The organism is Cryobacterium arcticum, assembly GCF_003185895.1.
GTDB classification, from domain to species: Bacteria; Actinomycetota; Actinomycetes; order Actinomycetales; family Microbacteriaceae; genus Cryobacterium; species Cryobacterium arcticum.
The window spans coordinates 115,343-230,685 of record NZ_QHLY01000009.1; the positions used below are offsets into that span (position 1 = coordinate 115,343).

Here is a 115,343-nt window from a genome sequence, read left to right on the forward strand (position 1 = left end):
AGGCGGCATCGGGTTGATCGCCGCGAACGGCATGGGCATGCCGATGAGCTGGCTCGCCGGCAGCCCGTTCGACTCCTACGTGGGCCCCGGGGTCATTCTGCTGATCGTGGTGGGCGGCACCCAGGCGCTGGCCGTGCTGCTGCAACACCGCCGGCAGCCCTGGTACCCGGCCGCCGCCGCGGTCGCCGGGTTCGGCATGGTGATCTGGATCTACGTGGAACTGATCATCCTGCCCGGCTACTCCTTTCTGCACACCCTGTACTTCGGCACCGGGATGCTGCAACTCATCGTCACCCTGCTGTGCCTGGGCGTGCTCCCGGCCGACCGGGTGGCACGCGCGACACGGTAGCCGGGGCCGGCCCGTGGCACCCGAGTACATTTGAAGTCGACGACTTCATAGGAGGCACAGTGGCCCACGTAACCGAAGCAGAGTTGCTCCAGCACGTTCCGAACGAGCTCTACATCAACGGGGAGTGGGTGCCCGCAATCGACGGGAAGACCCTCACCGTGCACGACCCGGCCACGGGCAAGGTGATCAAGACCATCGCCGACGCCGGTGTCGCCGATGGATTGGCCGCGCTCGACGCCGCCGTAGCCGCGCAGGATGCCTGGGCCGCGACCCCGCCCCGGGTGCGCGGCGAAGTGCTGCGACGCAGCTTCGAACTGCTGCAGGAACGCAAACACGAGTTCGCCCTGCTGATGACGCTGGAGATGGGCAAACCGCTGGCCGAGGCGTATGGCGAAGTCGCCTACGGCGGAGAGTTCCTGCGCTGGTTCAGCGAGGAGGCGGTGCGCATCACGGGCCGCTACGGCACGAACCCGGAGGGCACAGGACGCATGATCGTGTCCCAGCACCCGGTCGGACCGTGCTTGCTGATCACACCGTGGAACTTCCCCCTGGCGATGGCCACCCGCAAGATCGCTCCGGCGCTCGCCGCGGGCTGCACCGTGGTGATCAAGCCCGCCGAGCTCACCCCGCTCACCACCCTCTACCTGGTCAAACTGCTCGAGGAGGGCGGCCTGCCGGCCGGTGTCGTGAATGTGCTCACCACTTCGACCTCGGCGGATGTCTCCGGCCCGATAATCGCCGACAAGCGGCTGCGCAAACTCAGCTTCACCGGCTCCACCGCGGTCGGCCAGAAGCTCATCCAGCAGTCGGCGCAGAACGTGCTGCGCACCTCGATGGAGCTCGGCGGCAACGCCCCGTTCCTGGTGTTCGGCGACGCCGACCTGGACCGTGCCGTGGAGGGCGCCCTGGCCGCCAAGTTCCGCAACGTGGGCCAGGCCTGCACCGCGGCGAACCGGTTCATCGTGCAGGCCTCCGTCGCCGACGAATTCGCCCGCCGGGTCACCGACGCCGTCACCGGTTTCACCGTCGGCCGGGGCACCGAGGCCGGCGTGAAGATCGGACCGCTGATCAACGAGGATGCCGTGGCGAAAGCCGACACCCTGGTGCAGGACGCCCTCGGCCGCGGCGCGACGCTGCTCACCGGCGGGCACGCCGTGGACCGGGTGGGCACCTTTTACGAGCCCACCGTGATCAGCGGAGTTCAGCCGGGCAGCGACATCCTGCGCGAAGAGATCTTCGGACCGGTGCTGTCGATCATCCCCTTCGACGACGAAGAGGATGCGGTGCGCATCGCCAATGACACCGAATTCGGGCTGGTCAGCTACGTGTACACCCAGGACCTCGCCCGCGGGCAGCGCATGATCGAACGGCTGCAGACCGGCATGATGGGGCTGAACATGGGCGTGGTCTCCAACGCGGCCGCCCCGTTCGGCGGCGTCAAGCACTCCGGGCTCGGCCGGGAGGGCGGCACGGAGGGCATCCACGAATACCTCTCCACCAAGTACACCCTCACGCCCGACCCCTTCGCCGCCTAACCCTTCGCGAGCTGTGACCTAAGCACCGAAACCATGACGTTTTCGGGGTAAAGCTCACAGCTCGCGAGTTACTAGGCTTTTCGGATGCCCGTTATTGAGATTTCCGACCTGAGCGATCCCCGGTTGGGCGACTACACCCAGTCCACCGATGTGGCGCTGAAGAAGGCGCGCGGCACCGAGCACGGACTGTACATCGCCGAGTCCGCGCTGGTGCTCGAGCGGGCGTTGCGCGCCGGCCACCGGGCCCGGTCGGTGCTCACCCTGGCGAACACGCTCGACGAGGCGCGTGCCCTGGTCGGCGACGACGTGCCGGTGTTCGTGGGCCAGGGTGAGCTGCTCACCGAGCTCACCGGATACGTGTTGCACCGGGGCCTCATCGCCGCGATGCACCGGCCCGCGCTGCCCGAGCCGGCCGCGCTGCTGGCGGATGCCCGCCGCATCCTGATTCTGGAGAATGTCACCGACCCCACCAATGTGGGCGCCATCTTCCGCTCGGCCGGCGCGATCGGGGCCGACGCCATCCTGGTCACTCCCCGCTGCTCCGACCCGTTCTACCGCCGCGCCATCCGGGTGTCGATGGGCACGGTGCTGCAGGTGCCGTGGACCCGGGTTGGCGACTGGGTGAGCACCCGCGCCTTGCTCACCGAGCACGGCTTCCACGTCGCCGCGCTCGCGCTCACCGACGATGCCGTGAGCCTCCGCGACTTCCACGGCGAACAGCACGCCCGTCTCGCCCTCCTTCTCGGAGCAGAGGGGGAGGGGCTCACCGCCGAGGCTCTGGCCAGTTCGGACTCCGTGGTGCAGATTCCGATGAAGCACGGCATCGACTCCCTCAATGTGGCCGCCGCCAGCGCCGTCGCGATGTGGGCCCTCTCCGGCTGAGCCGAATCGCACGCGCGATAGGCGCACCCGCCTAGGCTGGGGTCATGAGCAATGATGCTGTCATCGTCGACGTTGTGCGCACTCCCTCCGGCCGCGGCAAGCCCGGCGGGGCGCTCTCCGGCCTGCACCCGGCCGACCTGCTCGCGGGGGTGCTGAGCGACCTGGTGCGGCGCAACGATCTCGACCCGGCGCTGATCGACGACGTGATCGGCGGATGCCTCACCCAGGTGGGGGAGCAGAACACCAACATCACCCGCACCGCGCTGCTCAGCGCCGGGTTCCCAGACTCGGTGCCCGGCACCACCATCGATCGGCAGTGCGGCTCCAGCCAGCAGGCCGCCACCTTCGCCGCGCAGGGCGTGATCGCCGGAAGCTACGACATCGTGATCGCCTGCGGCGTCGAATCGATGAGCCGGGTGCCGCTCGGCTCCGCCGGCGGCCCCACTCCGGCCGGCGGCAGCGACGCGGCCGGGCGCACCGAGGGCTGGGGTTCACCCACCGCCTGGTCCGCGGTCGCCAGCCAGGACCCGCACGGCCGGTTGATGCACGAGCGCTATCCCGCCGGCCTGGTGGGTCAGGGCGTCTCGGCCGAGCTGATCAGCGCCAAGTGGGGGCTCACCCGCACCGAACTCGACGAGTACGCCGCCCGCTCGCACCAGCTCGCCGCGGCCACCGCCGAACACGGCGGTTTCGACGCAGCCATGGTTCCGGTCACGCTGCCCGGCGGCCGGCAACTCTTCGGCGACGAGACCATCCGGCGCAGGACCACCGTCGAGACCCTCGCGGACCTGCCGCTGGCGTTCCGCACCGACGAACTCGCCGCCCGGTTTCCCGAGGTGGACTGGCAGATCACCGCGGGCAACTCGTCCCCGCTCACCGACGGCGCCTCGGCGGCCCTAATCATGAGCGCCAGCCGTGCCGCGGCGCTTGGCCTCACCCCGCGGGCCCGGTTCCACAGCTTCGCGGTCACCGGCAGTGACCCGCTGCTCATGCTCACCGGCGTGATCCCCGCCACCCGGCGGATCCTGGCCCGGTCGGGCCTCGACATCGATGACCTCGACGCCTACGAGGTGAACGAGGCGTTCGCCTGCGTGCCGCTGGTCTGGCAACGCGAACTGCACGCCGACCTGAGCAAGCTCAACGCCTCCGGCGGCGCGATCGCCCTCGGTCACGCACTGGGCTCCTCTGGCACCCGACTGCTCGGTACCCTGCTCAGCAGCCTCGAAACCGGCGGGGGCCGGTACGGCCTGCAAACCATGTGCGAGGGCGGCGGCATGGCCAACGCCACCATCATCGAACGGCTCTGACCGTGCGCATCAACGGATGCTCCGCCCTCGTCACCGGCGCCGCCTCCGGCCTCGGACTCGCCACCGCGCGAGCGCTGCAAGCGGCCGGGGCGCACGTGGTGATGGTCGACCTGGCCGGCTCCGCCGGCGCCGAACGGGCCGCCGAACTGGGCGAGCGTGCGCAGGGCGGAGCCGGATACCCGGCTATATTCCGCGCAGGGGATGTAACCGCGGAGGCCGATGTGCAGGCCGCCGTCGAGGCAGCCGGGCACCTGGCGCCGCTGCGGATCGTGGTCAACTGCGCCGGCATCGCCTCCGCCGCCCGCACGGTGGGCCGGCAGGGTCCGCAACCGCTGGCCGATTTCGAGAGGGTGCTGCGGGTCAACCTGCTCGGCACGTTCAACGTGGTGCGGCTCGCCGCTGCGGCGATGCAGGCGACCGATCCGATCGGCACCGACGACGGCGGCACCCCCGAGCGCGGCGTGATCGTGAACACGGCCTCCGTCGCCGCTTTCGACGGCCAGATCGGCCAGGCCGCCTACGCCGCATCGAAGGGCGGGGTGGCGGCGATGACCCTCCCGTTGGCGCGGGAGTTCGCCCGCACGCTGATCCGGGTGGTCACCATCGCGCCCGGCCTGTTCGACACCCCGCTCTTGCAGGGCCTCCCCGCCGAGGCCCGCGCCTCCCTCGGTGCCCAGGTGCCGCATCCGGCCCGGTTGGGCGACCCGACCGAGTACGCCGCGCTGGTGCGTCACATCGTGGAGAACCCGATGCTCAACGGAGAGACCATCCGCCTGGACGGCGGCATCCGCATGGCCCCGCAGTAGCCGCCGCAGCCCCGGGCTTGGCGGCGCTCGCAGCCGGTCGCGGCACGAGTTGCTCCCGGAGGCACGTGCACGAATGCGTGCCGTGGGGACGAACGCGTGCCGCGAGCGTCGGCGCGTCCGTGTGGTTGCGCGAATGCCGCGACCGCTGCGGGAGGCTGGCCACTACACTCGTCAGAAAATGTCCCTACCGGGAAGGCGCCAGCGTTGACATCAATCGAGACAGAGCTGCGCCGGATCGTGCGGCCGCGCGCCCGTGTGATCATCGACAACGACTTCTCGGGCGACCCGGACGGCCTCGTGCAGCTCGTGCACCATGTGTTGTCGCCGTCGGTGGAGATCCGCGCGGTCATCGGTTCGCACCTGAAACCCGGCGATGGTTTCGACCCGAGCGAGCAGACCGCGGACAACGCCGCCGCGGCCGCCCGCACCGTGCTCGAGCTGTTGGGCCGCACCGGCACGATTCCGGTGCTGGCCGGCTCGAACGTGGGCATGACCGACCCGCTGTCGCCGATTCGCTCCGCGGCGACGGATGCGATCATCGCGGAAGCCATGCGCACCGACACCGACCTGCCCCTGTTCGTGGCCTGCGGAGCGGGGCTCACCGAGATCGCGAGCGCCTACCTGCTCGAACCACGCATCGCCGCACGCCTCACCCTGGTCTGGATCGGCGGACCCGAGCACGATGGCCTGGCCGTACCGCCGCCCGGGTCGCACGGCCCGGAATACAACCTCGCCATCGACATCCCGGCCGCCCGGGTGATCTTCGACTCGTTCATGCCGATCTGGCAGGTGCCGCGTGACGCCTACCGGCAGACGCTGTTCTCCTGGGCCGAACTGCTCACGGAGGTGCGCCCGCACGGCGCCATCGGCGCGCACCTCTACGACGCGCTTGCCCGGGTCGCCGTGCTGGGCGCCGAGCACGGCTTCACCATCGGCGAGACCTACATTCTCGGCGACAGCCCGCTGGTATTGCTCACCGCGCTGCAGTCCTCGTTCGAGGCGGATCCGTCCTCAAGCGAGTACGTCACCCGGGTGGTGCCCCGCATCCGCGCTGACGGGTCCTACGACACCATTCCCCGGCAGGGCCCGCGGCCGATGCGGGTGTACACCCGGCTGGACCTGCGCCTGCTCTTCGGCGATTTCACCGCGAAGCTCGCCGCGCACGCCGCCGGCTGAGGCTAGAGCTCGACCGTGAGGAGGGGGCGCAGGTAGTTGCGCATTTCTTCGGCCATATCCAGGGCATCGCGGTTCAGCAGCCATTGCACCTGTAGGCCGTCGCTCATGGCGATCATTCCTCGCGCGGCGCTGGCCGGGTCGATGCCGGCGGCAAGCTGCCCATCCGCACGCATCGTTTCGAACGCGGCGGTGAGAAACGAGAGCACCCAGTCGTACCGGCGCACAAAATAGTCATGGGCAGGATGCTCGGGCGAGGTCGCCTCGGCGGAGAGCACGCAGTGCAGTTCCACCAGGCCGGGCACCTGGTGGGCGTTGTAATCGATCAGCCGCACGAAGCCACGGATGGTCTCGATGCTGGCCGGGGCGGAGGTGTCGACATACTCCGTCGCACGGTCATCGCGCAGCTCGAGCACGCCGGCGAGCAGCTCGTTCTTGTTGGAAAAATGGTGCAGCAGGCCGGCCTGGCTCATGCCCACGACCTCGGCGATCTCCCGGATGGAGCCACTGCGGAAGCCGTTCGTGGCGAAGACATCCATGCCGGCCTCGAGGATCTCCCGGCGCCGTCCCGCCGTCTTGGCATAGGCGCCGCGCGGCTTGCGCGCCGTTTCCGAGGTGATCATGGGGCGACTCTATCGCGCTTGGTAACAATTCGGCGAAAACCTACCGACTATTCGCTTTTCGTGTTAGCTTCGGTTTTCGAGGCGGCCCAACGACGGACTGCACGTAGCGAAAGGGAACACCGATGTTCCGATGGAAAAGCCTGACGGCCGCAGTCGCCGTTGCCGCGTTGGCTCTCACGGGTTGCTCGGCGAGTAACTCCTCGTCTGGAGAATCAGGGTCAAGCACCCTCACCCTGGGCGTCCTGCTGCCGGCCACGACCTTCGAGGCCGCCAACATGAACTTCGCCAACGAGTCCCCGTACGGGCAGGCCGTCTACGACACCCTGCTCAAGGAAGACCCGTCGGGCGAACTGCAGCCGAGTCTGGCCACCGAGTGGGCCTACGACGACACCAACACCGTGCTCACCCTCACCTTGCGCGACGACGTGACGTTCACCGACGGCACCACGTTCAACGCGGATGCCGCGGCGCAGAACCTCACCCGGTTCCGGGACGGCAGCTCGGCCAACGCTTCGTTCCTCGCCTCGCTCGGCTCCGCTGCGGCGATCGACGACACCACCGTCGAGCTCACCCTCACCCAGCCGGACCCCGCGCTGCTGCACTACCTGACCCAGAACGCCGGCATGCAGGGCAGTCCCGCCGCATTCGGTGCCGCTGACGCCGCGACCAACCCGGTCGGGTCCGGCCCGTACATCCTGGACACCGACAAGACCGTGGTCGGAACCTCATACGAGTTCACCAAGAACCCCGACTACTGGGACCCGGACAGCGTGCACTACGACAACCTGTCCCTCAAGGTCTACGCCGACACCACGTCAATGCTGAACGCTGTCAAGGGTGGCCAGATCAACGGCGCCAAGCTCGGCGACAACACCAACAACGCCGAGGTCGAAGCCGCCGGCTACACCCTCAACCCGTTCGAGCTCGATTGGACCGGCCTGATCCTCTTCGACCGTGCCGGAACCCTGAACCCCGCCCTCGCCGACGTCAAGGTCCGTCAGGCCCTCAACTACGCCATCGACGGCCCGGCCATGCTCACGGCCGTCGGCGAAGGACTCGGCACTCCCACCACGCAGATCTTCCCCGAGTCCTCCGCGGCCTACGACCCCGAGCTCGATGACCGCTACGCCTACGATCCCGACGAGGCCAAGAAGCTGCTCGCCGAGGCCGGCTACGCCGATGGACTCACCCTGGACATGCCCAGCACCTCGCTCGGCAACCCGGCGGTCTTCACCCTCATCGAGCAGCAGCTGAAGGATGTCGGCATCACGGTGAACTACACCGACACCGGCACCAACTTCATCGCCGACCTCCTCGCTCCCAAGTACGGGGTCACGTGGATGCAGCTGCAGCAGGACAACGACTGGGCTCTGATCAACTTCGAGCTCACCCCGGGTGCCACGTTCAACCCCACCAAGTACCAGGACCCGACCGTTGACGCCCTCGTCGCCACCATCGGCAGCACCACTGGTGATGAAGCGGATGCGGCGCTCAAGGAACTCAACGCCTACATCGTCGAGCAGGCCTGGTTCGCTCCCTGGTACCGCGTGCAGTCCAACTACGCGACGGATGCCCAGACCCAGGTGGAAACCCAGGTCGGCAACACCTACCCCTACCTCTGGAACTTCACCCCCGCCTCCTAGGTAGTCCGGCCGGGCCGCGCTTCCTGCGCGGCCCGGCCGTCCCGACCCGGTCCGGGCCGGTTCCCTCTCACGCTGGTTGCATAACAGTCAGGAACAACGGTGTTCAGATTCATTCTCCGGCGGCTGCTCTCGGGCATCGTCCTCCTCTTGCTCATCTCCACGATCGCTTTCTCCCTGCTCTACATCGGCGGCGGCGACATTGCCCGCCGCATTCTCGGGCAGATGGCGACCCCCGAAACCGTCGCGCAAAAGAGCGAGCAGCTCGGCCTCAACCGGCCGCTCTATGAGCAGTACTTCGACTGGCTCTCCGGTGCCGTGCGCGGCGACCTGGGCAGCTCCTGGTTCACCGGACAGCTCGTCACCGAGGGCATCACCTCCCGCCTCGCCGTGACCCTCTCCATCGTCATCGGCGCCATCATCCTCATCGCCGTCGTGGCCGTGGCGCTCGGTGTCTGGGCTGCCATCCGCGGCGGCTGGGCAGACAAGGTCGTGCAGGCCGTCTCCATCCTCGGTTTCGCCATCCCCGGCTTCCTCATCGCCCTGGGACTGGTGACTTTGTTCGCCCTCAACCTCAAATGGTTCAAGCCCACCGGTTACACCGCGTTCGCTGATTCGCCCACCGGATGGGCCGCCAGCGTCACCCTGCCGATCATTGCTCTGGCCATCGGAGGCATCGCCGGTGTGGCCCAGCAGGTACGCGGCTCCGTCGTGGATGCGCTTCGTCAGGACTACGTGCGCACCCTGCGTAGCCGTGGTCTTTCCTTCAACCGGGTGGTGTTCAAGCATGTGCTGCGCAACGCCGGCGGTCCCGCCCTCGCCGTGCTGGCCGTGCAGTTCGTCGGCCTCCTCGGCGGCGCCGTCATCGTGGAACAGATCTTCGCGATCCCCGGCCTCGGCCAGGTGTCCGTGCAGGCCACGACCCAGGGTGACATCCCCATGGTGATGGGCCTGGTGGTGGCCACCGCCGCCATCGTCGTCATCGTCAACCTGCTCATCGACCTGCTCCAGGGCTGGCTGAACCCGAAGGTGCGCCTCTCATGATCGACCTCACTCCCACCGTCATGGCGCCGGCGCTGCCCCGCGCCGCACGCCGCTCATTGTTCTCCCGCCTGCTGCGCAACCCCGTGGGCCTGGCCACGATGCTGTTCCTCACCCTGCTCGTGCTCAGCGCGATCTTCGCCCCGCTGCTCGCCCCGCACGACCCCAACTCGTCGTCCATCCAGGATGTGCTCGGCGGGCCCGCCGACGGGCATCCGCTCGGCTTCGACAGCTCGGGCCGCGACGTGTTCTCCCGCCTGATCTTCGCCGGCCGGTTCAGCCTTGCCGGCGCTGCCCTGGCCCTGCTGATCGCCCTGGTCATCGGTGTCACCGGCGGACTCATCGCCGGCTACTACGGCAAGTGGTTCGACTCGGTGTCGTCCTGGCTAACCGGCCTCCTGATGGCGCTGCCCGGCATCGTCGTGCTGCTGGCCGCCCGCTCGGTGCTCGGCCCGTCGATGTGGCTGTCCATGATGATCTTCGGCGTGCTGCTCTCGCCGGCTTTCTTCAGGCTCGTCTACGCCTCCGTCACCGCGGTGCGCAATGAGCTGTACGTGGATGCTGCCAGGGTCGCGGGCCTCGGCGACACCCGCATCATCGGCAAGCACATCCTCACCGTGGTGCGCGCCCCCGTCATCATCCAGTCCGCCATGGTGCTCGGCATCGCCATCGCCATCCAGGCCGGGCTCGACTTCCTCGGCCTCGGCGACCAGTCGATCCCCACCTGGGGCACCATGCTCAACGACGGGTTCCGCCAGATCTACAAGGAGCCGCTGCTCATCCTCTGGCCGAGCGTCGTGATCGCCCTCACCTGCGTGGCGCTCACCCTGCTGGCCAACACCATGCGCGATCTGCTCGAGCGCAGCGGCAAGGCCAAGGCCCGCCGCCGCCCGCCGCTGCGCCCTGCCGACGTGAACAAGACCGCCGCCGTTTTCCACGCCGAAGACCTCTCCTCTTCCGGACGTACCGGCGAGGTGCTGCTGGATGTGCGTGACCTCGCGATCGGCTACGACCAGCCGGACGGCACCGTGAAGACCGTCGTGCACGACGTGTCGCTCACGGTGCGCCGCGGCGAGGTGCACGGCCTGATCGGTGAATCCGGCTCGGGCAAGACCCAGACCGCCTGGTCGATCCTGCGCCTGCTGCCCGACGGCGGCCGGGTCACCGGCGGCGCGATCTTCTTCGAGGGCAAAGACCTTGCCCTGGCCTCCGAGAAGGAGATGACGAAGATCCGCGGCAAGAAGATCGCCTACATTCCGCAGGAACCGATGTCGAACCTCGACTCCGCGTTCACGATCGGCAGCCAGCTGGTCGAACCGATGCGGGTCTGCCTGGGTATCTCCAAGAAGGAGGCCACCCAGCGGGCGCTGAAGCTGCTGGCCCGGGTAGGCATCCCCAACCCGGAGCGCACCTTCGCGGCCTACCCGCACGAGGTGTCCGGCGGCATGGCTCAGCGGGTGCTCATTGCCGGCGCCGTGTCCTGCGACCCCGACCTGCTCATCGCCGACGAGCCCACCACCGCTCTGGACGTGACCGTGCAGGCGGAGGTGCTCGACCTGCTGCGTGAGCTGCAGAGCGAACTGAATATGGGTGTCGTGCTCGTCACGCACAACTTCGGCGTCGTCGCCGACCTGTGCGACCGGGTCTCGGTGATGCGCGACGGCCGGGTGATCGAAACCGGACCGGTGCGGGCCATCTTCACCCAGGCGAAGCATCCGTACACCCAGTCGCTGCTCGCGGCGATCCTCGAAGACGGCGAAGCGAGGGGGGACCTCGACGAGGGCAACTCCGGTCGCGCCGCCGCCGCCGCGCTGGCGACCCCCAGTATCTCCGACACCATTGGAGCGCAGTCATGACCGAACTTCTGCTCGACGTGAAGAACGTCATCGTCGAGTACCCGATCAAGGGGTTTCGCAAGGAGCCGTTCCAGGCCCTGAAAGGCGTCTCCCTCGACATCCGCCCGGGCGAGACCGTGGGGCTGGTCGGCGAGTCCGGCTCGGGCAAGACCACCCTGGGCCGTGCGGTGCTCGGCCTGGCACCGGTCACCGGCGGCGAGATCGTCTACCGCGGCAAGGACATCGCGCACCTCGGCCGCCGGGAGCGGAAGTCGCTCTCCAGCGAGATCCAGGTGGTCTTCCAAGACCCGTACACCTCGCTGAACCCGAGCCTCACCATCGAGCAGATCCTGGTGGAGCCGCTCACGGTGCGCAAAGTCGCCAAGAAGGATGCCTCCAAGCGGGTGCTCGACCTGCTCGACCAGGTGGGCCTCCCGAGCAACGCCGCCGACCGGCTTCCGCGGGAGTTCTCCGGAGGGCAACGGCAGCGCATCGCGATCGCCCGCGCGCTGGCGCTGGACCCGAGGCTGATCGTCTGCGACGAGCCGGTCTCGGCGCTGGACCTGTCCACCCAGGCGCGTGTGCTCGACCTGTTCAAGGAGATCCAGGAACGCACGGGCGTGGCCTACCTCTTCGTCTCGCACGACCTCGCCGTGGTGCGGCACCTCAGCCACCGGGTCGCCGTGATGTACCACGGTGAGATCGTGGAGTGGGGCGCCGGCGACCAGGTCACCGGCGACCCCGTGCACCCCTACACGCAGCGGCTGTTCCTGGCCGCGCCGGTGCCCGATCCCGACCGGCAGGAACAGCGCCGTGCGGTGCGGCAGCGCCTGATGGTCGAGCAGGAGCGCGCCGGCCTCGAGGCCGGAGCCGCCTGACCCGCACCGCCACCCGACCCACACCTGTTTCCCGTGCGGACAACTGCACCCGGTGCGCCGGGACCAATTGTCCGCACGGGTCCCCCTCACTTCGACCCCGATTCCCACGAAAGCGATTCGCACCATGACGATCTCCAACGAACTCGAAGCCGCGGTCACCACGCCCAGCTCGGATGCCAGACTCCTGGCCTTGCTCGAACAACTCACCCTGGCCGATAAGGTGCTGCTGCTCACCGGCCGCGACTTCTGGACCACTGCCCCGATCGAGAAGATCGGCCTGCGCCGCATCCTCGTCTCCGACGGCCCCAGCGGGGTGCGCGGCGAGGTGTGGGACGAACGGTCCCCGTCGCTGAACCTCCCGTCGTCCACGGCACTCGGCGCTGCCTGGGACCCGGCCATCGCCCGCCGTTACGGCAACGTTGCGGCCGTCGAAGCCCGGCGCAAGGGCGTGGACGTGGTGCTCGGCCCGACCATCAACCTGCATCGGTCGCCGCTCGGCGGCCGGCACTTCGAGGCCTTCAGCGAAGACCCGGTCCTCACCGCCCGGCTCGCCGCAGCCTACGTGGAGGGCGTGCAGGAGAACGGCGTGGGCGCCACCCCCAAGCACTACATCGCCAACGACTTCGAAACCGACCGGTTCACCGCCAACGTCGTCGTGGACGACCGGGCCCTGCGTGAGCTCTACCTGCTCGCGTTCGAGGAGGCCATTACCGAGGCGCACGCCTGGCTCGTGATGAGCTCGTACAACTCCGTCAACGGCGACACCGTCACGGAGAACGACCTGCTGGAAACCCCGCTGAACTCCGAGTGGGGCTTCGACGGCGTGGTGATCAGCGACTGGACCGCGGTGCGCAGCGTCAACAGCGCCCGCTACTCGCAGGACCTCGTCATGCCCGGACCGGCCGGCCCGTGGGGCGATGCCCTGGTCGCCGCCGTCATCGCCGGGGAGGTGGACGAAGCCGCGATCGACCGCAAGGTGCTGCGCATCCTGCGTCTCGCCGCCCGGGTGGGTGCTCTCGAGGGCTTCGAGCCCGCCGTGGCCGCACCCGTGGTCGTCGAAGACGGCATCCGCTTCGCCAAGGAGGCCGAGATCGCCGGCAGCGTGCTGGTGCAGAACAGCGGCGAGCTGCCCTGGGCCGCCGACAAGCTGACGAAGGTGGCCGTGATCGGGCACAACGCCCGGTTTGCGCGCACCCAGGGCGGCGGCAGCGCCACTGTGCTGCCCGAACGCGTGATCACCCCGATCGACGGCCTGCTCAAAGCGCTGCCTGACGCCGCGGTGACCTACTCCGTGGGTGCCGTCGTGCAGGAGGGCATCGCCGAACTGCCGTTGACCAGCATCGTCAACCCGCACACCGGTGAGCCCGGCGCCCGGGTGCGATTCCTCGACGCGGATGGCGGCGAGCTCTTTGTCGAGGACCGCCGCGCCACCGCGCTGGTCTGGTTCGGCGGCGACGCCCCGATCGCGACCTCGAAGGTGCTGGACTTCAGCACCAGGTACACGCCGGAGGCCACCGGTGAGATCCTGCTCGGCTTCGCCACCGCCGGCAACGGGCGCATCCTCGTGAACGGCGAGCTGCTGCACGAGGAGAACGTCGTTCCGGAAGGCACCGACCTGGGCGCCGCCTTCCTGTCGCCGCCTTCCGCCTCCATCGCCGTGCAGGTGACCGAGGGAGAGCCGATCGACCTCGTCGTCGAGTACGACATCACCCCGGAGGGTGCACTGATGGGTGCCCTGTCGATCACCATCGGCATCGAACCCGACCTGTCCACCCCGGATGCGCTCATCGCCGAAGCCGTCGCCGCCGCGGAGGCCGCCGACGTGGTGGTGCTCGTCGTGGGCACGAACTCCAAAGTCGAGTCCGAGGGCTACGACCGCAGCGACCTCAACCTGCCGGGCCGGCAGGATGACCTCGTGCGCGCCGTGGCCGCGGTCAACCCGCGCACCGTCGTGGTGGTCAACTCCGGCTCCCCGGTGCTGATGCCGTGGCGCGAGGACGTGGCCGCAATCCTGCTCAGCTGGTTCGGCGGCCAGGAGTACGGCGACGCTGTGGCGGCCATTCTGCTGGGCGAGGCCGAGCCGGGCGGGCGCCTGCCCACCACCTGGCCGGCAACCCTGGCGGATGTGCCGGTGTTCAACGTCACCCCCGACGATGGGGTGGTGCGCTACGACGAGGGCATCCACATCGGCTACCGGGCCTGGCTCAAGGCCGGAACCGAACCGGCGTACCCGTTCGGGCACGGCCTGGGCTACACCACCTGGAGCCTGGACGGGCTGAGAGTTGACGACGCCGCTCTGGCGAGGACCGGCATCGCGACGGCGACGGTCACCCTCACCAACACCGGCGACCGCACCGGCAAGCAGGTCGTGCAGGTCTACGCCTCCCGCGCCGACTCCGCGATCGACCGGCCGGTGCGCTGGCTGGTCGGCTTCGCGCCGGTCACGGCGGCGGCGGGGGAGACCGTCAGCGTAGACGTCCGGGTGCCGGAGCGGGCGTTCGCCGACTGGCAGGACGGCTGGCACTACGAGACCGGCGGGTACCTGCTCGAAGCGGGCACGAGCGTGGCCGAGCTGCCCCTGACCGCCGACATCACCCTGAACTGAGACGGAGCTGCCATGACCGACACCACCCAGACCGACACCACCCCACCCGCACCCGTGGAGAACACCTGGCCGAACCCTCTTATCGCCGGCTTCTACCCGGACCCCAGCGTGGTCAAGGTGGGCACCGACTACTATCTGGCCAACTCCACCTTCGAGTACCTCCCGGGCATCCCGATCTTCCACAGCACCGACCTGGTCAGCTGGACCCAGATCGGCCACGTGGTGGAGCGGCCCGGCCAGCTGGCGTCGGCGCACGTGCCGACGTTGGGCGGCGCCTGGGCCCCCACCATCCGGCACCGCGACGGCATCTTCTACGTGGTGGTGACGGATGCGATGGGCCGCGGCATGCTGATCTTCAGCACCACCGATCCGGCCGGCCCGTGGAGCGACGGCACCCTCATCGAGGGTATCCACGGCATCGACACCGACCTTGCCTGGGACGAGGACGGCCTCGCCTACATCACCTACTCCGGCCTGGACGTGACCAGTGGCGAGCTGCCCACCGGGCACAAGGGCATCCTGCAGTTCACCGTTGACCTGGCGACCGGTGTGCCGCTGTCGCAGCCGGTCTCGGTGTGGTCGGGAACCGGGCTGAAGTTTCCCGAGGCGCCCCACCTCTACCAACACGGCGGGTATTGGTACCTGATGATCGCCGAGGGCGGCACCGAACGCGGTCATGGCATCAGCGTGGCCCGCGGCGCGCGACCGTACGGCCCCTTCACCGAGGGAGCGGCGGCGGGTGGCCCGGCCAACCCGATTCTCTCCGCCCGCAGCACCGACCGGCCGATCCAGAACACCGGCCACGGCGACCTCGTGGAGACACCCGACGGCGGCTGGGCGATCGTCATGCTCGGCATGCGACCCACCGGCATGACCCAGGCGTTCTCCGCGCTCGGCCGGGAGACCTTCATCACCAGCGCCCGCTGGGAGGACGGGTGGCTCGCCGCCGACCCGGTACTGCTGAACCCCCGAGCCGGCGAGACCGTGTTCGCAGATGACTTCACCGGCCCGGCACTCGCGCCCGAGTGGATCGCGGTGCGCCGCTACCCGGCCGAGGTGTCGACCCTCGCCGTGGCGTCTGCGGAGGCGGCGGGCGGCCGTACTACCCCCGGCCGACTCGTGCTGGTGGGCGAGGGCGGAACCCTCGACGCCGAGCAGCCCATTCTCGTCGGTGTGCGCCAGCGGAACCCGTGGTCGAGCACCAGCGTTCGGGTCGGCGGTGTCGCGGGCAGCGGCGCCGGACTCGGCGGCCTGGGCGTGCGCTACGACGAGGAGCACCACTACGAAATCGAGGTGGGCAACGGCGTCGTGACGGCACGGGCCTGCGTCGCGGGCATCCGCCAGGAATGGACGGTGCCGCTGGACCCGGCCCAGATCGTGGACGGAGCGGTGACGCTGGGCCTGGACACCGTGCCGCCGGATGCATCGTCGATGATCTCCGGCCTGACCAGCGACATCGTCGTGCTCAGCGTGGGCGCCGGCGACGACCGGGTGGAACTGGCCCGCGTGGACGGCCGGTACCTCTCGCAAGAGACCGCCGCTTCTTTCACCGGCCGGGTGCTCTGTCTCTATGCGGTCACCGGCAAGGTGACCTTCTCCGCCTTCCGCTACACCGGCAGGGAGTAGCCCGACCGGGAACGCAACCCGAGCAACTGTTCCCGCATCGGACTTCTGCGGCCGGTGTGCCGGACGCAGAAGTCCGATTGAGCAACAGTCATGCTCGAGGCTCGCGCGAACCTACGCGGGCGCTCAGTGCCCGTCGACGTCGGAGTCCACGCCCACACCGGGGCCCTGGTCGAGACTCGCGATCGCCGCGAGGTCGTCGGCGTCGAGGCTGAAGTCGAAGATGTCCAGGTTCTCCCGCAGCCGGGTGGCGCTGGCCGACTTCGGGATCGCCACCAGGCCCAGCTCGACGTGCCAGCGCAGCACAACCTGGCCCGGGGTCTTGCCGTGCTTCTCGGCCAGGCCGGTGATCACCGGCTCGCCGAGCAGGGCATTGCCCTGCCCGAGCGGGCTCCACGAGGTGGTGAGGATGCCGTGTTCGGTGTCGTAGGCGCGCTGCTCGGCGCGGGGGATGTATGGGCTGATCTGGATCTGGTTCACGGCCGGCACCACATCGGTCTCGGCGCGCAACCGCTCCAGGTGCGCCGGCTTGAAGTTGGAGACGCCGATCGAGCGGGTCTTACCCTGCGCGAGCAGCTTCTCGAAGGTGCGCCAGGTCGACACGAAGAGATCCCGGCTCGGCACCGGCCAGTGGATGAGGAGCAGGTCGACGTAGTCCAGGCCGAGTCGGCCGAGCGACGCATCCAGCCCGGCGATCGCCTTGTCGTCGCCCTGGTACACGCCGTCCAGCTTGGTCGTGACGAAGAGCTCCTCGCGGGCGAGCCCGCTGTTCCGGATGCCCTCGCCCACTCCGGCCTCATTGCCGTACTTGACCGCGGTGTCGATGTGACGGTAGCCGAGCTCCACCGCCGTGACGATCACGGGGGCCACCTCGGCGTCGGTCATCGGCCACGTGCCCATGCCCAGTTGGGGGATGGTGCGGCCGTCGTTCAGGGTGAGTGCGGGTGCAGACATGAGTGCCTTTCGGAAGGGGGACGATGGCGACGTAGGGAGCCGGTCAGGCGAATTCTGCGACCTCATCGCCCACGAGGGTGAGCCGCATGAAGACACTGTGCGGATCGAGCCTGTAGTCGGCGAACGGTGGGCAGTCGGTGAAGCCATGCCGGGTGTAGAGCCGCCGCGCCGGTGCGAAGAAGTCCTCGGCTCCCGTCTCCAGGAAGAGCTGCTCCAGCCGGCGCCCGCGGGCCTCGTCCACGATATGGGTGAGGAGGAGGGTGGCGATGCCCCGGCCGCGCGCGGCCGGTGTGGTGCGCATCGACTTGATCTCACCCTGCCCATCGGCCAACAGCTTCAACGCGCCGCACCCCAGCAGCACTCCGTCCTCGCGGGCCGTCCAGAAGGTGATCTCCGGGGCGGCCAACGCCGAATGGTCCAGCGCGTGCACGCTCTCCGCCGGTGAAGTGGCGAACATGTCGGCCAGGTGCTCGTCCAGGAGGAGCCGCACATCCTCCCGGATGGGGTCGTCGCGCTCGATGTGAATCATGACGAACAATTTACCGGTCGGCACTGGGTACCGCACGCGGGGGCCGACACGTGCCGCGACAGGTCCAGGTCAGGACGCCGGCGGCAGCCCCGCGGCGATAGCCTGCAGCGCGGCAACGTGGATGCGCATGGCCGCGATCCCGGCGCCCGTGGCGGTGAGCCAAGTGCGCGGCCGGTTGCCCACGAAGCCCTTGCGAACGGCAACGTAGCCCGCCGCACTGAGTGTGCTGATCGCTTTGCTCAGGGCTGAATCGTCGGTCTCGAGCAGGTCGCGCAGGGTGCCGAAATCGATCTCGACATCCGCTCGCAGTGCGGCCATCACCGAGAAGCGCAGCGGGGTGAGCAGGGCGTCGTCGAGGTCGTGCCGGGGGTGGTGGGCGCCCATCAGGGTTCCCAGATCGGCGCGGGCCGAAACGCCGCGATCACCAGCGGTGCCGCCACACAGACGCCGCCGACGATACCCACCACGGTGAGATCCCAATTGGTGCGCGAGAGCACGACGGCCAGGCCGAGCATGAGCAGGTAGGAGCAGCCGAAGGCGGACCACTGTTCGCGACCCCATTCGCCGGCCAGACGGGGGAGACCCCACCTGCTCTGCTGGGTGACCATGACGGTGCAGAAGAAAGCGATCACGGTGAGCCCGCCGGCCAGGATCAGCGTGGTACCGCTGAGCGCAGCGATGGCGCCGAGCCACAGGCCGAGCACGGCTGTGGAAATCTGGCTGGCCCCACCGAGAGGTGCGAGCCACACCGGTTTGGGGCGGCGGACGCCCCAGTTGCGGGCCCGCCGCGCCGACTGTGTCGCCAGGAGCAGGAGCGGCACCGTGGTGACCACCGTGATCAGGAGCGCCAGCGGCCACGGCGTCTGCCAGAACACCACCAGTATGAGGGCGACACACAGGGGAAGCATGCTCGCGCTGGCAACGAGCACCCTGCGGGTGCGGGAGCGCCCGTGGCCCGCCGTGTGCAAGGACTGCCGGAGACCCTGCTCGAGTGACGTTGCCGCCAGGAACGGCACCAGGATCAGAAAGGCGAAGCCCAACCCGTTCGGCTCATAGCCGTTCGCACCGGCTCCCAGGCCGGCGTTGCCCCCACCGGAGAGCACGACCGCGAAGACGTAGGCCAGCACGGCCGCGGCCATGCAGGACTCGGCGATGGCGCGAGTGCGTGCATCGATTGCTGCATGCACCCGGTCGTTGAGGGCGTCGCCGACCTGCAGTAGCCGGGCTGCCGCATCCGTACCCGACTGCGGGCTGTCGCCGCTGGGCTGGTCGATCATTGTGTCCCCCGATCTCCGCACCGATGCCGGCGCACTGGCAGCTTAGCCTGTACTTGCCATGTGGCAAGTGCGTAGCCGACGCCCACCTTCTCGCCGACGCCGCGGTCTACTGCAAAAGATGTAGAACAGCTGATCTCGCTGAACGATTCGGCCATCTGTCGCCGACGTCACACTCGGAATATCACGTTTCCCGCACCATCTGAGGAGTCATACATGTCCACGTTTCTTGCACGAGTCGGCCGGTTCAGCGCCCGGCATCGATTGGTCGTGATCGGGGCCTGGCTCTTGATCTTCGCCACCCTGATCGGCGCGCTGGTGATCGGCACCAACACCGGGTCGAAGGATGCCGCTGCTGTCTCCATCCCCGACTCGCCCGCATCGCAGGCGCTCGAGCGGATGAACGACGAGTTCCCCGCCGCCGAGACAACGGGCAGCACCCTCCAGCTGGTGTTCCAGCCCAGCGGCAGCGACGTGTCTGATCCCGTCGTCGCGGCGGAGATCGCGGCCGTCCTGAGTGACGCCGCCGCGCTTCCCGGCGTCGAATCGGTGACCGACCCCTTCGATCCCGCGCGGCCTTATGTGTCGGCGGATCGAAGCATCGCGGTGGCGACTCTGACCTATGGAGAAGTGGCCGAGGACGACCAGGTCGCCTACTACGACGCTGCCCTGGACCTGCAGTCCGATGCGTCGGCCGACCTCGGTGTGCAGTTGGGCGGCAACCTTGTTCCGCTCGGCGCCCCGGCCCCCGGCATCGGCGAGGGTGCCGGCGTCGTCATCGCCTTCCTCGTGCTGATCCTCACCTTCGGTTCGATGCTGGCGGCCGGGGTCAACCTGCTCATCGCGGTGTTCGGCGTGGGAGTCGGCCTGGTCGGGGTGCTCGCCTACGGGGCGTTCTTCCCCATCGACGACAACTCCATCATTCTGGCGGCGATGTTGGGCCTGGCCGTGGGCATCGACTACACCCTCTTCATCCTGTCCCGCTTCCGGATCGAACTCCGCGGCGGCAAGAGCGTGGAGGATGCTGTCGCCCGGGCCAGCGGAACGGCCGGCACCGCCGTCGTTTTCGCCGGGCTCACCGTCATCGTTGCTTTGGTGGCGCTACTGGTTGCGAACATCAGCGTCATCACCCAGATGGGGTTCGCGGCGGCGGCTGCGGTCGCGATCTGCGTGCTCCTCGCCCTCACGCTACTGCCCGCGATCATGCGCACCATGGGCACGAGGGCCCTGTCGAGGAAACAGCGCCGGGACCTTGAAGCGGGTGTCATCTGGCAGGAAGGAGCCGTGCAGAAGCACGGACTCCTGCGCGGCTGGGGCAGCTTCGTCGTGAATCGCCCGCTGATCAGTGTGGTTGCCGGTGTGTTGATCCTTGCGGTTGTCGCCCTGCCGATGTTGAGCATGAAGACGGCATTCAGCGTGCCGGGCGGTTCAGACCCCAGTTCCACTGAGCGCACCGCCTACAACCTGATCGTCGATGAGTTCGGTGGCAGCCAAAGCCCCCTCATCGTGCTGGCCGAGGGCGATAACATCGCCACGCAGACCGCGGGCGTCGAGGCCGATCTGGCCGCACTCGACGGAGCACAGATGGTGGTGCCGGCCGAGATCTCCGCCGACGGAACCATGGCCAGGATCATCCTGATCCCCGAGGGCAGCCCGATCGACGAGCAGACCAAGGACCTGGTGCACAGCATCAGGGATGACGCGGATTCGGTGGCCGGGGTGCACCTCGAAGTCACCGGCGAAACCGCCATCGGCATCGACCAGGACGCAGCGTTGATGAGCGCCCTGATCAAGTACATCATCGTCATCGTCGTGATCTCGGTGCTGCTGCTCATCGTGATGTTCCGGTCGTTGCTCATCCCGCTCATCGCCACCCTCGGCTACCTCCTCTCGGTCGGCGCATCGTTCGGCGCGAGCACCGCTGTCTTCCAGTGGGGCTGGCTCGATCCCCTCATCGCGGCGCCGCAGGGCGACCCGATGCTCAGCCTGCTGCCGCTGCTCCTGGTGGGTGTGTTGTTCGGGCTTGCCATGGACTACCAGGTCTTCCTGGTCTCCCGCATGAAGGAGATGCACGACAAGGGAATGGCGCCCAAGCAGGCGATCCGGGAAGGCTTCGCCCGGTCCGGCCCGGTGCTCGTGGCCGCGGCCACCATCATGACCGTGGTCTTCGGCGGCTTCGCCACCGGCACCTTCGCGGTCGGCGCGTCCATCGCGTTCGGGCTCATGGTGGGCGTGCTGGCGGATGCGTTCATCGTGCGCCTCGTGCTCATGCCCGCGATGCTGAGCCTGCTCGGTGAGGCCGCCTGGTGGATGCCCGCCTGGCTGGACCGCATCATCCCCGATATCGACACCGAGGGCCACGCCCTCGCCGACGCTCCATCTGCCGAGAAGCCGGTGCTCGCCAACGTCTAGAGCCGGGACAACTCGGTGCCGCGAGTGCATAACTCCTGCAATTCTCAGCCCTGTCAACGCGGATGACCGCAATCACGCGATCGTCGGTCTGCCGGATCCGAGAATTGCAGGAGTTGCGCTACCTGGAGGGCGCATTCATCTGGTTTCGCGGTGCAGGCTAGATCGGCTCGATGAGCAGGCTGTTGATCAGACGGCGGATGTCCTCAGCCATGTCGACCTCGAGACTGTTGAGCCAGAGGAGCTCGAGCCCCTCGGTCGTGGCGAGGGTGAGTAGCGCTGCCCTGCGTGGGTCGACGCCGTCTCGCAGTCCGTCGGCTGCGCCCACCTCTTCGAAGGCCAGGGTGACGGCTGCTGCGATGCGCTCGAACCGGGCGACGAAGTAGTCGTGCGCCGGATGGTCGGGGTCGGTCGCTTCGGCGGACAGGATTGTGTAGAGCTGCACCACGCCGCGCAGCGATTCCTGGGTGCGGGAGATCTCGACGAGACTCGCGAGAAAATCCCGGCCGCGGCGCCCGTCGAGCAGGAGCTCGGCTCGGGTGTCGCGCTGCTCGAGGACGGCCTGCAGCAGGGCCAGCTTGCCGGCGAAGTGATGCACGACACCGGTCTGTGTCATGCCCACTGAGCGGGCGATCTCGTTGACGGAACTGGCCGTATAGCCGCTCTTGGCGAAGGTGGTGAAAGCTGCCTCGAGGATCTCAGCGCGCCGTTCGACGCTTTTGCTGTACTCACCTCGGGGACCGGCCATGGTCGTCAGGTTATCAGCTTCAGGTGAAAATATGACACCCATAATATTTTTGTGTTAGCGTCTCCTCGTCGTCGCAAAATCGAAGACAGCAGTTCAACGTAGAGCAGCCGCATCAGAGCGGACCATTAGGCAAGGAAGCCCCTATGACCCTCCCATCCCCATCCGCGATTCCGCGGGTATCCAGCACCTCGAGTGTGGCCGTCTCGGCCTCGACCCTGAACGAGTTGACCCCGACAGCGTTACTGCGAGCGCAGATGCATCAAAGTCGCGGATTTGTTTTCTTCTTGGTTTTCGCAACGATCGGTGCCGGCGCGGCACAGATGTCGGCCGTGCTGCTGACCCTCACCCTGAAGGCCACCGAGCTCAACGCCGACGGAGCCGCGACGATACTCGCGATCTCGAGCGGCATCGTCGGGCTGATCACGCTCGTGGCGCTGCCGGTCTTGGGCTCGATGAGTGACCGCTCGCGGTCGCGGTTCGGTCGCCGACGCCCGTTCCTGGTTGCCGCCGCCGTCTTCTTCATCCTCGGCGGATTCCTGCTCGTGACAGCGACCTCGGTGCCGCTCTTCGTTCTCGCTCACGCCGTGATCAACCTCGGGTTCATCGCCACTGTCGTGACGGCGACGGCGCTTCTCGCCGATCAGATCCCCGCCAACAAGCGCGGGCCGGCCTCGGCGTTCGTGAGTCTCGGCACGCCGATGGGAGCCCTGCTGGGCACGGTGATCGCCCTGCCGTTCGGCGCGGACCTGGTGCCGCTGATCGGGATCCCCACCGCCATCGCCGTGATCGCGGTTCTCCTGCTCGCTGTCGTGCTGCGTGATCCCCAGTTCGAGCAGCGTCGTGCCCGCCGCAGTCTCGGCGAATTGCTCAGCGTCTTCTGGGTCAACCCGCTCAAATTCCCCAACTTTGCTTGGGTATTCACCAGCCGGATGCTCGTGTTCTCCGGCGTCGCTGCGCTCAATGGCTTCCAGGCGATTTACCTGCTGCAGAGCGTCGGCCTGGCGCCGGCCGGGTTGGGCGGCGCGATCCTGCTCACCGTCGTGGTGAACACCGGAATCTCCCTCGCCGTTGCCCCCGCCATCGGCCGGCTCAGCGATCGCCTCAACGTGCGCAAACCCTTCATTGTTGCGGCCGCGGTCATCCTTGGCGTCGGCCTCGTGCTGGCCTCGATGGCACCGAGCTTCGGCTGGTACCTGGCCGCGGCCGGTGTGGTGGCGCTCGGCCAGGGCGTCTACTTCGCCGTGGAGCTGGCGCTGGCCACGAGCGTGGTGCCCGACCCTGACAACCCGGCGAAGGACCTCGCGATCTTCAAGATCGCCGACAACCTGCCCGTCTCTTTCGTCTCCGCCGCGGCCCCATTCCTGCTGGCCATCGGCGTGGGCACGTCAGGTGGGCAGAACTTTGCTGCCCTTTTCGTCACCGGTGCTGTCGCCGCGATCGTCGGCGGCCTCTCGATCCTCTTCGTGCGCGGCGCACGGTAGGGGGTGTGGGCCGTCCGAACGACGGCCCACACCCGGCATATCCAGCGGACCTAGTTCGACGTAAGTCAGAAAGAAAGTCTCCAACATGACAACTCAGTTTCCCGCAAACTTCCTCTGGGGCGTGGCTCAGGCCGGGCACCAGAACGAGGGCGACAACATCCACAGCGACATCTGGTTTCTCGAGAACACAGTGCCCTCGCTCTTTCAGGAACGCAGCGGGCCCGGCTGCCAGGGCTACGAGCGGTGGCCGGACGACCTCGACATCGTCGCTGGCCTGGGTTTGAACGCCCTCCGCTTCTCGGTGGAGTGGGCGCGCATCGAGCCCGTGCGCGGTCAGGTGTCGGTCGACGCTCTTGACCACTATGAACGGGTGGTCGACGGATGCCTCCAGCGCGGGCTCGCGCCCATCGTCACGCTGAATCACTTCGCCGCGCCGAGCTGGTTCTCCGCAGCGGGTTCCTGGCTCGCGGATGACGCGGCCACGCTCTTCGCCGAACAGAGCGATCGGGTGATGCAACGATTCGGCGATCGCATCGCGGCCGTCGTGACGCTCAACGAACCAAACCTCGAACAGCTCCTGCAGGCCGGTGGCAAGCTGCCTCCGCACGCCGAACAGCTCAAGATCGAGATGCTGGCCGCCGCGGCCCGTGCGGCCGGTACCGAACGCTATTTCGCGTCGAACGTGCTGCCCGCTGCCTCCCAGCAGGAGTTCCAGGAGGCCTTCACGGTCGCGCACCGCGCGGCGAAGGCGGCGATCAAGACGCGCCGCGCCGATGTGCCGGTGGGGGTGTCGATTGCGATCAGCGACGAAGTGGCCGTCGCCGGTGGCGAGGAGAGCCGGGACGCCCGGCGGGCCGCGGTCTATGACCACTGGCTCCGGGTGGCTCGGGACGACGACTTCATCGGGGTGCAGAACTACGAGCGCACCCTGCACGGACCCGACGGAGAGTTCCTACCGGAGGGGCCGCGAAACGACATGGGGTCGGTGATTGCGCCCGGGTCGCTCGCCGGCGCGGTTCGCTACGCGCACGACGTCTCCGGCGTGCCGGTGTTCGTCACCGAACACGGCATGCAGACCGACGACGACACGAACCGAGCCGCGTTCATTCCCGCCGCCCTCGACCTGCTGGCCGAGGAGATCGCCGCGGGCACGCCGGTGCTCGGCTACACGCACTGGACGCTGATGGACAACTTCGAGTGGATCTTCGGCTACGGCCCCAAGCTCGGACTACTCTCCGTGGACCGGGAGACCTTCGAGCGCACGCCCAAACCCAGTGCCGCTGTCTACGCCGCCAGCGTTGCGGGGTACCGCAACGGCGCTGCGTAGCGGACTACCAGGCCCCGGTACCGCGCGGTCAGCCGCCGGGCCGGGGTGGACCCGGGCGGGGCGCCCCCGCGCCGGCCTACTGGTCGGCGTGCGCCTCGAGGAACTCGTAGACCTCGGTGTCGTCGACGCCGGGGAAGGTGCCGCTGGGCAACGGGGAGAGCACGTGCGCGTGCAGCCGGGCGCTCGGCCAGGCCAGGCCGCTCCAGCGGCCGGCGACAGCGCCGGAGGGTCGCCGGCAGCAGGACTCGTCGGGGCAGCGGGACACCGCCCGCTGCGTGGTCTCCCGGCCCCGGAACCACTTGGCTTGCGCGAACGGGGCGCCCACGCTGATCGAGAATTCGCCATCCGACGTGGTGCCGGTCTGGGTGGCGCACCAGAAGGTGCCGGCCGGGGTGTCGGTGTACTGGTAGAACTCGGTGGTGCGGTTGGTGTGGGTGAAGGCGCTGCGCGCGCTCCACTGCTTACACACCAGCTGGCCCTCGATCGACCCGGTCACGTCGGCCGGTAACGGTAGGCCGTCGTTCTCGTAGCCCTTCTGCAGGGCGCCGTCACCGGAGACCCGGAGGAAATGCACGGTCATGTCCAGGTGCGCGGTCGCCAGGTTGGTCAGCCGCAGGGCCGCCGCCTCGTGCGTGACCCCGAATGCGTCGCGCAGGTCTTCGACCGACAGTACCCGCTCCCGCTTGGCCGCCTGCAGGAACGACAGGGTGGCGTCCAGTGGCATCAGGCAGCAGGCCGCGAAGTAGTTGATCTCCAGTCGCTGCCAGAGAAATTCCGCGTAGCTGGTGGGCCGCTCGTGGCCGAGCAGCCGGTGGCCCATCGCCTGCAGAGCCATCGAGCGCAGACCGTGCCCGCCGGGGATCGACGCCGGCGGCAGGTAGATGCGGTGGTTGGCCAGGTCGGTCACCGACCGGGTCGAGTGCGGCAGGTCATTGACGTAGATCAGGGTGAAGCCGAGTTGCTCGGCCATCACGCTCACCTCGCGGTGGGTGAGCGCGCCGGAGACGTGCCCGGAGGCGCGCACGCGCTCCTCGGCGAGCTTCTCGATATCGGGCATGTAGTTGCCGCGCTCGCGCATCCGCTCGCGCAGCTCGGTATTGGCCCGGCGCGCTTCCTCCGGCGTGGCGATGGCCTCACTGGCGCGGCGGGCCAGCTCGCGGTGCAGGCCGACGAGCGACTCGATCGCCGGCAGCGGCATGCCCTTGGTGACCTTCACCTGGGGCAGGCCGAGGGCGCCGTAGAGCGGGTTCTTCTGAGCGCGGGCCAGCTCGATCTCCAGCGCCGCGCGGGTGTTGGGCGCCTCATCGCTGAGCAGGTCGGCCAGTGGCACGCCCAGCGCCTGCGCCAGCTGCTGCAGGGTAGACAGCTTGGGTTCCCGCCGGCCGTTCTCGATCAGCGAGAGCTGGCTGGCCGCCAGGCCCACCAGCTCGCCGAGTTGATCGAGGGTGAGCGTGCGCTCGCTGCGAAAGTGACGGATGCGATGACCGAGGGTGACCAGGTCGGAGGCCGGCGTTGGCATTCCTTAAGCATACGTAAAGAAACTCATTTCTTAACAGCCCTTTCTTCGTTTTGGCGGGGAATTCGGTCGCATTCTTAATGAGCAGGACGAAATTACCGCTCCCGCCCCTCGTTTTTGCCCCATCCGGAGCATGCCCAGCCGTAGCAGAGGAAGGCCAGACCATGACCGTCACCCACCCCGTCCGCAGCGATATCCGCGCCCACGCCGCCCCCACGACACCGACCGTGGTCTACGGCGCTCCGACCGGCACCACCGACCCGGCCCTGCAGGCCTGGGTCGACGAGATCGCCCGGCTCACCCGGCCGGATGTCGTGGTTTGGTGCACCGGTACCGCCCAGGAGGCCGATGTGCTGTCGAAGCAGCTCGTCGCCGAGGGCAAGCTGATCCGGCTCAACCCGGAATGGCGGCCGAACAGTTTTCTCGCCCGCACCAGCCCGTCGGACGTTGCCCGGGTCGAGGACCGCACCTTCATCTGCTCCACGCACCGCGATGACGCCGGCCCCACCAACAATTGGGCCGAACCGACCGAGATGCGCGCCGAACTCAACGCAGCGTTCGCCGGCAGCATGCGCGGCCGCACGATGTACGTGGTGCCGTTCTCGATGGGTCCGCTCGGCGGCCCCATCTCGCAACTCGGCGTGGAGATCACCGACTCGCCCTACGTCGTGCTGAACCTGGGCATCATGACCCGGATGGGCACGAATGTGCTGCGCCTGATCGAGGCCGGCACCCCGTGGGTGCGTACGGTGCACAGCGTGGGTTTCCCGCTCGTCGACGCCGAGGGCGTGCGCCGGGCCGACGTCACCTGGCCCAGCAACGACACCAAGTACATCGTGCAGTTCCCCGAGGACCGGGAGGTCTGGTCGTTCGGATCCGGCTACGGCGGCAATGCGCTGCTGTCCAAGAAGTCGTTCGCGCTGCGGATTGCCTCGGTGATGGCCCGCGACGAGGGCTGGCTGGCCGAACACATGCTGCTGATCAAGGTGACGTCGCCCGAGGGCGGCAGCTACCATGTGGCCGCCGCGTTCCCCTCGGCCTGCGGCAAGACCAACCTGTCGATGCTCAAGCCCACCGTGCCCGGCTGGAGCGTGGAGACCATCGGCGACGACATCGCCTGGCTGCGCCCCGGCGACGACGGCCGGCTCTGGGCGATCAACCCGGAGGCCGGGTTCTTCGGAGTGGCGCCCGGCACCGGCGAGTCCACCAATCCCACCGCGGTGCAGACGGTGTGGGGTAACACCATCTTCACCAACGTCGCCCTCCGCGACGACGGCGACGTCTGGTGGGAGGGCCTGACTGATACCCCGCCCGCGCACCTCACCGACTGGGAGGGCAATTCCTGGACGCCGGACAGCAATCGTCCGGCCGCGCATCCGAACTCCCGGTTCACCGTGCCGGCGGCGCAGTGCCCGTCGATCGCCGACAGCTGGGAAGACATCGGGGGTGTGCCCATCGACGCGATCCTGTTCGGTGGCCGCCGCGCCACGAACGTGCCCCTGGTCGCGGAGGCCCGCAGCTGGAAGCACGGCGTATTCATGGGCGCCACCATCTCCTCGGAGAAGACCGCCGCCGCCGAAGGCACCGTGGGGGAGTTGCGCCGCGACCCGTTCGCGATGCTGCCGTTCTGTGGCTACAACATGGCCGACTACTGGGCGCATTGGCTGCGCGTGGGCCGGGGTCTCGGCACCCAGGCGCCGGCGGTGTTCCAGGTCAATTGGTTCCGCAAGGGCGACGACGGCAGCTTCCTCTGGCCCGGGTTCGGCGAGAACTCCCGGGTGCTCGAGTGGATCATCCGCCGGGTGGAGGGCGCGGCCGATGCGGTCGACACCCCGATCGGCCTGCTACCGGTGGAGGGCGCCCTCAACCTCGATGGGCTCGATGTGAGCCCGGATGCGCTCGAGCAGCTGTTCCGCATCGACCCGGCCTCGTGGCTGGCCGAGTGTGACCTCACCGAGGAGTTCTTCGCCCGGTTCGGCAGCCGGGTGCCGCCTGCCCTGCACGCCGAACTGGCCAGCGTGCGCTACCACCTCGCCCACTAGCCCGCCCCGGCTAGCCCAGGCGGCCGAATGCCGATTCGCGGGCACCGCGCCGTTTCGCGGGTGGCGCGCCGCTCGCGCAGCGGCGCCTGACACGCGAATCGCTGCGCACGTCCGTCCATCCCGCGGATCGGGCTAGGGTGCCCGCGAGCGGAGGCGATCATGCATCACAACGAACGACTGCACGATGAACGACTCGAGCGGGTGCTGCGGGAGCGGCTGTTGCCCGCCGTGTACCGGGCACGGCATCCGCTCGAAGTGGCCGCATGGTCGGCGGATGCGGCGGTCGCCGACCCGCCCGTCGGCTTCGACGAGGCCGTGCGCCAGACATTCTCCCCGAGCGGCCCCGGCGCCGGCTGGGGTGCGCCCTGGGGCACCACCTGGTTGCACATCACCGGCGACGTGCCCGCGGAGTGGACCGGCATCTCCGGCACCCAGCCGGAGGTGGTCATCGATCTGGGCTTCACCGCCGCGATCCCCGGGTTCCAGGCGGAGGGTCTGGTGTATGCCGCGGACGGCATGGTGATCAAGGGGCTGCAGTCCCGCAACCGCTGGGTGCCCGTGCCCGCCGGGACCCCGGCCGACGACGGCACCTCACCGGCCGCGGTGGCCACCAGCCCCGGCGGTCCGATCGACCTCTACGTGGAGGCCGCGTCGAACCCCGACCTCGTGCACGACTTCGGCTTCGCCCCGACCGCGCTCGGCGACCCGGCCACCCTCGGCCCCGGCCCGTTGTACACCCTGGGCCGGGTGGATGTGGCGCTGCGGGACCTCACGGTGTGGAACCTTGTGCAGGACATCCGGGCCCTCGACGGCCTGCAGCGCGTGCTCCCCGCTGCATCCACCCGCCGCGCGCAGCTGCGTGCCGGGCTGGAGCGCTGCCTGGACCGGCTCGACCCCGACGACGTGGCCGGCACCGCGGCCGAGGCCCGGGCGGAGCTGGCGCCACTGCTCGACCGCCCGGCCACAGCCAGCGCCCACCACGTATACGCCGTCGGGCACGCCCACATCGACAGTGCCTGGCTCTGGCCGCTGCGGGAGACCCCGCGCAAGGTCGCCCGCACCCTCGGGAACGTGCTCGCCCTGCTGGAGGAGAACCCCGACTTTCACTTCGCCATGTCGTCGGCGCAGCAGTTCGCGTGGGTCAAGGAGTACGACCCTCAGTTGTTCGAGCGGGTGCGTGCGGCGGTGGCGGCGGGCAGCATCGTGCCCGTGGGCGGGATGTGGGTGGAATCGGACACGAACCTGCCCGGCGGCGAGGCCCTGGTGCGGCAGTTCGTGGCCGGCCAGCGGTTCTTCAGAGCGGAGTTCGGTGTCGAACCGGCCGAGGTGTGGCTGCCCGACTCGTTCGGCTACTCGGCGGCGTTCCCGCAGATCGCCCGGCTGGCCGGCATGCGCTGGTTCCTCACCCAGAAGCTCTCCTGGAGCGACACCAATGTGTTCCCGCACCACACCTTCCTCTGGGAGGGCATCGACGGCAGCCGCATCTTCACCCACTTCCCGCCCGTCGCCGACTACAACGCCGAACTGACCGCCGCCGAACTCGCCCGCGCCGAGCGCCTGTTTGCCGAGAAGGCGCACGCCACGGTGTCGCTCGTGCCGTTCGGTTGGGGCGACGGCGGGGGAGGACCCACCCGGGAGATGCTCGCGGCCGCCCACCGTACCCGCGACCTCGAGGGTTCGCCCACCGTGGAACTCTCGACGCCGCAGCGGTTCTTCCAGGCGGCCGAGGCGGAGCATCCGTCGCCGCCGGTGTGGTCGGGGGAGCTGTACCTCGAGTTCCACCGGGGCACGTACACCTCGCAGGCTCGAACCAAACGCGGCAACCGTCGCAACGAACACCTGCTGCGGGAAGCCGAGCTGTGGGCGGCCACCGCCGCGGTGCGCACCGGGGCGGCCTATCCGCACGCCGTGCTGGAGCGGGCCTGGCAGACTGTGCTGCTGCTGCAGTTCCACGACATCCTGCCGGGCACCTCGATCGCCTGGGTGCACCAGGAGGCCGAGCGTCGGCACGCCGACACGGCGCACGCCCTCGCCGGCGTCATCGACGACGCAGTACGCGCCATCGCGGGCGCGGGCGAGCGCAGGCTGCGCCTCAATGCCGGCCCGTATGCGGTGGATGGCGTGCCCGCGCTGGGTGCGGACGCCGACGGTGCCCTCGCCCAGCCCGGCTACGCCGCTGCCTTGATCGAACGCACCCCGGCCGGCTTCGTGCTGCGCAACGACCGTCTCGCTGTCACCATCGACGCGGACGGGCTCATCCCCTCGCTGCTCGACGTGCTGGCGGGCCGCGAGCTCATCCCGGCCGGACTTCGGGGCAACCTGCTTCAACTGCACCGAGACGCTCCCACCCGCTGGGATGCCTGGGACATCGACGCGTCACATCGGCGCACGGTGACGAACCTCACCACCGCCGAGACCGTGCAGGTGAGCGTGGAGAGCGACGAACTCGTGGCGGTGCGGATCGTGCGCAGCTTCGGCCGCTCGCGGGTGGAGCAGCATCTCACCCTCCGGGCCGGATCGCCCACCCTCGATGTGCGCCTGGTGATCGATTGGCACGAGCGGCAGAAGCTGCTGCGGCTGGTGTTCCCGTTCGACGTGCACGCCGAGCGGGCCGCCTCCGAGATCCAGTTCGGGCACGTCTTCCGGCCGACGCACGCGAACACCAGCTGGGATGCGGCCCGGTTCGAAACCGTGGCGCACCGCTGGGTGCACGTTGGGGAGCCCGGCTACGGGGTGGCGGTGGCGAACGACTCCACCTACGGCCACGCCATCGACCGCACGCCCCCGGTCGCCGGCGAGGCTGCCGAGCGCACGGGGGCGATGGGCGAGCGAGCCGGTACCACGGTGCGGCTGAGCCTGCTCCGCGCTCCGCTCTACCCCGATCCCGGCGCCGACCAGGGCCGGCATCAGCTGCACGTCGCCGTGCGGCCCGGTGCGGGCATCGCCGAGGCCGTGGCCGAGGGTTACCGGCTGAACCTGCCGCTACGCACCGTCACCGGGGTCGCCGCGCCGAGCATCGAGCCGCTCGTGCGCATCGACAACCCGGCCGTGGTTGTGGAGGCGATCAAGCTGGCCGAAGACGCCAGCGGCGACCTGATCGTGCGGCTCTACGAGGCGCACGGCAACCGGTCGACCGCGCGGCTCATCCGGCACTTCGAGGCGACGGATGTGGTCGAAGCCGATCTGCTCGAACGCCCTCTGGCCGTGCCCCGCGTCGAGCTCGCCGCCGGGGCGCCGCTGCCAGAGGAGTCGTCCGAGGAGCCTCCGCCCGGGCCCTCCCGCGAGCTGATCCTCACGCTGCGCCCCTTCGAAATCGTCACGCTGCGCTTCATCCGCCCCTGACTCGCGGGCTGAGCACCTGACTCGGGGTGGAGTATCTCGCGAAAGCGGCAAAGTGGTTGCTTCCGGGGCGCCCAAGCATCCACGCGCCCGCTTTAGCGGGCTGGGGCACGCACACGAGCGGCCGCCACGTGGGTGGGGTATTCGCGAGAGCGGCTCAGTGGTTGCCACGCGGGCACCAAGCAGCCACAAGACCGCTGTCGCGAGATGAACATCTCGCGAAAGCGGCAAAGTGGTTGCTTCGCGAGTGCCCAGGCAGCAACACGACCGCTTTCGCGAGATGCGTGGGGGCAGCCGGCCGTTAGACCAGCAGCTGGTGCTTGGCCAGGTCGCGGTAGAGCGGCGTGGAGACGACCAGCTCGGAGTGGGTGCCGGTGCCGACGACCTCGCCGTGGTCGAGCACCACGATCTGGTCGGAGTCGACCACGGTCGACAGGCGGTGGGCGATCACGATCAGGGTGCGATCCACCGCCACGGCGTCGATCGCCTCGCGCATCAGCTGCTCGTTCATGCCGTCCAGGCTCGAGGTGGACTCGTCGAGCAGCAGGATGGGCGGGGCCGCGAGCAGGGCGCGGGCGATCGCGAGGCGCTGGCGCTCCCCGCCGGAAAGCTTGACGCCGTCTTCGCCGACCGCCGCGCCGAGGCCGGCCGGGTCGCGGTCGAGCACCTCGCCGAGGTTCACGGCGTGCAGCACCGCCACGCACTCCTCGTCGGTGGCGTCAGGGCTGGCGAGCGTGAGGTTGTCGCGCAGCGAACCGGCCAGCACCGGGGCGTCCTGTTCCACGTAGCCGATCTGGCCGCGCAGGTCGGTGCGGTCCAGGCTGCGGATGTCGAGGCCGCCGAGCCGCACCACGCCGGAATCGGCGTCGTAGAACCGCTCGATCAGGGCGAGGATGGTGCTCTTGCCGGCGCCGGACGGCCCGACCAGGGCGGTGCGGAGGCCCCGCGGAGCGTTGAACGACACCCCGCGCAGCACCGGCTTGCGTTCCGCCGGGCCGGCCTCGATGGTGGTGTCCGTGGGCGCGGCCGGCGTCGATCCGTCTTCGGCCGCGAGCACGGCCGCGGCGGCGGTGGCGGGCGCGAGGGCGCCGGGAATGACGGCGGCCAGGGGTTCGCCGGTCACGGCATCCGTCGTGGCAATGGCAGTGGCCGCGTAGGAGAAGCGCACGTCTTCGAACGAGATCGCCGGCGCCTGCGGGTTGACCTTGGCGTTGGCGGCACCGACCACGATCGCCAGCGGGGCGATGTCGCGGTCGAACTGGTCCTCGCTGGGCAGGTCGATGATCTCCTGGATGCGGCCGAGCGCGCCAAGCGCGGAGTTGACCGAGGTGATCGCGCCGAAGAACTGGCCCAGCGGCATGATCATCATGAACAGGAACAGGATGAACGACACCAGGTTGGCGATCGTGATGCTGCCGTCGGCCACCCGGAAGCCGCCGACACCCAGCACCACGAGCAGTGACACCTGCAGGGCGATGCCGGCGATCGGCACGACCAGGGCGGAGATCTTGGCGACCTTGATGCCCATCTGCCAGGCGCCCTGGGCGTCCTTTTCCACCACGGCGATCTCGCGCTGGGTGGCGTTCGCGGCCCGCACGGTGCGCACGGCGCTGATGGCGCGTTCCACGCTGGCGGCGAGGTCACCGACCTTGGTCTGTGCGGCCAGGCTGGCGGTGCGGATGCGCTGGGAGAGCAGCACCACGGTGACCACCGAGACGCCGATCACGAGCACGGTGAGGCCGAGCAACACCGGGTCGATGATGAGCATCGCGATGATGGCGCCAATGAAGGTGAGCGAGCCGCCGATGGCCTCCACAGCGCCCTGGGTGAGCACGGCGCGCAACAGGGTGGTGTCCGAGCTCACCCGGGAGACCAGATCGCCGGTGCGGCGGGCGTCGAACTGGCTGATCGGCAGGTTGAGCATCCGGGCGATCAAGCGACGACGGCTGGAGAGAACCACGCCCTCGCCGGTGCGCTGCAGCAGGTAGTGCTGGTAGCCGCTGATCAACGCGGACACCACGACTAGGGCCACGAGGCCGCCGACGATGCCGTCGAGCGGGTCGCCCTTCTCGACCAGGGTGATCACCTGGCTCACTAGCAGCGGCTGGGCCAGGCTGGCGGCGGCGCCGAGCACGCTGAGCACCACGACCACGCTGAGCACGGCCTTGTGCTCGTAGAGGTAGGGCAGCAGCTGGCTGAAGGATGCGCGCGGCCCCTCGGTCGGCGCGCCGCGGCGGCCCATCCGCGAGCGGGGCTTCGAGGCGGGGGCGGTCGATGGGGTGCTGGAACCGGGGGCTGTCGTACTCACCAGTCGAGCTTAACTCTCAGGCTTGCGCCGGTCCGTGCGAGGGCCGGGCGCGGCGGCGGCTCCGTGCCTCACTTGCGGCCGTACTTCTTGTGCACGGCCTGGCGGGAGACCTCGAGGGCCAGGGCGATCAGCTGCCAGGAGGCGTTGTTGTTCCGTGCCCGCCGTACGGCCACGGCCTCCGCGCGGTCGAGGTCGTGGCGTGCGGCCTTGATGGCTCGCAGCGCGTCGATCGGGTCACCCGAGCCGGCGTTGCCAAGGAGTGTGCGTCCGGTGTCATCCAACATGTCGTCAACTTTAGTTGACGGTCGGTCGGCCTGTCAACCAAGGTTGACGCCCGCGCCGAGTCGCGGTGTCGCACCCCCGGCCTACAGTAGGAGCTGTGCCAGATCCCGTCATCGTCGCCCAGGACCTCAGGAAGACCTACGCCGGCTTCGCCGCGGTGGATGGCATCTCGTTCGCGGTGGAACGGGGCGAATCCTTCGGCCTGCTCGGCCCCAACGGCGCCGGCAAATCCACCACCATGCGCATGGTCGGCGCGGTGTCCACCCGCACCGGCGGCAGCCTGAGCGTGCTCGGGCTCGACCCCGACCGGCACGGCCCCGAGATCCGCTCGCAACTGGGCGTCGTGCCCCAGTCCGACAATCTCGACACCGAGCTGCGGGTGCGCGAGAACCTGCTGGTCTACGGCCGGTACTTCGGCCTGCCGCGTGCCCAGGTGGCCCGTCGTGCCGACGAGCTGCTCGCTTTCGCCCAGCTCGAGGACAAGGCGAAGGCCAAGGTGGATGCCCTCTCCGGCGGCATGAAACGCCGCCTCACCATCGCCCGGGCGCTGATCAACGACCCCAGCATCCTGCTGCTCGACGAACCGACCACCGGCCTCGACCCGCAGGCCCGGCACATCCTCTGGGACCGGCTGTTCCGGCTCAAGGAACAGGGCACCACGCTGCTGCTCACCACCCACTACATGGACGAGGCCGAGCAGCTCTGCGACCGGATCGTGGTCGTCGACAAGGGCGCCATCATGGCCGAGGGCTCACCCGCCGAGCTGATCCGCCGGTACTCCTCCAAGGAAGTGCTCGAGGTGCGCTTCGGCTCCAGCCGCAACAGTGAGGTCGCCGAGCGGCTGCAGGGCATCGGCGACCGGGTCGAAGTGCTGCCCGACCGCATCCTCATCTACACCGGCAACGGCGAGGCCGAGCTCGTGCGCCTCACCGACGCCGGCCTGCACCCGATCACCAGCCTCGTGCGCCGGTCCAGCCTGGAAGACGTCTTCCTGCGCCTGACCGGGCGCACCCTGATCGAATGAGCACGCCAGACGCCGCCCGGCCACAGGCCCCGGCCGCCTCCGCCGGCGGGCAGTCGGATGCGGCCGCGCGCGCCATCCGCGCCACCCGGAACAGCCGGCGCTGGGGCTCCTGGTACGTCGCCGAGCACCGCTTCCGGGTGATGCGTTCCTACGCCCAGACGGTGCTCGTCACCGCGATCGGCAACCCGGTGATCTACCTCTACGCCATGGGCGTCGGCCTGGCCACCCTGGTCGACGGCAATCTCGGCGCCGACGCCGTGACCGGGGTCGACTACCTCACCTTCGTCGCCCCTGCCTTGCTGTGCAGCGCCGCGATCAGCGTGGCCAGCGAGGAGTTCACCTACCCGGTCATGCTCGGGTTCAAGTGGAACCCGGTCTTCTACGGCATGAACGCCAGCCCCATCCAGCCGGGCCAGATCATCAACGGCCTCGTCATCTCGGTGGCGGCGCGGATGCTGGTCACCTGCGGACTGTACTTCGGCTTCATGCTGCTCTTCGGGGCCGTGCCCAGCCCGACCGGCTTCCTCGCGATCTTCGCGGCCCTGCTCACGGGCATGGGCTTCGGTGCGCTGCTGATGGGGTACACCAGCACCCTCACCGAAGACACCGGCCAGCTGGCCATGGTGATGCGGTTCATCATCCTGCCGATGACGCTGTTCTCCGGCACGTTTTTCCCGCTAGACCTGCTGCCGCTGTACCTGCGCTGGATCGGCTGGATCTCCCCGCTCTGGCACGGCACCGAGCTGTCGCGGGTGTTCGCCTACGGCGCCGTCGAGCCGGTCTGGCTCAGCGTGGTGCACGTGCTCTACCTGGCGGCGCTGCTGATGATCGGCTGGGTGTGGGCCCGCCGGGTTGCCGTGCGGAGGTTGAACAAATGAGCGTCGGCACCCAGACCAACCCCCACCTCGCCCCCACCCGGCCGCTCGGGGCGCTGTACGCGGGCAACGCCCGCAGCGTCATGCTGCGCGGTTGGCGGGCCACCGCGAGCACCAACTGGCTGGTCATGCTGAGCGGGTTCTTCGAGCCGATCTTCTACCTGCTCTCGATGGGCCTGGGACTGGGCGCCCTGGTGGGCACCATCACCACCGAGGCCGGTCAGGAGATCCCCTACGCCGCCTACATCGCGCCGGCGCTGCTGGCCGTCGCGGCCATGAACGGGGCGATCTACGACTCCACCTGGAACGTGTTCTTCAAGATGCAGTTCGCCAAGCTCTACGAGGGCATGCTGTCCACCTCGCTCGGGCCGCTCGACGTGGCGCTGGGCGAGATTTCGCTGGCGCTGCTGCGCGGCGCCCTGTATGCCACCGGGTTCATGTTCGTGATGCAGGTGCTCGGGCTCAACCTGTCGTGGTGGGCGCTGTTGGCCCTGCCGGCGGTGCTGCTGATCGCCTTCGGTTTCGCCAGTGTGGGCATGGCGGTGACCAGCTACATGAAGACCTTCCAGCAGATGGACTGGATCAACTTCGTGCTGCTGCCGATGTTCCTCTTCTCGGCCACGTTCTACCCGCTCAGCGTGTACCCGCCGGGCCTGCAACTCGTGATCCAGGCGCTGCCGCTCTGGCACGGGGTGGAGCTGGTGCGCGGCCTCACCACCGGTCTGGTCGATGCCGGCATGCTCTGGCACGTGCTCTACTACCTCGTGATGATCGCCCTGGGCCTGGTCTTCACCACCCGCCGTTTGCGCGCCCTCTTCCTGGACTGACGCCCCCCAGGTACGCGAAAGAGGCCATGTGGTCACCTCAATGAATTGAGGCAACCCCATGGCCGCTTTCGCGACCTGTTGTATTAGCGCTCGATGTCTAGGTCGCGGGTTTCGCGGCTCAGGTAGAGCGCCACCAGGGTGATCACGCCCATCACCGAGAGGTAGATGCCCACCCAGAACGGGCTGCCTTCGCCGAGCGTCCACAGCCAGACCGCGATGAACGGGGCCACGGCGGCACCGAGGATCGAGCTCATGTTGTAGGCGAACGCCGAACCGGTGTAACGCACGTTGGTGGGGAACAGCTCGGGCAGCAGGGCGCCCATCGGGCCGAAGGTCATGCCCATCAGCGTGAAGCCGAGGATGAGGAAGATCATCACGCCGAGGAAGCCGGCGCCGAGCAGCGGCACGAACAGGAAGCCGAAGACGATGATGCCCGCGGTCACCCAGAGCAGCGTGCGGCGGCGGCCGAACTTGTCGGCCCAGGGGCCGGAGGCGAGGGTGAAGATGCCGAAGAACACCACGCCGGCGATCATCATCAGCACGAACGTCGTGTAGCTGTAACCGAGGCCGGCGACCGGCGCATCCGTTGCCGCACGGCCGTAGCTCAGGCTGAAGGTCGTCATCAGGTAGAACAGCACGTAGGTGGCGAGCATGATGAACGTGCCTAGGATGAGTTCACGCCAGTTGGTCTTGAACACCGCGGCCAGGGGCAGCTTCTGCACCTTCTTGGTCGTGACGATCTTGGTGAACGCGTCGCTCTCCACCAGGCGCAGGCGCACCCAGAGGCCGATGATGACCATGACCGCGCTGAACAGGAACGGCACCCGCCAGGCCCATTCCAGGAACGCGTCCGACGGACGGGTCGGGTCGTCGGAGGGCAGCAGCAGGGCGATCAGCAGGAACAGGCCGTTGGCGATGATGAAGCCGAGCGGCGCGCCCACCTGGGGGAAGGTGCCGTACCAAGCACGCTTGCCCTTCGGCGCGTTCTCGGTGGCCACCAGGGCGGCTCCGCTCCATTCGCCGCCGAGCGCGAAGCCCTGGGCCAGGCGCAGGATGACGAGCATCAGCGGGGCGAACCAGCCGACCATCGAGTAGGTCGGCAGCACGCCGATCAGGAAGGTGGCGATGCCCATGGTGAGCAGGGCGCCGACGAGGGTGGCCTTGCGGCCCTTCTTGTCGCCGAAGTGGCCGAAGAACAGGGCGCCGAGCGGGCGGGCGACCATGGCGGCTCCGAAGACGGCGAAGGAGGCCAGCAGGGCGGTCGTGTCGTTGCCGGTGGGGAAGAACAGGTGCGGGAAGACCAGCACCGCGGCCGTGGCGTAGACGTAGAAGTCGTAGAACTCGATCGTGGTGCCGATGAGGCTGGCCAGGATGACGCGACTGCGGGGGTTCGTGGGCGCGGGGGCGGCGGGAGTGGCCGCCGCAGTGGATGTCGACATGAGGGAAGGCGCTTTCGAAGAAGGAAGTGGCGGGAACGTCGTCGGCGCGAGACGGCGGTCAGTCGTCGGGGGCGGGCGGTTTCGCTGCGCAAAAAGTGTGGCCGCTCGTGACGGCCACCATTCACCCTACATTCGGGGCGCGCCGCCCGACGAATCGGCCCGCGAGAGCTCCTCCGGCCCCGCCGCGGGGTGCCGGGGCAGTGCGACGGTCACGTGGGTGCCGGTGCGCCCATCTGACTGCAGGTCGATGCTGCCGCCGAGCCGGTCGACCAGGCCCTTGGTCAGGGGCAGACCGAGGCCGGTGCCCGGCAAGGACTCGGCGCTGGCCGAGCGGTAGAACCTGTCGAAGACCCGCTCGATGTCTGCCGGCGGGATGCCGATGCCGTTGTCGCTCACGGTGACCAGCACGCTCTCGGTGTCGGCGAACACCCCGACCCAGACCTGGCCGTCGGCGGGCGTGAACTTGACCGCGTTCGACACCAGGTTCGTCAGCATCCGACGCACGTCGGAGGCCGAGGTGCGCAGTCGCAGCGGTCCGTCGCTGAACTCGGCCGTCAGGCTCACCCCGGCCTCGTGGGCCTGCGGGGCCAGCTCTTCGACACAATCGACCACGAGTGTGCGGAGGTCCACGGACTCGAGCGCGGCCGTGTCGGACTGGGTGCTCATGCGGGAGAGATCCAGGAGGTCTTCCACCAGTTGCGCCAGCCGGTGGGAGTTGCGCACGATCACCCGGGTGTACCGGGCCTGGGCGGCGTCGAGCTCGGTGTCCTCCAGCTCCTCGGCGTAGCCCAGGATGCTGGTGATCGGGGTGCGCAGTTCGTGGCTGACCGACGACACGAAGTCGTCCTTCTGCCGGTTGAGGTCGAGCAGGGCCTGCACCACCTGCCGCTCGCGCTCGAGCAGGTCGTCGCGCTGGGCGAGTTCGGCGGCCAGCAGCAGCACCGACACCGCATAGGTGAGGAGGAAGATCTGCACGAGGGATCCGGCCGCGGCGGTGTTGCCCTGGCCCACGGTGAAATAGCCCACGCCCACCGAGTTCACGGCGGAGGCGATCAGCGCGGTGCCGCAGAGTTCCCAGCCCACCACCCGGATGCCGAATCTGAACGCGGCCCAGGTGAGCAGGGGCAGCAGCAGGAACGACAACGGCAGCGGCTGGCCGGGTGCGTAAGCGACCCCGAGCACCAGGAGCATGCAGCCCACCTGGATGAGCATCTCCAGCCGGCGGTGCCGGTTGATCGGGCGCCGCCGCACGAGCGCCAGCGGCACCAGCACGAATACCGCGAAGGCGTGCGAGGGAATGGCGGAGAGCAGTACAGCGCCGAACTCGCCGCTGCTGAACAGGGTGAGGGTGACGGCGGCGCCCAACCCGATGACCAGGCTGCCGCTGAGCACGGCGATGGTGAACCGCATCACGTCACGCACGGTGTCGAGCCGGGCCGGTTCGTCCCGTCGGCTGAGGATCGCTGCAACCACGACGGCCTCGAGCGCATTGGCCAGCCCGAAGCCGATGGCCACGGGCAGCGGGCGGCCGCCGCTGAGATTCGCGGCGGCGCTGACGAGCCCCACCAGAACGGCGACCGGCCAGCGTTCGAGGCCGCGCGCGACGCAGAGGGCGAGCACCCCGCCGGCGGCGGCCGGCCACCAGGCGGCGACGCCGCTGGCGGAGGAGGGCGCCGTCAACGCGGCGAGGCCGAGCAGGTACACCAGAACGAGGAGCCCGGCGATGGCCGCGTATCGCCAGTTGCGGGGCACGGCCCACAGCCAGGAAACGACATTGTTCACCGGCGCGGTGTCCCCCCTGTGAAGCCGACCATGGTGCGGTTGGATAAAGTCAACGTAGCGCGTCACGAGCCCGAGGGCCGCGATCAACGCGAGAACATGGCCGAACCAGGGGACAGCACTGATGCCACGTATTTTGATCGTCGAGGACGACGAAGACGTCAGGGCGCTCATCGCCCACAAACTCCGCAGGGCCGGGCATGACGTCTTCGAAGCCGGCGACGGGCAGGAAGGCCTCTCCGCGGCGCACGAGGTGCTGCCCGACCTGATGGTGCTGGACTGGATGATGCCCAAGCTCACCGGCATCGAGGTGTGCGCGAGCATCCGCGCCGATACCGGGATGGCTCAGCCGCGAATTCTCATGCTGACCGCGAAGTCGCAGGACAGCGACATCGCCCTGGCGCTGAACACCGGGGCGGATGGCTACCTGATCAAGCCGTTCCGCGCCAACGAGCTGCTCGAACGGGTGACCGCGCTCCTCGCCGCTTCGAAATAGAGGTCGCGACCCTCGCTGCTCGAGCTCGTCGAGACCCTCGTGACCCGGTCTGCGCGCCGTGCCCACTCGTTGGTCGAGCTTGTCGAGACCTCGTGACTATGCCTTGGGTCGGTACCGTCGGCGAGATAGTCTCACCTGGTCTCGACAAGCTCGACCAGCGGGCAGAGCTCGACCAGCGTTCTACCGGGCGCGCAGCTGCTTGAGCACCAGGGCCGTGGACAACGCCGCGGTAGCGGCCTCCTCGCCCTTGTCCTCCTTCGAGCCGGGCAGCCCGGCCCGGTCCAGGCCCTGCTGCTCGTCGTCGAGGGTGAGCACGCCGAAGCCGACCGGCTTGCCGGTGTCCAGCGCCACCCGGGTGAGGCCATCCGTCGCCGCCGCCGAGACGTACTCGAAGTGCGGGGTGCCGCCACGGATGATCACGCCGAGCGCCACCACCGCGTCGGCGCCGCTGTCCAGCGCCACCTTGCTCGCCACGGGCAGCTCGAAGCTGCCGGGCACGCGCACCAACGAGTACGTGGCCCCGGATGCCTCGAGCACCCGGGTGGCTCCGGCGATGAGGCCGTCGGTGATCACATCGTGCCAGCGGCCGGCAATGATCACGACCTCCAGTCCGGTGCCGTCGACAGTGATGTCGGGGGAGCCTGCTCCACTCATAGTGCGAGTCCTTTCACGATTTGGTGTGCTGAGATTTCATGGCCCATGCGGTCACGCTTGGCGGCGAGGTAGTCCTCGTTGTGGCTGCCGACGCCCACGACGAGCGGCACCCGTTCGGTCACGGTCACGCCGTGGGCTTCCAGCTGGCGCACCTTCTCCGGGTTGTTGGTGAGCAGGCGCACCGAGCCGACCCCGAGTTCGTCCAGGATCGCGGTGGCGGCCCCGTAGTCCCGGGAATCGGCGGGCAGGCCCAGGGCGAGGTTGGCGTCCAGGGTGTCCAGGCCGTCTTCCTGCAGCTTGTAGGCACGCAGCTTGTTGATCAGACCGATGCCCCGGCCCTCCTGGCCGCGCAGGTAGATCACCACGCCGCCGCCCTGCTCAATGGTGTCCAGCGCGGCCTGCAGCTGCGGGCCGCACTCGCATTTGAGCGAGCCGAACGCCTCACCGGTGAGGCACTCGGAGTGCACCCGCACGAGCGCACCATCGGCGGGGGTGCCGGAGACGATGGCCACGTGGTCGGCCCCGGTCATCCGGTCGCGGTAGGCGCGGATCTGGAAGGCGCCGTGGCTGGTGGGAACCGTGGTCTCCACCTCGAAGTCCACCCGCGGGGATTCCCGGATCGGGCTGATCGAGGCCAGAGGGGCGCCGCCGTGGAACTCCTCGAGGTAGACGATGAGGTCGGCGATGGTGATCACCGGCACGCCCTCACGCTCGCCGAGCACGAGCAGGCCGGGTAGGCGCATCATCTCGCCGTCGTCGGCGACGATCTCGGCGATGCCGGCCACCGGGGTGAGCCCGGCGAGCTTCATCAGGTCGACGGCAGCCTCGGTGTGACCGTCGCGTTCCCGCACGCCACCATCCATCGCGCGCAGCGGCAGGATGTGCCCGGGCCGGTTGAGGCTGGCCGGGGTAGAGCTCGGTTCGGCCAGCACGCGCAGGGTGTGGGCGCGGTCGGCGGCGCTGATGCCGGTGCTCAGGCGATCGGCGGCGTCTACGGTGACCGTGTAGTTCGTGCCGCGCGGGTCTTCGTTGTTGAGCACCATCACGGGCAGGTCGAGGGTGTCGGCGATGTCGTTGGTCATCGGCGCGCAGATGAAACCGCTGGAGTTGCGCACGGTCCAGGCGATCCATTCCTGGGTGGCGAGCTGGGCGGAGATGATCACGTCGCCCTCGTTCTCGCGGCCCTCATCGTCGGCGACGATGACGGGCTTGCCGAGCCGGAGTGCCGCCAGTGCGGTGGGGATGTCGGCGAGGCTCATGGGGTGCTCCTTAGAACTGCGGATGGTGCGGATGTGTCGGAAGGTGCCGCGGGGTCTGCTGAGGGGGCCGCCTGGCCGGTCTGCGCGGCGGCGAGGGCGAGCATCCGCTCCACGTGCCGGGCCAGGATGTCGGTTTCGAGGTTGACCTGGTCGCCGACGGCCTTGCTGCCCAGGGTGGTGGCGGCGAGGGTCTCGGGAATGAGCGAGACCTCGAACCACTGCTCGACAACCGTGGCGGGGGAGATGTTGCTCACCGTGAGGGAGACGCCGTCGATGGCGATCGAGCCCTTGTCCACCACCAGCGGCGCCAGCTGTGGGCTGAGGCTGAACCGCACCACCTGCCAGGCCTCGCCGGGGCGCACGGCCAGTACGGTGCCGGTGCCGTCGATGTGGCCCTGCACGATGTGCCCGCCGAGCCGGCCGCCGACCAAGGCAGCGCGTTCCAGGTTCACCGGCGTGCCGGGTGCGGCGCGCTCCAGGGTGGACATCGACAGGGTCTGCGCCATCACGTCGGCGGTGAAGGTGTCCGGGGTCTGGTCGACCACGGTGAGGCAGACGCCGTTGACCGAGATGGAGTCGCCGTGGCCGGCGCCGTCGACCACGAGCGGCCCGCGGATGGTCAGCCGGGCGGCATCACTCGTGCGCTCGACGTGCTCGATGGTGCCGAGCTCCTCAATGATTCCGGTGAACATGGTGGTCCTCTTCACTTCTCGGTGACGCTCAAGGCGGGGGCGGTGTGGTCGGTCGTGGGGGTCTGGCTCGAGGCGGGGCGGGCGATGAGCAGGATGTCGTCGCCGAGCCGCACCAGGTCGTCGATCGCCAGGCGGCGCTGCCCGGTGATGCTGCCGACGCCGATGTCGCCGAGGGCGAGCTTTTCGCCGCCGAGCAGGGTGGGCGCGAGGTAGACGAGGTACTCGTCGGCCAGGCCGGCGCGCACGAAGGCGCTGGCCAGGGTGGGGCCGCCCTCCACGAACACCCGGCGGATGCCGCGCTCGTGCAGCTCGCGCAGCAGCGCGTTCGGGTCGTGCCCGGCCACGAACCACGGGGCGAGAGGATGCCGGTGCACGGCGGCGTCGGCCGGCACCGGGCGGTCGCCCGCCACAACGGGTTGCGGCTGATGCGGCAGCAACGTGCCGTCATCGGCGCGGGCGGTGAGGGACGGGTCATCGGCGAGAACGGTGCCGGTGCCCACCACGATCGCGTCGGCCGCAGCACGGCGCAGGTGCACGTCGTGCCGGGCGGCGGGGCCGGTGATCCACTGACTGGAACCATCCGCTGCCGCGGCGCGGCCGTCGAGGCTCGACGCCCACTTCACCGTGACGAACGGGCGGCCGAGCCGGGCGGAGACCAGCCAGTCGGCCAGGAAGACTTCGACCTCGTCGGCCAGGAGCCCGCCGGTCACGTCCACGCCGGCGGCTCGCAGCCGGTCACCGCCGCCGGAAGAGTGCCGGCCGGGGTCGGCGACGGCGTAGACCACCCGGCTGATGCCGGCGTCGATCAGCGCGAGCGCACACGGGCCGGTTCGGCCGGTGTGGTTGCAGGGTTCGAGGGTGACCACGGCGGTGGCGCCGCGAGCGGCGGCAGGGTCGAGCTGGGCCAGGGCATCCACTTCGGCGTGGCAGGTGCCGGCGCCGCGGTGCCAGCCCTCGGCGAGGAGTTCACCGGCGGGGCTGAGGATCACGCAACCGACCCGGGGGTTGACGCCGGCGGCGGGTCCGTTGCCGGCCAGCTGCAGGGCTCGGCGCATCGCGCTGTCGAGCGTGTGCTGCTGCTGCATTCCCTGTCCCGTCGTTCAGACGCTCCGGGAGGGGGATTTCGCGTGCGCGAAAGCCGTCGACGGTCCACAAGTGAACCCTCGATTCGTGTCTCCTCCCATCCGGACTTTAACCGTCGGTGCTGGAATTTCACCAGCTCAACCGAAACCCAACGATCAGGTTTCGGCTCGCGGACTTTCACCGCCGGTTCGGATTCTCACCGACCCCGGAGCACGTTTCTATAGTCAGTTATATCTCAACGCAGCCGGAGTTGAGCTATTCCCATGCGTCGCAGATGACGTTCCGAGTCGGTCAGATCGACGCCACCAGCGCACGGGCGGTGCTCTCGTCGACAAACAAATCGGTGATCAGTTCTGCTTTCAGCGCCCCGCGAAGGCTGGGCAGTTTGGCCTGGCCAGAAACCACACAGAGGCGGCGCGGAGTCTGGCGCAACACCTCGAACCCGGGGCCGGTGCCGCGGGCGTTGAGCAGGATCCCGTCGGTGGAGCCGTCGGCGCGGTAGAACACCGTCGCCACGTCACCCACCACGCTGGCCCGGCTGAGCGAGGCGTAATCGCCCTCTTCGAGGTAGCCGCCGGCATAGACGTGGCTGGGCACCTCGGAGAACGGTGAGCCGAGTCCGAACAGGGCCACGTCCATCCGCGCCTGCATCTCGAGCAGCCGGAGAACACTGCGTTCCCGCCACAGCGCCTGCTTGGTGGCGGGGCTGTCGAAGAACGCCGGCACCGGGAACTGGTGCACATGCGCGCCGAACGCGTAGCCGAACCGCCCGAGGATCTCACTGGCGTAACTGAGCCCCGTGGTGCGGTGGTTGCCGGCCCCGTTGAGTTGGATGATCTGCGAGTTGTGGGTCTGCTTGGGTGTGACGTGCCGGCTGATCGCGTTCATGGTGGAGCCCCAGGCGATGCCCATGACCATGTTGGAGTCGAAGAACTGGCCGAGAATCCGTGCAACCGACAGCGCCACCCGCTCCAATCTGTCGACGTCGGTGGCGTGATCGGGCACCGGAACGACGTGTGCGGTGATGTTGAACCGCTCCTGAATCAGCAGTTCCAGCCGGCTCGGGGCGTCGAGGGGAGAGCGGATCTGGATGTCGACGAGGCCGGTCGCGCGGGCATGACTGAGCAGGCGGGACACGGAGGAGCGGGAGGTGTGGAGCTCGTGGGCGATGGCATCCATCGTGAGGTCCTGCATGTAGTAGAGGTGCGCGGCAGTGAGGGCGTCGCGTACCCGGTCGGACTGTGCCGACTCATCAACGAGGCTCACAGCCCCTCCTTGCACGTTTGTTCACTCGGCTTGACCGTATGTGTTGATCAACTCAAGCTTGATTAATCCACATCGGACCGCCCCCGCGCAAACCCGGCTGGGCATTCCGAGCTAATTCGAGTGGTATTGCGCCTCGGTGCTGCCGTCTCGGATGACGAACAAAGGTAGTGAACAGTGCTGTCAACCCCTCCCTCCTCACCTGCAGACGCTGCCCGATCGGCCCTCCAGGAACGCCCGAACGCCCAGGTTCTCATCATCGGCGCCGGCATCAACGGCATCGCCACCTTCCGTGACCTCGCCCTGCAGGGCGTCGATGTCACCCTCGTCGACCGGGGCGACTACGTCTCCGGCGCCTCGGCCGCGTCGTCGCACATGATCCACGGCGGCATCCGTTACCTCGAGAACGGTGAGTTCCGGCTGGTCAAGGAGTCGGTGACCGAGCGGAACGCGCTGCTGAAGATCGCTCCGCATTATGTGAAGCCGCTCAAGACCACCGTGCCGATGTTCTCCGCGCTCTCCGGGGTGCTCGCCGCCCCGCTGCGGTTCCTCACCCACAAGCAGGGCAAGGCGCAGGAGCGCGGCGCCCTGCTGATCAAGGTGGGGCTGGTGCTCTACGACTCCTTCTCCCGTGACGGCGGCTCCGTGCCCCGGCACGAATTCCACGGCCGCAAGAAGTCCCTGCAGCGCCTGCCGCGGCTGAACCCTGGCCTCAAGTACACGGCCACGTACTACGACGCATCCATGCACGACCCGGAGCGGCTCGCGCTCGACGTGCTTCGCGACGGCCTCGACACCGGCGCGCACGCTCGCAGCGCCAACTACATCGAAGCCGTGGGCATGGACGCCGACGGCGTTCGCCTGCGCAACACCGTCACCGGCGAGGAATTCAGCTTCGCCGCCGACGTCGTGGTGAACACCTCCGGCCCGTGGACCGACCTCACCAACGCGGCCCTCGGCGCGGCCAGCAGCTACATGGGCGGCACCAAGGGCTCGCACATCGTGCTCGACCACCCCGAGCTCCTCGCGGCCACCGGCGGCGGCGAGATCTTCTTCGAGAACAGCGACGGCCGGATCGTGCTCATCTACCCGCTCGCCGGCCGGGTGCTGATCGGCACCACCGACCTCGAGCACGACATGCGCGAACCCATCCGCACCACCGAAGACGAGATCGACTACTTCTTCGACCTGGTCTCGCACGTTTTCCCGGATATCACGGTCGACCGTTCGCACATCGTCTTCCGGTTCTCCGGGGTGCGCCCGCTGCCCCGGCACGACGACGAGGCGCCCGGTTTCGTCTCCCGCGACTACCGCATCGAGTCCAGCCCGCTGGCAGATCGCCCCGGCACCCTGCTCAGCCTGGTGGGCGGCAAGTGGACCACGTTCCGTGCGCTGGCCGAACACCTCAGCGGTGACATCCTCACCCTGCTCGGCCTGCCGCGCCGGGTGTCGACCGAGGGCCTCGCGATCGGCGGCGGCAAGGACTTCCCCAGCACCGAGGCCGCGCACACGGTCTGGCTCGCCGCGCACGGCGACGAGGTCGGCCGCCCCCGCGCCCAGGCCCTGCTCACCCGCTACGGCACCCGAGCGGGCGCGATCATCGACTTCCTCACCGATGCCACGGATGCCCCGCTTGTGCACAATCCGCTGTACACCCGGCGGGAGATCGAGTACCTGGCCGCGGAGGAGCAGGTGACCCACCTGCTCGACCTGCTGCTGCGCCGAACCAGCCTGGCCTTCGTCGGTGGGCTCAGCCTGCCGCTGCTGGAGGAACTGGCCGGCGTGCTGGCTCCCGTGCTCGGCTGGGACGCCGCCCAGAACGCCGCAGAGGTGACCGCGGCAGCCCAGGAGCTCGCCGAGGTGCACGGCGTAGACCTGATGGGCGCGCCAGAGGCCGTTCCGGCCCCGTAATCCAGACGGGAGGTGGGGGACTTCCCCGCCTCCCAATCTGCACAAACGTGCGCCCGGGGCTACCATTCTGCGGTTTTTGGCTCGATAACGTGTCAGGACCGCACAATTTCCCGCGGGCACGCAAACACGAAAGGTCAATGTGGACAATCTCGGTGTTGTATTCCTCTCGGAGCTGGTGGGCACAGCCCTCCTGGTGCTCCTCGGCTGTGGCGTTGTCGCCAACGTCGCCCTCACGAAGAACAAGGGCTTCGGAGCCGGCTTCCTCATGGTCACCATCGGTTGGGGCCTCGCGGTCTTCGCCGGTGTGATCGTCTCGTACAACTCCGGTGCGCACCTGAACCCGGCGGTCACGCTGGGCCTGGTGTCCTCCGGCGCCACCGAGTTCGGCTCGGGTGTGCCGGTGAACGTCGTCTCGGTGCTGGTCTACATCGCTGCCCAGATGATCGGTGCCATCATCGGCGCCGTCGTGGTCTGGCTGGCGTACAAGCAGCACTTCGACCAGGAACCGGAGCCGGCGAACAAGCTCGGCGTCTTCTCCACCGGTCCGGCCATCCGCTCGTACGGCTGGAACCTGGTCACCGAGATCATCGGCACCTTCGTGCTGGTGTTCGTGGTGATCGCGTTCGGCGGCGGTCGCCAGGGTGAGAACGGCGGCCTCGCGGCCCTTGGCGCCCTGCCCGTTGCGCTGCTGGTTATCGTGATCGGCACCTCGCTCGGCGGACCGACCGGCTACGCCATCAACCCGGCCCGTGACCTCGGTCCGCGCATCGCCCACGCCCTGCTACCCATCAAGGGCAAGCGCGGATCCGACTGGTCCTACTCGTGGGTTCCCGTCGCCGGACCCGTCATCGGCGGCGTCTTGGCCGGCTGGGCCTCGCTGGTGCTTCTGCCCATCCTCACCTGACCAGCCCCTCGATTCACCCATCAATCTCAACAACTCAATCTCAACAGCCACGTCCCAACACAGGAGTTCCGACATGAGTGACAAGTACATTTTCGCCATCGACCAGGGCACGACGAGCACCAGGGCCATCATCTTCGACCACTCCGGGTCGATCGTCTCCACCGGCCAGCTCGAGCACGAACAGATCTTCCCGCGGGCCGGCTGGGTCGAACACGACCCGATGGAGATCTGGGGCAACACCCGCCAGGTGATCGGCCAGGCGCTGTCCAAGGCCAACCTCACCCGGCACGACATCGAAGCGGTCGGCATCACCAACCAGCGCGAGACCGCTGTGGTCTGGGACCGCACCACCGGGCTGCCGGTGTACAACGCCATCGTCTGGCAGGACACCCGCACCCAGCCGATCGTCGACCGGCTCGCGGCGGATGGCGGCGGCGACAGGTTCAAGTCCGTCGTGGGCCTGCCGTTGGCCACGTACTTCTCCGGCACCAAGATCGTCTGGATCCTCGAGAACGTCGAGGGTGCCAGGGAGAAGGCCGAACGCGGCGACCTGATGTTCGGCACCACCGACTCCTGGGTGCTCTGGAACCTCACCGGCGGCCTGGAGGGCGGGGTGCACGCCACCGACGTCACCAACGCCAGCCGCACCCTGTTCATGAACCTCGAGACCCTGGAATGGGATGACGAGATCCTGAAGACATTCGGGGTGCCGCGGTCCATGATGCCCGAGATCCGCTCGTCCAGCGAGGTCTACGGCACCGTCAACTCGCACAGCCTGCTGCGCGAGGTGCCGATCGCCGGCATCCTCGGCGACCAGCAGGCGGCCACGTTCGGCCAGGCCGCGTTCGACCAGGGTGAGGCGAAGAACACCTACGGCACCGGTAACTTCCTGATCTTCAACACCGGCACCGAGATCATCCACTCGAAGAACGGCCTGCTCACCACGCTGGGCTACAAGCTCGGCGACGCCGAACCGCACTACGCGCTTGAGGGCTCGATCGCGGTGACCGGCTCGCTGGTGCAGTGGCTGCGCGACAGCCTGGGCCTGATCTCATCGGCGAGCGAGATCGAAACCCTCGCCCGCACCGTGGACGACAACGGTGGCGCCTACTTCGTGCCGGCGTTCAGCGGCCTGTTCGCACCGTACTGGCGCTCGGATGCCCGCGGTGCGCTGGTGGGACTCACCCGCTTCGTGAACAAGGGCCACATCGCCCGGGCGGCGCTGGAGGCCATCGCCTTCCAGACCCGCGAGGTCATCGACGCCGTCAACGCCGACTCCGGTGTTCCGCTGACCGAGCTCAAGGTCGATGGCGGCGCCACCGGCAACAACCTCCTGCTGCAGTTCCAGGCCGACATCCTGGGTGTGCCCGTCGTGCGCCCGGTCGTGGCCGAGACCACCGCGCTCGGCGCCGCCTACGCGGCCGGCCTGGCCGTTGGCTTCTGGAGCGGCCTGGGCGAACTGCGCGCCAACTGGCAGGAAGACGCCCGCTGGGAGCCCGACATGGAGGAGGCCGAGCGCGCCCGTCTGCTGCGCAACTGGAAGAAGGCCATCACCAAGACCCTCGACTGGGTCGACGAGGACGTGCTCTAGCCCCACCAAGCATCCGCTCGGCATCCGCCAGCCGCGCCCATCTGACGCCGCATCCGCCGCCTTTTCCGAGGCGCGCGGGTGCGGCGCCGATTCGCGGGTGGCGCGCCTCGCGCGCAGCGGCGTTTTGCCCGCGAATCGGGCGGCGTCCGCTCGCGCGGTGCCTAGGTCCGCGTGCCGGCGGAGGACTCGGGGGCGAGGAGGTCCGGCAGGGCGGCGAGGGTGGTGAGACGGATGACGCCTCGGTCGCGGGCCTCGACCAGGTCGGCCCCAGGCGGGGGAGGGCCGGCGGAACCGACTCGGTCCAGCCACACGCCGGTGAGCCCCGCGGCCGCGGCGCCGATCGCGTCGGTGCGCAGCCGGTCGCCCACGTACACCGCGGAACCCGGGTCGGCACCGAACAGGGCGCAGGCGTGCCGGAAGATTTCCGGCCGCGGCTTGCTCAGGCCGAACTCGGCCGAGGTGATCACGTGTTCCACCCGGGCGTCCAGGCCCGTGTCGGCCAGTTTCACGCTCTGGTAGGCCAGTTCGCCGTTGGTGATCAGGCCGAACCGCACGCCGGGGATGCGCCGGGCGACCTCGTCCAGGCACGGCAGGGCATCGTCGTGCAGCTGCCAGTGCGCCCGGTAGTGCTCGAAATAGTCGTTGAACCAGGCTGTCGCCTCGGCCTCGGTGAGGTCCACGCCGTGGGCGGCGGCGAAGTCGCGAGCCCGGGCGCTGCGTTGCCCGGCGAAGTCCAGTTCGCCGGCGAGGTAGGCGTGGTAGTGCTGCTCTTCGAGCGCGTTCCAGAGGGCAACGACCGAGTGCGGGTCGGCGGCCGCACCCCGGCCACCCTGCGCGGCGACGTGGCCGAGGATGCCCGCGGCTACGGCCGCCCGGTGCGCGAACAGGGTGTCGTCCAGGTCGAACAGCACCAGTCGGGGAGCGACCGGTTCAGTCGGCACCGTCCGGGCCGGGCGCATTACAGCCTCAGTGGCCTGTGCCGCCTCAGCTTGCGCGGCCGCCGCAGCATTCACTGTGGCTGCGACCCCCTCCGTCCCAGCGCTCACAGTGACCTCACCGGGCACAGCAGCGCGCAGGCGCGTGCGGCGGCGCTCACGCGGCCGTCACCGCAGCCGGCCAGCCCGGGCGCGGTGTGCGGTCGTCAGCGGCGTGCAGGATGCCGTGCCACGACATGGGATGCGACCCGTCGCGGTAGGCCGGTCGGGCCGGTGCCTCGGTGGTGAAGCTGAAGCCGGCCTTGCGCGCGGCCCGGGCCGAGCCGAGGTTGCCGGCCACGCACTCCCAGTGCACAGCATCGAGCAGGCCGCCGGCGAACGCCCAGTCCAGCACCAGTCGTTCTGCCTCCACCATCAGGCCCTGGCCTCGGTGCGGGGCGCCGAGCCAGAAGCCGATCGAGCCGGTGCGGGCGCCGGTACCGGCGGCCCGCCGGGGCGGCAGGCTCAGGCTGATCACACCGAGCAACGGCGACCGCGTCGCGCCCGGCACCCCAGGCACGGCCGCCGGCGCAACCGGAGCCCGCAGCGCCCAGGTGTACTCGTTGTCGTCGGCCCAGCCGGAGGGCACATGCCCGGAGATGAAGCCGGTGGCATCCTCCGGCCGGTAGGGCCACGGCATGGCCGCCAGGTACCCCTTGAACAGCGGGTCCTGGCAGTACTCGAAGACCAGGTCGGCATCCTCCGGGCGCGGCTGGTCGAGGCGCAGTAGTGGCGACGACAACTCAACGGGTCGCATCAACTCACCTCCACCGGTCCGGTCACGCTATCAGCGCCGGGGCAGGAAGCCCATGCGCTCGAATGCTGTCGCCAGGGTGACATCGGCTACGGCTGCGGCCTTGTCGGCATTGCCGGCCAGGATCCGGTCCAGTTCGGCCGGGTCGTCGAGCAGCTCGAGCGTGCGCCCCCGGATCGCGCCGAAGGTCTCGGTGACCACCTCGGCCAGGCCCTTCTTGAAGTCACCGTAGCCCTTGCCGGCATATTCGTTCTCGAGCGACTCCACCGAGCGCTCCGCCATCACCGAGTAGATCGTCAGCAGGTTGGCCACCCCGGGCTTGTTCTCCCGGTCGAAGACCACACCGCCCTCGGCGTCGGTCACGGCGCGCATGATCTTCTTGGCCGTCACGGACGGCTCGTCGAGCATCCAGATCACGCCGGCGTGCGACTCGGCCGACTTCGACATCTTCGACGTCGGGTTCTGCAGGTCGTAGATCTTCGCGGTATCGCGGATGATCGAGGCTTCGGGCATGGTGAAAGTGTCGCCGAAACGGGAGTTGAACCGGGCGGCCAGGTCGCGGGTGAGCTCAACATGCTGGCGCTGGTCTTCGCCGACCGGCACGATCTCGCTCTGGAACAGCAGGATGTCGGCGGCCATCAGCACCGGGTACGCGAAGAGGCCGACGGTGGTGGCGTCGGCGCCCTGCTTCAAGGACTTGTCCTTGAACTGGGTCATCCGGCTGGCCTCACCGAAGCCGGTGATGCTGTTCAGCGCCCAGGCCAGCTGGGCGTGCGCGGCCACATGCGACTGCACGTACAGGGTGGATTCGGCCGGGTCGATGCCGGCGGCGATGTACTGGGCGGCGGTGGCGCGAGTGTTCTCGCGCAGCTTGGCCGGGTCCTGCGCCACGGTGATGGCGTGCAGGTCCACGATCGAGAAGAACGCGTCGTGGGTCTGCTGCAGCTTCTTCCAGTTCAGCAGCGCACCGATGTAGTTGCCGATCTGCAGGGAGTCGGCGGAGGGCTGCATGCCGGAGTAGAGGCGGGTCTTGGTCATGATGGGGTGTCTTTCGTCAAGCGGTGGGCCGCAATAGCGGCGAGGAGAAGAATCAGATGGCGTAGTCGACGACCACGGGGGCGTGGTCACTCCAGCGCTGGTCGTAGGCATCCGCCCGGTCGACCGTGTAATTAACGACGGATGCCGCCAGTGCGGGCGTCGCGAGCTGGTAGTCGATGCGCCAACCGGTGTCGTTGTCGAAGGCCTGGCCCCGCCACGACCACCAGGTGAACGGTCCGTCCACTTCGCCAGCGGCCTTGCGACCGATGTCGACCCAGCCGAGGCCGGCACCGTTGTTGTAGTCGGTCTCGTCTTCGGCGCCCAGGATCTTGTCGAAGTAGGCGCGTTCCTCGGGCAGGAAGCCGGCCCGCTTCACGTTGCCCTTCCAGTTCTTGATGTCGAACCGGCGGTGACCCACGTTCAGGTCGCCGAGCACCACGACCCGGTCGCTGTGCGCGGCCAGTTCGGGCAGGCGGGTGAGCATGGAGTCGAGGAAGGTGAACTTCTCGACCTGCTTGGGGGTGTCCACCTCGCCGGAGTGCACGTAGGTGCTCACCACGGTTACGATCTTGCCGTTGACTTCGTAGTCGGCCTCGAGCCAGCGGCCGGCGCTGTCGAAGTCGGGGTGGCCCAGTTCGACCCGGTGGATCGAGGCGCTCTTCCGGCTGGCGATCGCCACGCCCGCGCGGCCCTTGGCCGACGCGGCATCATGCAGGATGCTCCACTCCGGGCCGAGCAGGCCTTCGATATCTTCCGTCGACGCGCGCACTTCCTGGATCGCCAGGATGTCGACGTCCCGGGTGGCGAGCCAGTCGCCCATGCCCTTGCGGAACGCGGCGCGGATGCCGTTGGTGTTGATGCTGGCGATGCGAAGCGGCTGGGTGGAATCTGTAACGGGAGAAGACGGCATGGGCCGATTCTACCGAGTGCCGCCGACAGCGGCTGGGGTCTACCGCTCGGCCGGCTCGGTCACGCCGTACTTCTCGGCGCGCTGCTGCGCCTTCTTCAGCCGGCGGTTGCTGGCGGGCCGTTGCAGCCAGGATGCGCCCTCCCGCGCCAGCCGGGCCTGCCGCAGTTCCACGGTCGCGGCCAGGCGGAGCGCCTCGGCTTCCTTCTCTTCTTCGAGTTTCTTCGCCTCGTCTGCGTTCAGGCTCGACGGCGGGATGCCGGCATCGTTCATGCCGACCGCGATCCAGGAGGCCGAGATCAGGGTGACGGTGGAGGTGAGGTTGAACCAGATCAACAGACCGATGATCACCGCAAAACCGGCCAGCAACGGGTTCTTGGCCGCACCGCCGAGCAGGGCGGCGCCGAGCACTTTGAGCACACCCAGCGCCACGGCGCCCAGCAGCGACCCGACCAGCAGATTCCGCAACGGAATACGCACGTGCGAGAGCACCCGGAACAGGGCGGCGAGGGTGATGGTGTCGATGATGAGCACGATCAGCAGCGCCACGCCCTGGGTGGAGGCGATGAACCAGAACGAGTCGGTGCCCTGGCCGAGCAGCCCCAGGAACCAGCGCAGCGCTTCGGTGCTCAGGATCGAGATCACGGCGGATACCACCAGGGCGAGTCCGAAGAGCAGGCCGAGGCCGAGCTCGCGCAGTTTGACCAGCACGAAGAAGGTGGTTTCCTGGCCCATCCCGAAGATGCCGCGTACGGCCTGCGAGGTGGTGTTCAACCAGCCGAGGGTGGTCGCGAGCAGGCCGACGAGGGCGATGGCGCTGCTCCAGGTGAGCGCTCCGGTGTTGCCCAGGGTGTCCTGGTCCACCACGCCACTGCCATCCGTGCCGATCAGGCCGGGTACGGACTTGTTGATCAGCACGAACAGCTGGTCCATCAGCTGGGGGTTGCTGGCCAGCCACAGCCCGGCGACGGAGAAGACCAGCCAGAGCGCGGCGAAGATCGCGAAGATCGCCTGGTAGGCCATGCCGGCGGCGAGCACGGGCCCGCGGCTCTGGCCGAAATGGGTGTACACCCGCGCCGGCCGGGACTCCATGACGCGCTTGACGAGGTCACCGATCTTCATCGCCCCAGCCTAGCCAGAGGGCGCGGCCGCCCCGGGCGTTAACGACGAACGGCGGCCAGATGGCCGCCGTTCGTTAGGAACTCGTAAGGGTTACGGCTTGCCGCGCATGATCGCCTGCTTGACCTCGGCGATGGCCTGGGTCACCTGGATGCCACGCGGGCAGGCTTCGGTGCAGTTGAAGGTGGTGCGGCAGCGCCACACGCCTTCCTTGTCATTGAGGATGTCGAGGCGCACGGCGGCGTTCTCGTCGCGGGAGTCGAAGATGAACCGGTGCGCGTTCACGATCGCGGCCGGGCCGAAGTACTGTCCGTCGGTCCAGAACACCGGGCAGCTTGACGTGCACGCGGCGCAGAGGATGCACTTGGTGGTGTCGTCGAAGCGCTCGCGCTGGGCGACGGTCTGGATGCGCTCCTTGCCGTCCTTGGGCGTGTTCTGCGCCATCAGGAACGGCTGCACCTCGCGGAAGGACGCGAAGAACGGCTCCATGTCCACGATCAGGTCCTTCTCCAGCGGCAGGCCCTTGATCGCCTCGACGGTGACCGGCTTGGTGATGTCGAGGTCCTTGATCAGGGTCTTGCAGGCCAGCCGGTTGCGGCCGTTGATGCGCATCGCATCCGAGCCGCAGATGCCGTGCGCGCAGGAGCGACGGAAGCTCAAACTGCCGTCCTGTTCCCACTTGATCTTGTGCAGGGCATCCAGGATGCGGTCGGTGGCGTACATCTCGACGTCGAAGTTCTCCCAGTGCGGTTCGTCATCGACCTCCGGGTTGAACCGGCGCACCGAGAGGGTGACCGTGAACGACTGGATCTCTTCGGGAACGGCCGGGGGGCTCTCGAGGGTGGGGGTGCTCACTAGTACTTCCTCTCCATCGGCTGGTAGCGCGTAATGGTCACGGGCTTCCAGTCGAGCGAAATGTGGTCGGCCGCATCCGCCGACAGGGCGTCGCCGGACAGGTAGGCCATGGTGTGCTGCATGTAGTTGACGTCGTCGCGCAGCGGGTAGTCGTCGCGCATGTGGCCGCCGCGGCTTTCCTTGCGGTTGCGGGCGGAGTACACGACCACTTCGGCCAGGTCGAGCAGGAAGCCCAGTTCGACGGCCTCGAGCAGGTCGGTGTTGAACCGGCGGCCCTTGTCCTGCACGCCGATGTTCTTGTAACGCTCGCGCAGGGTGTGGATGATCTCGGTCACTTCGCGCAGGGACTCGTCGGTGCGGAACACCTGCGCCTTGGCGTCCATGACTTCCTGCAGCTCGCGACGGAGCACCGCGATGCGTTCGGTGCCGGTGGAGGTGCGGATGGTGGCGAGCAGCTCGCGCACGAACTTGGCCGGGTCCTCGGGCAGCGGCACGAACTCGGCCGTCTTGACGTACTCGACGGCGTTGTTGCCGGCGCGCTTGCCGAACACGTTGATGTCCAGCAGCGAGTTGGTGCCCAGCCGGTTGGAGCCGTGCACCGAGACGCAGGCGCATTCGCCGGCCGCGTAGAGGCCGGGAACGACGGTGGTGTTGTCGCGCAGCACCTCGGCCTTGACGTTGGTGGGGATGCCACCCATGGCGTAGTGCGCGGTGGGCATCACGGGCACCGGCTCTGTCACCGGGTCGACACCGAGGTAGGTGCGGGCGAACTCGGTGATGTCTGGCAGCTTGGTCTCGAGCACTTCTGCACCCAGGTGGGTGCAGTCCAGGTAGACGTAGTCCTTGTTCGGACCGGCGCCGCGGCCCTCCGCGACCTCCTTGACCATGCACCGGGCCACGATGTCACGCGGGGCGAGGTCCTTGATGGTGGGTGCATATCGTTCCATGAACCGCTCGCCGGAGGCGTTGCGGAGGATCGCGCCCTCACCGCGAGCACCCTCGGTGAGCAGGATGCCCAGGCCCGCGAGGCCGGTCGGGTGGAACTGGAAGAACTCCATGTCCTCCAGCGGCAGGCCCTTGCGCCAGATGATGCCCACACCGTCGCCGGTGAGGGTGTGCGCGTTCGAGGTGGTCTTGTAGATCTTGCCGAAACCGCCGGTGGCGAAGATGAACGCCTTGCCGGAGAAGACGTGCAGTTCACCGCTGGCGAGGTCGTAGGCGACCACACCGGAGGGCTGGTCGACGCCGTCGACGTTGGTCATGATCAGGTCGAGCACGTAGAACTCGTTGAAGAAGTTGATGCCGCGCTTGACGCAGTTCTGGTACAGCGTCTGCAGGATCATGTGGCCGGTGCGGTCGGCGGCGTAGCAGGCGCGGCGCACCGGGCTCTTGCCGTGGTCACGGGTGTGGCCGCCGAAGCGGCGCTGGTCGATCTTGCCCTCTGGGGTGCGGTTGAACGGCAGGCCCATGTTTTCGAGGTCGATGACGGCGTCGATGGCTTCCTTGGCGAGGATCTCCGCCGCGTCCTGGTCGACGAGGTAGTCGCCGCCCTTGACGGTGTCGAAGGTGTGCCACTCCCAGTTGTCTTCCTCCACGTTCGCCAGTGCGGCGGCCATGCCGCCCTGCGCTGCACCGGTGTGCGAGCGGGTGGGGTAGAGCTTGGAGATCACGGCGGTGGATGCGTTCGGTCCGGCCTCGATGGCGGCCCGCATGCCCGCCCCTCCCGCTCCGATGATCACGATGTCGAACTGGTGGTAGTGCACCCCGTCGACGATGGTGGATTCGGGATTGGTCACAGGTGCATCCGTCATGGAAGTGTTTGCAGCTCCTTGGGGGCCTAGAGGGCCTGGCAGAAAGTGGGAAGAAGGTCGGCAGGCTGGCCGGCCGGGCAGGCGTCGAAGGTGAACACCACGAGGGTGCCGAGCACGATCAGCACGACCACGGCGACGAGGATCGCCGACTTGAGAATGCCGCGGGCGACCCGGGTGGTGGCGTAGTCGTTCACCAGGGTGCGCATGCCGTTGCCGCCGTGGATCAGGGCGAGCCAGAGCATCGACACGTCCCACCACTGCCAGAACGGGTTGGACAGCTTGCCGGCGACGAAGGCGAAGTCCAGGGCGCTGACGCCCTCGCCCACCAGGAGGTTCACGAACAGGTGGCCGAAGATCAGCACGACCAGCACAACGCCGGAGACGCGCATGTAGATCCAGCCCCACTTCTCCCAGTTCACACCGTTCTTACGCGGGGCGCGGGCGTACGGGCTGCGGGGGGCTGCGATTGTCGAAGTCATAATCTCGAGGCCTCCTAGTGGCTGAACACGTTGATCAGGTGGCGGGGAGCGAAGCCGATCATGGTGATCACCCAGAGCCCGATTACGACGTAGAACAGCACCCGCTGGTACTTGGCGTTCCAGAAGTCGATGGCGATGATCCGCAGGCCGTTGAAGGCGTGGAAGACGATCGCGGCGACGAGGGCGGTCTCGCCCAGGCCCATCAGCGGGGTCTGGTACTGGCTGATCACGGCGTTGTACGCCTCGGGGCTGACCCGCACGAGGGCGGTGTCGAGAATGTGCACCAGCAGGAAGAAGAAGATCGCCACCCCGGTGATGCGGTGCAGCACCCAGGACCACATGCCCTCTCGGCCACGGTAGAGCGTTCCGGCCGGGCGACGCGAGGCCGTCTTCCGCTTGGCTGTCAGGGTCTCTGCCGAATTCTGTGGCATGACCAACCCTCCCTGGCTGAGTCGTGACCCCTGCAAGAACGAGGTGTCATCGTTGAACAAACACGTATCGACATTCTATGTCTCGACAACGAGATAAGTCTGGTTAGGGCTGCCTTACCGGATGCGACGGGCCGCGGTGACCAGAGGCTTTGGACCCTGTCTTACGAGCAGGTTCAATCGCCGCCGGGGGTGCCGGTCAGCGGCGTTGGGCGGCCGGTACCAGCGTCTCGGCCTGCAGGCTCAGGCCCTCGTCGATCACCTGCTGGTAGAAGCCGAACAGGCTGCCGCACACGTTCTCCCAGCTGCGACCGAGTACCGCGCGCCGGCCGGCCTCGCCCATCCGGTGCCGCAGCGCGCTGTCGGCCACGAGTACGGCCACGTGCCGGCGCAGGTCACGGTCGTCGTCGGGGGTGAAGAGGAAGCCGTCGGTGCCGTGCTCGATCAGGTCGATCGGGCCGCCGGCGCGCGGGGCGACGACCGGAAGCCCGGCGGCGTGGGCTTCCTGCAGGGTCTGTCCGAAGGTCTCCTCCGTGCCGGCGTGCACGAACAGGTCGAAGCTGGCGTAGGCGGCGGCCAGCTCAGCCCCGGCGAGCCGGCCGAGCCAGGTCACCGGCATGCCGGCGAGTGCCTTGGCCACCAGGGGAGTGGACGGGCCGTCGCCGACCAGGGCGATGCTGATGCCGGCCAGGCCCCGGAGCGCCCTGAGCCGTTCCACCTGTTTCTCCGGGGCGATCCGGCCGACGTACCCGATCACCACCTCGTTATTCGGGGCGAGCCTCCGGCGCAGCGCTGCCACGGCGGGGTCCCGCCGGTTGTTGGGGTGGTAGCCGTCCAAGTCCACGCCCCGGGCCCAACGGTCCAGGCGCTGCACCCCGATACGGCGGAGGTCCCGCATCGACGCCGTCGAGGGCACCAGGGTGAGGTCGGCGCCGTCGTGCACCCACTTGACGAACCGCCAGGCCAGACGAGTGGCCTGGCCGAGGTGGTTGCGACTGGCGTAACCGGCCACATCCGTCTGGAACACGGCCACGCTCGGCACTCCGAGGCGCCGGGCGGCGGCGATGCCCTGGGCGCCGAGTAGGAAGGGAGACGCCGCGTGCAGCACGTCGGGTCGGAAGTCGGCCAGCAGCCGCAGCACCCGCGGGTTGGGCAGCCCGACCGGGAACTGGCGGTAGGACAGCGCGGGCACTGTGTGCACCGGAAACCCCGCGAAACTGGCCGGGGCGCCGGACGGCGCGATCACCATGGCCTCGTGTCCGGTGCGGCGCAGTTCCTGCAACACCTTGCAGACGCTGGTGGTGACCCCGCTGATGGTGGGGAGGAAGCTTTCACTGACGACGGCAACCCTCATGCCGTCACAGTAGGCAGCGCGCACAACAGCCCGGTGAACCATTGATGAACAGGGGCAGAGGACCGGTAGTCTGGCGCAATGTCCCACTCCACTGACGCCCTCGCCCGCTTCTACAGTGTGATCCCCGCCGGCGGGATCGGCTCACGACTGTGGCCGCTGTCCCGAGCGGATGCGCCCAAGTTCCTGCACGACCTCACCGGCAGCGGCCAGACCCTGCTGCGCGCCACCTGGGACCGCCTGGCACCTCTCGCCGGCGACCAGCGCATCATGGTCGTCACCGGGCGCGCGCACCGCGCCGCCGTCGAGGACCAGCTGCCCGAACTCGCCGACCTGAACGTGGTGCTCGAGAGCGAACCACGGGACTCGTCCGCTGCGATCGGCCTCGCCGCCGCGATCCTCGAACGCCGGGAGCCCGGCGTGATCATCGGCTCGTTCGCCGCCGACCACGTGATCAAGGGACCGGCCGCGTTCCGCCAGGCCGTGGTCGAGGCGATCGCCGCCGCCGACACCGGCCTCATCGTCACCATCGGCATCCAGCCCACCGAGCCGGCGATCGGCTTCGGCTATATCAAGACCGGCGCGGCGCTCGACATCGACGGCGCCCCGAGCGCCCAGTCGGTCAACTCGTTCGTGGAGAAGCCCAGCGTCGCCACCGCCAAGCGTTACCTCTCCAGCGGCCAGTACCTCTGGAACGCCGGCATGTTCATCGCCCGCGCCGACCGCCTGCTCGAGGAGATCGGCGCGTCGGAGCCCGAACTGCTCGCCGGCCTGCTCGAACTCGCCGAAGCCTGGGACACCCCGCGCCGCGGCGCCGTCGTCGACCAGGTCTGGCCCAAGCTCAAGAAGATCGCCATCGACTACTCGGTGGCGGAGCCCATCGCCGCGAAGGGCGGCCTGGCCGTGATCCCCGGTCAGTTCGACTGGGACGACGTGGGCGACTTCGCGTCGATCGCCAAGATCCACGCCAACGGACGCAAGCGCGACCTGGCGATCCTCGGCGAGGGCGCCCGGGTGCTCGCCGACTCCTCCAGCGGCATCGTGGTCAGCCACACCAAGCGCATGATCGCCCTGATCGGGGTGGAGGACATCGTCGTGGTCGACACCCCCGACGCGCTGCTGGTGACCACGAGCGCGAACGCCCAGAAGGTCAAGGCCGTCGTCGACGCTCTCCGGCTCTCCGGCAGCTCGGATGTGCTCTAGACGTCTGCGAGGCTTTCTCAGGATTTGCCCCGGTAGATGACCGTTTGTGTCGGCATGATTTCGAGAATGTCGCGGCTTGATAACCTTTTGGCTACAGTGTCGCTTTGCTCATCTGAGCAGGGATGTTCTGGGTAACGTGTACTCCATATACCAGCCCGTGCGATTCCACGCCGGGCCTCATCTGGAGGTCAATCTTGACAATCACGACCCGCAAGGCAACGCTCGGCGGCCTTGCCTCTCTCGGCGTTCTCGCTCTGCTCGCGGCGTGTGCGCCGGCCCCCACCGACGAGGGTTCGAGCGATGGCGCAGCCGCAGACTTCCTGCCCTGCATCGTGTCCGACTTCGGCGGCTTCGACGACAAGTCGTTCAACCAGTCCAGCTTCGATGGCATCTCCAACGCGGCAGACGAGCTGGGTGTTGAGTTCAAGCAGGCAGAGTCCACCTCTGAGGACCAGTACGCCGGCAACGTGACCAGCATGGTCGACCAGGGCTGCAACTTCATCCTCACCGTCGGTTTCGCCCTGGCCAACGCCACCCGCGACGCCGCCCAGGACAACACCGATGTCGAGTTCGCGATCATTGACTCCGCCCTCTCCAACGACGACTTCAGCCCGCTGACGCTCGACAACGTGAAGCCGGTCCTCTACGACACCGCGCAGGCCGCCTTCCTGGCCGGCTACCTCGCCGCAGGCACCACCAAGACCGGCATCGTCGGCACCTTCGGTGGCATGCAGTACCCGTCCGTCACCATCTTCATGGACGGCTTCGCCGACGGCATCGACTACTACAACGAGGCCAAGGGCACCGACGTCCAGCTCTCCGGCTGGGACAAGGCCACCCAGGCCGGCGTCTTCGCCGGTGGCTTCGATGACATCAGCGCTGGCAAGACCCTCAGCCAGGGCCTGATCGACGCTGGCGCCGACATCATCCTCCCGGTCGCCGGACCGCTCTTCCAGGGCACCGCGCAGGCCATCACCGAGTCGGGCAAGGACGTCGCCATCGTCGGCGTCGACAGCGACCTGTTCGAGACCACGCCGGAGTTCAGCGCGCTGTACCTCACCTCGATCATGAAGTCGATGACCGACGCCACCGACACCATCATCACCGACGCGGCCGGCGGGGACTTCTCCTCCGACCCGTACGTGGGCACGCTCGAGAACGAAGGCGTTGGCCTGGCCCCGCTGCACGACTGGGAGTCCAAGGTTGACCCGGCCCTCGTCACCGAGGTCGACGACCTCAAGGCGCAGATCATCAGCGGCGACATCGTCGTGACCAGCGACGCAACGCCCAAGTAGTTCGACAGTTCCACCGGCACTACCGTTTAGCACGACCGCCCGTCAGGGCACCGGGGAGGCCAGCGTTCCGCTGGTCTCCCCGTTTTGTTGCGTGACCTACCGGGCCAGGGCGATCCCCACCGCCCGCGCGGGCCGCACCTCAATAGAATCGAAGACTATGAAGCTCGAACTTCGCGGCATTACGAAGAGATTCGGTGCCCTGGTTGCCAATGACGACATCAACCTCACCATCGAGGAGGGCGAAATCCACGCCCTGCTCGGCGAGAACGGAGCCGGTAAGTCAACGTTGATGAACGTGCTCTACGGCCTGTACCGCGCCGAAGAGGGCGAGATCCTGCTGGACGACGTCGCGCAGCACTTCGCCGGCCCCGGCGACGCCATGGCCGCCGGCATCGGCATGGTGCACCAGCACTTCATGCTCATCCCCGTGTTCACCGTCGCCGAGAACGTGATGCTCGGCCACGAGCAGACCAAGGCGGGCGGCCGGCTCGACCTCGCCGCCGCCCGCACCCGGGTACGGGAGATCTCCGATCGGTTCGGGTTCAACGTTGATCCCGATGCCCTCGTCGAGAACCTTCCCGTGGGCGTGCAGCAGCGGGTCGAGATCATCAAGGCCCTCTCCCGCGACGCGAAGGTGCTCGTCTTCGACGAGCCCACCGCCGTGCTCACCCCGCAGGAGACGGATGAGCTGATGAACATCATGCGCCAGCTCAAGGCCGCGGGCACCTCCATCGTGTTCATCACCCACAAGCTGCGCGAAGTGCGCGAGGTCGCCGACCGCATCACCGTCATCCGCCTGGGCAAGGTCGTCGGCACCGCCTCACCGACCGCGAGCAACGAAGAGCTCGCCACCCTGATGGTCGGCCGCGCCGTCGACCTCACTGTCGACAAGGCGCCGGCCACCCCCGGCGCCCCGGCGCTGGTTGTGACGGGCCTCACCGTGATCGACCCGCTCGGCCAGATCTTGGTCAACGACGTCAGCTTCGACGTCAAGGTGGGCGAGATCCTCGCCATCGCCGGTGTGCAGGGCAACGGTCAGACCGAACTCACCGAAGCGCTGATGGGCCTCCAGCCCCGCGTCGTCGGCGAGATCACGCTGGACGGCAAATCGCTGCGCGGTCACTCCGTGCGCCAGGTGCTTGACGCCGGTGTCGGGTTCGTGCCGGAAGACCGCACCAGGGACGGCCTGGTCGGCGGCTTCACCATCGCCGAGAACCTGATGCTCGACCGGTCGAACAAACTGCCGTTCGTCAAGCGGTTCAACCTGCAGCTGGCCTACCTGGCCGACTTCGCCCGCAGCAAGGTGAAGGAATTCGACGTGCGGTCCCAGGGCATCGACACCCCCGTCGGCCGGCTCTCCGGCGGAAACCAGCAGAAGGTCGTGCTCGCCCGCGAACTCAGCCGCGACCTGCGCCTGTTCGTCGCGGCGCAGCCCACCCGCGGCCTGGACGTCGGCTCGATCGAATTCGTGCACGAGCAGATCGTCGCCACGCGCGATGCCGGCACCCCCGTGATCGTGATCTCCACCGAACTCGACGAAGTCGCCGCCCTCGCCGACCGCATCATGGTGATGTACAGCGGCCGCATCGTCGGCATCGTTCCCGGCGACACCCCCCGATCCGTTCTGGGTCTGATGATGGCGGGCGAAGTCCCCGCAGAAGGAGCCGCAGCATGAGTGCCGCGCAGCAGCCCACCACGACCCCGGCGGCACCCACCCCGGCTGGCCCGGACGAACCGTCCCGCTGGCACAACGTCTTCCGCGAGATCACCACCGGCAACGCGATCATCTCGGTGCTCGCCGTGGTGCTGGCCCTGCTGGTGGGCGCGGTGATGATCGCGTTCACCAACGACACCGTGCAGGAAACCGCCGGGTACTTCTTCTCCCGCCCCGGCGACCTGCTCAACGCGGTCTGGGACGCCGTGTCCGGCGCCTACTCGGCCCTGTTCCAGGGGTCCGTGTACAACTTCCGCCGGCCCAGCTTCGCCGACGGCATCAAGCCGCTCACCGAAACCCTCACCTACGCCACCCCGCTGATCGCGGCCGGCCTCGGTGTCGCGCTCGGCTTCCGCGTCGGCCTGTTCAACATCGGCGGCCGCGGCCAGATGCTCATCGCCGCCACCCTCGGCGGCTGGGTCGCCTTCGCCGTCGAACTGCCCGCAGGCATCCACATGGTGGCCGCTCTGGTCGCCGGTGTCATCGGCGGCGCCCTCTGGGGCGGCCTGGTCGGCCTGCTCAAGGCCCGCACCGGCGCGCACGAGGTGATCACCACGATCATGCTCAACTACGTGGCCTTCTACCTGGTCAGCTTCCTGCTGCGGGACGGGTTCCTCAAGACGCCCGGCTCGAACAACCCAAAGAGCCCGGCCACGAAGGAGACCGCGGTCTTCTTCGACCTGCTCGGCCCGAACTACAACCTGCACTTCGGCTTCATCCTGGTGATCGCCGCCACCGTCTTCACCTGGTGGCTGCTGGGCCGTTCCAACCTCGGCTTCAAGTTCCGCGCCGTCGGTGAGAACCCCAACGCCGCCCGCGTGGCCGGCATCAGCGTGTCGCGCATGTACATCTACGCGATGCTGCTCTCGGGCGGGCTGGTCGGCCTGGCCGGCATCAACCAGGTGCTCGGCACCACCACCAGCGGCTTCGGTGCCGGCATCGACTCCGGCATCGGGTTCGACGCGATCACCGTGGCGCTGCTCGGCCGGTCCAAACCCTGGGGCGTCTTCGCCGCCGGCATCCTGTTCGGCGCGTTCAAGGCCGGCAGCTTCTCGATGCAGGCCGCCGAGGGTGTGCCCATCGATATCGTGCTCGTGGTGCAGTCGCTGATCGTGCTCTTCATCGCCGCGCCACCGTTGGTGCGCGCGATCTTCCGTCTACCCGCGCCCGGGGCTCCCCGGCGCAGACCCGTTCCGAACGTGACCCAGGAGGTGGCGGCGAAATGAGCACGATCGCTCCCGTGAACCAGCCCACCCAGCCCGTCGAACCCGGTGACGGCCCGGCCACCACCGTGATCAAGAGCTGGAAGGTGCCGATCGTGCTCGGCGTCTTCACCGTGCTCGGCTTCCTGCTGCTCGTGGTCTTCGGCCGTTCCGGCACCAGCACCATGGTGCTGTCCACCTCGAGTGACCTGATCCAGCTGCCCGACGTGTTGCTGCCCACCCGCGAGACCGGCATCGTCGTCAGCGTGCTGATGCTCGCCATCACCGGCGTCAGCATCTGGATGGTGCAGACGCACCGCAAGACGCCGCTCTGGCTGATCTCGGTGTTCGCCCTGCTCCTGCTCATCGGCTTCCTGGCCTGGGCGTCAGCGGATGCCCGCATCCCGGTTCCCGGCCTGCTGTTCGGCTCACTGAGCCTGGCCGTACCGCTGATCTTCGGCGCGCTCGGCGGTGTCATCTCCGAGCGGGTCGGTGTGGTCAACGTGGCGATCGAGGGTCAGCTGCTCGCCGGGGCGTTCACCTCGGCGATCGTGGCCTCCGTCACCCAGCAGCCGCTGCTCGGCCTGGTCGCCGCCATGATCGCCGGCACGCTCGTCTCATTCGTGCTCGCCGCGTTCGCGATCAAGTACTTCGTCGACCAGGTCATCGTCGGTGTGGTGCTCAACGTGCTCGTCACCGGCCTCACCGGGTTCCTCTTCTCCCAGGTGCTCGCCCCCAACGCGGCGCTGCTCAACCAGCCGCCCAAGTTCGAGCGCATCAACATCCCCCTGCTCAGTGAGATCCCCATCATCGGGCCGGTGTTCTTCCGGCAGACGCTGATCGTGTACATCATGTACATCGCCGTCGCCGCGGTCTACTACGGCATCTTCCACACCCGGTGGGGCCTTCGCCTCCGCTCGGTGGGCGAGCACCCGCAGGCAGCGGACACCGTTGGCATCAACGTGAACGGCACCCGGTTCTGGAACGTATCGCTCGCCGGCGCCGTCGCCGGCCTCGGTGGCGCGTACTTCACCCTCGGGTCGGTGGGCGCGTTCGGCAAGGAGATGACCGCCGGCGCCGGGTTCATCGCCCTCGCCGCCGTGATCTTCGGCCGCTGGGACCCGATCCGGGCCACCCTCGCCGCCCTGCTGTTCGGCTTCGCCAGCAACCTGCAGAACGTGCTCAGCATCATCGGTTCGCCGGTGCCGAGCGAGTTCATGCTCATGCTGCCCTACCTGGTCACCATCTTCGCCGTGGCGGGCCTGGTGGGCCAGTCCAGGGGCCCGGCGGCATCCGGCAAACCGTATCTGAAATCGTGAGCGACGTGACAGACCCGGCAACGCCCGCCATCGACTGGGAGGCCCTGCGCACCGCGGCGGCCGAAGCGATGACGCACGCCTACGTGCCGTATTCGAAGTTCCCCGTCGGCGCCGCCGCCTTGGTCTCCGACGGCCGGGTGATCAGCGGCTGCAACGTGGAGAACGCGTCGTACGGCCTCACCCTCTGCGCCGAGTGCGCGCTGGTGTCGGTGCTGCACCTCACCGGCGGTGGCCAGCTCGTGGCGTTCAGCTGCGTTGACGGCAACGGCAACACCCTGATGCCGTGCGGTCGCTGCCGCCAGCTGCTCTACGAACACTCAGCACCAGGCATGCTGCTCGAGACCGTCTCGGGCGTCCGCACCATCGACGAAGTTCTGCCGGATGCCTTCGGGCCCCGCCAACTCGCCGCCTACCGGGAAGAAAACTGATGAGCTCCACCCCAGCCCGCACCATCGAGGCGTTCGACGCCGTCGACCTGATCCACGCGAAGCGTGACCACAGCGAACTTTCCACGCCGCAGATCGACTGGTTGATCGACGCGTACACCCGCGGTTATGTGGGCGACGAGCAGATGGCCGCCATGACCATGGCGATCTTCCTCAACGGCATGTCCCGCCGGGAGATCCGCGACATGACGATGGCCATGATCAACTCCGGCGAGCGGATGAGCTTCGAGGGGCTGGGCAAGCCCACCACCGACAAGCACTCCACCGGCGGAGTCGGCGACAAGATCACCCTGCCGTTGATGCCCCTCGTGGCGGTTTTCGGTGCCGCGGTGCCGCAGCTCTCCGGCCGTGGCCTCGGCCACACCGGCGGCACCCTCGACAAGCTCGAGTCCATCCCGGGCTGGCGCGCCAACCTCAGCAACGAGGAGATGTTCGCCCAGCTGCAGGATGTCGGCGGCGTGATCTGCGCCGCGGGCAGCGGTCTGGCCCCCGCCGACGGCAAGCTCTACGCCCTGCGCGACATCACCGGCACCGTCGAGGCGATCCCGCTGATCGCCTCGTCGATCATGTCGAAGAAGATCGCCGAGGGTACCAGCGCCCTGGTGCTCGACGTCAAGTTCGGTTCCGGCGCCTTTTTGAAAGACATCGAGCGCTCCCGCGAACTGGCCCGCACCATGGTCGCGCTCGGTGAGGACGCCGGAGTGGCGACATCCGCTCTGCTCACCAACATGAACGTGCCGCTCGGACTGGCCATCGGCAACGCCAACGAGGTGCGCGAATCGCTCGAGGTACTCGCCGGCGGCGGCCCCGCCGACGTGGTGGAGCTCACCGTGGCCCTCGCCCGCGAGATGCTGACCCTGGCCGGCATCGTCGACGTCGACGTGGAGGCCGCCCTGAAGGATGGCCGCGCGATGGACAAGTGGAACGCGGTCATCCGCGCCCAGGGCGGAGACCCGACCGCGGTGATGCCCGTGGCGAAGGAGACCCACACCGTGCTCGCCGACCGCGACGGCGTGCTCGTCGATCAGCAGGCGCTGCCGTTCGGCATCGGTGCCTGGCGCCTCGGCGCTGGCCGCGCCCGCAAGCAGGACCCGGTGCAGCACGCTGCGGGCATCGACCTGCACGCCAAGCCCGGCGACACCGTGCGCCGCGGCGAGCCCCTCTTCACTCTCAGCGCCGACGAGCCGGAGCGCTTCGCCCGGGCCCTCGAGGCCGTCGAAGGCGCCTGGCGCATCGGCGACCCGGGTGAACCCATCCTCGACGGCGGCCCCCTGATCGCCGAGCGCATCGGCAACTAGCGTTCCCACCGCACGCCGGCTTCGCCGACTTGCCGCAAAAACCCCCTTCACGCGCGCTGACGGGGTTTTTGGCGTAAGTCGCGATGGGCGCATCTGTCGACTTGCCGCAAAGGCCCCCATCACGCGCGCTGACGGGGGTTTTTGGCGTAAGTCGACGCATAGGTGCGGGGCCCTGTCGGGTCACTTCGGCCGGGTGTGGGGGCGCCAGCCGCGCGAACGCAGCGCCTGATCGACCCGGGAGACCACGTCGGCGTCCGGCGTCGCCTTGGTCACCCTGATGACACGCCAGTCCTCAGCCATCACCCCGTCGAGCCGATCCACATCGCGGGCGAACTGGGCGTCATCAGTGCGGTGCTGCTCCCCGTCGTACTCCACCAGGGTGCGGTACCGGAGGTAGACCAGATCTCCACGTACGCGGCGGCGCTGATGGCGCAGCGGGAGGTACACGTTGGTTTGCGGTTCGGGCAGGCCCGCCCGCACGAGCAGCAGCCGGAGGCGGGTCTCCTGGCGCGACTCGACGCGGGGCCGCACCCACTCCAGCGCCTGGCGTAGCCGACGGATACCGCGCTGGCCGGCCCGCTGGGCCACCACTGACGCGAGTTCTTCGGCCGTGTACGGAGGATCCAGCACCCCGAGGAGATGGTCCCCGAGCGCAATAAGGTCGTCCAGGCCCACGATGGCTGCCAGGTCGCACCAGGTGGTCAGGGGGTTCTGCACGGTGAGCCCGCCGACTATCCACAGCTCGGGTCGGCTGATCACCGTGTGCCCGGCGATCCCGGCGCCCTGCGGTGCCCGGTCAGGCGCGACTGCGCTCACATGCAGACGGAGGTCGCGGGTGACGTAGCGCGGCAGGGGCATCCCGAGCAGTTGGGCCGCCGTCACCTGGCTGAAGTAGTGGCCGGTCGGCATCACCGCCGCATACGCCCTGGCCCGGTTGGATACCTCGCGCGGCGTGCCGGCTGCGACCCTGACGCCATGGAACGGTGCTTCCAGATCGTTCGCAGACAGGCGCTTGGGTGTGACGCCGGCCAGTCGGGCCTGGGCAACGGTGAACCCGTCGGGCGGAAGGCTGCGGGGGAGCTCCGTTCGCTTGTGCATCCGCCCAAACTGTCAGCTCTGCGCGCTGCACGTCGGAGTTATCCACCACTGCCACCAACACGACTTGCCGCACATTTGCCCTGCGCGCGACGCTCAAGGGAACTTTTGCCCGAAGTCGAAGACGGGCCTGACGCCGACTTGCCGCAAAGTTGCCCGTCAGTGGAACTGATGGGGTGTTTTGCCCGAAGTCGAGACCCGGGCGGATGTGGCGGCGACGGAACGCTCCGAGCAGGGGAGCGATAGATTGAGTAAGTGAATACCAGCTCAGAGGAATACCTGATGCCCGGCAGCGGCATCAGCATCGACGCCCTGCCCAAGGTCTCCCTGCACGACCACCTCGACGGCGGGCTGCGACCGGCCACGATCCTCGAGCTGGCCGAGACCATCGGCCTCGAGCTGCCCGCCGCCACCGAGGAGGGCTTGGCTGCGTGGTTCGCCCGCGAAGCCAACTCCGGCAACCTGGTGGACTACATCAAGACCTTCGAAATCACCGTCGGCGTCATGCAGACCCACGACGGCCTCGCGCGCGTGGCCCAGGAGTTCGTCGAAGACCTGGCCCTCGACGGCATCATCTACGGTGAAGTGCGCTGGGCGCCCGAGCAGCACCTCACCGCCGGCCTCAGCCTCGACCAGGCCGTCGACGCCGTGCAGGAGGGCATCGAAGCCGGCATCGCCCGGGTCGCCCAGGCCGGCATGACGATCAAGATCGGCCAGCTGATCACCGCGATGCGGCACACCGACCGGAGCCTTGAGGTCGCCGAACTCGCCGTGCGCCACCGCGACCTCGGCGTGGTCGGCTTCGACATCGCCGGTGCAGAGCTCGGCTACCCGGCCGGCGCGCACACCGCCGCCTTCGACTACCTGGCCCAGAACCTCTTCCCCGTCACCGTGCACGCCGGCGAGGCCGACGGCCTCGACAGCATCCGTGGCGCGCTCTTCGCCGGCCGCGCCCTGCGTCTGGGCCACGGCGTTCGCCTGGCCGAAGACATCGAGATCGGCCGAGAAGACCAGGACAACACCTACGTCACCCTCGGCCCGCTCGCCCAGTGGGTGCGCGACCGGGAGATCCCGCTCGAGCTCAGCCCGTCGTCCAACCTGCAGACCGGAGCTATCGCCGCCTGGGGCAGCGACCTGCTCGACCACCCGTTCGACCTGCTCTACCAGCTCGGCTTCCGGGTCACCGTCAATACCGACAATCGCCTGATGAGCGCCACCTCGCTCAGCCGGGAGCTGGCCCTGCTGACGGATGCCTTCGGCTACGACCTCGACGACCTCGAGGCCCTGCAGCTCAACGCCGCGTCGGCGGCATTCCTGCCCCTCGAAGAGCGCGAAGAACTCGCCGACGCCATCGTCGCCGGCTTCGCCGACGCCTAGGCCGACCACCTCCAACCCTGAAAGCAGCCATGTCGCTTCCCCCGCTTCCCCTCGACGCCATCGACGTCGGCCTGCACGTACCCGACTGGCGCGCCGCCGTCGGAGCCGCCGGAGCCGCCCTGGAGCGCAGTGGCTCCACCGGTCCCGGCTACACCGAGCGGATGGTGGGCGTGATCGAAGAATTCGGCGCCTACGTGGTGATCGCCCCCGGCCTGGCCCTCGCGCACGCGCGGCCCGGCCCCGACGTGCTCACCGAAGGGCTGAGCGTCGTGACGCTCGCCGAACCGGTGGTCTTCGGGCATCCGCACAACGATCCCGTCAACGTGATCCTCGGCCTGGCCGTGACCACCGGCGACGAGCACGTGCACTTCGTGGCCGAGCTCGCCAACGTGTTCAACGATTCGAGCATCATCCCGGCGCTGGCAGCGGCCCCGGACGCAGCTACCGTGCGCTCACTTCTGGGCATCACGGCACCATCCGGCCCCGAGGCCACCAATGAGGAGTCGAAATGAAGATCGTCGCACTGTGCGGGGTGGGAATCGGCACATCCGCCATTCTCAAGGTCAACGCGGAACGCGCGCTCGAGCGGCTGGACATCGAGGCTGATGTCACCGCCGCCGACATCGCCAGCGTCAAGCTGGCCGCCGCCGACGCGCAGGTCATCCTCACCTCGTCGGAGCTGGTGCCGTCGATCGGCAAGACCAACGCCGACGTCATCATCATCGACAACTTCTTCGACCTCGACGAGCTCACCGCCAAGCTCGAGGAAGCGCTCGGCTAACAGTTAAACCAGAACGCACGGATGCCCCGGCCGGGACATCCGTGCGTGTTCATCAGCCGATCAGCGCGCGCATGCCCCGGTCGAGGTCGGCGAGGGCGGCAGAGGCGGTCTCCGTGCGCTCGGCGAGGGTGCCGACGGCGCTGGACGTGTCGAGGTAGACCTTGAGCTTGGGCTCGGTGCCGCTGGGCCGCACCATCACCCGGGAGCCGTCGGTGAGTACGATGCGCAGCACGTCGCTCGGCGGCAGGCCGTTGAAGCCCCCGCTGAGGTCGTCGATGTGGTCGACCCGGCTGCTGCCGATCAGCGCCGGCGGGCTCTCCCGCAGGCGGGCCATCACCCGGTCGATTTCGCCGAGGTCGGTGACCCGCACCGAGATCTGGCCGGAAGCGAAGTAGCCGAACTTCTCCGCGAACGCATCCAGGTGCTCGGCCAGCGTCGACCCGGCGGCCTTGAGCTCACTCGCCAGCGAGAGCAGTGCGACGGCGGCCGAGATGCCGTCCTTGTCGCGCACGGTGCCGGGGTTGACGAGGTAGCCCAGGGCCTCTTCGAACCCGAAGATGATGCCCGGCGCGCGGGAGACCCACTTGAACCCGGTGAGGGTGTCGGCGAAGTCCAGCCCGTATTCGTCGGCGACGGCCTTGAGCGCGGGGGAGGAGACGATAGAGCAGGCCAGGGTTCCGTTCGCGCCGCCGTCGCCGGGAGCCTGGGCGGCGATCTCTGCCGCACGCCAGCCGAGGATGTTGCCCACCTCGTTGCCGCTCAGCCGGCGGTAGCCTTCCGCGGCCGCGGCGTCGGGGATGGCGATGGCGAGCCGGTCGGCATCCGGGTCGTTGGCGATGATCAGCTCGGCCCCCGCCTCGCGGGCGGTCTGGTAGGCCAGGTCCATGGCGCCGGGCTCTTCTGGGTTGGGGAAGGCGACGGTGGGGAACGCCGAATCGGGCGCGATCTGCGCGTCGACGAGGGTGGGCAGGTCGAACCCGGCGGCGTCGAGCACCCGCCGGGTGGTGTCCCAGCCCACGCCGTGTAGCGCGGTGTACACGGTGTTGACCTGTGCGGTCGGGGCCGGCGCCAGTGCGGCGGTGGCGTCGACGTAGGCCTGCACCACCGACTCCGGCGCGGTCTCGTACGCGGCGCGCGGCAGGTCGGGTACGAGCTGGGTGTCGGCCACCCGCTGGATCTGCCGGGCGATGGCGACGTCGTCGGGGGAGACGATCTGCGAGCCGTCGTTGGCGTCGCCGAGGTAGACCTTGTAGCCATTGTCGTTCGGCGGGTTGTGCGAGGCGGTGACCATGACGCCGGCGCTGGCCGCCAGGTGCCGTACCGCAAAGGCAAGCACGGGGGTGGGCAGCAGGCGGGGCAGCAGGATCGCGCGGATGCCGGCGCCAGCCATGATCGACGCGGTGTCGGTGGCGAAGACGTGCGAGTTGCGGCGGCCGTCGTAGCCGATCACCACGGAGGGGATGCCGCCGGGGCGCACCTGGTCGACCTGCTCGAGCAGGTAGGCGGCGAGGCCGGCCGCAGCCTGGGAGACGAGCACCCGGTTCATGCGGTTGGAGCCGGCCGCGATCTCGCCGCGGAGGCCGGCGGTGCCGAAGGCGAGCCGCTCGTCGAACCGGGCGTGCAGCGCGGCGACGCCGGCGGGGTCGCGGTCTTCGGCCTGCTGCAGGAGCACCCGGAGTTCGGCGCGGGTCTCCGGGTCGGGGTCCTGGGCCAGCCAGGCGGTGGCGGTGGTGATCAGGGCGCTGACCGGGTCGACGGCCGTGGTGTCGAGCACGGCGGTCGCGGCGGGCACCTCGGTGTCGACGGTGTCGAGCACCGCGGTCTTGGGTTCGCGCTCGTCGCCGACCGCGGCATCCGGAGTGGGCTCGGCGGCGTGGGCGCCACGCGGGCGGGTGGGCTCCGGTTCGACCGGGGTGCCGTCGTTGAGGCTCACAGTGCGGCCACGATCCGGGCGAGAAGGGCGCTGATGGCCGCTTCGGCCTGCTGGCCGGCCTCGAGCACCTCGCCGTGGCTGAGCGGTGTCTTCTGGATGCCGGCGGCCAGGTTGGTGATCAGCGACATGCCGAGAATCTCCATGCCGGCCTGACGGGCGGCGATGGCCTCCAGGGCGGTGGACATGCCCACGATGTGGCCGCCGATGGCCTTGGCCATCTGCACCTCGGCAGGGGTCTCGTAGTGCGGACCGCGGAACTGGCAGTAGACGCCTTCGTCAAGGCTGGAGTCGATGCCGCGGGCCAGGTCACGCAAGCGCTGCGAGTACAGGTCGGTGAGGTCGATGAAGGTGGCGCCCTCGAGGGGAGAATCGGCGGTGAGGTTGATGTGGTCGCTGATCAGCACCGGGGTGCCGGGCTTCCAGGTCTCGCGGATGCCGCCGGCCCCGTTGGTGAGGATCATGGTCGTGGCCCCGGTGGCGGCGGCGGTGCGCACGCTGTGCACCACGCGGCGCACGCCGTGTCCTTCGTAGTAGTGGGTGCGGGCGCCGATCACGAGGGCGCGCTTGCCGCTGGGCAGCAGCACCGAGCGCAGGGTGCCGGCGTGGCCCGCCAGTGCCGGTGCGCTGAAGCCGGTGATCTCCTGCGCGGGGATCGTGTGGGTGGTCTCGCCGATCAGGTCGGCGGCCTTGCCCCAGCCGCTGCCCAGGGTGAGGGCGACGTCGTGGTGGTCCACACCCGTGGCTGCGGCGATCTCCTGGGCCGCGAGCTTCGCCACCTCAAACGGGTCGGTTTCGGGCGCGTCAAGAGGATTGATCTCGGTCGTGAGCATCCTCCTACTCTAAACGCCCCGGGGTGCCCGTGGTTTGGCTAAGGAGGTGAGGGAACGACAGAATAAGTGAATGCCTTATGAGTTTGAACGCAAACAGCGCATTGCCATCATCGGCGGCGGCCCCGGTGGTTACGAGGCGGCTCTGGCCGGAGCGCAGCAGGGCGCTGAAGTCACCCTGATCGAACGAGTCGGTGTCGGCGGAGCCGCTGTGCTCACCGACGTCGTTCCGTCGAAGTCTCTGATCAGCACCGCCGAGGCGTCGAACTCCATTCGCGAAGCCACCGACCTGGGTGTGCAGTTCTTCGTGCGTGACGGCTCCGGCAAGCCGCACCACCCCGAGGTGGCCATCAACCTGGCCGCGGTGAACAAGCGTCTCCTGGCGCTCGCCCGGCAGCAGTCCGAGGACCTGCGCACCGCACTGGTCACCGCCGGCGTGAAGATGCTCAGCGGCCACGGCCGGCTGGACGGCCGCGACGCCGTGGTCGTCTCCACCGGCGATGACGGCTCCGGCACCGACTTCGACCGCATCGACGCCGACACCATCGTGCTGTCGGTTGGCGCGAGCCCGCGCGTGCTGCCGTCGATGATGCCCGACGGTGAACGCATCCTCACCTGGACCCAGCTCTACAACCTCAAGTCGGTGCCCAAGCACCTGATCGTGGTCGGTTCCGGCGTCACCGGCGCCGAGTTCGCCTCCGCCTACCGGGCGCTCGGTGCCGAGGTCACCCTCATCTCCAGCCGCGACCAGGTGCTGCCCGGCGAAGACGTCGACGCCGCCGCGGTGATCGAGAACGTGTTCAAGCGCAACGGAATGGTGGTGCTGAGCAAGTCTCGCGCCGCATCCGTCGAACGCACCGCCACCGGCGTGCTGGCCACCCTCGCCGACGGCCGCACGGTGGAGGGCAGCCACTGCCTGATCGCCGTCGGCGCCGTGCCCAACACCACCGGCCTGGGCCTGGAGGAAGCGGGCGTGCAGCTGGACGAGACCGGCCACATCCGGGTGAACCGGGTGGCGCGCACGTCGATCCCCAACATCTACGCGGCCGGCGACTGCACCACCGAGATGCCGCTGGCCTCTGTCGCCTCGATGATGGGCCGCACCGCGGTCTACCACGCCATGGGCGACGCCGTGAATCCGATCGAGATCCGCAACGTGGCCGCCAACATCTTCACCCAGCCGGAGATCGCCACCGTCGGTTGGACCCAGAAGGAGATCGAAGAGGGCGTGCGCCGGGGCGAGGTCTACAAGATGCCGCTGGAGTCCAACCCGCGGGCGAAGATGATGGGCATCAAGGACGGCTTCGTCAAGCTCATCGCCTCCCGCGGCACCGGCACCGTCATCGGCGGCGTCATCGTGGGCCCCAAGGCCAGCGAGCTGATCTTCCCGCTCACCCTCGCGGTGGAGCACGGCCTCACCGTCGACCAGGTCGCCGAGGCCTTCACTGTCTACCCGTCGCTGACCGGCTCCATCACGGATGCCGCCCGCGCGATGCACAAGGTGCACTACTGACCCGCATCCGCTGACCCGCGCGCCCTGGAGAGCTAACTGTTGCCCGTGCGGAATTCTGCGCCCGGTGTGCCAGCCGCAGAAGTCCGGTTCGGGAACAGTTGGCGAGCCGCGGGTGGCTAGCTGACGGTGAGGAGCAGGTGACCGGACGAGACGGTGGAGCCGACGTCGGCGCCGATCGCGCCGATCACGCCGTCCTTGTGGGCGGTGAGGGGCTGTTCCATCTTCATGGCCTCGAGCACCAGCAGCAGGTCGCCCTTGACGACGGTGTCGCCCTCGGCCACGAGGATCTTGACGATGGTGGCCTGCATCGGCGCCTTGACGGCGTCCCCGGTGGCGGAGGCCACGGAGTGCACGGCGGTGCGGCGGCGGGGAGCCGGGCCGGCCGTCTTCTCGGTGCCGGTGCCGGGCAGCAGTCGGCTGGGCAGGCTCACCTCGATGCGGCGGCCGTCCACCTCGACGACCACGCTGTGCCGGTCGGCGGCGCGCGGACGGTCCTCGACCGTGCCGCTCCACGGGGCGATGGTGTTCTCGAACTCGGTCTCGATCCAGCGGGTGTAGATCGAGAACGGGGCACCGTCTGCGGGGGCGAAGGCGGGGTCGCGCACGATCGCGCGATGGAACGGCAGCACGGTGGGCAGGCCGGCCACCTCGAACTCGTCCAGGGCGCGGCGGGCGCGTTCGAGGGCCTGCTCGCGGGTGGCGCCGGTGACGATCAGCTTGGCCAGCAGGGAGTCGAACGAGCCGGAGATCTCATCACCGGACTGCACGCCGCTGTCCACGCGCACGCCGACACCGCCGGCGGCTTTGAACACGTGCACGGGGCCGGGCGCGGGCATGAAACCGCGGCCGGCGTCTTCGCCGTTGATGCGGAACTCGAAGGAGTGGCCGACGGCGATGGGGTCGTCGTAGTCGAGCACGCCGCCCTCGGCGAGGCGGAACTGCTCGCGCACCAGGTCGATGCCGGTGACCTCTTCGGAGACCGGGTGCTCCACCTGCAGGCGGGTGTTCACCTCGAGGAAGGAAACCGTGCCGTCCTGGCCGATCAGGAACTCGCAGGTGCCGGCGCCGACGTAGCCGACCTCCTTGAGGATCGCCTTCGACGCCCGGTACAGCTCGGTCGTCTGCGCCTCGGACAGGAACGGTGCCGGAGCCTCTTCGACGAGCTTCTGGTGGCGGCGCTGCAGCGAGCAGTCGCGGGTGGAGACGACGACGACGTTGCCGTGCGCATCCGCCAGGCACTGGGTTTCGACGTGGCGGGGCTTGTCGAGGTATTTCTCCACGAAGCACTCGCCGCGGCCGAACGCCGTGACGGCCTCGCGCACGGCGGAGTCGAACAGCTCTGGAACTTCTTCGCGGGTGCGGGCCACCTTGAGGCCGCGTCCGCCGCCGCCGAAGGCCGCCTTGATGGCGACGGGCAGACCGTGCTGGTCGACGAAGGCGAGCACCTCGCTGGCGTCGGCGACGGGGTTGAGGGTGCCCGGCGCCATCGGTGCGTGCACCTTCTCGGCGATGTGCCGCGCCGACACCTTGTCGCCGAGCTGTTCGATCGCGGTCGGCGACGGGCCGATCCAGATCAGGCCGGCATCGATCACGGCCTGCGCGAAGGCGGCGTTCTCGGCCAGGAAGCCGTAGCCGGGGTGTACGGCGTCGGCGCCGGAGCGGCGGGCGATGGAGAGGATCTTCTCGATCACCAGGTAGGTCTCGGCGCTCGTGGTGCCGTCCAGCCCGTAGGCCTCGTCAGCGAGCCTGGAGTGCAGGGCGTCCCGGTCCTGGTCGGCGTACACGGCGACCGACAGGATGCCGCTGTCCTTCGCTGCTCTGATCACTCTGACGGCGATCTCGCCCCGATTAGCGATGAGGACCTTAGTTATACGCGACATAGGTACTGAGCCTATTGGTCGGCACCGTCGCCTTTTTGGTTCTTTCCCACAAAAACCACTTCAAGAACAGTGCGGATGGCTACAAGCGCCTCTCGGTGGCCCTGAATTCTGCTCAGATCGCGCCGGGCCGATTCCACAGGCTCGGCCAGTCATAGCCCAGCGTGCGCACCAATCTGCGCAGTGTCGGCAGTGACAGCCCCACCACCGTGGACGGGTCGCCGTCGATCCGGCTGATGTACGGCGCGCCGAGACTGTCGATGGTGAAAGCACCCGCGACATAGAGCGGTTCTCCCGTTGCGATGTAGGCGTCGAGCTCGGCATCCGGCATGTCGTCGGCGAACGTCACCGACGCCTGCGCGACGGCGCCGACGGCCCGGCCCGGCCGCCCACCCGTGTGTTCGATCAGCCAGTGGCCGGAATACAACACGCCGGTGCGGCCGCGCTGCGCCAGCCAGCGCTCCTTCGCCTTCGCCGGGGTGTGCGGCTTGCCGTAGATCACGTCGTCGAGCACGAAGACCGAGTCGCCGCCGAGCACGAGCCCGTCGATGGCCGGCCCGTCGGTCGAGCCTGCGGCGACCACGGCCTCGGCCTTCGCCCTGGCCAACAGCTCCACCAGCTGTACCGGCGCGAGGGGAGCGCCCGCGCGCGCCGCACCCGCGGCCGCGGCCGCATCCTCGTCGACGTCGGGGGAGACCGTCACCGGCTCGATGCCGGTCTGGCGCAGCAGCGCGAGGCGGGCGGGGGAAGTGGAGGCGAGGTAGAGGCGCATGGGACCCTTCGTGCGTGCCGGGAGGCGATGTGGGATGCTCAATGGATGGGCACCAACACTAATCGTCAGCCGAGTTCGAGCATTCCCGAAGGCGAGATCGGCACTGAGCTTGAGCTCGACGTCACCAACGTAGCCCACGGCGGCATCTTCGTTGCCCGGCACGAGGGCCGGGTGGTGTTCGTGAGCGACACCATGCCCGGCGAGCGGGTGCGCGTGCGGCTGACTGACGCCAACAAGAAGAGCTTCTGGCGCGCGGAGACCGTCGAGGTCCTCGAGGCCGCCCCCGAACGCCAGCCGCACATCTGGGCCGCCGCGGCTCTCGACCGTGACCCGGCCGACCGCGCCGGCGGCGCCGAGTTCGGCCACATCGAGCTCGGCCACCAGCGCGAACTCAAGCGTCAGGTTCTCACCGACGCCCTGCACCGCATGGCCGGCATCGACTCCGACGTCGCCGTCGAGGCTGTTCCGGTGGCGGCGGATGCGTCCCCCGGCGACGCCATGGACGGCACCGGCTGGCGCACCAGGGTGCGCCTGCACGTCACCGAGAGCGGCATTGTGGGCCCGTACGCGGCCCGGTCGCACCGGGTGATCCCCGTCGACGATCTGCCCCTGGCGGTGCACGCGCTGGAGATGGCCGCGCCGTTGGACCGCCTCTTCGCCGGCGCCGCATCCGTCGACGTCATCGCCCCCAGCACCGGAGACGTGCAGATCCTCGTCGCCGAACAGGACGACAAGGGCCGTCGGCGCCGCACCGCGCCCAAGCCGATCACCGAGCTCGTCGGCGACCGCGAGTTCCGGCTCGACGCCGCCGGGTTCTGGCAGGTACACGCCCGCGCCGCCGAAACCCTCTTCGCCGCCGTTCAGGAGGCCATCGACCCCGACCGGTTCGACCCCAAGGCCGCCAACCTCGACCTCTACGGCGGGGTGGGCCTGCTCGCCGCGGCCGTCGGCGAGAAGTTCGGCCCCGACGTGCGCATCACGTCGGTGGAGAGCGACGCCCAGGCCACCGGGTTCGCCGCCGAGAACCTCGCCGAATGGGTCGGTGCCAGCGCCCACACCGACAGGGTCGACAGGTTCCTGGCCGGTCTCACCCGCGATGCGACCGCCGCCGACCGGGGTCGTCAGCAGGCTGCAACGGTGATCCTCGACCCGCCCCGCTCCGGCGCCGGCGCCGACGTTGTCGACAAGCTGGCCCTCCTGGGTCCCGCCCAGGTGGTCTATGTGGCCTGCGATCCGATCGCCCTCGCCCGCGACGTCGCCCTGTTCGCGGGGCACGGTTACACGTTGTCCACCCTGCGGGCGTTCGACTTGTTCCCGAATACCCACCACATCGAGGCCATCGCCCTACTCACCAAATAGCTAGTCTTAGCCCAGACACCGAATAACGACAGATGGATGCAATCGTGACCGAGCTTGCTGCAGCGCCCGACGTGGTCGACCACCCCGTTCGCGTCGGAATCGCCGACGACCACGAGTCGGTCCGGCTCGGCATCAAGGCGGCCTGCGAGAACGCCGGGTTCAACGTGATCTTCGCCGCGGCCACGGTGCGTGAGCTCGTTGACGGCATCGGTGGGCGTGAAGTGGATGTGATCGTGCTCGACCTGTCGCTCGGCGACGGCTCCCTGGTCACCGACAATGTGCACCTGGCCCGCAGCACCGGCGCTTCGGTGCTCGTGCACAGCATCGCCGACCGAGTCGCCCTGGTTCGCGAGGCCCTCGCGGCCGGCGCGGCCGGCGTCATCCCCAAGTCGTCTCCGACCACCACCGTGATGGCCGCCGTTGCCTCCGTCGCCCGTGGTGACGTGCTGAACAACCTCGAGTGGGCCACGGCGATCGACGCCGACCGAGACTTCGCCAAGGCCCAGCTCGGCCGCCGCGAACGCGATGTGCTGCACCTGTACGCGTCCGGCCTGCCGTTGAAGATGGTCGCGATGCAGCTGGGCATCGCCCACTCCACCGCGAGGGAGTACCTCGACCGCATCCGGGTGAAGTACGTGGAAGTGGGTCGCCCCGCCCCCACCAAGGTCGACCTGCTCCGGCGCGCCGTCGAAGATGGCATCCTGCCTGGGCTCGACCCGGATGGCGGGGATGGTCGCGGCTAGACCTGCGGAGGCCGCGCCGATGCGGTCCTTCAGGTTGTCCCCATCCAGGGTTGCCCCTGACCAGCTCGGCGCTGACCTGCTCAACGAGTCGCGCCAGCCCCGCAAACCGATCAGCCGGGCCCAGATCGAACGGGTCGTGTCCCGCGCGGTCGGCGGTGTCGGCCTGATCTTCGCCCTGCAGACCTATCCGGCCATGCTCGACCAGCTGGACAGTCTGAGGCCCGGTATCGGGATCGCCCTGACCGTCGCGATTTTCGGCGGGCTCGGCATCGCGATCATCGCCACCCTGGTGAAGCGTTTCATCATCTTCACCAGCGGGATGTTCGCGGTGCTCTACCTGGTTGCGCTGATCGCCTGGCCCGCACTGCTGAACACGCCGGATGGCGTGCTCGACGGCAAGCCGTGGCTCTGGTACCTCTGTACCGTCGCCACGTCCTGCGCGGCCGTCTCGTTCCCGTTGTGGTGGGCGATGACCTACACACTGCTGGCGCCGATCACCTACGGCATCGTGCGGGTGCTGCCCGCCGGCGGCGGAGCAGACCCGATGCTCGGCGCCCTCGACGCGTTCTACGCCATCCTGCTGGGCCAGGTGGTGCTCATCATCATCACCATGCTGCGGCAGGCCACCGCCGCCGTGGACACAGCGCAGACCAACGCCCTGCACACCTACTCCGCCGCGGTGCGCCAGCACGCCACCGAGGTCGAGCGGGTGCAGGTCGATGCCATCGTGCACGACAGCGTGCTCGCCGCCCTGCTCTCGGCTGCCGCCGCAAGCACTCCGAAAGCGTCGGAACTCGCCGCCGGCATGGCCAGGGATGCCATCACCCAGCTCAACGAGGCGGGTTCCATTCCGGCCAACGACGAGAACATGGTGCCGTTCGCGACGCTGAAAGACCGCATCCGCGCCATGGCCGATCGGTTCGACGAGCCGATCGAGTTCATCGACTGTGAGGCCGAGAATCTCAGTCTTCCGGCGCACGCCAGTGAGGCGCTCTACTCCGCCAGTGCGCAGGCCATCGTCAACAGCATCCAGCACGCCGGTGCGCCGGGAGAACGTGTCGCCAGAAGCGTTCGGATGAATTCGAATCTGCTCGGTGGCTGCACCATCGAGATCGCCGACTCCGGCGTCGGGTTCGACCCGTCCGCTGTGCCCAGCGAACGCCTCGGCCTGCGCATTTCCATCCGGGAACGAGTGGCGACGGCCGGCGGTGTGGTGCATGTGCAGAGCGGCATCGGCCGGGGCACCTCGATCCTGATCGAGTGGCCTCTGGGTGACGGCGGGAACGACGAATGATCACCGTTCCCCGCGGCCTGGTGCTCTCGCTCGCCGCGCTGTTCTCCAGTTATCACGTGATCTTGGCGTTGTACTCCTTGGATGCGCCGACCTCACCGGTGCCGCCCCTGATCGCAATCGTGCTCTACGCGGTCGCCACGGCGATGAGCCTGTGGCCCACCAGCCCCGCCCGGATGTCGCTGTGGCTGGGTTTCTTCAATGTGGCCGTGTGTATCGCCGTGCCGTTGCTCGTGGGCAGCCAGCTGGATGGTTCGGTCAGCGACAACGGCTACGCCACCTGGTACGTCGCCGCGGTAGGTACCCTGATGACCATCACAGCCACCCGCAGGCGCGCGACCCTGGCCTGGGCGGGGGTCGGCTTCCTCTTCGCCCACACGATCGTCTGGGCGGGCCCAGGCGCTCTCGCGTCGATGGGTGTGATCGGCAGCATGGTGTGGGTGCTCGTGGCCGTCATGCTGTCCAGGTCGCTGGCCAAGGCCGGCCGGGACGCTCGGCAGTACGGCCTCGCCGAACGTGAGGCGACCGAGTGGCAGGCTGCGCAGGAGGCGCACCTCTATGAGCGGCAGGTGCGCCTGGCCCAGACCATCCGCCTGGCGGCGCCGATGCTGCGGCGCATCATCCAGGAGGGCGGCAGCCTGAGCGAGGCGCAGCGCCAGGAATGCCGCTACCTCGAGGGCGCCATCCGGGACGAGATCCGCGGACGCAAGTTGCTCAACGACGCTGTTCGCCGCGAGGTCATGTCGGCCAGGCGCCGTGGTGCGATCGTGACCCTGCTCGACGAGGGGGGCATCGACGACCTGGATGGTGCCGACCTCGAGGTCGTGCTCAACACGCTGGCCGATGCGATGGCCGCCACCACGGCCGCGACGATCATCGCCCGCACCGCGGCCGACGGCTCCGGCACCGCAGTGACCGTTGTGGGCATCAACAGTCCGGACCCGCGGTTGAGCGCGCTCGGCCAGGATTCCCCCGACGAAGAAGTCGACCTGTGGCTGGAGATCCCGCGCGCCAGTCACGCCCTCGGCGAGACCGTGGGCCGGGCCACGCGCCGGCACTGAGCTGCGTCCGGCCAACCCGCAGGTTCTCGCCCGAACACTGACGAGCTCCGGAACACGGACGAGCCGTGGCGGGTGTCCGGGAGGGTCTATCCTCAACCGGACATGCGAAAGGGGACCAACCCTGAGGCGGTCCCCTTCCGACATTCCGTGTCGGGGCGACAACCCGAATGTCGCCCTGACGCGCCCCCAACACATTCGCCTGCTTACCCTAGTCGGCGAATGATTGGTGGTGTTTACCCGAAGGCAACACCCAGCAATAACTATGATGGTGCCCCGGCGTGACACTGGAAAGTCGTCATTTAGGGGGACAGTGGGAACCGGCTAGACGCCGAAGCCGCGCCAGCGTCCCTCGCCACGGGCCAAGGCGGTGCGCAACGGCCGCTGGCTGTCCTGCCAGGCCGTTTTGGCACCGTGCGGAGTGGCGGCGTGCAGGGTGTCGGATTCGGCGCGCAGCAGCGCCCTGAGCACCGCCGTCACCGCGGCCGCCTCCTGGTCGGTCACCCCGCTGGTGACGAAGGTTAGGTCGGCCGGGTCGAAGCTGTTCTGGGTCTCTGGACTGGTCATGGCGTGCCGCCCTAGAGCGGGATGTTCCCGTGCTTCTTCGCCGGCAGACTGGCCCGCTTGGTGCGCAGCGCCCGCAGCGCCTTCACGACCGACACCCGCGTTGCCGCGGGTTCGATGACCCCGTCGAGCTCGCCGCGCTCGGCGGCGAGGAACGGGCTTGCCACGTTGTAGGTGTACTCGTTCGCCAGTCGGCTGCGCACGGCCGCGACATCCTCGCCGCCGTCCTCGGCCTTCTTGATCTCGGCCCGGTAGAGGATGTTCACGGCGCCCTGGCCGCCCATCACGGCGATCTCGGCGGTCGGCCAGGCCAGGTTGATGTCGGCGCCGAGCTGCTTGGAGCCCATCACGATGTACGCGCCGCCGTAGGCCTTGCGCAGGATCACGGTGATCAGCGGAACGGTGGCCTCGGCGTACGCGTAGAGCAGCTTCGCGCCGCGGCGGATGATGCCGGTCCACTCCTGGTCGGTGCCGGGCAGGAAGCCGGGCACGTCGACCAGGGTGAGGATCGGGATCGAGAACGCATCGCAGAACCGCACGAACCGGGCGGCCTTCTCGCCGGCCGGGATGTTGAGGGTTCCGGCCATCGCGTTGGGCTGGTTGGCGACGATACCGACGCTGCGGCCCTCGATGCGGGCGAAGCCCACGACGATGTTCGGCGCGAACAGCGGCTGGGTCTCGAGGAAGTCGCCGTGGTCGACGATGTGCTCGATCACGGTCTTCACGTCGTACGGCTGGTTGGGCGAATCCGGGATCAGCGTGTTGAGCTTGAGGTCGGCATCCGTGGTCTCGAGTTCGACCTCGCTGTCGAAGACGGGCAGCTCGGCAAGGTTGTTGTCTGGCAGGAAGCCCAGCAGGGTGCGCGCGTAGTCGAGCGCGTCGGATTCGTCGCTGGCCAGGTAGTGCGCCACGCCGGAGACCGAGTTGTGCGTGAGCGCACCGCCGAGCTCCTCCATGCCCACGTCTTCGCCGGTGACGGTCTTGATCACGTCGGGGCCGGTGACGAACATCTGGCTGGTCTTGTCGACCATGATCACGAAGTCGGTCAGGGCGGGGGAGTACACCGCGCCGCCGGCCGCGGGGCCGCAGATGATCGAGATCTGCGGGATGACCCCGGATGCCGCGGTGTTGCGGCGGAAGATCTCGCCGTACTTGCCCAGCGCCACGACACCCTCCTGGATGCGCGCTCCGCCGGAGTCGAGGATGCCGATGATCGGTACGCCGGTCTTGAGGGCCAGGTCCATCACCTTGATGATCTTCTCGCCGGCGACCTCGCCGAGCGACCCGCCGAAGATGGTGAAGTCCTGGGAGTACACGGCCACCTGGCGGCCGTGGATGGTGCCGGTGCCGGTGACGACGGAGTCGCCGTACGGGCGCTTCTTCTCCATGCCGAACGCCACGGTGCGGTGCCGCACGAACTCGTCGAGTTCCACGAACGAGCCCTCGTCGAGCAGCTCGGCCACCCGCTCCCGGGCGGTCATCTTGCCCTTGGCGTGCTGCTTCTCAATCGCAGCCTCACCACTGGCCGTGACGGCCTCGTGGTAGCGCAGTTTGAGGTCGGCGAGCTTGCCCGCCGTTGTGTACAGGTCAGGTCCGGTCGAGTTCTCAGTCACGCCGTTCACTCTACCGGCCCCGCCTCACCGGCCCCCAGAGTCCAACGGCCTCAGCCGGCCGCCCGTAGCTACTGCAATTCCGCGCTCGGCCGGCCGGAATCCCCGGTCGGCTCCCAAACTGGGCAGAATTGCAGGAGTTATGAATCCCGGTCGGGGTGAGAAGAGGCGTGAGTGATGGAGTTTCCGAGCAGCCGCGGCATCGGGGCACGGTTTGAGTACCTGGCAGAGGCCGGGTCGACCAACGACGTGTTGGTGACCCGCGCGACCGGTCCGGATGCCTCCGGCTGGCCGGACCTGTCGGTGATCGTGACCGACAACCAGACCAGCGGCCGTGGCCGGCTCGGCCGTAGCTGGTCGGCCCCCAGCGGCAAGGCGTTGGCGATCTCGGTGTTGCTGCGGCCGCGCCTGGCCGACGGTGCCTTGCCGGCCAACCGGTTCGGCTGGATCCCGTTGCTGGCCGGCGCCGCCATGACCCGGGCCGTGCGCTCTGTCGTTGCCGCGGCGACGCCGCCCACGACGGCGGGGGAGGACGAGGCACCCCGGCACGAGGTCACCCTGAAATGGCCCAACGACGTGTTGATCGACGGGTACAAGGTCTCCGGCATCCTCACCGAGCTTCTGCCCGACCTGAGCGGGGTGTGCGTCGGTGCCGGTCTCAACCTCGCCCTTGACGAACACGACCTGCCCACCCTCACCTCCACCTCGCTGCTGCTGGTGACCGGGGTGGCGCCCGACCCCGATGCCGTCCTCGCCGCTTACCTGACCGAACTGCGCGACCTCACCGGCGTGTTCCTCGCTGCCGGCGCCGATCCGGTCGCCAGCGGGTTGCACGCCGAGGTCAGCGCGCTCTGCGGCACCCTGGGTGCCCCGGTGAGGGTGGAACTGCCCGGCGGCCACGACCTGGTCGGCACCGCGGTGGCCCTGGATGCAGACGGCCGACTGATCGTCGAGGACCAGGCGACGGGGGAGCCCACCGCCGTCGCCGCGGGCGACGTCACCCACCTGCGGTACTGACCGGCCGACGGCCGACGCAACTGATGTATTAATGGGTTATGACCAACCCAGCGAGCACGACACCCGGCCTGCCCCCGCCGGTGCAGGCGCCAGAAGTGGTGCTCGCCCGGCTGCGCTCGCACGCGCGGGCGCTGTTCTGGCCTACCCTGCTCCTCATCGGCGTCTGTGCCGTCACCGGCTACTACTTCGGCAGCCTGCCGGAGCCCTGGCAGAACACCCTGGTGCTCGTGGCGGCGGCGGTGCTGGTCGTGCTGTTCTGGCTGCTGCCGCTGGTGTCCTGGCTGACCCGGCGGTACACCCTCACCACCCGGCGCATCATCTTCGTGCACGGCATCTTCGTGCACGTGCGCCAGGAACTGTTGCACAGCCGAGGGTATGACGTGAGCGTGCGCCGAACCTGGCTGCAGTCGCTGTTCCGCTCCGGCACCGTGCGCATCAACTCCGGCCTCGAGCACCCCCTCGAACTCAGGGACGTGCCGGACGCGGGCCTGGTGCAGCAGGTGCTCGCCGATCTGTCGGAACAGTCCCAGACCGTGATGGGTGCCAGACGCCAGGAGCAGTCAGCGCTCGGGAACGAGACCTCGTTCTGGACCGGCCGGTAGCCGTAACGCGGCCGTCGAACCGGTAGCGGGAACCGGGGTCGCCGTCGTGGTGGGGGCCCGACGGGACGGCGAGAACACCCAGTAGCGATAGAGCGTGAACCTGAAGACCGCGCCGAGCGCCAGCCCGATCACGTTCGAGGAGATGTTGTCGGCGACGACGCTGGTGTAGCCGAGCAGGTAGTGGCTCACCCACAGGCAGGCCAGTCCGATGCCCATGCCGACCAGGCTCACCGCGAAGAACTCCAGGCCCTCCCGCAGCGTCTGCGACTGCCGGTTCTTGGAGAACGTCCAGTAGCGGTTACCCACCCAGTTGGTCAGGATCGCCAGGACTGTGGAGACCACCTTCGCCCAGATCGGGCCGGAGTCCAGCGCCTCCGGTGAGAAGACCGTGGCCCGCAACAGGTTGAAGACCGTGATGTCGACGGCGAAGCCGACCAGCCCCACCATGCCGAACTTGGCGAGCTGCGCACCGAATGCGAGCACACGATGCTTCCTGAGCGTCATTCTCGACATGCATCCGTCCGGTCGATAAGTGAAAATAGAACATGGAGCGGGATAACGCGCTTCTTTCGCAGTCTACGACGCGGCATTTTTCCCATCCTGAGAGTTCGTAGCCCTCGGGATGAACGCTCGCACAGAAATTGGTGAACAGATGAGCACGATCGTTGGCGTGATCGGCGGAGGCCAGTTGGCCCGCATGATGATTCCTGCAGCGGTGAACCTCGGCGTTGATATCCGGGTTCTCGCCGAAGCCGACGGGATGTCCGCTGAACTCGCCGCGGCTTCGGTGGGGGACTACCGGGATCTGGCGACGGTGCTCGCCTTCGCCGAGACCGTCGATGTGGTCACCTTCGACCACGAGCACGTACCCCAGGCCGTGTTGAAGGAACTGGTGGCGCGGGGCGTCGCCGTGCACCCCGGCCCCGACGCCCTGCTCTACGCGCAGGACAAGCTGTTGATGCGCAAGCGCCTCGCCGAGCTCGGGCTGCCGGTGCCCGACTGGGCCAGCGTCACCGATGCCGATGAGCTGGCCGTTTTCCTCGCCGACCACGGTGGCCGCGCCGTCGTGAAGACCGCCCGCGGCGGATACGACGGCAAGGGGGTGCGGGTGGTCTCCCACGCCCACGAGGCCGACGACTGGTTCCTCGCGCTCGCCGAAGACGGCAACGACGGCGCCCTGCTGGTGGAGGAACTCGTCGACTTCCGCCGCGAACTGGCCCAGGTCGTCGCCCGGCGCCCATCCGGTGAGATCGCGATCTGGCCGGTCGTGGAGACCGTTCAGCTCGGCGGGGTGTGCGCCGAGGTCATCGCGCCCGCGCCGAAGTCGGCCGGGCGACTCAGCGACCTGGCCGCTGACATCGCCGAGCGGGTGGCGAACGGCATCGGCGTGACCGGTGTGCTCGCTGTGGAACTCTTCGAGACCACCGACGGCCGGCTGCTCGTCAATGAGCTGGCCATGCGACCGCACAACAGCGGCCACTGGTCGATCGACGGCTCGATCACCAGCCAGTTCGAACAGCACCTCCGCGCCGTGCTCGACCTGCCGCTGGGCGGCACCGCACTCCGCGAACCGTGGTCGGTGATGGTGAATGTGCTCGGCGGACCGTCGGAGGGCTCAATGGCCGATCGTTACCCGGCGGCCTTCGCCGAGCAGCCGACCGTGAAGGTGCACAACTACGGAAAAGACCCCCGTCCGGGCCGGAAAATCGGTCATGTGACGGCATCCGGTGCCGATCTGGACACTGTCACCTACCAGGCGCGTGCCACTGCGGCGTTTTTTCAGGACTGAAGCCTAAGATCGTCTCCGTGCCAGACAACCCCGTGACTCCCGCAGCCGACCCTGTACCCGACCCCACCGTTCGTGTCGGTGTCGTGATGGGGTCGGACTCCGACTGGAACGTCATGAGCGACGCCGCCGCGCTTCTGACCGACTTCGGCGTCGCCCATGAGGTGCAGGTCGTGTCGGCGCACCGCACCCCGGAGAAGATGATCCGATACGGCCAGGAGGCACAGGCGCGTGGCCTCAAGGTCATCATCGCCGGAGCCGGCGGCGCCGCCCACCTGCCCGGCATGCTCGCTGCCGTGACCACCCTGCCCGTGGTCGGTGTTCCCGTGCCGTTGGGCCGGCTCGACGGCCTCGATTCCCTGCTCTCCATTGTGCAGATGCCGGCCGGCGTGCCTGTCGCCACGGTGTCGATCGGCGGCGCGCGCAACGCGGCCTTGATCGCGGTCAAGATCCTCGCCACCGCCGACGACTCCCTGCGCCTCCAGCTGGAGCGTTACGCCGCCGACCTCGCCGACCAGGTGGAGCAGAAGAACACGGCCCTGCAAGCGAAGCTATGACCAGCGCCAGCAGCCCGATCCGGTACCCGAACTCCGGCTCCAGCCAGGTCATGACGCGCCGGGCCTGGTGGCTCGTCGTGCTCAACATCGTCATCCCCGGCTCGGCCCAGGTGCTCGCCGGCAGCCGGGGCCTCGGCCGGTTCGGACTGCGGGCCACCCTCGCTTTCCTCACCCTCGCGGTGATCGCCGGCGTGGTCTACGCGCTCAATCCTGAGATCATGCTCACGATCGCCACCAATTCCATCGGGCTGTGGACCATCGCCGCCGTGATGGTCTTCTACGCCGTGGTCTGGGTGATCCTGACCTTCGACACCATCCGCCTGGTGCGGCTGGTCAAGGCTCGACCCAAGGCCCGCCCGTTCATCGCCGGGCTCGCCACCGTCGTCATGGTCGCCGTCGCGGGAACAGCGGGGTACGGCGCCTACGTCGCCACCACGGCCAGCGGTTTCCTGTCGTCGGTGTTCACCGCCGGGCCGTCCGAGCCCCCGGTCGACGGTCGGTACAACATCATGCTGCTCGGCGGGGACGCCGGCGCCGACCGGGAGGGTCTGCGCCCCGACAGCACCTCCGTGGTCAGCATCGACGCCGAGACCGGCAAGGCCGACATCATCGGTCTGCCGCGCGACCTCGAGAATGTGCCGTTCCCGGCGGGCTCGCCGATGAACGCGGCGTATCCCAACGGCTACGGCTACAACGACACCTGCGACGTGGATGTCTGCCAGCTCAACTCGATCTACACCGAGGTGGAGCTGAAGAGCCCGGAAATGTACCCGGATGCCGTGGCGCAAGGCAGCGAACCCGGCATCGAGGCCATGCGTGACGCCGCCAGCGGCGTCACCGGTCTCACCATCCAGTACTACGTGCTCATCGACATGCAAGGCTTCTCCCAGCTCATCGACGCCCTCGGCGGCGTGGACATCAACGTCGAGGAACGGCTGCCGATCGGCGGCCAGGAAGAAGACCTCAGCGACGTCGAGGGTTGGGTGGAAGCCGGTCAGCAGCACATGGACGGTTTCACGGCCCTCTGGTACGGCCGGGCCCGGCACGGCACGAGCGACTACGACCGTATGTCCCGTCAGCGGGTGCTGCAGGGCGCGATCCTGCAGCAGTTCAACCCGGCGAACGTGCTCACCAAGTTCCAGGGTGTGGCGCAGGCCGGCCAGCAGGTCGTCAAGACCGATGTGCCGCAGGGCATGCTCGGCTACTTCACCAACCTCGCGACCAAGACCAAGGAACTCCCGGTCGGTGCCGTCGAACTGGTGCCAGACAACGGTGTCGACCCGACCGACCCCGACTACGACTACATCGCCGGACTCATCGACGCGGCGCTGAACCCCGTCACCGAGACGCCGGCCCCCTAACCCGGTCCCTCCGCTCAGCTCGCGAAAGCGGTTGTGTGGCTGCCTCACCGCGGTGAAGCGACCACTGGGCCGCTCTCGCGGAAATTGGGTTCGCCAAAGCGGTTGTGTGGCTACCTCACGGCGCTGAAGCGACCACACGGCCGCTCTCGCGGAACGGGGGAGTCCGCGGCAGTCGCGCGAACCCCCCGGGACAGGCGGGTCAGAGGTCCGCGTGCAACTGCCAGACCCGCTCAGCGGTGTCGCGCCAGGTGAACGCCTTGGCCCGGTCGCTGCCGTAGATGCGCAGCCGGCCGGCCAGCTCGGTGTCGCCGAGCACCCGGTCGATGGCGGCGCCCAGACGCTCCGGGTACCCGGCCGGGTCGTCCCGCTCAACGGTGAACCCGGCGTCGCCGCCGGCCTCGACCAGCGCGGGTGCGTCGGAGTGGATGACGGGGGTGCCGAAGGCGAAGGCCTGGATGATCGGCAGTCCGAAGCCCTCTTCCAGGCTGGGGTAGACGAACACAGAGGCGCGAGACATCACCAGCGCGAGTTCCTGGTCGGTCAGACCCTCCAGGGAACGAACCCGGTCGGGCGCGAGGCCCGCTTCGTCCGCCACCGTCGCCAGGGTGAGGTCACCCCAGGAATCCGGTCCGAGCACGATCAGGGGCAGGTCCGCGGCGCCGGGGCGGCCGAGGGCTTCGATCAGGGCGGTGACGGCGCGGCGCGGTTCGAGGGTGCCGGCGGTGAGGATGTACTCGTTGGGTAGTCCCAGGCGGATGGCGATGGCCTCCGCGGCGGCGGAATTGGTCGGTAGCACCAGGCTGCTGCTGACGGCCCCGCCGATCACGCGCACGCGGTCGCCGAAGTCCATCACCTCGCGCAGCTGGTCGGCCAGGGCGTGGCTGGGCACCACGACGGCATCCGCGAACTTGCGGGCGCGCTTGAGCATGAGTTTGGTGCGGGCGACGGTGGTCGGGGTCAGCGCTTCCGGATGCGTCCAGGCGAGCACATCGTGCACGGTCACGGCCACCTGGGTTTCGTCCCTGGCCCGGTCGTGACGGCGCAGCGGCGCGAACAGTCCGGGGGCGTGCACGAGCCCGTGGCCGGCAGACGTGGCCACACCGAGCTGCCAGGCGGCGGAGAGCTCCCGCCGGGGCAGCGCCATTTTGTGCAGGCCGGCGAGGCCGGGCAGAGCCGACTCGATTTGCTCGTAATGCTCGGCCGGGCTGGCCGACACGATTCCCTCGACCACACAGTCGGTTGGAGCCGTGCTGATCAACGACCGGGTGAGTTCCTCGGTGTACCGGCCGAGCCCGCCGGGAACCGGCGAGACCAGTTGGTCGACGATGACCCTGAGGGTGATCATGAGACCGTGAACGCGCCGTGTTTCGCTGCGTCCGTGAGGGCGTCGGTCCAGGGCCGCATCGGGCTGAGGCCGGCGCGTGCCCAGGCGTCGTGACCGAGCACCGAATAGGTGGGTCGCGGCGCGGGGCGCACGAACTGGGTGCTGTCGGTGGGCAGCACCCGTTCGGGGTCGAGCCCGGCGGCCGCGAACACGGCGCAGGCGAAGCCGAACCAGTTGGTCTGCCCGGCGTTGGTGCCGTGGTAGATCCCGGCGGGGGCGTCGGCGTCGAGCAGTGACACGATCTGCGAGGCCAGGTCGACGGTCCAGGTGGGCTGGCCGAACTGGTCGGCAACCACCGAGACGGTGTCGCGGCCGGCGGCGAGGGTGAGCATGGTGCGGCCGAAGTTGGGGCCGTGGGCGCCGTAGAGCCAGGCCGTGCGCACGATGTAGCTGCCGGTGGGGTGTTCCGCGAGCACGAACTGTTCGCCGGCGGCCTTGGTACGGCCATAGGCGTTCAGCGGATCGATCTCGGTGTCTTCGGGATACGGGCTGGTGCCAGTGCCGTCGAAGACGTAGTCGGTGGAGATCTGCACCAGCTTGGCGCCGACCGCGGCCGCACCGATCGCGAGGTTGCGGGCGCCGATGGCGTTCACCTGGTACGCGGCGGCCTCGTTCTCTTCCGCCGCGTCGACGGCGGTGTACGCGGCAGCGTTGATGATCACGTCGTGACCGGTCACGGCCTCGCGAACGGCGGCCAGGTCGGTGATGTCCAGCTCGGACCGGTCAACGGCCGTCACGTCGCGCCCGGCGAGGGCGTCCTGCAGGTCGCGGCCGAGCATCCCGGCGGCGCCGGCGATCAGGTAACGGGTCATGTCAGTTCAGCGCCGCGCGAGCCTTGAGCGGTTCCCACCAGGAGCGGTTGTCGCGGTACCACTGCACGACGTCGGCCAGTCCCTGGGCGAAGGGCACCTCGGGGCTGTAGCCGAGTTCGGCCTGGATCTTGGAGATGTCCACGGAATAGCGCAGGTCGTGGCCGAGACGGTCGGCGACTCGGTCGACGTAGGACCAGTCCTTGCCGGTGGCGTCCAGCAGCAGCTGGGTGAGCTCGACGTTGGTCAGCTCGGTGCCGCCGCCGATGTTGTAGATCTCGCCGGCGCGGCCCTTGACCAGCACCATGGCGATAGCGCGGGTGTGGTCGTCCACGTGCAGCCAGTCGCGGATGTTGTTGCCCTCACCGTAGAGGGGAACGTGCAGGTCGTCGATCAGGTTGGTCACGAACAGCGGGATGACCTTTTCGGGGAAGTGGTACGGGCCGTAGTTGTTCGAGCAGCGCGTGATCGACACGTTCAGGCCGTGGGTGCGGTGGTAGCTGCGGGCGAGCAGGTCGCTGCCGGCCTTCGACGCGGAATAAGGGGAGTTGGGCTCCAGCGCCCGCTCCTCGTTCCAGGAGCCCTCGGCGATGGAGCCGTAGACCTCGTCGGTGGAGACGTGCACGAACCGGGGCAGGTCGTTGCGGAGGGCCGCGTCGAGCAGCTGCTGGGTGCCGAGCACGTTGGTCTCGACGAAGATCGAGGCGTCCCGCACGGAGCGGTCCACGTGGGACTCCGCGGCGAAGTGCACAACGGCGTCGAGGCCGGGGAACAGGGTGTCGAGCAGCGCGCCGTCGCGGATGTCGCCCTGCACGAAGGTATAGCGGGGCGAATCGGCGACGGGGGCGAGGTTCTCCAGGCTGCCGGAGTAGGTCAGGGCGTCGAGAACGACGACCTCTGCGCCTTCGAGGCCAGGGTAGGCGTCCTGCAGGGTACGGCGAACGAAGTTCGAGCCGATGAAACCGGCGCCGCCGGTGACGAGGATCTTCATATGTAGGTAACCATTCCGTTTGCGTAAAGGTGCCTCCGTGATTCTACTGGACGCGCCTTGCTAGGCTGGCGAACGTGCAGATTCGTGAACTCTCCGTGCCCGATTCCTACGAGGTGACCCCCAAGCAGTTCGGGGACGACCGGGGAGTGTTCCTCGAGTGGTATCGCTTCGACAAGCTGTCGGAGGCCATCGGGCACCCCCTCGACCTGCGCCAGGCCAACACCAGCGTGTCCAGCCGCGGCGTTGTGCGGGGCATCCACTTCGCCGACATCCCGCCGGGACAGGCCAAGTACGTCACCGCCACGCACGGCGCCATCATCGACTTCATCGTCGACATCCGGGTCGGTTCGCCCACCTTCGGCCAGTGGGACTCCGTGCTGCTGGACGACGTCGACCGCAAGGCCGTCTACCTGGCCGAAGGCCTCGGCCACGCTTTCGTCGCCCTGACCGACAAGGCCACGGTGAGCTACCTGGTCTCTTCCACCTACACCGTCGGCGCCGAGCACGGCATCAACCCGCTCGACGCCGAGGTGGGCCTGGTCTTCCCGGCCGAGGCCGGCGAACTGCTGCTCTCGCCCAAGGACACCGATGCCCCGAGCCTCGCCGAGGCCGCCGCGAGCGGGCTGCTCCCCGACTGGGAGACCGCTCGTGCCTATTACTCTTCGCTGAACGAACGGAACTAGACCATGCGCGGAATCATTCTCGCCGGCGGCTCTGGCACACGCCTCTGGCCGATCACCAAGGGCATCTCCAAGCAGCTGATGCCGATCTACGACAAGCCGATGATCTACTACCCCCTCTCGACGCTGATGATGGCCGGCATTCGGGAGGTGCTCATCATCACCACCCCCGAGTACAACGACCAGTTCAAGGCGCTGCTCGGCGACGGCAGCGAGCTGGGCCTCACGCTCGAGTACGCCGTGCAGCCCTCACCCGACGGCCTGGCGCAGGCGTTCACCATCGGTGAGGACTTCATCGGCGACGACAGCGTCGCCCTGGTCCTCGGTGACAACATCTTCCACGGCGCTGGGCTGGGTACCGCCCTCCGCAACAACGCCGACATCGACGGCGCGCTGATCTTCGCGTACCACGTGTCCAACCCCACCTCCTATGGTGTGGTCGAGTTCGACGACGACTTCACCGCCGTCTCCATCGAAGAGAAGCCGGTCAAGCCGAAGAGCAACTACGCGGTTCCCGGCCTGTACTTCTACGACAACTCCGTCGTCGAGATCGCCAAGTCGATCGAACCCTCCGCCCGCGGCGAGCTGGAGATCTCCACCGTCAACGAGCGGTACCTCAACCAGGGCAACCTGCACGTGCAGGTTCTGGACCGCGGCACCGCCTGGCTGGACACCGGCACCTTCGAATCGATGATGCAGGCCAGCGAGTACGTGCGCGTGATCGAAGACCGCCAGGGCCACAAGATCGGCTGCATCGAAGAAATCGCCTGGCGCGCCGGCTGGATCGACGACGCCCAGCTCGGCAAGCTCGCCGCCCCGCTCGCCAAGAGCGGCTACGGCGTCTACCTGGCCGGACTGCTCAAGACCGACTAACAGCACTCTCGCCGGCTGAGGTTCCCGCCGACATACCGCCTCAGGCCCCGTGGATGCGCTCCACGGGGCCTGAGTCATGTGATCTGCCGAGATGCCAGTTGGGGTCAGTAGTGTGCCCTGGTCACTGGCCGCAACTGTCCTCTCGTGTGCTGGCGCCGCGAGGTCAGGGGCGACCATGTGCCCGACGGGGAGTGGTCAGCCGCCGGACTGGATGTGGGCGAGCACGTCGTCCATGGTCGCCTTGATGCCGGCCGGCAGGCTGGTCAGTTGCCGCTGGTCCAGGTCGGGCCACACCGTCGACGTGATGCGCAGGTCGAGGCCCTGCATCGATGCTTCGGCGGAGTAGCCCAGCATCACGTTGGGCTTGCCCTTGGCCAGGCTGCGGATGTGGCCGAGCAGGTTGCTGATCGTGACGGCCTGCCCGGAGGCGAGGTTCTTGACCACCTCGGTGCGGCCTTCTGCAGCCGTCACGGCGTGCAGCCGGTCGACGCAGTCCACCACGAGCTCGGCGCAGTCCCGCACGAAGATGTAGTCCCGCATGGTTTCCAGCGGCACGAAGATCGACGCCGGCCGGGGGGAGAACTGAGCCTTGGCCAGGTGCGAGATCAGGCCTTGCATCTTGCCGAGCTTCTGACCGGGGCCGTAGAGGTTCGCGATCCGGCCGGCGAGCACCGAGACGCCCGACGCCCGGGAGAAGTCGAACAGGCTGGCTTCGGCGTCGAGCTTGAACCGGCCGTAGCCCGAGATCGGCACCGGCGTGCTGGTCTCGTCGAATGGCGGATGCTCGGAGCCGCCGTACACGCCCCCGGCCGACGAGGCGTAGAAGACGGCCCCGCGCGCGGCCGTGCCGTGCGCGCCTGCGGTGGTGCCGACGGCGTCAAGAACGAGACGGAGCTGGTGCAGTTCCTGGGCGATGGCCGGCGGGGGAGTCGACGTGACGGCGTTGCCGGCCAACCAGAGCACCACCCAGTCGGCGGAGTCGGTGGCGGCGGTGCGCAACAGCTGTTCGGCCGTCGCCGTGGCGGAGGCGACCAGGGCGTCGTCGTCGGCCCAGGGCAGGGGCTCAGCCGGCAGCAGAACCCACCCGTTGCGTCGCCCGATGGCCGCAGAGGTGGCGCTGCCGAGCAGGCCGCGGGCGCCGATCACCCAGGCGTATGTCGTCACTTGGCGGCTTTGCGCGTCCGCCCGAGAGGCCCGTTCGCCGGGTCTGTCGTGATCAGGTACGGCGGCTTACCCATGGCCATGTTCACGTTGATCCCGATGTATTCCGCGATGATGCCCAGCGAGAACAGGATGAACCCGGCGCTGAGGAGTACCAGCACGCTCAGCGAGGCCCAGCCTTGAATGGCGATGTCGCCGGCCAGCCGCTGGATGAAGATGACGATGGCGAACACGACGCCGATCAGGGCGAAGACCACGCCGAGCCCGCTCACGAGGCGCAGGCCCCGCGTGCCGGTGGTGAGGATCATGCGCCAGAAGTGCGAGAACAGGCGCCGTGCAGAGTAACCACTGGACCGCTCGCCCTCCTCGCGAAGCTCGACGGGGGAGGTGGTCACACGGGCGGCAACCCAGCCGATGGCCACGTCGAGGTACACGCCACTGCCGGCGTACGCGGCCACGCTGCGGCCGATGTTGCCGAGCATCAACCGGTAGCTCTGGTAGTCGGCGGCGGCGCCGGAGCCGGAGAGCTTGGTGAGCAGGTACTTGGCGCCCTTCGACGCCGCGTTGCGCAGCGCTCCGTGCGGGGCCGGGTTGGTGGGCTTGGCGTAGACGACGCTGGCCTGCTCGCGCATGGCGGTATCCAGCATGCCGCCGATCGCCTGGGGGTCGTGTTGGCCGTCTTCGTCCAGGGTGACGATCCAGTCGCCGCCGGAGGACGCCATCCCGGCGAGCGTTGCGGCGTGCTGGCCGAAGTTCTTGCTCAGCCAGATGCCGCGAGCGAACGGGTACTGTTCGGTGATCTCGCGGATGATCGCGGCGGAGTCGTCGGGCCCGTGGTCGAAGACCAGCAGCACTTCTTCGACCTGGAAGCTGTAACCGTCGGGAGTGATGCTCAGCCGGGTCAGCGGTTCGATCTCGCTGAGGACGGTTCCGAGGGTGCGTTCTCCCTGGTACACGGGGATGACGATCGAGATGCTGTGGTCGGCGACGTCGGGTACTGCAGCGGGGAGTGTCACGGGTTCAGAACCTATCACACGGCCGGTTTCACCGGCCGGATCAGACGCTTGCGGCATCAGGCTTCACCGCCTTCGACATGCGCCGGCCGAGCCAGATATAGGCGAGCCGCCGAGCCTGGGCCATCACCCGTGCCCGAGTATTGCCGATCAGCCGGTCGGTGTTCGACACCACGTCGGGCCGGGTCTTCGCCATCCAGTTGTGGAAACCGATCGCCTGGGCGGCCTGTTCGGCGACCAGGCGCACGCTCCACTGGCTGTCGGAGATGCGGAAGCCGGCGAGGCTGCCGGGTACGCCGACGAACTTGCCCTCGAGCAGCACGAGCGAGTACGAGGTCTCGTCGATCAGGTACGGCCAGCGGGAGTCCCACCAGCCGACCTTCTCCAACACGCTTCTGCGCATCATCACGCAGCCGGGTTCACCGAAGATGTTGGTGCCTGAGGTCACGGTCTTCCGCACGGCCACGGTGCCGTCGTGCACGCCGGTCAGGCCCGCCAGTCCACGATTCTTGATCACGGGCACACCGTTGGCGTCAACGATGTCGCGCGGAGACGCGGCCAGGACGGCCGTAGGTTCGGCGATAAGCGCGGCAACCTGCTGGGCCACGATCGTCGGATAGAGCAGGTCGTCGCCGCAGACCAGCTTGATCAACTCGCCGGTGGCCGCCTGGCTCACCCGGTTCCAGTTGCGCAGCGCCCCGCCACCGCCTTCGGTATGCAGAAGGGTGACCCGCGGGTCGCTGCTGTATCGCTGCATCACCGACCAGGTGTCGTCGGAGGACGCGTGGTCGGAGACGATCACCTCGAGATTGGTGTACGTCTGGCCGAGTACTGACTTCATCGTGTCGTCGAGATAGTCCGCATTGTTGTAAGCGGGAATCACGATCGAGACAAGTGGTTCGTCCTGGCTGGAGGGGGTCTGGGCCGAGTTGATACTCATATGTAGGTGGTTGCTCGTTTCGTTGGGGAAACTACCCCACCACGATACCGGCTGACCCCCTCGTGCGGTTGTGAAGGCACCGTGAGGGATAATCTTCTGGTGCAGTCCAAAATAGTGTGGCCCATGCTCGTTGTGGTGGCAGTCCTGGCGGGAGCGTCCATCCCGCTGTTCTTCGACCCCGGTTTCTACTATGTGGATGACAGCCAGTCCGGCGCGTTCGGGCAATGGTACGAGATCGGCCGGCGGGTGCTTGACCTGGATTGGTCGCTGATCAACCCGCGAGTCTGGCAGTCCGGCAACTACCTCGCCGAGGGTGCATGGGGAATCCTCAGCCCCGTCCTCTGGGTCGTGGGCATCGGTGCCCACCTCACCGGCAGCGCCCTGATCTTCAGCACCGTCATCAAGATGCTGTGCCTGGTGCTCGGCGCGGTGGGCGTGTACGCGTTGGCACGCAACTTCGGTGCGCTGCGCCCGTGGGCGGCGCTTGTCGCCGTCGCCGCGCCCCTGGCGGGCTTCACCCTGTACATGGATGCTCCGTCGTGGGCCAACGGCCTGATGGCGTGGAGCTTCCTCCCACTGACCTGGGTGCTCGCCCGTCGTGCTGTCCTTCAGGCTAAGTCGCCCGTCCTGCCGATTCTGTCGTCCATCGCACTGGTCGGGATCGGCTACGCGCACGCCACGATATTTCTCGCCATCACCCTGGCCGGCCTCATCGTGGAGGCTTTCCTGAGCAAACACCGCCCGTCGATCGTGCGGTCGTTCGCGCTCGCCACCGCGGCCGGCAGTTTCGCTGTCATCGTGCACCTCCCGGGTCTGCTCACCGCGCCCGTCACCGGCCGCACGAGCGGAGTGGCCAACACCGACCTGCTCACCGTGAACCTCAGCGGACTCTTCGCCTCGTCCACCCCCGTCGGTACGCCGGGCATCCTGTTCTTCAACGCCCAATTCCCCTACGCGCCACTGCTCTACATCGCCTGGTTCCTGCCCCTGCTGGCGTTCGTCGACCTGAGCCGCCTGCGTGAACTGCTTCGGCGCCGACTGAGCATCGTGATCGTGCTCGTCGCCGCCTTGGTCGGTGTTCTGCTGCCGAGCGATTTCGGTCCGTTGCGTTTCCCCGTGCGAATGATGCCGTACCTCACGCTGGCCGTGCTCCTGCTGGTCGCGGTCGGCTTGTCGCACGCACGGCCGGTCGTGCTCGGCCGCAACCGATTCCTGCTCGCCGGGGGACTGGTCCTGCTCGGCGCCGGACTGACCTTCAGCGCTGGTCCGCAGTACGTCAAGGTGCTGGCCGTGGTCACCGTTCTGATCCTCGCTGCGATCTGGCTGTCCTACCGCATCCTCGGCGATCACCCGCTGCCGCTGCTCGGCCGCGAATCGGCCGGCTGGCTGGCCGGTAAGAGCGTGGCGACGGTTGCCGGCGCCGCCATCGCCCTCACGGTGCTGCTGCTCGTCCCCCAGCACATCTCCTCGCCGACGTCGCCACTGCCCGATTACAGCGTTCCGAACGACGTCAGCGATTACCAGCAGCAACTCGAGAACGCGGTGGGCGACGTCATCGTCGTCGGCGGAGTCGCCGACGTGAGTGCCTCGGGGGCATGGGATGAAACACTGGTGGGCAACCTCTGGTACGTCACTGAGGAGAACGTGCAGAACGCCTACTCGGCGGTGTATTACACGCCGTACAACTCGTTGACCTGCATGCAGTACAACGGCTCCACCTGCGGGGCTCTCTACGACAGGCTCTTCACGACGATGCCCGACACCGGCAAGACCGTCGTCGACCTGATGGGCATCAGCTCGATCCAGGCCGTCAAGGACGTTGTGCCCAAGAAGGACTGGTCGGTTGTGCCGGCGGGCTGGCACATCGCTGAGGACACCGACCAGACCCGTCTGATCGTGCGGGATGAGCCTGTAGCGGGTGCCGGCTCGGTGGTGTGGGCATCCGACGGTACCGAGGTCACGGTCCTTTCCGAGGACGCCATGGGAGTCACCTTCAGGGTCGACGCCATCGGCGCCGACGGTGGGCAGGTGGCGCTGAGCCGGATCCCGTGGCCGGGATACCAGGCCACCGGTGGAACCGTGTCCGCCGAGCCGGTCGACACCTTCCTGCTCGGCGTCGATATCGATGCGGCCGAGCTGGGCAAGACCGTCACCGTGTCGTTCTACGCACCGGGCTATCCCCTGCAGCTCGCCGCGGCTGCCCTGCTGCTGCTTCTGCTCGCGGGATGGCCGATCGCACGACTGATCGGGCGCCGGCGGAACGGCGACGGCCCCTTCATCCGCATGGCCCGTGCCAGCCGAATCCCGGCAGCCGAGGTGCCGGCATGACCGGTGCCGCCGCCGTGCGCACCGTGGCGGTCGTGGTCGCGTACAACCGTCGGGACCTGCTCATCGAGGTGCTCGATGCCCTTGCGGTGCAAACCACGCCGGTAGCCGCCATCGTGGTCGTGGACAACGCCTCCACCGACGACACCGCCGAACTGGTGCGCACCCGGTATCCGGGTGCCGACCTGATCTCGGTCGCGCGCAACACCGGAGGAGCCGGCGGATTCGCGATCGGCGCCGCCCGAGCGGTGGTGCGCCAGGACGCTGACCTGGTCTGGCTCATGGACGACGACACCGTGCCCACCCCCACTGCCCTCGAGGCGCTGGTGGGCAGCGTCGGCGACGACCGGGGTGTCACCATCGCCGGGTCACGGGTGGTGTGGACCGACGGCCAGGACCACCCGATGAACACGCCCAGGGTCAAACCCTTCGTCGGCGCCCGCGAACGTGCCGCAGCCTCGGCGCGGCAGGCAGTTCCCGTGCGCAGCTCGTCGTTCGTGTCCATGCTCGTCAGGGCCGATGCGCTCCGCGAGCACGGGTTGCCGATCGCGGACTACTTCATCTGGAACGATGACTTCGAGTTCTCCACCCGCATCCTGCGCCGCAGCCGCGGATTCTTCGTACCCGGCAGCGTCGTCGTGCACAAGACGGTCAAGCTCGGCGCGACCGACGTCGATCCCGGCGCCCGCTTCTACTACGAGGTGCGCAACAAGATCTGGTTGCTGCGCCTGGCTTCCGGCCTGAGCCCGGCGGAGAAGGTGCTGTACTCCGGTTCCACTGTGCGCCGCTGGGCTCGCACCTTTATCGCGTCCGGCAACCGGCCCCTGCTGCTCAGTGGGCTGCGGAGCGGCCTTCGCGACGGATTCCGTACCCAGCCGCGTGCCAACCGGGACGCATTGGCCGGCCTCGGTGAGGCCACCGACGATGTCATCGCCTGTGAAGCCGGGGTGGCCTGACGTGTCAGAGACACCGTTCTCCCTGCTCCTGCCCGTCTACGCCGGGGACAAGGCGGCCTATTTCGCCAAGGCATTCACGAGTACCGTCATCGAGCAGAGCCGCCGGCCCAGTGACGTCGTGATCGTGCAAGACGGACCCATCGGCGCTGAACTCGCGGCAGCCGTTGCCACCGCAACCGCCGAATCTCCCGTTCCGGTGAACCATGTGCGGCTGCCCGCCAACGTCGGGCTCGCCCGCGCGTTGGAAACCGGTCTCCAACACTGCGCCCACGATGTCGTCGCCCGCATGGACGCTGACGACATCTCGCTGCCGACCCGGTTCGAGCGTCAGCTCACCGTGATCGATGACGGATACGACCTCGTGGGCACCGGCATGCTTGAGTTTGACGAGGATGGCCGGGTTCTGGGCCAACGCATCCCGCCGACCGACCCTGACGAGATCGCGTCCACCGCCCGGTTCCACGACCCGTTCAACCACCCCACCGTGGTGTATCGCCGTTCGGTCGTAGCTCGCGCCGGCGGCTACCGGGAACTGCCGTTGATGGAGGATTACTGGTTGTTCGCACGGATGATCCAGGCGGGCGCCCTGGTCGCGAACCTTCCCGATCCGCTGGTGATGTACAGGGTCGACGCGGGAGCCTACGGCCGTCGGGGCGGCTGGACCCTGTTTCGCAGTGAGATCGCGCTGCAGCGCAGCCTGCTCCGGGATGCCTTCGTGACCCGACGCCAGTTCGCCCGCAACATCCTGGTGCGTGGTGGGTACCGCTTCGTGCCGGTTGCGGTGCGCAGAATCGCCTACCGGCGGTTCATCGTGCGTGATTACGGGAACACGGGCGACTAACCGGCGCGCCCCCGCGGCACGCCGGGCCACGGAGCATCCCATTCGGTAAGGTGAGCTGACGTGTGCTGGTGCGCGGGCGGTGCCATGGGGGCGGAACTTAAGGGTCACCCGTCGGTCGTTCGACGCAACAGCCGTCGACCAGCAACCGATAGTTAGCCGAGGCCACGACGTGTTCAGAACCGATCCAGATCGGCAGACCGCCTATCCTCGCCGACGCACCCTGAGCGGCATCACCGCCATGCTCGGAGTGCTCGCTCTGGTCCTCGGGTTCCTCACCGTCGGAGCCACCACGACGACAGATTCCGCTGAAGCGGCCACGGGCAGCGACTTCAACGCGGGCAACATCATCAGTGATGCTGTGTTCTACAACTCCGGCACCATGTCCGCCTCGGTGATCCAGTCGTTCCTCAACTCCAAAGTGCCCACCTGCCGCTCTGGCTACACCTGCCTCAAGAATTATTCGCAGGCCACGGCGTCGCAAAGCGCCAAGAGCGAAGGCTGCGCCGCCTACGCCGGTGCGTCGAAGGAGACTGCCGCGACGATCATCGCCAAGGTCGCCGTCGCCTGCGGCATCAACCCGCAGGTTCTGCTCGTGCTGCTCGAGAAGGAGCAGGCCCTCGTCAGCGACACCTGGCCCTCTGCGCGCCAGTACCGCTCGGCCACGGGCTACGGCTGCCCGGACACCGCAGACTGCGACACGACCTACTACGGCTTCTTCAACCAGGTGTACAACGCGGCCTACCAGTTCAAGAAATACCAGGCCAACCCGAACTCCCGCAATTACGTCGCCGGTCGCTGGAACACGATTCAGTGGAACCCGAACGGCAACTGCGGAACCTCGAGCGTGTACATCGAAAACCAGGCCACCGCGGCCCTCTACGTCTACACGCCATACCGGCCGAACGACGCTGCTCTGGCCAACCTCTACGGCACGGGCGACGGTTGCTCGTCGTACGGCAACCGCAACTTCTGGCGCATGTTCACAGACTGGTTCGGTGACACCAAGGGCGGTAGTTCCTTCGTTCGCGATTCCAGCTCAGGTGCCATCTACCTGATCACCGGCACCATCAAGCACTACGTGCCGACGGCAGGCGTCTACGAGTCGCTCGCCAAGCTGGGCAAGTACCGAAACGTCAGCGCGTCCTACCTCAAGGGCTACACCGCGGGCACGGATGCCAGTGCTCTGGTCCGCAACCCACTCACCGGGGAGATCGCACTCGTGCAGGGCAATTCCCGGCACCGCTTCTCCAGCTGCGGCCAGGTCTCCGTGTGGGGCTATGACTGCGGTGCCACGACCGACCTCATGCCGGGCCAGTGGTCCAAGCTCCCCCAGGGCGGCGAGGTCTCCGACTACATGGTGGTGTCGGGCAAGAGCACCACGTACTTCCTGAACTCATCCACCCGGTTCCCGGTCAGTAGCTGGACCGGGGTGGTTCGGTTGAACGGTGGAAAGAGCCCGTGGGTGGGCACGATGGGCAGTGCAAACGCCCAACGCTTCCCGGTCGGGCGCACGCTCGAAACCCCGGGAACGGCGATCAAGTCTGCCTCGTCCAACGACGTCTTCCTCGTGGACGGCACCGGCACCCGCATCCGAGTGCCGTCGCTGGCGATGCTCGGCGAGTACGGCGCCTCGTCGATCAAGACGGTGTCGGATGCGACGCTCAACGGCTACAACCGGGCGGGCGCCGACCTGACTCTCGTTGCCAAGTGCAACTCGAAGCTCGTGCTCGTCAACGGCAAGAAGGCGTCGGCGCTCGGGGCGGGCAACGGGGCCGGAATCGCCACCACGAACCTGTCGTCCTCCACCTGCAGCGCCCTCGGCAGTGGAGTCGCGGTGCCCGGCAAGGTCTTTGCGATGGTGAAGGGTTCGCCGAACGTCTACCGGATCGTCGAAGGCCAAGCCAGAACGGTGCTGGCCTGGAGCGATGTTCTGGCGCAGAACGGTGGCAAGACTCCCAATCTGGTTACCTGGTCCGCGGCCACTATCAACACGTTCGCGCGACCCGGCGGCATCGTCGCGTCGGGTTCACTGATCAAGTCGGCCGGCAATGCAGACATCTACCTGACCGATGCCCACGACCGGATGCACCGGGTGGGCTCGTTCGGGACCACCGATTCCCTGGGCATCACCGGGTACCGCACGGTGCCGGACTCGGTGCTCAAGGCCTACGCCAAGACTGAGGGCTCGCTGAGCCGCGTGGTCGTCTGCAAGGGTGTGCAGTACATCGGCCTGAAGGGCGTGCTCTACAAGCTCAAGTCGGCCGCCGGCGGCACCGGCCTTGCGGTCACGAACTTGCGCGACACCACCTGCGCGTCGCTCAAGCTTTCTGGCGACGCGGCGGTGGGCAAGGTCTTCATCAAGGTGGCCGGCCAGGCGCCGGTGTACTACCTGACCGGCGGCAAGTACCGCGAGGTGACCTCCTGGGGCCAGCTGTTGGGTCTGAACGGTGGCTCGGCGCCGCGTATCTTCACGGTCAACTCGTCGGAGCTGTGGTCGATGGTCAACGGCGGGGCGATGAAGTAGACGCCCGGACTGCCGAAACGACGAAGCGCCCCGATGATCATCGGGGCGCTTCGTCGTTCTGCCGGGCGTGTGCAGGGCTGAGGGCTGCTACTGGGCGCGCATGCGCGCGACGGCCTCGTGTGACTCGCCGTCGAAGACGACCCTGCCCTTGTCGATCAGGATTCCGCGGTCGCAGAGGTCCGCGACCATGCCGAGGTCGTGGCTGACGACGACAAGGGTGCGGCCCTCAGCGTGCAGCTGCCGGATCTTGGCGAGGCACTTGCGTTGGAAGGGCTCGTCGCCCACCGACAGGATCTCGTCGACCAGGAGGATGTCGACTTCAGTGTGGATGGCTACGGAAAAGGCGAGACGCAGGAACATGCCGGAGGAGTAGTGCTTGACCTCGGTGTCGATGAACTTGGCGATCTCGCTGAACTCGACGATATCGTCGAATCGGGAGTCGATCTCCTTCTGGGACATGCCCAGGATAGCGGCGTTGAGGTAGATGTTCTCCCGCCCCGACAGATCGGGGTGGAACCCCGCGCCGACCTCGATCAGGCCGGCCACACGGCCTCGGGTGAGCACCTCGCCCTGGTCGGGGCGCAGCACGCCGGAGATCAGCTTGAGCAGGGTTGACTTGCCTGACCCGTTGAAGCCGAGCAGCGCGACGGACTCGCCCGTGTTGATGGTGAAGCTGACGTCGTCGAGAGCGTTGAAGCTGGACGATATGGGCTTCCGACGGACCGCGGCGATGACCGACTCCTTGAGGGAGTGGGTGTGGCGCAGGAGGAAGGTCTTGCTCAGGGTCGTGGCGATGATCGCCAACCGCGGCTCCGGCTGGGTGTGGGACTCGCTGCTAAAGGTCTTGGGCAAAACGACGCTCCAATCGACGGAAAACGAGCTGCCCGATGACCAGCAGAACGCTGGACGTGACCAGCGCGCACAGGCCGAAGAACCAGAGGTTCGGCGGCATCACGACCTGCCCAGACGTGGTGGGGTACCAGAAGCCGGCGTGCAGGAGTTCGACGGCGGCCGTGACGGGGTTGAGCTGGTAGATCACCATGGCCCAGTCCGGCAGGATCTTGTCGACCATCGACCACTGGTAGAGCACTGGGGACGCCCAGGTCGCCACGAGCAGGATCAGCTCGACGAAGTTCTGCGCGTCGCGGAATGAGACGTTGATCGACCCGAAGAACAGGCTGAGGCCCATCGCGAGCAGCACGATGATCAGCACGCCGAGCACAATGCCGAGGACCTGCAGAACGTTGGGGGTCCAGCCGGTGAAGACACAGACCACCGCGAGCACGAGAGCCTGAGGCAAGAAGTTGATGAACGCCACCAACGTGGACGAGACCGGGAACAACTCTCTGGGCAGGTAGATCTTCTTGATCAGGGGAGCATTGTCGACCAGCGACTTGGTGCCGTTGCTGAAGGCCTCGCTGAAGAGATTGATCACTACCAGTCCGGAGAACAGGTAGACCGGGTAGTTCGGGATGCTGCCGTTGAGCTGGAGGAAGACGCCCAGGGCGATGAAGAACACCAGGAACTGGGTGATGGGCTTGACGTACGACCACATCCAGCCGAGCACGGAGCCGCGGTAGCGAACCTGCACTTCTTTGCGCACGAGGAGGGAGAGCAGGTACCGCCGGCGGAATACGTCGATCAGTCCGGCCCCTTGACCTGGCCGGACGAACCCGTCAAGGTCGGGCACTGGAGCGATTTGCGTCACGCGGGTCCTTATCATCGAGTCGCCTGCCTGGTACTGCGGGAGGGGGCAACTGGCCCACCCGAGATTCTAGCTGTTGGCGTACCCGCCTGGGTTCTAGTCGCGTCCGCCGTCGAGCGGGGCGGCCACGAGCGGGTCGACCGCGTCGGGAGCCGACGGAGCAGGGGTGTCCAGCCCAAGGGTCGTCGTCCAGGACGCCATCGAGGTGAGGTCATGCTGCGACGCACGGTACGTCTCGCTCAGTGCAGTCCAACGGCGGCGGAACTTCAAGTTCTGGGCGACGCTGGATGCCAGCAGCGACCGGAACATCGCCCGGTCGCGAATGTGCCAGGTGACCCCGGAGCCCTCGGCGTTGGTGATCACGACGCTGTCCATGCTCGGCACCGTCCACCAGGGTGCGGTGCGAGGCAGGTGGGTGTCGGGGCGCTCGTCGCTGCCGGGGTGAGGCTTGGTCATGCCGTGGCGCACGAAGTTCTTGATCAGGAACGAGTACAACTCCCGACCGCTCGGGCGCGGCGCGTCGCTACCGACGAGGTTTGTCATCGGGAACCTGCCGAACCGGCCCAGGTCCTTGATCAGGGTGGACTCGGGGTAGTCCCCGGCGATGGACCGGATGGCCGGCAGCCGGCTGGTCAGCTCGCCGTGCAGGCTGTCCGGTCCGGCCATGACACTCTCATAGGCCAGTTGGCGCAGCTTGACCGTGTAGTAGTCCATCGTCAGCAGATGGCGCACGTCGGAGGCGAGGTTACTGATGGTCAGCCGGCCGCCCTTGGCGTGCGGAGAATGCAGCAGGGCCGCAACGAGCCGGTTGCGGGCGTGATAGAACGCCTGCCAGTCCCGCGAGTCGTCCTTGTCCACCCAGGAGACGTGCCAGACGGCCGCGCCCGGCAGGCTCACCGTGGAGTAGCCGTGCTCGGAGGCGCGCAGCGAGAACTCGGCGTCGTCCCACTTGATGAAGACCGGCAGGGACAAGCCGACCTCGCGGATGACCTCGACCGGGATCAGACTCATCCACCAGCCGTTGTAGGCGACGTCGTTGCGCTGGTGCAGCCAGGTGGTCTGGCGCAGGTTGCTCGCGGTGAAATCGTGTCGGGAGGGCGTGATCGGGCCCCACATGAAGTTCCAGGTGTCGATCGACTCGGCGAAGGCGTGCAGCTTGGTCTTGTCGAACATGTCAAACATGTGGCCGCCGACGATGGTCGGTTCGGTGCAGAGCCTGGCGAAGGCCAGGGCGCGGCGGATGCTCTCCGGCTCGGCGACGACATCGTCATCCAGCAGCATGACGTAGTCGCTGGTGCCGGCGGCGACGGTCTCCAGCATGCCGCGGGAGAACCCGCCTGAGCCGCCCGCGTTGACCTGGTCGATGACGCGCAGACGGCCGCCGAGGGCGGCGTCCACCTCGGCGTGGCGGGCGTGGTCGCGGATCTTGTCCGTGCCCTGGTCGACGACGATGATCTGGTCGAGCCCGGCGAGCACATCGGCATCGGTGGCGATCGTGGCCAGGAGTTCGAGGCAGTACGAGGTGCGGTTCAGGGTGGTGATGGCGATGGTGAGCGTACGCGCCGGCGGGGCCGGTGCGTCACTGGGTGGCGCTTGCCACTCCGCGCTGGTCAGAGCAAAGTCTTCGCCCCGGGAGACGAGGTCGAACCAGTACCAGCCGCCGTCGATGAAGTACTCGAAACCGAGGTCGAAGTCCACCGTGCCGGCGTCCTCGACGCGCGCGGAGTCAACGACCTGGATGACGCCGCGGGCGTTTGAGCGGTAGACGATGATGTCGCCGGGGCCGGTCGTGGAGATGCTCAGCCGCACCCCGGTCAGGCTCGTCCAACGGCGCCAGTAACTCGCGGGGAATGCGTTGAAGTACGTGCCAAGCGAGACCCGCTTGTCGAGGCCAGGCTTGAGGCCGCGTCGGCCGTTCAGCATCGGGGTGACGTTGTGGTGGGTCAGTCGCAGCGGCTGCGTCGTGTCTTCCGGCGCCGGTCCACGGCGCTTCTTGCCCGCGTCCACGCCGGGGCTGATGATCTGCGTCCACTCGTCAGGGTCGACGTACAGCGGGGCGACATCCGGCTCAGACGAGGACGGGAAGACGACTTTTTGCAGGACGATGGGCGTGGACATGATGATGAGGACTCCGAGTCGTTATTTGCTCGAGCCGCGAAGAAGCGGCTTGAGCTTGTTGTCGTACATGGACAGCGCTGAGCCGATGGCCATGTGCATGTCGAGATACTGGTAGGTTCCCAGCCGTCCGCCGAAGAAAACGTTGGGTTCCCCGGCCTGCAGGGCGCGGTACGAGAGCAGGCTCTCGCGGTCCGCCGGGGTGTTGATCGGGTAATACGGTTCGTCTGCACGAGTGGCCGCGCGCGAGAACTCCCGCATGATCACGGTCTTGTCCGTGGGGTATTCGGTGCGTTCGGGGTGGAAGTGCCTGAACTCGTGGATGCGGGTGTACGGCACGGATCCGTCGGCGTAGTTCATCACCGGGGTGCCCTGGAAGTCGCCGATCGGCAGAACTTCCTGCTCGAAGTCCAGCGTGCGCCAGGTGAGCTCGCCACCCTGGTAGTCGAAGTACCGGTCGACCGGACCGGTGTAGACCACGGGGGTGCGGCCGACGACGGCTTTCTTGTTGAATTCCTGGGTCTCGTCGAAGAAGTCCGTGTTCAGACGCACTTCGATGTTGGGGTGGTCGGCCATCCGCTCGATCCAGGCGGTGTAGCCGTCGACCGGCAGTCCCTCGTGGGTGTCGTTGAAGTAGCGGTTGTCGTAGTTGTAGCGCACGGGGAGGCGGCTGATGACCTCGGCCGGCAGGGCCGTGGGCGCGGTCTGCCACTGCTTGGCCGTGTAGTCACGGATGAAGGCCTCGTAGAGGGGGCGGCCGATCAGCGAGATCGCCTTCTCCTCGAGGTTGCGGGACTCGCCGGTGGCGAACTCCGCGGCCTGGCCCTTGATCAGCGCACGGGCCTCGTCCGGCGAGTATGCGGCGCGGAAGAACTGGTTGATGGTGCCCAAGTTGATCGGCAGGGGGAAGACCTCGCCCCCGAAGTTGGTGAAGACCCGGTGCTCGTAGTCGGTGAACTTCGTGAACCGGTTGACGTACTCCCAGACGGTCTCGTTCGAAGTGTGGAAGAGGTGTGCACCGTATTGGTGCACCTCGATTCCGGTCTCGGGCTCCGGCGCGCTGTACGCGTTGCCGCCGATGTGACTGCGCTGGTCGATGACGACGACCTTCAGGTCGAGATCTCTGGCGGCTCGTTCCGCAACGGTCAGGCCGAAGAAGCCCGAACCGACGACCAGGAGGTCAACCGTCATATCAAAAGTCCTTTGTCTTGGGGGGTGCAGCCAACGTTCCTGCAACGTTCAACGATAGCCGATGCTTTCTGGGAGGGCCCCGTTCAGGGCTTTCCGGTCGGGTCGGCGTGGCTGGCCGACCGTGCAGCCCGGCACGACTGTGCGGGCCAACGCTCGGTCGGCCGAGTGTATGGTGATGCAGTGGACGACGAGCGAATGGCGAGAATGCCCGGCCACGCCAAACTCTTGAGCGGACTCGTTGTGGCAGTCGCTCTGCTCCTGCACGTTGTCGCCCAAGCCGGTATGTACCTTGCCGTCCCCGGCTTCTCGCTGAGCCGCTTCCGTGACTACTTCGCCCACGATCAGCTGGGCTATCTCGCGATCGTGAAGAACTTCTCAGAGGGTCAGTTCGCCAGCTTCGAGCCGGACACCGAAACCGGAGCGAATACCTACCCCCGCGTGTACTACGAGGCCATCGGTTTCGTCGCCCGCGTGACCGGCTGGGATCCGATCGTGGCCTGGAACGTCTGCGGGATGGCCGTGCAACTGGTGCTGGTCGGTCTGCTCGCCGCGGTGCTGATCGGCTTGAGCCGGCGTTGGTGGCTGGGCCTGATCGCGCCGGTGCCGTTCATGCTGGGAACCTTCTCCCGCCTGACCGTGACCGGGTGGTACACCCCGCTCGAATCCCACGCGGTGATCTGGGGTCCGTTCGGGGTCCTGCACACGCTCAACGGTGAGACGGTGTCGCTGTCGATCGCATCGATCTGCCTGCTTCTGCTCGGACTGCTCTGGCTCCGGCCGGCCGGCCGGTGGATGCGCCTGATCAGCACCACCCTGATCTGCCTCGTGCTCGGTGGACTGGCGAACGTGCAGACCTATTCGTTCATTGCCGCGATCTACCTGCTGGCATTCGGCCTGGCAGCCTGGACCATCTTCCGCGGCCGGCACATCGTGCTCGCGGTGCTGTCCGTGCTGCTGATCCCGGTCGTCTTCTTGGCCGGCCCCACCGTCGCGGAGGTCGGTGGCCAGCTGCCGACCCTGGTCTTCGGGCTCCTGCCCGCCGTGCCCGGCGTGCTCGCCCTCATCGTGCGCAGCCGAGGCACTGTGGCGATCTATTGCGTCGCCGTCGTCCTCGGGGCGTCCCCGCAGGTCGTCGGCACCGTCGTCGGCCTCGTCACCGGCGACCCGTTCCTCGCCTACCGGGTGGCGTCCAACACCGAGCTCGGGGTGCCGCTGCAGACCGGGCTCGTGTCCGGCCTTGCCCTGATCGTTCCGATCCTGCTGATCCTGGTCGCGGCCATCCGTCGGCGCCGGCCGCTCTGGGGCGGTTACGCGCTGGGCGCCGGGCTGGCCTGGATCATGCTCGCGAACAACGACATCTGGGGTGCCAACGCCGAGCCGTACCGCCTCTACATGGATGTCTTCTTCCTGATCGCCGCGACGATCCTGCCCATCGGCGTGCTCGTGCTGACCGACCTCTGGCGCTCCACCGCGCCGGAGGCCGCCCTCACCGCCGTCGCCGACTCGTCAGCCGATTCGCGACCACGCCGCACCGTGCCGCGGTGGAGCGTCATCGTGGGGGCGCTGCTCGTCGTCGGTGTTGCCACCCTGTCGCTGAGCGACTGGTGGGTGTTCTACCGCTCCGAGGTCGCCCGTGCCCTGATGGTGACGGATTCACCCCGGGACAACGCGCTCACCGAGCTCGCCCAGCAGTCAGCCGCGGCGAACCCCGGCACGTTGGTGATGGTCGACTCCTGCATCGACCCGCGGGTGTTGAAGGTCACGTCGGGCGTGCCCGTCGCGTATTACCACCTCGGCATGGCCTGGCCAACTGAACACGATGCCCTCGGTACCGTCATCTCGGCCCGGCTCGGCGGCGGACTCGACCGGGATGCCGCGTTGCAGGGCAAGGCGACACAGGTGCTCACCGACAGCGCCTGCACCGATGACTGGGACACCCGCTATGCGGACATCCTCACCGAGCAGGCGAGCCTCCCGTACGTCAACGAGGACGGCTCGTCCGGCACGATCACACTGTGGGCGCTGGAGTAACCAACTCCGGTCGCGTCCCGGCATTCCGTACGAGGGCCAGGTACACCGCGTGCACGAGCACTCCCGCCGCCGGACCCACCAGCAGGGCGAGCACTGTCTTCTCGATGAACGGCAGCGGCAGCAACAGGCACACGATCGTCGTGACGGCGGCGATGATCCACCCGGCGCTGAAGGCCGCGTGGGCATTGCGGGAGAGCACGGCTGGTGCGCTGACGCACAGCGCACCCACCAGCGCTGAGGAGAGGATGAACGTGCCGATGAGCCAGTTGGCCGGCACGTCTTCCTTCGGGAAGGCGAACGCGAAGATGGCCGGGCCGAGCAGGTAGCCGAGGACCGCCAGGACCAGGCCGAGCGCGACCACCCCGGCCTCCAGCATCAGCAGCGTGCGCCAGAAGTGCGCCGCCCGGCTGCGGAAGAACACGATCAGGAAGCTCTGCAGGGCCATCCCGACCACGATCAGCGGTGCGCGGGTCAGCGTGGCGGTGGCGATGACGAGGCCCATCAGGCTGACGGACACCCCCGGGGACGTGAGCTGCAGGATGAGCGGAAAACCGCTGATCATCAAACCCATGGCGGCGGCGGCCACGATCGTGCGCGCCACGTTCCAGGTGAGCTGCGGCAGGGAGACATCCAGGCGGGTCTTGCCGACCACTCTGGCCCGGGCGAAGGGCCACACGACCAGCACGGCAACCGGGAAGGGAATCGCGATCGCCCAGGCGAAGACGGCGGCTTCCGGCCGCAGGTACGCCGCGAGGATCACCAGCACGAGGCGGAGGAGACCTTCGATGCTGATGAGCGCGAACAGGGCCTTCCAGTGGCTGACGCCATAGAGGGATCCGGAGAGCACGGCCAGGGGCACATAGGAGGCGGCACCGACGGCAAGCGGCACGACCAATGCCCAGCCGTGGTCAGGGAACACGGCCGCCTGCCACAGCGGCGCGGTGCCGAGTACCAGAACCAGGACAGCGACGAACGCCAGCAGGGCGAACTTCCCGGCCTGCCCGGCGCGCGTGGTGTCGCCGGGGACCCTCGCCTGAGTGCCCCGGGTGATCTCCTGCTGGATTCCGGTGAGAGCGGCCGCGACCAGGAAGATGAAGGCCCAGAACACCGCGAAGGTCGCGTACGGGCCGAATCCGATCAGGTTCGGCACCCACACCGTGATCAGGTAGCCGGCGATGCCCACCAGGCCGGTTGCGGCCACGATCAGGATGAAGCCGTTGCCGGTCTTCGGGCTCGCCGCCGCGACCGGGGGCTGTTCCTGGGCTGGCTCTTCTGTCTGACTCACGTGCACGGGTCCCGCTTCCATTGACTGGTTCGATACATTCTGCCGGTCCCAGGTGGATGTTTCCCCGGCCGGCACTCGGCCGCCCGGCGCTAGGAGTCGAGTTCGTTGCGCGGGCTGGGTTTCAGCATCCGCCGCCAGCTCTGGCCCTGGGCTGCCTTGACCGAGCAGATCAGCAGCAGCAACCAGCCGAATTCCACCAGCACGGTGCTCTCGGCCGCTGAGGTGACCAGCAGCACCACGAGCACCAGCGGCGACCAGACGTAGACGACCGGGCGTTTGTTAGAGGCCAGCAGCCAGGACCGCACGAACGCGAGCCCGACCAGGGCCACGAACGACAGGAAGCCGATCAGGCCGACCTGGAAGTACACGTCGAGGAACGCGTTGAGCGCCGAAGAATGCTGGCTCTTGGTCACGAAGTCGAGCCAGCCGTATGGGCTGATGTTCTGCGGCCAGATACCGGTCCAACCCCAGCCTTCGAGCGGATGCAGGTCGACCAGGCGCCACATCTGCCACCACAATGACGACCGGGTTTCGAATTCGCTGCCAGCGTTGAGCAGGTCGATGATCGACGTGCGGGCGACGAAGACGAAGAGCGCGGCCAACACAGTGGTGCCGAGCAGGCTGAGCTGTACCAGCCAGCGGTTCTCCGCCGGAGTACGGCGCAGCCAGTAGAGCGCGAGCGCCGCGATGCCCACGGCGCTGGCGACGACGACGAAGACCGGGGAGTGGGTGAGTACCAGCCCGAGGACCGCCAGTGCGATCGATGCCGTGGCCCGGCCCGGTCGCACAGACCGGGAGCGCAATTCGATGATGAAGCTGATCGCGGCGATCAGGGAGACCAGGCCGAGCACGTTCCGGGAGCCGAACACACCCTGGATCGGACCGAGGGAGGCGATGTTTCCTTGCACCCCGAGGAAGACGATCGGCAGGTCGAGCAGCAGGCCGGAGAGCACCTCGAGGGCGATGGACAACCCGAGGAGCACCCGCAGAACGTCACCGGTGGCCCGCACGATCTGGATGGTGTCGCGAACCAGGGCCACATAGATCGCCAGGAACGCGAAGGCCAGCTGATAGCCGACGCCCGTGATGGTGCGCAACGGGTAGTCGCTCCAGAGCACCGACAGCGCGCACCAGATCAGGAACACCAGAATCGAGACGGGCAGCAGGCCGTGCCACTCGATGCTCTGCCGTCGGGCGACCATCGAGATCACCGCGAGCACGACCAGGCAGGTCAGGGCGGCCAGCAGACCCGGCCAGCCCATCAGGCTGCGCACCAGGTGGGTGGCGAAGGCCAGTCCGATGATCAGGTGGGTGAGGGTGGCGCTGAAGCGGGGCGAAGACAACACCGCGGAAACCGCGGCGGGAACGTACGGCGGGCGAGCGCGTCCGGTCATCGCCTGCCCACGCCGAGCAGCTCAGCGGCCACGCCGGCCCGCTTCGACTTGATCGCCAGCACGACGAGCAGCACCCAGCCGGACTCGACGAGGATGCGGCTCTCGGCCAGGCTCTGCGCGAGCAGCGCCACGGTGACCAACAGGGGCAGCAGCGACACGACCGTGAACGGCGAGGTGTCGGCCACGCCCAGCCGAGGGCGGTCGACCGCGAGGAACCAGGTGCGCCACAGGGTCGAGATACTCAGGGCGGCGAAGACGATCAGGCCGAGGATGCCCAGCTGCAGCCAGACATCCAGCCAGGCGTTGTGCGCCTGCAGGTATTCGACACCCTTGCGCACGGCGAGGCCGTCGAACGGTTCCACCCACGGCGCCCAGTACGACACCCATCCCCAGCCGAAGGCCGGGCGCTCGCTGGCCAGCCCGATCACGCGGTTCCAGATGTCGAAACGGCCGGTGAGGTCCTCACTCTTGCCGAGCACGCTCAGGAGCGGGCCGGAGAACGCGAC

Annotated in this window: 98 protein-coding genes and 1 riboswitch (2 of these 99 running past the window's edge); of the genes, 51 read left to right on the plus strand and 47 right to left on the minus strand. The window is 68.2% G+C overall.

The features are described from left to right. From CTB96_RS08620 to CTB96_RS08645, 6 genes are all read left to right on the plus strand, one after another. A protein-coding gene (locus tag CTB96_RS08620) for a hypothetical protein (RefSeq protein WP_110126519.1) crosses the window boundary here: on the plus strand, positions 1–349 show its 3' portion. The gene continues 122 nt to the left of window position 1, outside the view; 349 of the gene's 471 nt are visible here — the last part of the coding sequence; its start codon lies off the left edge, out of view; the stop codon is at positions 347–349. Positions 350–408: 59 nt separating this feature from the next. Next, the gene (locus CTB96_RS08625) at positions 409–1,884 is read left to right on the plus strand and encodes an NAD-dependent succinate-semialdehyde dehydrogenase (protein WP_110126520.1); all 1,476 of its coding nucleotides are present in this window, start codon (positions 409–411) and stop codon (positions 1,882–1,884) included. Between the two features lie 84 nt (positions 1,885–1,968). Continuing rightward, positions 1,969–2,766: a TrmH family RNA methyltransferase gene (locus CTB96_RS08630; protein WP_110126521.1), complete on the plus strand. Its 798-nt coding sequence runs from the start codon at positions 1,969–1,971 to the stop codon at positions 2,764–2,766. A 44-nt stretch (positions 2,767–2,810) separates the two neighbouring features. Further along, entirely contained in the window at positions 2,811–4,073 is a 1,263-nt protein-coding gene (locus tag CTB96_RS08635) for a thiolase family protein (RefSeq protein ID WP_110126522.1), read from the plus strand. A gap of 2 nt (positions 4,074–4,075) precedes the next feature. Beyond that, positions 4,076–4,879 carry an SDR family NAD(P)-dependent oxidoreductase gene (locus CTB96_RS08640; protein ID WP_110126523.1) on the plus strand — a complete coding sequence of 268 codons (804 nt, stop codon included), beginning with the start codon at positions 4,076–4,078 and terminating at the stop codon, positions 4,877–4,879. Positions 4,880–5,083: 204 nt separating this feature from the next. Continuing rightward, positions 5,084–6,055 (plus strand): nucleoside hydrolase, encoded by a 972-nt coding sequence (locus CTB96_RS08645; RefSeq protein ID WP_219993239.1) that lies wholly within the window; start codon positions 5,084–5,086, stop codon positions 6,053–6,055. Positions 6,056–6,057: 2 nt separating this feature from the next. Here the strand turns inward: CTB96_RS08645 and CTB96_RS08650 are convergent, their stop codons facing one another. Continuing rightward, positions 6,058–6,675, minus strand: a complete 618-nt coding sequence (locus CTB96_RS08650) for a TetR/AcrR family transcriptional regulator (RefSeq protein ID WP_110126524.1) — start codon at positions 6,673–6,675, stop codon at positions 6,058–6,060. Between the two features lie 122 nt (positions 6,676–6,797). Here CTB96_RS08650 and CTB96_RS08655 point away from each other — a divergent pair, with 122 nt between their 5' ends. The 6 genes from CTB96_RS08655 to CTB96_RS08680 all read left to right on the plus strand — a co-directional run bounded on the left by CTB96_RS08655 (position 6,798) and on the right by CTB96_RS08680 (position 16,300). Further along, a complete protein-coding gene (locus CTB96_RS08655) occupies positions 6,798–8,318 on the plus strand; it encodes an ABC transporter substrate-binding protein (RefSeq protein ID WP_110126525.1) in 1,521 nt (506 codons plus the stop codon). 99 nt (positions 8,319–8,417) lie between these two features. Then, positions 8,418–9,359, plus strand: coding sequence for an ABC transporter permease (locus CTB96_RS08660; protein ID WP_110126526.1), 942 nt, complete (start codon positions 8,418–8,420; stop codon positions 9,357–9,359). Next, positions 9,356–11,212, plus strand: a complete 1,857-nt coding sequence (locus CTB96_RS08665; protein ID WP_110126527.1) for a dipeptide/oligopeptide/nickel ABC transporter permease/ATP-binding protein — start codon at positions 9,356–9,358, stop codon at positions 11,210–11,212. The genes CTB96_RS08660 and CTB96_RS08665 overlap by 4 nt, the downstream gene beginning before the upstream one ends. After that, positions 11,209–12,069 (plus strand): ATP-binding cassette domain-containing protein, encoded by an 861-nt coding sequence (locus CTB96_RS08670; RefSeq protein ID WP_110126528.1) that lies wholly within the window; start codon positions 11,209–11,211, stop codon positions 12,067–12,069. Before CTB96_RS08665 ends, CTB96_RS08670 begins: the two co-directional genes overlap by 4 nt. Before the next feature lie 124 nt (positions 12,070–12,193). Beyond that, on the plus strand, positions 12,194–14,674 hold the full coding sequence (locus CTB96_RS08675; protein WP_110126529.1) for a beta-glucosidase family protein: 2,481 nt from the start codon (positions 12,194–12,196) through the stop codon (positions 14,672–14,674). Between the two features lie 12 nt (positions 14,675–14,686). Next, complete coding sequence (locus CTB96_RS08680; RefSeq protein WP_110126530.1) at positions 14,687–16,300, plus strand: glycoside hydrolase family 43 protein; 1,614 nt, start codon at positions 14,687–14,689, stop codon at positions 16,298–16,300. A gap of 123 nt (positions 16,301–16,423) precedes the next feature. Here CTB96_RS08680 and CTB96_RS08685 read toward each other — a convergent pair whose 3' ends face one another. The 4 genes from CTB96_RS08685 to CTB96_RS08700 all read right to left on the minus strand — a co-directional run bounded on the left by CTB96_RS08685 (position 16,424) and on the right by CTB96_RS08700 (position 19,057). Continuing rightward, positions 16,424–17,251 carry an aldo/keto reductase gene (locus CTB96_RS08685; protein WP_248283290.1) on the minus strand — a complete coding sequence of 276 codons (828 nt, stop codon included), beginning with the start codon at positions 17,249–17,251 and terminating at the stop codon, positions 16,424–16,426. Between the two features lie 43 nt (positions 17,252–17,294). Beyond that, the gene (locus tag CTB96_RS08690) at positions 17,295–17,780 is read right to left on the minus strand and encodes a GNAT family N-acetyltransferase (protein ID WP_110126532.1); all 486 of its coding nucleotides are present in this window, start codon (positions 17,778–17,780) and stop codon (positions 17,295–17,297) included. Between the two features lie 69 nt (positions 17,781–17,849). Then, complete coding sequence (locus CTB96_RS08695) at positions 17,850–18,164, minus strand: transcriptional regulator (RefSeq protein WP_110126533.1); 315 nt, start codon at positions 18,162–18,164, stop codon at positions 17,850–17,852. Then, positions 18,164–19,057, minus strand: a complete 894-nt coding sequence (locus CTB96_RS08700) for a hypothetical protein (protein ID WP_110126534.1) — start codon at positions 19,055–19,057, stop codon at positions 18,164–18,166. Before CTB96_RS08700 ends, CTB96_RS08695 begins: the two co-directional genes overlap by 1 nt. A gap of 213 nt (positions 19,058–19,270) precedes the next feature. Between CTB96_RS08700 and CTB96_RS08705 the strand changes: the two genes are divergently transcribed. Continuing rightward, a complete protein-coding gene (locus tag CTB96_RS08705; protein ID WP_110126535.1) occupies positions 19,271–21,466 on the plus strand; it encodes an MMPL family transporter in 2,196 nt (731 codons plus the stop codon). Between the two features lie 157 nt (positions 21,467–21,623). Here the strand turns inward: CTB96_RS08705 and CTB96_RS08710 are convergent, their stop codons facing one another. After that, complete coding sequence (locus tag CTB96_RS08710; RefSeq protein ID WP_181397203.1) at positions 21,624–22,211, minus strand: TetR/AcrR family transcriptional regulator; 588 nt, start codon at positions 22,209–22,211, stop codon at positions 21,624–21,626. 284 nt (positions 22,212–22,495) lie between these two features. Here CTB96_RS08710 and CTB96_RS08715 point away from each other — a divergent pair, with 284 nt between their 5' ends. Together CTB96_RS08715 and CTB96_RS08720 are read left to right on the plus strand one after the other, a co-directional pair. Further along, complete coding sequence (locus CTB96_RS08715) at positions 22,496–23,692, plus strand: MFS transporter (RefSeq protein WP_181397204.1); 1,197 nt, start codon at positions 22,496–22,498, stop codon at positions 23,690–23,692. 85 nt (positions 23,693–23,777) lie between these two features. After that, a complete protein-coding gene (locus CTB96_RS08720) occupies positions 23,778–25,019 on the plus strand; it encodes a family 1 glycosylhydrolase (protein ID WP_110126538.1) in 1,242 nt (413 codons plus the stop codon). A gap of 76 nt (positions 25,020–25,095) precedes the next feature. Here CTB96_RS08720 and CTB96_RS08725 read toward each other — a convergent pair whose 3' ends face one another. After that, positions 25,096–26,538, minus strand: a complete 1,443-nt coding sequence (locus CTB96_RS08725) for a helix-turn-helix domain-containing protein (protein WP_110126539.1) — start codon at positions 26,536–26,538, stop codon at positions 25,096–25,098. Between the two features lie 161 nt (positions 26,539–26,699). Here CTB96_RS08725 and CTB96_RS08730 point away from each other — a divergent pair, with 161 nt between their 5' ends. Together CTB96_RS08730 and CTB96_RS08735 are read left to right on the plus strand one after the other, a co-directional pair. Further along, positions 26,700–28,577: a phosphoenolpyruvate carboxykinase (GTP) gene (locus CTB96_RS08730; protein WP_110126540.1), complete on the plus strand. Its 1,878-nt coding sequence runs from the start codon at positions 26,700–26,702 to the stop codon at positions 28,575–28,577. 159 nt (positions 28,578–28,736) lie between these two features. Next, positions 28,737–31,919, plus strand: a complete 3,183-nt coding sequence (locus CTB96_RS08735; RefSeq protein WP_110126541.1) for an alpha-mannosidase — start codon at positions 28,737–28,739, stop codon at positions 31,917–31,919. Between the two features lie 298 nt (positions 31,920–32,217). Here CTB96_RS08735 and CTB96_RS08740 read toward each other — a convergent pair whose 3' ends face one another. Both CTB96_RS08740 and CTB96_RS08745 read right to left on the minus strand, forming a co-directional pair. Beyond that, on the minus strand, positions 32,218–34,158 hold the full coding sequence (locus CTB96_RS08740; protein ID WP_110126542.1) for an ABC transporter ATP-binding protein: 1,941 nt from the start codon (positions 34,156–34,158) through the stop codon (positions 32,218–32,220). 134 nt (positions 34,159–34,292) lie between these two features. Beyond that, on the minus strand, positions 34,293–34,508 hold the full coding sequence (locus tag CTB96_RS08745; RefSeq protein WP_110126543.1) for a hypothetical protein: 216 nt from the start codon (positions 34,506–34,508) through the stop codon (positions 34,293–34,295). A gap of 95 nt (positions 34,509–34,603) precedes the next feature. Between CTB96_RS08745 and CTB96_RS08750 the strand changes: the two genes are divergently transcribed. Genes CTB96_RS08750 through CTB96_RS08760 form a run of 3 tightly spaced genes read left to right on the plus strand, consistent with a single transcriptional unit; the run spans position 34,604 to position 37,232 of the window. Then, the gene (locus CTB96_RS08750; RefSeq protein ID WP_110126544.1) at positions 34,604–35,530 is read left to right on the plus strand and encodes an ABC transporter ATP-binding protein; all 927 of its coding nucleotides are present in this window, start codon (positions 34,604–34,606) and stop codon (positions 35,528–35,530) included. Further along, positions 35,527–36,408, plus strand: coding sequence for an ABC transporter permease (locus CTB96_RS08755; RefSeq protein ID WP_110126545.1), 882 nt, complete (start codon positions 35,527–35,529; stop codon positions 36,406–36,408). The genes CTB96_RS08750 and CTB96_RS08755 overlap by 4 nt, the downstream gene beginning before the upstream one ends. Continuing rightward, positions 36,405–37,232 carry an ABC transporter permease gene (locus CTB96_RS08760; RefSeq protein ID WP_110126546.1) on the plus strand — a complete coding sequence of 276 codons (828 nt, stop codon included), beginning with the start codon at positions 36,405–36,407 and terminating at the stop codon, positions 37,230–37,232. Before CTB96_RS08755 ends, CTB96_RS08760 begins: the two co-directional genes overlap by 4 nt. An 83-nt stretch (positions 37,233–37,315) precedes the next feature. On the opposite strand, the gene CTB96_RS08765 is transcribed toward CTB96_RS08760, so the two are convergent. Next, positions 37,316–38,671 (minus strand): MFS transporter, encoded by a 1,356-nt coding sequence (locus CTB96_RS08765; protein ID WP_110126547.1) that lies wholly within the window; start codon positions 38,669–38,671, stop codon positions 37,316–37,318. A 126-nt stretch (positions 38,672–38,797) separates the two neighbouring features. Beyond that, entirely contained in the window at positions 38,798–40,453 is a 1,656-nt protein-coding gene (locus CTB96_RS08770; RefSeq protein WP_181397205.1) for a sensor histidine kinase, read from the minus strand. 121 nt (positions 40,454–40,574) lie between these two features. On the opposite strand from CTB96_RS08770, the gene CTB96_RS08775 reads away from it, so the two are divergent. Next, the gene (locus CTB96_RS08775; protein WP_110126549.1) at positions 40,575–40,946 is read left to right on the plus strand and encodes a response regulator transcription factor; all 372 of its coding nucleotides are present in this window, start codon (positions 40,575–40,577) and stop codon (positions 40,944–40,946) included. A 180-nt stretch (positions 40,947–41,126) separates the two neighbouring features. On the opposite strand, the gene ribH is transcribed toward CTB96_RS08775, so the two are convergent. The 5 genes from ribH to CTB96_RS08800 form a co-directional block, all read right to left on the minus strand. Beyond that, a complete protein-coding gene (ribH, locus tag CTB96_RS08780; RefSeq protein WP_110126550.1) occupies positions 41,127–41,600 on the minus strand; it encodes a 6,7-dimethyl-8-ribityllumazine synthase in 474 nt (157 codons plus the stop codon). Beyond that, positions 41,597–42,859, minus strand: coding sequence for a GTP cyclohydrolase II (ribA, locus tag CTB96_RS08785; protein WP_110126551.1), 1,263 nt, complete (start codon positions 42,857–42,859; stop codon positions 41,597–41,599). The genes ribH and ribA overlap by 4 nt, the downstream gene beginning before the upstream one ends. Then, positions 42,856–43,551: a riboflavin synthase gene (locus CTB96_RS08790; protein WP_110126552.1), complete on the minus strand. Its 696-nt coding sequence runs from the start codon at positions 43,549–43,551 to the stop codon at positions 42,856–42,858. Before CTB96_RS08790 ends, ribA begins: the two co-directional genes overlap by 4 nt. Positions 43,552–43,562: 11 nt before the next feature. Continuing rightward, a complete protein-coding gene (ribD, locus tag CTB96_RS08795; RefSeq protein ID WP_248283291.1) occupies positions 43,563–44,636 on the minus strand; it encodes a bifunctional diaminohydroxyphosphoribosylaminopyrimidine deaminase/5-amino-6-(5-phosphoribosylamino)uracil reductase RibD in 1,074 nt (357 codons plus the stop codon). A gap of 82 nt (positions 44,637–44,718) precedes the next feature. After that, a riboswitch (FMN riboswitch) is annotated at positions 44,719–44,851 on the minus strand. Positions 44,852–44,925: 74 nt separating this feature from the next. Further along, positions 44,926–45,900 carry a sugar-binding transcriptional regulator gene (locus tag CTB96_RS08800; protein WP_248283292.1) on the minus strand — a complete coding sequence of 325 codons (975 nt, stop codon included), beginning with the start codon at positions 45,898–45,900 and terminating at the stop codon, positions 44,926–44,928. Between the two features lie 177 nt (positions 45,901–46,077). Here CTB96_RS08800 and CTB96_RS08805 point away from each other — a divergent pair, with 177 nt between their 5' ends. The 3 genes from CTB96_RS08805 to glpK all read left to right on the plus strand — a co-directional run bounded on the left by CTB96_RS08805 (position 46,078) and on the right by glpK (position 50,303). Further along, the gene (locus tag CTB96_RS08805; RefSeq protein ID WP_110126638.1) at positions 46,078–47,808 is read left to right on the plus strand and encodes a glycerol-3-phosphate dehydrogenase/oxidase; all 1,731 of its coding nucleotides are present in this window, start codon (positions 46,078–46,080) and stop codon (positions 47,806–47,808) included. A 139-nt stretch (positions 47,809–47,947) separates the two neighbouring features. Further along, on the plus strand, positions 47,948–48,712 hold the full coding sequence (locus CTB96_RS08810; protein ID WP_110126553.1) for an MIP/aquaporin family protein: 765 nt from the start codon (positions 47,948–47,950) through the stop codon (positions 48,710–48,712). Positions 48,713–48,785: 73 nt separating this feature from the next. Then, positions 48,786–50,303 (plus strand): glycerol kinase GlpK, encoded by a 1,518-nt coding sequence (gene glpK / locus CTB96_RS08815; protein WP_110126554.1) that lies wholly within the window; start codon positions 48,786–48,788, stop codon positions 50,301–50,303. Between the two features lie 161 nt (positions 50,304–50,464). On the opposite strand, the gene CTB96_RS08820 is transcribed toward glpK, so the two are convergent. The 10 genes from CTB96_RS08820 to CTB96_RS08865 all read right to left on the minus strand — a co-directional run bounded on the left by CTB96_RS08820 (position 50,465) and on the right by CTB96_RS08865 (position 60,022). Further along, positions 50,465–51,262, minus strand: a complete 798-nt coding sequence (locus tag CTB96_RS08820; protein ID WP_110126555.1) for an HAD family hydrolase — start codon at positions 51,260–51,262, stop codon at positions 50,465–50,467. Between the two features lie 133 nt (positions 51,263–51,395). Continuing rightward, positions 51,396–52,034, minus strand: coding sequence for a GNAT family N-acetyltransferase (locus CTB96_RS08825; RefSeq protein WP_110126556.1), 639 nt, complete (start codon positions 52,032–52,034; stop codon positions 51,396–51,398). 30 nt (positions 52,035–52,064) lie between these two features. Further along, positions 52,065–53,069, minus strand: coding sequence for a tryptophan--tRNA ligase (gene trpS / locus CTB96_RS08830; RefSeq protein WP_110126557.1), 1,005 nt, complete (start codon positions 53,067–53,069; stop codon positions 52,065–52,067). 52 nt (positions 53,070–53,121) lie between these two features. Continuing rightward, complete coding sequence (locus CTB96_RS08835; protein WP_110126558.1) at positions 53,122–53,979, minus strand: exodeoxyribonuclease III; 858 nt, start codon at positions 53,977–53,979, stop codon at positions 53,122–53,124. Positions 53,980–54,018: 39 nt separating this feature from the next. Beyond that, positions 54,019–55,098: a YihY/virulence factor BrkB family protein gene (locus CTB96_RS08840; RefSeq protein WP_110126559.1), complete on the minus strand. Its 1,080-nt coding sequence runs from the start codon at positions 55,096–55,098 to the stop codon at positions 54,019–54,021. A gap of 90 nt (positions 55,099–55,188) precedes the next feature. Then, a complete protein-coding gene (locus CTB96_RS08845) occupies positions 55,189–55,950 on the minus strand; it encodes a succinate dehydrogenase iron-sulfur subunit (RefSeq protein ID WP_110126560.1) in 762 nt (253 codons plus the stop codon). Continuing rightward, positions 55,950–57,746: a succinate dehydrogenase flavoprotein subunit gene (gene sdhA / locus CTB96_RS08850; protein WP_248283294.1), complete on the minus strand. Its 1,797-nt coding sequence runs from the start codon at positions 57,744–57,746 to the stop codon at positions 55,950–55,952. Before sdhA ends, CTB96_RS08845 begins: the two co-directional genes overlap by 1 nt. A gap of 41 nt (positions 57,747–57,787) precedes the next feature. Beyond that, positions 57,788–58,240, minus strand: coding sequence for a succinate dehydrogenase hydrophobic membrane anchor subunit (locus tag CTB96_RS08855; protein WP_110126562.1), 453 nt, complete (start codon positions 58,238–58,240; stop codon positions 57,788–57,790). Between the two features lie 14 nt (positions 58,241–58,254). Then, on the minus strand, positions 58,255–58,671 hold the full coding sequence (sdhC, locus tag CTB96_RS08860; protein ID WP_110126639.1) for a succinate dehydrogenase, cytochrome b556 subunit: 417 nt from the start codon (positions 58,669–58,671) through the stop codon (positions 58,255–58,257). Positions 58,672–58,867: 196 nt separating this feature from the next. Then, positions 58,868–60,022 carry a glycosyltransferase family 4 protein gene (locus CTB96_RS08865; protein ID WP_110126640.1) on the minus strand — a complete coding sequence of 385 codons (1,155 nt, stop codon included), beginning with the start codon at positions 60,020–60,022 and terminating at the stop codon, positions 58,868–58,870. Between the two features lie 78 nt (positions 60,023–60,100). On the opposite strand from CTB96_RS08865, the gene CTB96_RS08870 reads away from it, so the two are divergent. The 7 genes from CTB96_RS08870 (at position 60,101) to CTB96_RS08900 (ending at position 68,496) form a co-directional block, all read left to right on the plus strand. Further along, a complete protein-coding gene (locus CTB96_RS08870) occupies positions 60,101–61,222 on the plus strand; it encodes a mannose-1-phosphate guanylyltransferase (protein ID WP_110126563.1) in 1,122 nt (373 codons plus the stop codon). A gap of 194 nt (positions 61,223–61,416) precedes the next feature. Beyond that, positions 61,417–62,517, plus strand: a complete 1,101-nt coding sequence (locus CTB96_RS08875; RefSeq protein WP_110126564.1) for a BMP family lipoprotein — start codon at positions 61,417–61,419, stop codon at positions 62,515–62,517. Positions 62,518–62,674: 157 nt separating this feature from the next. After that, on the plus strand, positions 62,675–64,192 hold the full coding sequence (locus CTB96_RS08880) for an ABC transporter ATP-binding protein (protein WP_110126565.1): 1,518 nt from the start codon (positions 62,675–62,677) through the stop codon (positions 64,190–64,192). Next, a complete protein-coding gene (locus CTB96_RS08885; protein ID WP_110126566.1) occupies positions 64,189–65,457 on the plus strand; it encodes an ABC transporter permease in 1,269 nt (422 codons plus the stop codon). Before CTB96_RS08880 ends, CTB96_RS08885 begins: the two co-directional genes overlap by 4 nt. Then, positions 65,454–66,752: an ABC transporter permease gene (locus tag CTB96_RS08890; RefSeq protein WP_110126567.1), complete on the plus strand. Its 1,299-nt coding sequence runs from the start codon at positions 65,454–65,456 to the stop codon at positions 66,750–66,752. The genes CTB96_RS08885 and CTB96_RS08890 overlap by 4 nt, the downstream gene beginning before the upstream one ends. Then, complete coding sequence (locus tag CTB96_RS08895; protein WP_282433126.1) at positions 66,749–67,180, plus strand: cytidine deaminase; 432 nt, start codon at positions 66,749–66,751, stop codon at positions 67,178–67,180. Before CTB96_RS08890 ends, CTB96_RS08895 begins: the two co-directional genes overlap by 4 nt. Then, positions 67,180–68,496 carry a thymidine phosphorylase gene (locus tag CTB96_RS08900; protein ID WP_110126568.1) on the plus strand — a complete coding sequence of 439 codons (1,317 nt, stop codon included), beginning with the start codon at positions 67,180–67,182 and terminating at the stop codon, positions 68,494–68,496. Before CTB96_RS08895 ends, CTB96_RS08900 begins: the two co-directional genes overlap by 1 nt. A 180-nt stretch (positions 68,497–68,676) precedes the next feature. Here the strand turns inward: CTB96_RS08900 and CTB96_RS08905 are convergent, their stop codons facing one another. After that, positions 68,677–69,594: a hypothetical protein gene (locus CTB96_RS08905; RefSeq protein WP_110126569.1), complete on the minus strand. Its 918-nt coding sequence runs from the start codon at positions 69,592–69,594 to the stop codon at positions 68,677–68,679. A 279-nt stretch (positions 69,595–69,873) separates the two neighbouring features. On the opposite strand from CTB96_RS08905, the gene CTB96_RS08910 reads away from it, so the two are divergent. From CTB96_RS08910 to CTB96_RS08920, 3 genes are read left to right on the plus strand one after another with little or no spacing between them, the layout of a single operon-like run. Then, a complete protein-coding gene (locus tag CTB96_RS08910; protein WP_110126570.1) occupies positions 69,874–70,968 on the plus strand; it encodes an adenosine deaminase in 1,095 nt (364 codons plus the stop codon). 29 nt (positions 70,969–70,997) lie between these two features. Then, positions 70,998–71,480 carry a PTS sugar transporter subunit IIA gene (locus CTB96_RS08915; protein ID WP_110126571.1) on the plus strand — a complete coding sequence of 161 codons (483 nt, stop codon included), beginning with the start codon at positions 70,998–71,000 and terminating at the stop codon, positions 71,478–71,480. Further along, on the plus strand, positions 71,477–71,749 hold the full coding sequence (locus tag CTB96_RS08920; RefSeq protein WP_110126572.1) for a PTS sugar transporter subunit IIB: 273 nt from the start codon (positions 71,477–71,479) through the stop codon (positions 71,747–71,749). The genes CTB96_RS08915 and CTB96_RS08920 overlap by 4 nt, the downstream gene beginning before the upstream one ends. A gap of 52 nt (positions 71,750–71,801) precedes the next feature. Here the strand turns inward: CTB96_RS08920 and CTB96_RS08925 are convergent, their stop codons facing one another. Further along, positions 71,802–73,523 (minus strand): phospho-sugar mutase, encoded by a 1,722-nt coding sequence (locus tag CTB96_RS08925; protein ID WP_110126642.1) that lies wholly within the window; start codon positions 73,521–73,523, stop codon positions 71,802–71,804. A 155-nt stretch (positions 73,524–73,678) separates the two neighbouring features. Further along, positions 73,679–74,512 (minus strand): purine-nucleoside phosphorylase, encoded by an 834-nt coding sequence (locus tag CTB96_RS08930; protein WP_110126573.1) that lies wholly within the window; start codon positions 74,510–74,512, stop codon positions 73,679–73,681. A 70-nt stretch (positions 74,513–74,582) separates the two neighbouring features. Here CTB96_RS08930 and CTB96_RS08935 point away from each other — a divergent pair, with 70 nt between their 5' ends. Next, positions 74,583–76,022 carry an NAD(P)H-quinone dehydrogenase gene (locus CTB96_RS08935; RefSeq protein WP_110126574.1) on the plus strand — a complete coding sequence of 480 codons (1,440 nt, stop codon included), beginning with the start codon at positions 74,583–74,585 and terminating at the stop codon, positions 76,020–76,022. A 116-nt stretch (positions 76,023–76,138) separates the two neighbouring features. Here CTB96_RS08935 and CTB96_RS08940 read toward each other — a convergent pair whose 3' ends face one another. Then, positions 76,139–77,902, minus strand: coding sequence for an acetyl/propionyl/methylcrotonyl-CoA carboxylase subunit alpha (locus tag CTB96_RS08940; RefSeq protein ID WP_110126575.1), 1,764 nt, complete (start codon positions 77,900–77,902; stop codon positions 76,139–76,141). Between the two features lie 112 nt (positions 77,903–78,014). Continuing rightward, positions 78,015–78,671, minus strand: a complete 657-nt coding sequence (locus CTB96_RS08945; RefSeq protein WP_110126576.1) for a Maf family protein — start codon at positions 78,669–78,671, stop codon at positions 78,015–78,017. Between the two features lie 45 nt (positions 78,672–78,716). Here CTB96_RS08945 and CTB96_RS08950 point away from each other — a divergent pair, with 45 nt between their 5' ends. From CTB96_RS08950 to CTB96_RS08965, 4 genes are read left to right on the plus strand one after another with little or no spacing between them, the layout of a single operon-like run. Beyond that, positions 78,717–80,030 (plus strand): class I SAM-dependent RNA methyltransferase, encoded by a 1,314-nt coding sequence (locus CTB96_RS08950; RefSeq protein ID WP_110126577.1) that lies wholly within the window; start codon positions 78,717–78,719, stop codon positions 80,028–80,030. A 44-nt stretch (positions 80,031–80,074) separates the two neighbouring features. Then, entirely contained in the window at positions 80,075–80,773 is a 699-nt protein-coding gene (locus CTB96_RS08955; protein WP_248283295.1) for a response regulator transcription factor, read from the plus strand. A gap of 19 nt (positions 80,774–80,792) precedes the next feature. Continuing rightward, the gene (locus CTB96_RS08960) at positions 80,793–82,067 is read left to right on the plus strand and encodes a sensor histidine kinase (protein ID WP_110126579.1); all 1,275 of its coding nucleotides are present in this window, start codon (positions 80,793–80,795) and stop codon (positions 82,065–82,067) included. Continuing rightward, on the plus strand, positions 82,064–83,125 hold the full coding sequence (locus tag CTB96_RS08965; RefSeq protein WP_110126580.1) for a hypothetical protein: 1,062 nt from the start codon (positions 82,064–82,066) through the stop codon (positions 83,123–83,125). The genes CTB96_RS08960 and CTB96_RS08965 overlap by 4 nt, the downstream gene beginning before the upstream one ends. Before the next feature lie 321 nt (positions 83,126–83,446). On the opposite strand, the gene CTB96_RS08970 is transcribed toward CTB96_RS08965, so the two are convergent. Beyond that, positions 83,447–83,689, minus strand: coding sequence for an acyl-CoA carboxylase subunit epsilon (locus CTB96_RS08970; protein ID WP_110126581.1), 243 nt, complete (start codon positions 83,687–83,689; stop codon positions 83,447–83,449). 11 nt (positions 83,690–83,700) lie between these two features. Continuing rightward, positions 83,701–85,299, minus strand: coding sequence for an acyl-CoA carboxylase subunit beta (locus CTB96_RS08975; RefSeq protein WP_110126643.1), 1,599 nt, complete (start codon positions 85,297–85,299; stop codon positions 83,701–83,703). A gap of 174 nt (positions 85,300–85,473) precedes the next feature. On the opposite strand from CTB96_RS08975, the gene CTB96_RS08980 reads away from it, so the two are divergent. Next, a complete protein-coding gene (locus CTB96_RS08980) occupies positions 85,474–86,313 on the plus strand; it encodes a biotin--[acetyl-CoA-carboxylase] ligase (protein WP_110126582.1) in 840 nt (279 codons plus the stop codon). 38 nt (positions 86,314–86,351) lie between these two features. Beyond that, positions 86,352–86,915 carry a PH domain-containing protein gene (locus CTB96_RS08985; protein WP_110126583.1) on the plus strand — a complete coding sequence of 188 codons (564 nt, stop codon included), beginning with the start codon at positions 86,352–86,354 and terminating at the stop codon, positions 86,913–86,915. On the opposite strand, the gene CTB96_RS08990 is transcribed toward CTB96_RS08985, so the two are convergent. Next, on the minus strand, positions 86,874–87,398 hold the full coding sequence (locus CTB96_RS08990; protein WP_345788778.1) for a GtrA family protein: 525 nt from the start codon (positions 87,396–87,398) through the stop codon (positions 86,874–86,876). The two genes, CTB96_RS08985 and CTB96_RS08990, sit on opposite strands and share 42 nt — an antisense overlap. A gap of 139 nt (positions 87,399–87,537) precedes the next feature. Between CTB96_RS08990 and CTB96_RS08995 the strand changes: the two genes are divergently transcribed. From CTB96_RS08995 to CTB96_RS09005, 3 genes are all read left to right on the plus strand, one after another. Next, complete coding sequence (locus CTB96_RS08995; RefSeq protein ID WP_110126585.1) at positions 87,538–88,704, plus strand: 5-(carboxyamino)imidazole ribonucleotide synthase; 1,167 nt, start codon at positions 87,538–87,540, stop codon at positions 88,702–88,704. A gap of 86 nt (positions 88,705–88,790) precedes the next feature. After that, on the plus strand, positions 88,791–89,258 hold the full coding sequence (gene purE / locus CTB96_RS09000) for a 5-(carboxyamino)imidazole ribonucleotide mutase (protein WP_110126644.1): 468 nt from the start codon (positions 88,791–88,793) through the stop codon (positions 89,256–89,258). Next, positions 89,255–90,619, plus strand: a complete 1,365-nt coding sequence (locus tag CTB96_RS09005; RefSeq protein WP_110126586.1) for an LCP family protein — start codon at positions 89,255–89,257, stop codon at positions 90,617–90,619. The genes purE and CTB96_RS09005 overlap by 4 nt, the downstream gene beginning before the upstream one ends. A 199-nt stretch (positions 90,620–90,818) precedes the next feature. On the opposite strand, the gene CTB96_RS09010 is transcribed toward CTB96_RS09005, so the two are convergent. The 3 genes from CTB96_RS09010 to rfbB are packed head-to-tail and all read right to left on the minus strand — an operon-like array spanning position 90,819 to position 93,803. Further along, a complete protein-coding gene (locus CTB96_RS09010; RefSeq protein WP_110126587.1) occupies positions 90,819–91,964 on the minus strand; it encodes a glycosyltransferase family 4 protein in 1,146 nt (381 codons plus the stop codon). Beyond that, the gene (rfbD, locus tag CTB96_RS09015) at positions 91,961–92,815 is read right to left on the minus strand and encodes a dTDP-4-dehydrorhamnose reductase (RefSeq protein ID WP_110126588.1); all 855 of its coding nucleotides are present in this window, start codon (positions 92,813–92,815) and stop codon (positions 91,961–91,963) included. The genes CTB96_RS09010 and rfbD overlap by 4 nt, the downstream gene beginning before the upstream one ends. A 1-nt stretch (position 92,816) precedes the next feature. Next, positions 92,817–93,803, minus strand: a complete 987-nt coding sequence (gene rfbB, locus CTB96_RS09020; protein ID WP_110126589.1) for a dTDP-glucose 4,6-dehydratase — start codon at positions 93,801–93,803, stop codon at positions 92,817–92,819. Between the two features lie 74 nt (positions 93,804–93,877). On the opposite strand from rfbB, the gene CTB96_RS09025 reads away from it, so the two are divergent. Continuing rightward, positions 93,878–94,486 (plus strand): dTDP-4-dehydrorhamnose 3,5-epimerase family protein, encoded by a 609-nt coding sequence (locus CTB96_RS09025; RefSeq protein WP_110126590.1) that lies wholly within the window; start codon positions 93,878–93,880, stop codon positions 94,484–94,486. 3 nt (positions 94,487–94,489) lie between these two features. Then, entirely contained in the window at positions 94,490–95,356 is an 867-nt protein-coding gene (gene rfbA / locus CTB96_RS09030) for a glucose-1-phosphate thymidylyltransferase RfbA (protein WP_110126591.1), read from the plus strand. Positions 95,357–95,551: 195 nt separating this feature from the next. Here rfbA and CTB96_RS09035 read toward each other — a convergent pair whose 3' ends face one another. Genes CTB96_RS09035 through CTB96_RS09045 form a run of 3 tightly spaced genes read right to left on the minus strand, consistent with a single transcriptional unit; the run spans position 95,552 to position 98,470 of the window. Continuing rightward, the gene (locus CTB96_RS09035; protein WP_110126592.1) at positions 95,552–96,520 is read right to left on the minus strand and encodes an NAD-dependent epimerase/dehydratase family protein; all 969 of its coding nucleotides are present in this window, start codon (positions 96,518–96,520) and stop codon (positions 95,552–95,554) included. Beyond that, on the minus strand, positions 96,517–97,533 hold the full coding sequence (locus CTB96_RS09040) for a glycosyltransferase (RefSeq protein ID WP_248283297.1): 1,017 nt from the start codon (positions 97,531–97,533) through the stop codon (positions 96,517–96,519). Before CTB96_RS09040 ends, CTB96_RS09035 begins: the two co-directional genes overlap by 4 nt. Positions 97,534–97,573: 40 nt before the next feature. Next, positions 97,574–98,470: a glycosyltransferase family 2 protein gene (locus tag CTB96_RS09045; RefSeq protein WP_110126593.1), complete on the minus strand. Its 897-nt coding sequence runs from the start codon at positions 98,468–98,470 to the stop codon at positions 97,574–97,576. Between the two features lie 123 nt (positions 98,471–98,593). On the opposite strand from CTB96_RS09045, the gene CTB96_RS09050 reads away from it, so the two are divergent. From CTB96_RS09050 to CTB96_RS09065, 4 genes are all read left to right on the plus strand, one after another. After that, the gene (locus tag CTB96_RS09050; protein ID WP_181397209.1) at positions 98,594–100,798 is read left to right on the plus strand and encodes a hypothetical protein; all 2,205 of its coding nucleotides are present in this window, start codon (positions 98,594–98,596) and stop codon (positions 100,796–100,798) included. Beyond that, complete coding sequence (locus tag CTB96_RS09055; RefSeq protein ID WP_110126594.1) at positions 100,795–101,751, plus strand: glycosyltransferase; 957 nt, start codon at positions 100,795–100,797, stop codon at positions 101,749–101,751. Before CTB96_RS09050 ends, CTB96_RS09055 begins: the two co-directional genes overlap by 4 nt. A gap of 1 nt (position 101,752) precedes the next feature. After that, complete coding sequence (locus tag CTB96_RS09060; RefSeq protein ID WP_248283298.1) at positions 101,753–102,592, plus strand: glycosyltransferase; 840 nt, start codon at positions 101,753–101,755, stop codon at positions 102,590–102,592. A 169-nt stretch (positions 102,593–102,761) separates the two neighbouring features. Then, the gene (locus CTB96_RS09065; RefSeq protein WP_110126596.1) at positions 102,762–105,116 is read left to right on the plus strand and encodes a hypothetical protein; all 2,355 of its coding nucleotides are present in this window, start codon (positions 102,762–102,764) and stop codon (positions 105,114–105,116) included. 87 nt (positions 105,117–105,203) lie between these two features. Here CTB96_RS09065 and CTB96_RS09070 read toward each other — a convergent pair whose 3' ends face one another. From CTB96_RS09070 to glf, 4 genes are all read right to left on the minus strand, one after another. Continuing rightward, positions 105,204–105,968 carry an ABC transporter ATP-binding protein gene (locus CTB96_RS09070; RefSeq protein WP_427846477.1) on the minus strand — a complete coding sequence of 255 codons (765 nt, stop codon included), beginning with the start codon at positions 105,966–105,968 and terminating at the stop codon, positions 105,204–105,206. Then, positions 105,952–106,839 (minus strand): ABC transporter permease, encoded by an 888-nt coding sequence (locus tag CTB96_RS09075; RefSeq protein ID WP_110126598.1) that lies wholly within the window; start codon positions 106,837–106,839, stop codon positions 105,952–105,954. The genes CTB96_RS09070 and CTB96_RS09075 overlap by 17 nt, the downstream gene beginning before the upstream one ends. A 78-nt stretch (positions 106,840–106,917) precedes the next feature. Continuing rightward, the gene (locus tag CTB96_RS09080) at positions 106,918–108,939 is read right to left on the minus strand and encodes a glycosyltransferase (protein ID WP_110126599.1); all 2,022 of its coding nucleotides are present in this window, start codon (positions 108,937–108,939) and stop codon (positions 106,918–106,920) included. A 21-nt stretch (positions 108,940–108,960) separates the two neighbouring features. Continuing rightward, positions 108,961–110,127 carry a UDP-galactopyranose mutase gene (glf, locus tag CTB96_RS09085; protein ID WP_110126600.1) on the minus strand — a complete coding sequence of 389 codons (1,167 nt, stop codon included), beginning with the start codon at positions 110,125–110,127 and terminating at the stop codon, positions 108,961–108,963. A 180-nt stretch (positions 110,128–110,307) separates the two neighbouring features. On the opposite strand from glf, the gene CTB96_RS09090 reads away from it, so the two are divergent. Then, positions 110,308–112,158, plus strand: coding sequence for a hypothetical protein (locus tag CTB96_RS09090; RefSeq protein WP_146215777.1), 1,851 nt, complete (start codon positions 110,308–110,310; stop codon positions 112,156–112,158). Here CTB96_RS09090 and CTB96_RS09095 read toward each other — a convergent pair. The 3 genes from CTB96_RS09095 to CTB96_RS09105 form a co-directional block, all read right to left on the minus strand. Next, positions 112,136–113,443, minus strand: coding sequence for a hypothetical protein (locus CTB96_RS09095; protein WP_146215778.1), 1,308 nt, complete (start codon positions 113,441–113,443; stop codon positions 112,136–112,138). The genes CTB96_RS09090 and CTB96_RS09095 overlap by 23 nt on opposite strands. Before the next feature lie 89 nt (positions 113,444–113,532). Continuing rightward, on the minus strand, positions 113,533–114,837 hold the full coding sequence (locus tag CTB96_RS09100) for an O-antigen ligase family protein (RefSeq protein ID WP_110126603.1): 1,305 nt from the start codon (positions 114,835–114,837) through the stop codon (positions 113,533–113,535). Next, positions 114,834–115,343: the 3' end of an O-antigen ligase family protein gene (locus CTB96_RS09105; RefSeq protein WP_248283300.1), read on the minus strand. Its footprint extends 804 nt past the window's final position; only the last 510 of its 1,314 coding nucleotides appear in the window; its start codon lies off the right edge, out of view; its stop codon occupies positions 114,834–114,836. Before CTB96_RS09105 ends, CTB96_RS09100 begins: the two co-directional genes overlap by 4 nt.

What these genes read in the sequence shown, in the direction of transcription:
- CTB96_RS08630 (WP_110126521.1), top strand. Translation starts at nt 1,969, where the DNA reads ATGCCCGTTATTGAGATTTCCGACCTGAGCGATCCCCGGTTGGGCGAC.
- CTB96_RS08635 (WP_110126522.1), top strand. Translation starts at nt 2,811, where the DNA reads ATGAGCAATGATGCTGTCATCGTCGACGTTGTGCGCACTCCCTCCGGC.
- CTB96_RS08650 (WP_110126524.1), bottom strand. Translation starts at nt 6,675, where the DNA reads ATGATCACCTCGGAAACGGCGCGCAAGCCGCGCGGCGCCTATGCCAAG.
- CTB96_RS08655 (WP_110126525.1), top strand. Translation starts at nt 6,798, where the DNA reads ATGTTCCGATGGAAAAGCCTGACGGCCGCAGTCGCCGTTGCCGCGTTG.
- CTB96_RS08665 (WP_110126527.1), top strand. Translation starts at nt 9,356, where the DNA reads ATGATCGACCTCACTCCCACCGTCATGGCGCCGGCGCTGCCCCGCGCC.
- CTB96_RS08670 (WP_110126528.1), top strand. Translation starts at nt 11,209, where the DNA reads ATGACCGAACTTCTGCTCGACGTGAAGAACGTCATCGTCGAGTACCCG.
- CTB96_RS08675 (WP_110126529.1), top strand. Translation starts at nt 12,194, where the DNA reads ATGACGATCTCCAACGAACTCGAAGCCGCGGTCACCACGCCCAGCTCG.
- CTB96_RS08680 (WP_110126530.1), top strand. Translation starts at nt 14,687, where the DNA reads ATGACCGACACCACCCAGACCGACACCACCCCACCCGCACCCGTGGAG.
- CTB96_RS08685 (WP_248283290.1), bottom strand. Translation starts at nt 17,251, where the DNA reads ATGTCTGCACCCGCACTCACCCTGAACGACGGCCGCACCATCCCCCAA.
- CTB96_RS08690 (WP_110126532.1), bottom strand. Translation starts at nt 17,780, where the DNA reads ATGATTCACATCGAGCGCGACGACCCCATCCGGGAGGATGTGCGGCTC.
- CTB96_RS08695 (WP_110126533.1), bottom strand. Translation starts at nt 18,164, where the DNA reads ATGGGCGCCCACCACCCCCGGCACGACCTCGACGACGCCCTGCTCACC.
- CTB96_RS08700 (WP_110126534.1), bottom strand. Translation starts at nt 19,057, where the DNA reads ATGATCGACCAGCCCAGCGGCGACAGCCCGCAGTCGGGTACGGATGCG.
- CTB96_RS08705 (WP_110126535.1), top strand. Translation starts at nt 19,271, where the DNA reads ATGTCCACGTTTCTTGCACGAGTCGGCCGGTTCAGCGCCCGGCATCGA.
- CTB96_RS08710 (WP_181397203.1), bottom strand. Translation starts at nt 22,211, where the DNA reads ATGGCCGGTCCCCGAGGTGAGTACAGCAAAAGCGTCGAACGGCGCGCT.
- CTB96_RS08720 (WP_110126538.1), top strand. Translation starts at nt 23,778, where the DNA reads ATGACAACTCAGTTTCCCGCAAACTTCCTCTGGGGCGTGGCTCAGGCC.
- CTB96_RS08725 (WP_110126539.1), bottom strand. Translation starts at nt 26,538, where the DNA reads ATGCCAACGCCGGCCTCCGACCTGGTCACCCTCGGTCATCGCATCCGT.
- CTB96_RS08730 (WP_110126540.1), top strand. Translation starts at nt 26,700, where the DNA reads ATGACCGTCACCCACCCCGTCCGCAGCGATATCCGCGCCCACGCCGCC.
- CTB96_RS08735 (WP_110126541.1), top strand. Translation starts at nt 28,737, where the DNA reads ATGCATCACAACGAACGACTGCACGATGAACGACTCGAGCGGGTGCTG.
- CTB96_RS08740 (WP_110126542.1), bottom strand. Translation starts at nt 34,158, where the DNA reads ATGGGCCGCCGCGGCGCGCCGACCGAGGGGCCGCGCGCATCCTTCAGC.
- CTB96_RS08745 (WP_110126543.1), bottom strand. Translation starts at nt 34,508, where the DNA reads ATGTTGGATGACACCGGACGCACACTCCTTGGCAACGCCGGCTCGGGT.
- CTB96_RS08755 (WP_110126545.1), top strand. Translation starts at nt 35,527, where the DNA reads ATGAGCACGCCAGACGCCGCCCGGCCACAGGCCCCGGCCGCCTCCGCC.
- CTB96_RS08760 (WP_110126546.1), top strand. Translation starts at nt 36,405, where the DNA reads ATGAGCGTCGGCACCCAGACCAACCCCCACCTCGCCCCCACCCGGCCG.
- CTB96_RS08765 (WP_110126547.1), bottom strand. Translation starts at nt 38,671, where the DNA reads ATGTCGACATCCACTGCGGCGGCCACTCCCGCCGCCCCCGCGCCCACG.
- CTB96_RS08775 (WP_110126549.1), top strand. Translation starts at nt 40,575, where the DNA reads ATGCCACGTATTTTGATCGTCGAGGACGACGAAGACGTCAGGGCGCTC.
- ribH (WP_110126550.1), bottom strand. Translation starts at nt 41,600, where the DNA reads ATGAGTGGAGCAGGCTCCCCCGACATCACTGTCGACGGCACCGGACTG.
- ribA (WP_110126551.1), bottom strand. Translation starts at nt 42,859, where the DNA reads ATGAGCCTCGCCGACATCCCCACCGCACTGGCGGCACTCCGGCTCGGC.
- CTB96_RS08790 (WP_110126552.1), bottom strand. Translation starts at nt 43,551, where the DNA reads ATGTTCACCGGAATCATTGAGGAGCTCGGCACCATCGAGCACGTCGAG.
- ribD (WP_248283291.1), bottom strand. Translation starts at nt 44,636, where the DNA reads ATGCAGCAGCAGCACACGCTCGACAGCGCGATGCGCCGAGCCCTGCAG.
- glpK (WP_110126554.1), top strand. Translation starts at nt 48,786, where the DNA reads ATGAGTGACAAGTACATTTTCGCCATCGACCAGGGCACGACGAGCACC.
- CTB96_RS08820 (WP_110126555.1), bottom strand. Translation starts at nt 51,262, where the DNA reads ATGCGCCCGGCCCGGACGGTGCCGACTGAACCGGTCGCTCCCCGACTG.
- CTB96_RS08825 (WP_110126556.1), bottom strand. Translation starts at nt 52,034, where the DNA reads ATGCGACCCGTTGAGTTGTCGTCGCCACTACTGCGCCTCGACCAGCCG.
- trpS (WP_110126557.1), bottom strand. Translation starts at nt 53,069, where the DNA reads ATGACCAAGACCCGCCTCTACTCCGGCATGCAGCCCTCCGCCGACTCC.
- CTB96_RS08835 (WP_110126558.1), bottom strand. Translation starts at nt 53,979, where the DNA reads ATGCCGTCTTCTCCCGTTACAGATTCCACCCAGCCGCTTCGCATCGCC.
- CTB96_RS08840 (WP_110126559.1), bottom strand. Translation starts at nt 55,098, where the DNA reads ATGAAGATCGGTGACCTCGTCAAGCGCGTCATGGAGTCCCGGCCGGCG.
- CTB96_RS08855 (WP_110126562.1), bottom strand. Translation starts at nt 58,240, where the DNA reads ATGACTTCGACAATCGCAGCCCCCCGCAGCCCGTACGCCCGCGCCCCG.
- sdhC (WP_110126639.1), bottom strand. Translation starts at nt 58,671, where the DNA reads ATGCCACAGAATTCGGCAGAGACCCTGACAGCCAAGCGGAAGACGGCC.
- CTB96_RS08865 (WP_110126640.1), bottom strand. Translation starts at nt 60,022, where the DNA reads ATGAGGGTTGCCGTCGTCAGTGAAAGCTTCCTCCCCACCATCAGCGGG.
- CTB96_RS08870 (WP_110126563.1), top strand. Translation starts at nt 60,101, where the DNA reads ATGTCCCACTCCACTGACGCCCTCGCCCGCTTCTACAGTGTGATCCCC.
- CTB96_RS08880 (WP_110126565.1), top strand. Translation starts at nt 62,675, where the DNA reads ATGAAGCTCGAACTTCGCGGCATTACGAAGAGATTCGGTGCCCTGGTT.
- CTB96_RS08885 (WP_110126566.1), top strand. Translation starts at nt 64,189, where the DNA reads ATGAGTGCCGCGCAGCAGCCCACCACGACCCCGGCGGCACCCACCCCG.
- CTB96_RS08890 (WP_110126567.1), top strand. Translation starts at nt 65,454, where the DNA reads ATGAGCACGATCGCTCCCGTGAACCAGCCCACCCAGCCCGTCGAACCC.
- CTB96_RS08900 (WP_110126568.1), top strand. Translation starts at nt 67,180, where the DNA reads ATGAGCTCCACCCCAGCCCGCACCATCGAGGCGTTCGACGCCGTCGAC.
- CTB96_RS08905 (WP_110126569.1), bottom strand. Translation starts at nt 69,594, where the DNA reads ATGCACAAGCGAACGGAGCTCCCCCGCAGCCTTCCGCCCGACGGGTTC.
- CTB96_RS08910 (WP_110126570.1), top strand. Translation starts at nt 69,874, where the DNA reads ATGCCCGGCAGCGGCATCAGCATCGACGCCCTGCCCAAGGTCTCCCTG.
- CTB96_RS08915 (WP_110126571.1), top strand. Translation starts at nt 70,998, where the DNA reads ATGTCGCTTCCCCCGCTTCCCCTCGACGCCATCGACGTCGGCCTGCAC.
- CTB96_RS08920 (WP_110126572.1), top strand. Translation starts at nt 71,477, where the DNA reads ATGAAGATCGTCGCACTGTGCGGGGTGGGAATCGGCACATCCGCCATT.
- CTB96_RS08930 (WP_110126573.1), bottom strand. Translation starts at nt 74,512, where the DNA reads ATGCTCACGACCGAGATCAATCCTCTTGACGCGCCCGAAACCGACCCG.
- CTB96_RS08935 (WP_110126574.1), top strand. Translation starts at nt 74,583, where the DNA reads ATGCCTTATGAGTTTGAACGCAAACAGCGCATTGCCATCATCGGCGGC.
- CTB96_RS08940 (WP_110126575.1), bottom strand. Translation starts at nt 77,902, where the DNA reads ATGTCGCGTATAACTAAGGTCCTCATCGCTAATCGGGGCGAGATCGCC.
- CTB96_RS08945 (WP_110126576.1), bottom strand. Translation starts at nt 78,671, where the DNA reads ATGCGCCTCTACCTCGCCTCCACTTCCCCCGCCCGCCTCGCGCTGCTG.
- CTB96_RS08950 (WP_110126577.1), top strand. Translation starts at nt 78,717, where the DNA reads ATGGGCACCAACACTAATCGTCAGCCGAGTTCGAGCATTCCCGAAGGC.
- CTB96_RS08960 (WP_110126579.1), top strand. Translation starts at nt 80,793, where the DNA reads ATGCGGTCCTTCAGGTTGTCCCCATCCAGGGTTGCCCCTGACCAGCTC.
- CTB96_RS08965 (WP_110126580.1), top strand. Translation starts at nt 82,064, where the DNA reads ATGATCACCGTTCCCCGCGGCCTGGTGCTCTCGCTCGCCGCGCTGTTC.
- CTB96_RS08970 (WP_110126581.1), bottom strand. Translation starts at nt 83,689, where the DNA reads ATGACCAGTCCAGAGACCCAGAACAGCTTCGACCCGGCCGACCTAACC.
- CTB96_RS08980 (WP_110126582.1), top strand. Translation starts at nt 85,474, where the DNA reads ATGGAGTTTCCGAGCAGCCGCGGCATCGGGGCACGGTTTGAGTACCTG.
- CTB96_RS08985 (WP_110126583.1), top strand. Translation starts at nt 86,352, where the DNA reads ATGACCAACCCAGCGAGCACGACACCCGGCCTGCCCCCGCCGGTGCAG.
- CTB96_RS08995 (WP_110126585.1), top strand. Translation starts at nt 87,538, where the DNA reads ATGAACGCTCGCACAGAAATTGGTGAACAGATGAGCACGATCGTTGGC.
- purE (WP_110126644.1), top strand. Translation starts at nt 88,791, where the DNA reads ATGGGGTCGGACTCCGACTGGAACGTCATGAGCGACGCCGCCGCGCTT.
- CTB96_RS09005 (WP_110126586.1), top strand. Translation starts at nt 89,255, where the DNA reads ATGACCAGCGCCAGCAGCCCGATCCGGTACCCGAACTCCGGCTCCAGC.
- CTB96_RS09010 (WP_110126587.1), bottom strand. Translation starts at nt 91,964, where the DNA reads ATGATCACCCTCAGGGTCATCGTCGACCAACTGGTCTCGCCGGTTCCC.
- rfbD (WP_110126588.1), bottom strand. Translation starts at nt 92,815, where the DNA reads ATGACCCGTTACCTGATCGCCGGCGCCGCCGGGATGCTCGGCCGCGAC.
- rfbB (WP_110126589.1), bottom strand. Translation starts at nt 93,803, where the DNA reads ATGAAGATCCTCGTCACCGGCGGCGCCGGTTTCATCGGCTCGAACTTC.
- rfbA (WP_110126591.1), top strand. Translation starts at nt 94,490, where the DNA reads ATGCGCGGAATCATTCTCGCCGGCGGCTCTGGCACACGCCTCTGGCCG.
- CTB96_RS09045 (WP_110126593.1), bottom strand. Translation starts at nt 98,470, where the DNA reads ATGAGTATCAACTCGGCCCAGACCCCCTCCAGCCAGGACGAACCACTT.
- CTB96_RS09050 (WP_181397209.1), top strand. Translation starts at nt 98,594, where the DNA reads ATGCTCGTTGTGGTGGCAGTCCTGGCGGGAGCGTCCATCCCGCTGTTC.
- CTB96_RS09055 (WP_110126594.1), top strand. Translation starts at nt 100,795, where the DNA reads ATGACCGGTGCCGCCGCCGTGCGCACCGTGGCGGTCGTGGTCGCGTAC.
- CTB96_RS09075 (WP_110126598.1), bottom strand. Translation starts at nt 106,839, where the DNA reads ATGATAAGGACCCGCGTGACGCAAATCGCTCCAGTGCCCGACCTTGAC.
- CTB96_RS09080 (WP_110126599.1), bottom strand. Translation starts at nt 108,939, where the DNA reads ATGTCCACGCCCATCGTCCTGCAAAAAGTCGTCTTCCCGTCCTCGTCT.
- glf (WP_110126600.1), bottom strand. Translation starts at nt 110,127, where the DNA reads ATGACGGTTGACCTCCTGGTCGTCGGTTCGGGCTTCTTCGGCCTGACC.
- CTB96_RS09100 (WP_110126603.1), bottom strand. Translation starts at nt 114,837, where the DNA reads ATGACCGGACGCGCTCGCCCGCCGTACGTTCCCGCCGCGGTTTCCGCG.